This window comes from Pseudomonas pharyngis, assembly GCF_021602345.1.
Lineage (GTDB): Bacteria > Pseudomonadota > Gammaproteobacteria > Pseudomonadales > Pseudomonadaceae > Aquipseudomonas > Aquipseudomonas pharyngis.
In genome coordinates, this window is sequence record NZ_BQID01000004.1 from 275,848 (window position 1) to 391,190 (window position 115,343).

The 115,343-nt window shown below is 60.8% G+C and carries 96 protein-coding genes and 1 pseudogene (2 of these 97 only partly in view); 61 read left to right on the top strand and 36 right to left on the bottom strand.

Translation table 11 applies throughout. The features are described from left to right. From aat to infA, 3 genes are all read left to right on the top strand, one after another. Window positions 1-330, top strand: partial view of a leucyl/phenylalanyl-tRNA--protein transferase gene (aat, locus tag L6D74_RS11150; RefSeq protein WP_085648277.1) — the 3' portion only. The gene continues 351 nt to the left of window position 1, outside the view; 330 of the gene's 681 nt are visible here — the last part of the coding sequence; its start codon lies off the left edge, out of view; the stop codon is at window positions 328-330. Window positions 331-388: 58 nt separating this feature from the next. Continuing rightward, window positions 389-1,096 carry an arginyltransferase gene (locus L6D74_RS11155; protein WP_007958178.1) on the top strand — a complete coding sequence of 236 codons (708 nt, stop codon included), beginning with the start codon at window positions 389-391 and terminating at the stop codon, window positions 1,094-1,096. 112 nt (window positions 1,097-1,208) lie between these two features. Beyond that, window positions 1,209-1,427 (top strand): translation initiation factor IF-1, encoded by a 219-nt coding sequence (infA, locus tag L6D74_RS11160; RefSeq protein WP_002553999.1) that lies wholly within the window; start codon window positions 1,209-1,211, stop codon window positions 1,425-1,427. Window positions 1,428-2,377: 950 nt separating this feature from the next. Here the strand turns inward: infA and clpA are convergent. Both clpA and clpS read right to left on the bottom strand, forming a co-directional pair. After that, a complete protein-coding gene (clpA, locus tag L6D74_RS11165) occupies window positions 2,378-4,648 on the bottom strand; it encodes an ATP-dependent Clp protease ATP-binding subunit ClpA (RefSeq protein ID WP_064597727.1) in 2,271 nt (756 codons plus the stop codon). A gap of 30 nt (window positions 4,649-4,678) precedes the next feature. After that, a complete protein-coding gene (gene clpS / locus L6D74_RS11170; protein WP_011334948.1) occupies window positions 4,679-5,062 on the bottom strand; it encodes an ATP-dependent Clp protease adapter ClpS in 384 nt (127 codons plus the stop codon). 224 nt (window positions 5,063-5,286) lie between these two features. Between clpS and L6D74_RS11175 the strand changes: the two genes are divergently transcribed. After that, the gene (locus tag L6D74_RS11175; protein ID WP_276574947.1) at window positions 5,287-5,580 is read left to right on the top strand and encodes a cold shock domain-containing protein; all 294 of its coding nucleotides are present in this window, start codon (window positions 5,287-5,289) and stop codon (window positions 5,578-5,580) included. 79 nt (window positions 5,581-5,659) lie between these two features. Here L6D74_RS11175 and icd read toward each other — a convergent pair whose 3' ends face one another. Further along, a complete protein-coding gene (gene icd / locus L6D74_RS11180; protein WP_007951441.1) occupies window positions 5,660-6,916 on the bottom strand; it encodes an NADP-dependent isocitrate dehydrogenase in 1,257 nt (418 codons plus the stop codon). Between the two features lie 481 nt (window positions 6,917-7,397). On the opposite strand from icd, the gene L6D74_RS11185 reads away from it, so the two are divergent. From L6D74_RS11185 to L6D74_RS11305, 25 genes and pseudogenes are all read left to right on the top strand, one after another. Further along, the gene (locus L6D74_RS11185) at window positions 7,398-9,623 is read left to right on the top strand and encodes an NADP-dependent isocitrate dehydrogenase (RefSeq protein WP_085667536.1); all 2,226 of its coding nucleotides are present in this window, start codon (window positions 7,398-7,400) and stop codon (window positions 9,621-9,623) included. Window positions 9,624-9,701: 78 nt separating this feature from the next. Then, window positions 9,702-10,148, top strand: coding sequence for an NUDIX hydrolase (locus L6D74_RS11190; protein WP_085745985.1), 447 nt, complete (start codon window positions 9,702-9,704; stop codon window positions 10,146-10,148). Between the two features lie 59 nt (window positions 10,149-10,207). Continuing rightward, on the top strand, window positions 10,208-11,332 hold the full coding sequence (gene mnmA, locus L6D74_RS11195; protein WP_236189184.1) for a tRNA 2-thiouridine(34) synthase MnmA: 1,125 nt from the start codon (window positions 10,208-10,210) through the stop codon (window positions 11,330-11,332). Further along, a complete protein-coding gene (gene hflD / locus L6D74_RS11200) occupies window positions 11,329-11,952 on the top strand; it encodes a high frequency lysogenization protein HflD (protein ID WP_039767411.1) in 624 nt (207 codons plus the stop codon). The genes mnmA and hflD overlap by 4 nt, the downstream gene beginning before the upstream one ends. A 127-nt stretch (window positions 11,953-12,079) precedes the next feature. Next, a complete protein-coding gene (gene purB, locus L6D74_RS11205; RefSeq protein WP_064597733.1) occupies window positions 12,080-13,450 on the top strand; it encodes an adenylosuccinate lyase in 1,371 nt (456 codons plus the stop codon). A gap of 86 nt (window positions 13,451-13,536) precedes the next feature. Beyond that, complete coding sequence (locus tag L6D74_RS11210) at window positions 13,537-14,712, top strand: ribosomal protein uL16 3-hydroxylase (RefSeq protein WP_064597738.1); 1,176 nt, start codon at window positions 13,537-13,539, stop codon at window positions 14,710-14,712. Further along, window positions 14,705-15,130: a GNAT family N-acetyltransferase gene (locus L6D74_RS11215; protein ID WP_039767415.1), complete on the top strand. Its 426-nt coding sequence runs from the start codon at window positions 14,705-14,707 to the stop codon at window positions 15,128-15,130. Before L6D74_RS11210 ends, L6D74_RS11215 begins: the two co-directional genes overlap by 8 nt. Window positions 15,131-15,373: 243 nt before the next feature. Then, a complete protein-coding gene (locus L6D74_RS11220) occupies window positions 15,374-16,126 on the top strand; it encodes a secretin N-terminal domain-containing protein (protein ID WP_236189185.1) in 753 nt (250 codons plus the stop codon). Between the two features lie 475 nt (window positions 16,127-16,601). Next, on the top strand, window positions 16,602-17,927 hold the full coding sequence (gene aceA / locus L6D74_RS11225) for an isocitrate lyase (protein ID WP_064597742.1): 1,326 nt from the start codon (window positions 16,602-16,604) through the stop codon (window positions 17,925-17,927). A gap of 546 nt (window positions 17,928-18,473) precedes the next feature. Then, the gene (locus L6D74_RS11230) at window positions 18,474-18,887 is read left to right on the top strand and encodes an NADH-quinone oxidoreductase subunit A (RefSeq protein ID WP_003223812.1); all 414 of its coding nucleotides are present in this window, start codon (window positions 18,474-18,476) and stop codon (window positions 18,885-18,887) included. 10 nt (window positions 18,888-18,897) lie between these two features. Further along, complete coding sequence (locus L6D74_RS11235; RefSeq protein WP_007951456.1) at window positions 18,898-19,572, top strand: NuoB/complex I 20 kDa subunit family protein; 675 nt, start codon at window positions 18,898-18,900, stop codon at window positions 19,570-19,572. A gap of 69 nt (window positions 19,573-19,641) precedes the next feature. Continuing rightward, window positions 19,642-21,426: an NADH-quinone oxidoreductase subunit C/D gene (gene nuoC, locus L6D74_RS11240; RefSeq protein ID WP_103386162.1), complete on the top strand. Its 1,785-nt coding sequence runs from the start codon at window positions 19,642-19,644 to the stop codon at window positions 21,424-21,426. A 2-nt stretch (window positions 21,427-21,428) separates the two neighbouring features. Then, a complete protein-coding gene (gene nuoE / locus L6D74_RS11245) occupies window positions 21,429-21,926 on the top strand; it encodes an NADH-quinone oxidoreductase subunit NuoE (RefSeq protein WP_003223804.1) in 498 nt (165 codons plus the stop codon). Beyond that, window positions 21,923-23,278 (top strand): NADH-quinone oxidoreductase subunit NuoF, encoded by a 1,356-nt coding sequence (gene nuoF, locus L6D74_RS11250; protein WP_074688949.1) that lies wholly within the window; start codon window positions 21,923-21,925, stop codon window positions 23,276-23,278. The genes nuoE and nuoF overlap by 4 nt, the downstream gene beginning before the upstream one ends. A gap of 137 nt (window positions 23,279-23,415) precedes the next feature. Continuing rightward, window positions 23,416-26,130 (top strand): NADH-quinone oxidoreductase subunit NuoG, encoded by a 2,715-nt coding sequence (gene nuoG / locus L6D74_RS11255; RefSeq protein ID WP_085612665.1) that lies wholly within the window; start codon window positions 23,416-23,418, stop codon window positions 26,128-26,130. Further along, window positions 26,127-27,134: an NADH-quinone oxidoreductase subunit NuoH gene (gene nuoH, locus L6D74_RS11260; protein WP_007964859.1), complete on the top strand. Its 1,008-nt coding sequence runs from the start codon at window positions 26,127-26,129 to the stop codon at window positions 27,132-27,134. Before nuoG ends, nuoH begins: the two co-directional genes overlap by 4 nt. A gap of 11 nt (window positions 27,135-27,145) precedes the next feature. Beyond that, on the top strand, window positions 27,146-27,694 hold the full coding sequence (gene nuoI / locus L6D74_RS11265; RefSeq protein WP_007951461.1) for an NADH-quinone oxidoreductase subunit NuoI: 549 nt from the start codon (window positions 27,146-27,148) through the stop codon (window positions 27,692-27,694). A gap of 9 nt (window positions 27,695-27,703) precedes the next feature. Further along, window positions 27,704-28,204 carry an NADH-quinone oxidoreductase subunit J gene (gene nuoJ, locus L6D74_RS11270; protein ID WP_007951462.1) on the top strand — a complete coding sequence of 167 codons (501 nt, stop codon included), beginning with the start codon at window positions 27,704-27,706 and terminating at the stop codon, window positions 28,202-28,204. Between the two features lie 3 nt (window positions 28,205-28,207). Then, window positions 28,208-28,516, top strand: a complete 309-nt coding sequence (nuoK, locus tag L6D74_RS11275) for an NADH-quinone oxidoreductase subunit NuoK (RefSeq protein WP_003180046.1) — start codon at window positions 28,208-28,210, stop codon at window positions 28,514-28,516. Then, a complete protein-coding gene (nuoL, locus tag L6D74_RS11280; protein WP_039767429.1) occupies window positions 28,513-30,366 on the top strand; it encodes an NADH-quinone oxidoreductase subunit L in 1,854 nt (617 codons plus the stop codon). Before nuoK ends, nuoL begins: the two co-directional genes overlap by 4 nt. Before the next feature lie 39 nt (window positions 30,367-30,405). Continuing rightward, window positions 30,406-31,938 (top strand): NADH-quinone oxidoreductase subunit M, encoded by a 1,533-nt coding sequence (nuoM, locus tag L6D74_RS11285; protein ID WP_011334963.1) that lies wholly within the window; start codon window positions 30,406-30,408, stop codon window positions 31,936-31,938. 7 nt (window positions 31,939-31,945) lie between these two features. Beyond that, window positions 31,946-33,409 (top strand): NADH-quinone oxidoreductase subunit NuoN, encoded by a 1,464-nt coding sequence (gene nuoN, locus L6D74_RS11290; protein ID WP_064597748.1) that lies wholly within the window; start codon window positions 31,946-31,948, stop codon window positions 33,407-33,409. A 194-nt stretch (window positions 33,410-33,603) separates the two neighbouring features. Beyond that, entirely contained in the window at window positions 33,604-33,789 is a 186-nt protein-coding gene (locus L6D74_RS11295; RefSeq protein WP_085690010.1) for a hypothetical protein, read from the top strand. A gap of 182 nt (window positions 33,790-33,971) precedes the next feature. Beyond that, window positions 33,972-34,241 (top strand): annotated as a pseudogene (locus tag L6D74_RS11300) (ATP-binding protein); the annotation flags it as partial. Between the two features lie 450 nt (window positions 34,242-34,691). Beyond that, complete coding sequence (locus L6D74_RS11305; RefSeq protein ID WP_236189186.1) at window positions 34,692-35,570, top strand: alpha/beta fold hydrolase; 879 nt, start codon at window positions 34,692-34,694, stop codon at window positions 35,568-35,570. Window positions 35,571-35,613: 43 nt separating this feature from the next. Here L6D74_RS11305 and L6D74_RS11310 read toward each other — a convergent pair whose 3' ends face one another. The 6 genes from L6D74_RS11310 to L6D74_RS11335 are packed head-to-tail and all read right to left on the bottom strand — an operon-like array spanning window position 35,614 to window position 41,566. Beyond that, window positions 35,614-37,356, bottom strand: a complete 1,743-nt coding sequence (locus L6D74_RS11310) for an ABC transporter substrate-binding protein (protein ID WP_007951484.1) — start codon at window positions 37,354-37,356, stop codon at window positions 35,614-35,616. 47 nt (window positions 37,357-37,403) lie between these two features. Further along, complete coding sequence (locus L6D74_RS11315) at window positions 37,404-37,676, bottom strand: DUF2160 domain-containing protein (RefSeq protein WP_039767461.1); 273 nt, start codon at window positions 37,674-37,676, stop codon at window positions 37,404-37,406. Window positions 37,677-37,686: 10 nt separating this feature from the next. Further along, window positions 37,687-38,487 (bottom strand): carbohydrate ABC transporter permease, encoded by an 801-nt coding sequence (locus tag L6D74_RS11320; protein ID WP_236189187.1) that lies wholly within the window; start codon window positions 38,485-38,487, stop codon window positions 37,687-37,689. A 9-nt stretch (window positions 38,488-38,496) separates the two neighbouring features. Then, complete coding sequence (locus L6D74_RS11325) at window positions 38,497-39,363, bottom strand: carbohydrate ABC transporter permease (RefSeq protein ID WP_007951487.1); 867 nt, start codon at window positions 39,361-39,363, stop codon at window positions 38,497-38,499. Continuing rightward, the gene (locus L6D74_RS11330; protein ID WP_007951488.1) at window positions 39,360-40,472 is read right to left on the bottom strand and encodes an ABC transporter ATP-binding protein; all 1,113 of its coding nucleotides are present in this window, start codon (window positions 40,470-40,472) and stop codon (window positions 39,360-39,362) included. The genes L6D74_RS11325 and L6D74_RS11330 overlap by 4 nt, the downstream gene beginning before the upstream one ends. Further along, window positions 40,472-41,566, bottom strand: a complete 1,095-nt coding sequence (locus L6D74_RS11335) for an ABC transporter ATP-binding protein (RefSeq protein WP_064597764.1) — start codon at window positions 41,564-41,566, stop codon at window positions 40,472-40,474. The genes L6D74_RS11330 and L6D74_RS11335 overlap by 1 nt, the downstream gene beginning before the upstream one ends. A gap of 271 nt (window positions 41,567-41,837) precedes the next feature. Between L6D74_RS11335 and L6D74_RS11340 the strand changes: the two genes are divergently transcribed. Then, window positions 41,838-43,703, top strand: a complete 1,866-nt coding sequence (locus L6D74_RS11340; RefSeq protein ID WP_236189188.1) for a sigma-54-dependent Fis family transcriptional regulator — start codon at window positions 41,838-41,840, stop codon at window positions 43,701-43,703. A gap of 16 nt (window positions 43,704-43,719) precedes the next feature. Here L6D74_RS11340 and L6D74_RS11345 read toward each other — a convergent pair whose 3' ends face one another. From L6D74_RS11345 to L6D74_RS11355, 3 genes are all read right to left on the bottom strand, one after another. Continuing rightward, on the bottom strand, window positions 43,720-44,931 hold the full coding sequence (locus L6D74_RS11345; RefSeq protein ID WP_236189189.1) for an MFS transporter: 1,212 nt from the start codon (window positions 44,929-44,931) through the stop codon (window positions 43,720-43,722). A gap of 340 nt (window positions 44,932-45,271) precedes the next feature. After that, a complete protein-coding gene (cysS, locus tag L6D74_RS11350) occupies window positions 45,272-46,654 on the bottom strand; it encodes a cysteine--tRNA ligase (protein ID WP_236189190.1) in 1,383 nt (460 codons plus the stop codon). A 20-nt stretch (window positions 46,655-46,674) separates the two neighbouring features. Then, on the bottom strand, window positions 46,675-48,375 hold the full coding sequence (locus L6D74_RS11355; protein ID WP_163975844.1) for a glutamine--tRNA ligase/YqeY domain fusion protein: 1,701 nt from the start codon (window positions 48,373-48,375) through the stop codon (window positions 46,675-46,677). Between the two features lie 250 nt (window positions 48,376-48,625). Here L6D74_RS11355 and L6D74_RS11360 point away from each other — a divergent pair, with 250 nt between their 5' ends. Together L6D74_RS11360 and lpxH are read left to right on the top strand one after the other, a co-directional pair. Further along, the gene (locus L6D74_RS11360) at window positions 48,626-49,132 is read left to right on the top strand and encodes a peptidylprolyl isomerase (RefSeq protein WP_039767476.1); all 507 of its coding nucleotides are present in this window, start codon (window positions 48,626-48,628) and stop codon (window positions 49,130-49,132) included. Further along, complete coding sequence (lpxH, locus tag L6D74_RS11365) at window positions 49,129-49,875, top strand: UDP-2,3-diacylglucosamine diphosphatase (protein ID WP_102687173.1); 747 nt, start codon at window positions 49,129-49,131, stop codon at window positions 49,873-49,875. Before L6D74_RS11360 ends, lpxH begins: the two co-directional genes overlap by 4 nt. A 198-nt stretch (window positions 49,876-50,073) precedes the next feature. Here the strand turns inward: lpxH and L6D74_RS11370 are convergent, their stop codons facing one another. From L6D74_RS11370 to L6D74_RS11385, 4 genes are all read right to left on the bottom strand, one after another. Further along, a complete protein-coding gene (locus tag L6D74_RS11370) occupies window positions 50,074-51,603 on the bottom strand; it encodes a DHA2 family efflux MFS transporter permease subunit (RefSeq protein ID WP_236189191.1) in 1,530 nt (509 codons plus the stop codon). A gap of 153 nt (window positions 51,604-51,756) precedes the next feature. Then, window positions 51,757-52,959 carry an HlyD/EmrA/EmrK family protein gene (locus L6D74_RS11375; protein WP_236189193.1) on the bottom strand — a complete coding sequence of 401 codons (1,203 nt, stop codon included), beginning with the start codon at window positions 52,957-52,959 and terminating at the stop codon, window positions 51,757-51,759. Between the two features lie 15 nt (window positions 52,960-52,974). Further along, complete coding sequence (locus tag L6D74_RS11380) at window positions 52,975-54,444, bottom strand: efflux transporter outer membrane subunit (protein ID WP_236189195.1); 1,470 nt, start codon at window positions 54,442-54,444, stop codon at window positions 52,975-52,977. Then, on the bottom strand, window positions 54,434-54,916 hold the full coding sequence (locus L6D74_RS11385; protein ID WP_011334990.1) for a MarR family winged helix-turn-helix transcriptional regulator: 483 nt from the start codon (window positions 54,914-54,916) through the stop codon (window positions 54,434-54,436). Before L6D74_RS11385 ends, L6D74_RS11380 begins: the two co-directional genes overlap by 11 nt. A gap of 302 nt (window positions 54,917-55,218) precedes the next feature. Between L6D74_RS11385 and L6D74_RS11390 the strand changes: the two genes are divergently transcribed. From L6D74_RS11390 to L6D74_RS11425, 8 genes are all read left to right on the top strand, one after another. Next, a complete protein-coding gene (locus L6D74_RS11390; protein ID WP_236189198.1) occupies window positions 55,219-56,187 on the top strand; it encodes a fimbrial protein in 969 nt (322 codons plus the stop codon). A 55-nt stretch (window positions 56,188-56,242) separates the two neighbouring features. Next, window positions 56,243-59,056 (top strand): ATP-binding protein, encoded by a 2,814-nt coding sequence (locus tag L6D74_RS11395; RefSeq protein ID WP_236189199.1) that lies wholly within the window; start codon window positions 56,243-56,245, stop codon window positions 59,054-59,056. After that, window positions 59,043-60,230, top strand: a complete 1,188-nt coding sequence (pvrR, locus tag L6D74_RS11400) for a response regulator cyclic di-GMP phosphodiesterase PvrR (protein WP_236189200.1) — start codon at window positions 59,043-59,045, stop codon at window positions 60,228-60,230. Before L6D74_RS11395 ends, pvrR begins: the two co-directional genes overlap by 14 nt. Window positions 60,231-60,316: 86 nt before the next feature. Further along, window positions 60,317-63,484 (top strand): hybrid sensor histidine kinase/response regulator, encoded by a 3,168-nt coding sequence (locus L6D74_RS11405; RefSeq protein ID WP_236189201.1) that lies wholly within the window; start codon window positions 60,317-60,319, stop codon window positions 63,482-63,484. Between the two features lie 21 nt (window positions 63,485-63,505). Beyond that, window positions 63,506-64,153 (top strand): response regulator, encoded by a 648-nt coding sequence (locus tag L6D74_RS11410; protein ID WP_236189202.1) that lies wholly within the window; start codon window positions 63,506-63,508, stop codon window positions 64,151-64,153. A 107-nt stretch (window positions 64,154-64,260) separates the two neighbouring features. Then, complete coding sequence (locus tag L6D74_RS11415) at window positions 64,261-64,848, top strand: fimbrial protein (protein ID WP_236189203.1); 588 nt, start codon at window positions 64,261-64,263, stop codon at window positions 64,846-64,848. Between the two features lie 72 nt (window positions 64,849-64,920). Continuing rightward, window positions 64,921-65,670 (top strand): fimbrial biogenesis chaperone, encoded by a 750-nt coding sequence (locus L6D74_RS11420; RefSeq protein ID WP_236189204.1) that lies wholly within the window; start codon window positions 64,921-64,923, stop codon window positions 65,668-65,670. 85 nt (window positions 65,671-65,755) lie between these two features. Beyond that, on the top strand, window positions 65,756-68,245 hold the full coding sequence (locus L6D74_RS11425) for a fimbria/pilus outer membrane usher protein (protein WP_236189205.1): 2,490 nt from the start codon (window positions 65,756-65,758) through the stop codon (window positions 68,243-68,245). Here the strand turns inward: L6D74_RS11425 and L6D74_RS11430 are convergent. The 3 genes from L6D74_RS11430 to L6D74_RS11440 all read right to left on the bottom strand — a co-directional run bounded on the left by L6D74_RS11430 (window position 68,242) and on the right by L6D74_RS11440 (window position 74,357). After that, on the bottom strand, window positions 68,242-71,916 hold the full coding sequence (locus L6D74_RS11430) for a translocation/assembly module TamB domain-containing protein (RefSeq protein ID WP_236189207.1): 3,675 nt from the start codon (window positions 71,914-71,916) through the stop codon (window positions 68,242-68,244). The two genes, L6D74_RS11425 and L6D74_RS11430, sit on opposite strands and share 4 nt — an antisense overlap. Next, the gene (locus L6D74_RS11435; RefSeq protein WP_236189209.1) at window positions 71,913-73,640 is read right to left on the bottom strand and encodes an autotransporter assembly complex protein TamA; all 1,728 of its coding nucleotides are present in this window, start codon (window positions 73,638-73,640) and stop codon (window positions 71,913-71,915) included. The genes L6D74_RS11430 and L6D74_RS11435 overlap by 4 nt, the downstream gene beginning before the upstream one ends. Window positions 73,641-73,706: 66 nt before the next feature. Next, window positions 73,707-74,357, bottom strand: a complete 651-nt coding sequence (locus tag L6D74_RS11440) for a GNAT family N-acetyltransferase (RefSeq protein ID WP_085612687.1) — start codon at window positions 74,355-74,357, stop codon at window positions 73,707-73,709. 174 nt (window positions 74,358-74,531) lie between these two features. Between L6D74_RS11440 and xthA the strand changes: the two genes are divergently transcribed. Together xthA and L6D74_RS11450 are read left to right on the top strand one after the other, a co-directional pair. Next, complete coding sequence (gene xthA / locus L6D74_RS11445; RefSeq protein WP_064380745.1) at window positions 74,532-75,344, top strand: exodeoxyribonuclease III; 813 nt, start codon at window positions 74,532-74,534, stop codon at window positions 75,342-75,344. 120 nt (window positions 75,345-75,464) lie between these two features. Further along, window positions 75,465-76,799 (top strand): substrate-binding domain-containing protein, encoded by a 1,335-nt coding sequence (locus L6D74_RS11450; protein ID WP_236189210.1) that lies wholly within the window; start codon window positions 75,465-75,467, stop codon window positions 76,797-76,799. 138 nt (window positions 76,800-76,937) lie between these two features. Here the strand turns inward: L6D74_RS11450 and L6D74_RS11455 are convergent, their stop codons facing one another. Next, window positions 76,938-78,167, bottom strand: coding sequence for an acyl-CoA dehydrogenase (locus tag L6D74_RS11455; protein WP_236189212.1), 1,230 nt, complete (start codon window positions 78,165-78,167; stop codon window positions 76,938-76,940). A 176-nt stretch (window positions 78,168-78,343) separates the two neighbouring features. Here L6D74_RS11455 and L6D74_RS11460 point away from each other — a divergent pair, with 176 nt between their 5' ends. The 3 genes from L6D74_RS11460 to L6D74_RS11470 all read left to right on the top strand — a co-directional run bounded on the left by L6D74_RS11460 (window position 78,344) and on the right by L6D74_RS11470 (window position 80,787). Beyond that, a complete protein-coding gene (locus tag L6D74_RS11460) occupies window positions 78,344-79,288 on the top strand; it encodes a LysR family transcriptional regulator (RefSeq protein WP_011334997.1) in 945 nt (314 codons plus the stop codon). Window positions 79,289-79,343: 55 nt separating this feature from the next. Further along, window positions 79,344-79,745, top strand: a complete 402-nt coding sequence (locus tag L6D74_RS11465; RefSeq protein ID WP_011334998.1) for a MerR family transcriptional regulator — start codon at window positions 79,344-79,346, stop codon at window positions 79,743-79,745. A gap of 142 nt (window positions 79,746-79,887) precedes the next feature. Further along, window positions 79,888-80,787, top strand: coding sequence for a hydroxymethylglutaryl-CoA lyase (locus L6D74_RS11470; protein WP_085712431.1), 900 nt, complete (start codon window positions 79,888-79,890; stop codon window positions 80,785-80,787). A gap of 668 nt (window positions 80,788-81,455) precedes the next feature. Here the strand turns inward: L6D74_RS11470 and L6D74_RS11475 are convergent. Beyond that, window positions 81,456-83,153, bottom strand: a complete 1,698-nt coding sequence (locus tag L6D74_RS11475; RefSeq protein ID WP_236189213.1) for an AMP-binding protein — start codon at window positions 83,151-83,153, stop codon at window positions 81,456-81,458. A 201-nt stretch (window positions 83,154-83,354) separates the two neighbouring features. Between L6D74_RS11475 and L6D74_RS11480 the strand changes: the two genes are divergently transcribed. The 4 genes from L6D74_RS11480 to L6D74_RS11495 are packed head-to-tail and all read left to right on the top strand — an operon-like array spanning window position 83,355 to window position 88,916. After that, window positions 83,355-84,518: an isovaleryl-CoA dehydrogenase gene (locus L6D74_RS11480; RefSeq protein WP_039767508.1), complete on the top strand. Its 1,164-nt coding sequence runs from the start codon at window positions 83,355-83,357 to the stop codon at window positions 84,516-84,518. Between the two features lie 12 nt (window positions 84,519-84,530). Continuing rightward, complete coding sequence (locus tag L6D74_RS11485; RefSeq protein ID WP_236189214.1) at window positions 84,531-86,138, top strand: carboxyl transferase domain-containing protein; 1,608 nt, start codon at window positions 84,531-84,533, stop codon at window positions 86,136-86,138. Between the two features lie 13 nt (window positions 86,139-86,151). Beyond that, window positions 86,152-86,967, top strand: coding sequence for a gamma-carboxygeranoyl-CoA hydratase (locus tag L6D74_RS11490; RefSeq protein ID WP_085612692.1), 816 nt, complete (start codon window positions 86,152-86,154; stop codon window positions 86,965-86,967). Continuing rightward, window positions 86,967-88,916 (top strand): acetyl/propionyl/methylcrotonyl-CoA carboxylase subunit alpha, encoded by a 1,950-nt coding sequence (locus L6D74_RS11495; RefSeq protein WP_236189215.1) that lies wholly within the window; start codon window positions 86,967-86,969, stop codon window positions 88,914-88,916. The genes L6D74_RS11490 and L6D74_RS11495 overlap by 1 nt, the downstream gene beginning before the upstream one ends. Before the next feature lie 39 nt (window positions 88,917-88,955). On the opposite strand, the gene L6D74_RS11500 is transcribed toward L6D74_RS11495, so the two are convergent. Further along, the gene (locus L6D74_RS11500; RefSeq protein WP_039767691.1) at window positions 88,956-89,612 is read right to left on the bottom strand and encodes a LexA family protein; all 657 of its coding nucleotides are present in this window, start codon (window positions 89,610-89,612) and stop codon (window positions 88,956-88,958) included. 129 nt (window positions 89,613-89,741) lie between these two features. Between L6D74_RS11500 and L6D74_RS11505 the strand changes: the two genes are divergently transcribed. Next, window positions 89,742-90,080 (top strand): DUF6124 family protein, encoded by a 339-nt coding sequence (locus L6D74_RS11505; protein ID WP_085648257.1) that lies wholly within the window; start codon window positions 89,742-89,744, stop codon window positions 90,078-90,080. A 163-nt stretch (window positions 90,081-90,243) separates the two neighbouring features. On the opposite strand, the gene L6D74_RS11510 is transcribed toward L6D74_RS11505, so the two are convergent. Continuing rightward, window positions 90,244-90,462 (bottom strand): hypothetical protein, encoded by a 219-nt coding sequence (locus L6D74_RS11510; protein ID WP_156669347.1) that lies wholly within the window; start codon window positions 90,460-90,462, stop codon window positions 90,244-90,246. Between the two features lie 97 nt (window positions 90,463-90,559). Between L6D74_RS11510 and L6D74_RS11515 the strand changes: the two genes are divergently transcribed. Both L6D74_RS11515 and L6D74_RS11520 read left to right on the top strand, forming a co-directional pair. Continuing rightward, complete coding sequence (locus L6D74_RS11515; protein WP_064597797.1) at window positions 90,560-91,711, top strand: M14 family metallopeptidase; 1,152 nt, start codon at window positions 90,560-90,562, stop codon at window positions 91,709-91,711. A gap of 146 nt (window positions 91,712-91,857) precedes the next feature. Beyond that, entirely contained in the window at window positions 91,858-93,066 is a 1,209-nt protein-coding gene (locus L6D74_RS11520) for an MFS transporter (RefSeq protein ID WP_236189216.1), read from the top strand. 7 nt (window positions 93,067-93,073) lie between these two features. Here the strand turns inward: L6D74_RS11520 and L6D74_RS11525 are convergent, their stop codons facing one another. After that, window positions 93,074-93,619, bottom strand: a complete 546-nt coding sequence (locus L6D74_RS11525) for a cytochrome b (protein ID WP_011335009.1) — start codon at window positions 93,617-93,619, stop codon at window positions 93,074-93,076. After that, window positions 93,616-94,710: a catalase family peroxidase gene (locus tag L6D74_RS11530; protein ID WP_039767523.1), complete on the bottom strand. Its 1,095-nt coding sequence runs from the start codon at window positions 94,708-94,710 to the stop codon at window positions 93,616-93,618. Before L6D74_RS11530 ends, L6D74_RS11525 begins: the two co-directional genes overlap by 4 nt. A gap of 157 nt (window positions 94,711-94,867) precedes the next feature. Here L6D74_RS11530 and L6D74_RS11535 point away from each other — a divergent pair, with 157 nt between their 5' ends. Further along, on the top strand, window positions 94,868-95,374 hold the full coding sequence (locus L6D74_RS11535; RefSeq protein WP_236189217.1) for an RNA polymerase sigma factor: 507 nt from the start codon (window positions 94,868-94,870) through the stop codon (window positions 95,372-95,374). Beyond that, window positions 95,371-96,123 (top strand): anti-sigma factor family protein, encoded by a 753-nt coding sequence (locus L6D74_RS11540; RefSeq protein ID WP_236189218.1) that lies wholly within the window; start codon window positions 95,371-95,373, stop codon window positions 96,121-96,123. The genes L6D74_RS11535 and L6D74_RS11540 overlap by 4 nt, the downstream gene beginning before the upstream one ends. A 5-nt stretch (window positions 96,124-96,128) precedes the next feature. Here L6D74_RS11540 and L6D74_RS11545 read toward each other — a convergent pair whose 3' ends face one another. The 7 genes from L6D74_RS11545 to L6D74_RS11575 all read right to left on the bottom strand — a co-directional run bounded on the left by L6D74_RS11545 (window position 96,129) and on the right by L6D74_RS11575 (window position 102,552). Continuing rightward, complete coding sequence (locus L6D74_RS11545) at window positions 96,129-97,100, bottom strand: Csu type fimbrial protein (protein ID WP_236189219.1); 972 nt, start codon at window positions 97,098-97,100, stop codon at window positions 96,129-96,131. Continuing rightward, the gene (locus L6D74_RS11550; RefSeq protein WP_236189220.1) at window positions 97,097-99,454 is read right to left on the bottom strand and encodes a fimbria/pilus outer membrane usher protein; all 2,358 of its coding nucleotides are present in this window, start codon (window positions 99,452-99,454) and stop codon (window positions 97,097-97,099) included. Before L6D74_RS11550 ends, L6D74_RS11545 begins: the two co-directional genes overlap by 4 nt. A gap of 84 nt (window positions 99,455-99,538) precedes the next feature. Beyond that, window positions 99,539-100,321, bottom strand: coding sequence for a fimbrial biogenesis chaperone (locus L6D74_RS11555; RefSeq protein WP_064597814.1), 783 nt, complete (start codon window positions 100,319-100,321; stop codon window positions 99,539-99,541). A gap of 24 nt (window positions 100,322-100,345) precedes the next feature. Further along, window positions 100,346-100,846, bottom strand: a complete 501-nt coding sequence (locus tag L6D74_RS11560) for a Csu type fimbrial protein (protein ID WP_064597816.1) — start codon at window positions 100,844-100,846, stop codon at window positions 100,346-100,348. A gap of 4 nt (window positions 100,847-100,850) precedes the next feature. Further along, a complete protein-coding gene (locus tag L6D74_RS11565; RefSeq protein WP_064597818.1) occupies window positions 100,851-101,387 on the bottom strand; it encodes a Csu type fimbrial protein in 537 nt (178 codons plus the stop codon). 20 nt (window positions 101,388-101,407) lie between these two features. Beyond that, complete coding sequence (locus L6D74_RS11570) at window positions 101,408-101,941, bottom strand: Csu type fimbrial protein (protein WP_236189222.1); 534 nt, start codon at window positions 101,939-101,941, stop codon at window positions 101,408-101,410. Between the two features lie 101 nt (window positions 101,942-102,042). Next, window positions 102,043-102,552: a Csu type fimbrial protein gene (locus tag L6D74_RS11575; RefSeq protein WP_236189255.1), complete on the bottom strand. Its 510-nt coding sequence runs from the start codon at window positions 102,550-102,552 to the stop codon at window positions 102,043-102,045. 287 nt (window positions 102,553-102,839) lie between these two features. Between L6D74_RS11575 and zapE the strand changes: the two genes are divergently transcribed. After that, the gene (gene zapE, locus L6D74_RS11580) at window positions 102,840-103,973 is read left to right on the top strand and encodes a cell division protein ZapE (RefSeq protein WP_236189223.1); all 1,134 of its coding nucleotides are present in this window, start codon (window positions 102,840-102,842) and stop codon (window positions 103,971-103,973) included. 62 nt (window positions 103,974-104,035) lie between these two features. After that, window positions 104,036-105,346, top strand: a complete 1,311-nt coding sequence (locus tag L6D74_RS11585) for a leucine-rich repeat-containing protein kinase family protein (RefSeq protein ID WP_236189224.1) — start codon at window positions 104,036-104,038, stop codon at window positions 105,344-105,346. 127 nt (window positions 105,347-105,473) lie between these two features. Here the strand turns inward: L6D74_RS11585 and L6D74_RS11590 are convergent, their stop codons facing one another. Further along, a complete protein-coding gene (locus L6D74_RS11590) occupies window positions 105,474-106,178 on the bottom strand; it encodes a YebC/PmpR family DNA-binding transcriptional regulator (RefSeq protein WP_011335021.1) in 705 nt (234 codons plus the stop codon). A 220-nt stretch (window positions 106,179-106,398) separates the two neighbouring features. On the opposite strand from L6D74_RS11590, the gene L6D74_RS11595 reads away from it, so the two are divergent. After that, complete coding sequence (locus L6D74_RS11595) at window positions 106,399-107,805, top strand: type VI secretion system Vgr family protein (RefSeq protein WP_236189225.1); 1,407 nt, start codon at window positions 106,399-106,401, stop codon at window positions 107,803-107,805. Between the two features lie 3 nt (window positions 107,806-107,808). On the opposite strand, the gene L6D74_RS11600 is transcribed toward L6D74_RS11595, so the two are convergent. Together L6D74_RS11600 and L6D74_RS11605 are read right to left on the bottom strand one after the other, a co-directional pair. Further along, complete coding sequence (locus L6D74_RS11600) at window positions 107,809-109,206, bottom strand: FAD-dependent oxidoreductase (RefSeq protein ID WP_236189256.1); 1,398 nt, start codon at window positions 109,204-109,206, stop codon at window positions 107,809-107,811. Window positions 109,207-109,272: 66 nt separating this feature from the next. After that, complete coding sequence (locus tag L6D74_RS11605) at window positions 109,273-110,598, bottom strand: MFS transporter (RefSeq protein WP_064597832.1); 1,326 nt, start codon at window positions 110,596-110,598, stop codon at window positions 109,273-109,275. Between the two features lie 270 nt (window positions 110,599-110,868). On the opposite strand from L6D74_RS11605, the gene L6D74_RS11610 reads away from it, so the two are divergent. Continuing rightward, window positions 110,869-111,741: a LysR family transcriptional regulator gene (locus tag L6D74_RS11610; protein ID WP_064597834.1), complete on the top strand. Its 873-nt coding sequence runs from the start codon at window positions 110,869-110,871 to the stop codon at window positions 111,739-111,741. Between the two features lie 54 nt (window positions 111,742-111,795). Here the strand turns inward: L6D74_RS11610 and L6D74_RS11615 are convergent, their stop codons facing one another. Continuing rightward, the gene (locus tag L6D74_RS11615) at window positions 111,796-112,656 is read right to left on the bottom strand and encodes a LysR substrate-binding domain-containing protein (protein ID WP_236189226.1); all 861 of its coding nucleotides are present in this window, start codon (window positions 112,654-112,656) and stop codon (window positions 111,796-111,798) included. Window positions 112,657-112,769: 113 nt separating this feature from the next. Between L6D74_RS11615 and L6D74_RS11620 the strand changes: the two genes are divergently transcribed. The 3 genes from L6D74_RS11620 to L6D74_RS11630 all read left to right on the top strand — a co-directional run. Beyond that, the gene (locus L6D74_RS11620; RefSeq protein ID WP_236189227.1) at window positions 112,770-113,879 is read left to right on the top strand and encodes a 2-aminoethylphosphonate--pyruvate transaminase; all 1,110 of its coding nucleotides are present in this window, start codon (window positions 112,770-112,772) and stop codon (window positions 113,877-113,879) included. Window positions 113,880-113,936: 57 nt separating this feature from the next. Beyond that, complete coding sequence (gene phnX, locus L6D74_RS11625; protein ID WP_236189228.1) at window positions 113,937-114,764, top strand: phosphonoacetaldehyde hydrolase; 828 nt, start codon at window positions 113,937-113,939, stop codon at window positions 114,762-114,764. 196 nt (window positions 114,765-114,960) lie between these two features. Further along, window positions 114,961-115,343, top strand: partial view of a cytochrome b gene (locus tag L6D74_RS11630; protein WP_236189229.1) — the 5' portion only. 172 nt of this gene lie beyond the right edge of the window; 383 of the gene's 555 nt are visible here — the first part of the coding sequence; the start codon lies at window positions 114,961-114,963; its stop codon lies beyond the right edge, outside the window.

Consider the following 115,343-nt stretch of genomic DNA (forward strand, 5'->3'; position numbering starts at 1 on the left):
CAGAACGCCTATATCGAACTGCATCGGCGCGGTTTTGCTCACTCGGTGGAGGTACGGGATCAGGGCGAACTGGTCGGCGGCCTGTACGGCTTGGCGATGGGGCAACTGTTTTTTGGCGAATCAATGTTCAGCCGCGCGGACAATGCTTCCAAGTACGGCTTTGCCTCGCTGGTGCAACATCTTAAGGAAGCGGGTTTCGTGCTGATCGACTGCCAGATGCCGACCGATCACCTGCACAGCCTTGGCGCCCGGGCCATTTCACGGCAGACATTCGCCGACTATCTAGCCCGGCACCTCGATCAACCCAATCATGCGACCTGGGTTTGCTGAGCGACTTTTGCGCGCGTGGCTTACACTTAATTCACCAGCTTACCCTTGAGGGTTGATCATGACCGAGTTGGCGCGTTTGAAGTTTTATGCCACTCAGCCTCACTCTTGCAGTTATCTGCCCGAGGAACAGGCGACGACCCTGTTTCTCGATCCGAGCCAGCCCATGGATGTGCATGTCTACGCAGATCTGTCGGAAATGGGCTTTCGTCGCAGCGGCGATCATCTTTACCGCCCGCATTGCCAGAACTGCAATGCCTGCGTGCCTGCGCGCATTCCGGTGGCGCAGTTCAACCCCAATCGCCAGCAAAAACGCATTTTCAAACGCAACATCGACTTGCAGGTACGTCCGGTCAAGCCGGCGTTCAGCGAAGAATATTTCGATCTCTATCAGCGCTACATCGAACAGCGCCACGCCGACGGCGACATGTATCCGCCCAGCCGCGATCAATTCTCGACTTTTCTGGTACGCGACCTGCCCTTCTCACGCTTTTATGAGTTCCGGCTCGACGGACGGTTACTTGCAGTCGCCGTCACCGACCTGCTGCCCAACGGCCTGTCCGCGGTCTACACCTTTTACGAACCGCAGGAAGAACGCCGCAGCCTGGGGCGCTACGCCATCCTCTGGCAAATCGCCGAAGCCCAACGCCTGGGGCTTGAAGCGGTGTACCTGGGCTACTGGATCAAAAACTGCAAAAAGATGAACTACAAGACCCAATATCGGCCCATCGAACTGCTCATTAATCAGCGCTGGGTCATCCTGAACTGAATGCAGACCCTAAACCCCTTGGCGTAAACCCCATTTTTCGGGCACAATGCACGCCGCTTTTGCCTGGCGCAGTTGCACCGGGCCATTCATTGGATACCGAGGGCTTTACTGCATGTCGAAAGAAGACAGCTTCGAAATGGAAGGCACTGTCGTCGACACCCTGCCCAACACCATGTTTCGTGTGGAGTTGGAAAATGGGCACGTCGTAACCGCGCATATTTCCGGCAAGATGCGCAAGAACTACATTCGTATTCTTACCGGTGACAAAGTGCGCGTCGAGCTGACGCCCTATGACTTGAGCAAAGGGCGTATTACTTACCGCGCTCGCTAATCAAGTCAATACAAGACGCCCGGCTTAATGCCGGGCGTTTTTGTTTGTCTGGGTTTTGGGCTTGTGCTTGAGTTTTGGGGGTATATCCGTTGCTGCGGTAACGGCTTCTTATGGTTTCGCTCTTACAGCGAGTCCCTTTTTCAAACGCCAAAAAGGAACCAAAAGGCTTTTGCCCCGGCGTACGGCACTTCGCTTAGGCTCAGTGTTCCCTCGCTACGGTGTCCACCAGGGGGCATCGCCTACGGTTTGCTTCGCTGCACCTCGTCTCGATGTATGCGGCTTCGCCGCACGGCGCTACGCGCCTACCCCCTGATGGACACCTCCGCTCGGCCTGCCGAAGGGACTAAAGATCAAGAGCCAGATCAAGAGCCCCTCACCCTAGCCCTCTCCCGGAGGGAGAGGGGACCGACCGAGTTGATTGGGAGAGTTGTGCCGACGTGCAATACCGCGTTGAACTCAGGCTTTGAAAAGCACAAAAAACGGCTCCCTCTCCTCGGGGAGAGGGCTGGGGTGAGGGGTAAACCCACCACAAAAACCAAAGCCGAACACGCCCCGCTCCTCCCCACTCAAAACGATGAGCGTTAGCTCGAGTACCGCTTTTGATCGCAGGGCCCGTCGGCAGGCTGAGTGGAGGGATTGATCCGGGGGTGGGAGCGCAGCGACCGTTTGGCGAAGCCAAACACATCGAGAGGAGGTGCAGCGAAGCAAACCGTAGGCGATGCCCCCGGATCAATCCCGGAGCGAAGGAACCCGAGCCACAGCGAGGGCCGTACGTCAGGGTAAAGCCTTTTGGGTTACCTTTTCGGCGTTTGGAAAAGGTGACTCGCCGTAAGGGCGAAACCCTAAGAAGCCATTACCGCAGCAACGGATATGCCCCCCCCAAACCAAAACCGCAGACAGCAAAAAGGCGCCCAAAAGGCGCCTTTCGCTTTACAACAGACCAACAACCATCAAGCCATTTCCGCGGTGGTCTCGAAGTCAAACGTCAACTCACCATCCTTGATGTCGATGTGAACCACACCGCCATGCTCGGCCAGCTCGCCAAACAGAATCTCCTCCGCCAGCGGACGCTTGATCTTGTCCTGGATCAGGCGCGCCATCGGACGAGCGCCCATGGCCGAATCGTAACCACCGGCCGCCAGCCAACTGCGCGCCGCATCGGTAACTTCCAGAAGCACCCGCTTGTCTTCCAGTTGCGCCTGAAGCTCGGTGAGGAACTTGTCCACCACGCTTTTGATGACCTCGTGACTGAGGCGACCAAATTGAATGATGGTATCCAGGCGGTTGCGGAATTCCGGCGTGAAGCTCTTCTTGATCACTTCCATCGCATCGGACGAGTGGTCCTGATGGGTGAAACCGATCGAAGCACGTGCCGCCGTTTCAGCACCGGCGTTGGTGGTCATGATGACGATCACGTTGCGGAAGTCCGCCTTGCGCCCGTTGTTGTCGGTCAGCGTACCGTGGTCCATCACCTGCAGCAGCAGATTGAAGACTTCCGGATGCGCCTTCTCGATTTCATCGAGCAGCAATACGCAATGCGGTTGCTTGGTGATCGCTTCGGTCAACAGACCGCCCTGGTCGAAACCGACGTAACCCGGAGGTGCACCTATCAGACGCGATACGGTGTGGCGCTCCATGTACTCGGACATGTCGAAGCGAACCAGTTCGATCCCCAGCGCCTTGGCCAATTGACGCGCGGCTTCGGTTTTACCGACACCGGTCGGCCCTGCGAACAGGAACGAACCAACAGGCTTGTCGGGCGACTTCAGACCGGCACGGGACAGCTTGATCGCAGTCGACAGCGAATCGATCGCCGCGTCCTGACCGAACACCGTCAGCTTCAAGTCACGCTCCAGATTACGCAGCAGTTCCTTGTCGGAGCTGGTGACATGCTTCGGCGGAATCCGCGCGATTTTCGCAACGATGTCCTCGACTTCAGAGACTTCGATGCGTTTCACGCGCTTCTCGACCGGTTGCAGACGCTGGTACGCGCCTGCCTCGTCGATCACATCGATGGCTTTGTCCGGCATGTGCCGGTCATTGATGTAGCGCGAAGCCAGTTCCGCAGCGGCGCGCAGCGACTCATCACTGTATTCGATGTTGTGGTGCTGTTCGAAGCGACCTTTCAGGCCACGCAGGATACCGATGGTGTCCTCCACCGACGGCTCGACCACATCGACCTTCTGGAAGCGACGTGCCAGGGCACGGTCTTTTTCGAAGATGCCACGGAATTCCTGGAACGTGGTCGAGCCGATGCAGCGAATGTCGCCAGACGACAGCAGCGGTTTGAGCAGGTTCGAGGCATCCATGACGCCACCGGACGCAGCACCCGCACCGATGATGGTGTGGATTTCGTCGATGAACAGGATCGCCTGCGGACGTTTTTTCAGTTCATTGAGCAACGCCTTGAAGCGCTTCTCGAAGTCACCGCGATACTTGGTGCCCGCGAGCAGAGCACCCAGATCGAGTGAGTAAACGACGCTGTTGGCCAGCAGGTCCGGCACCTGGTTGTCGACAATGCGCTTGGCCAGGCCCTCGGCAATCGCGGTTTTACCCACGCCCGCCTCGCCGACCAGCAGCGGATTGTTCTTGCGACGACGCGCCAGAATCTGCGCGACACGCTCGACTTCCGTTTCACGCCCGACCAGCGGATCGATCCGGCCCTGGCGTGCGAGTTCGTTGAGATTGCTGGCATAAGCGTCCAGCGGATTGCCTGAAGAAGAAGACTCACCGCCCTCGTCGTCCTGCATATCTTGTTCACCTTCAGAGTGATCGCCATGCCCCGGCACTTTGGAAATGCCGTGGGCGATATAGTTGACGACATCAATGCGTGCAACGCTCTGCTGTTTCAGCAGGAACACCGCCTGACTCTCTTGCTCACTGAAGATTGCAACCAGCACGTTGGCGCCGGTTACTTCGCGTTTGCCCGAGCTCTGCACATGAAAGACAGCACGTTGCAGTACACGCTGGAAGCCCAGGGTTGGCTGGGTTTCACGGTCCTCGTCATGAACGGGGATCAGTGGCGTGGTGGAGTCGATGAACTCCTGCAGGTCGTGCTTGAGTTTGTCGAGGTTTGCGCCGCAGGCACGCAATACGGTGGCGGCAGCCTCATTGTCCAATAGGGCCAGCAGCAGGTGTTCGACGGTCATGAACTCATGACGTTTCGAACGTGCCTCCTTGAAGGCAAGATTGAGGGTGACTTCGAGCTCGCGGTTTAACATAGCTTCACCTCATACCCAAGTGGTCGGCGATTAACCGTCCTTCTCGATTTCACAGAGTAGCGGATGCTGGCTTTCCCTGGCGTACTGGTTGACCTGCATGGCCTTTGTCTCGGCGATGTCGCGGGTAAACACTCCACATACTGCCCGCCCTTCTGTGTGGACGGCCAGCATGACCTTGGTCGCCAGCTCGCGATTCAGGTTAAAAAACACCTCGAGCACTTCGACGACGAAATCCATCGGTGTGTAGTCATCATTGAACAAAACCACCTTGTACATCGGCGGCGCCTGTAACGCAGGCTTTGCTTCCTGAACAGCAACGCCTGCCGAATCGTCGTCGTGCTCCTGTGGAAGATCCTTTTGGAGAAGCGGGCGATCCTGATTGAATGTTAGTCGAATCTGGCTGATTGCATGCATGGAAAGAAAGGTTCGTCAGTTGTGCAAATACAGTGGTGGGGGCGGCTTGACACGTTTTCAACTCCGACTGCCCGGTCACCTTGACTATCGGGAAAACGGTGTTACAACCAATAGAACCCACAGTGGGGAAAAAAGATCCGCGGAGTCAATCTTTTTAACGGATTCGACTGCGGATGAATTGGATGATACTCCAGCGATGGAGACTGTTGCAGAGGGATTTGAGCATGGCTGTCGGCAAGGTGAAATGGTTCAACAATGCCAAGGGGTTCGGTTTCATCAATACCAAATCCCACGAGGGGAGGGACGAGGATGGCAAGGAGATCGATTTCTTCGCCCACTATTCCGCCATCAAGATGGACGGATACAAAACCCTGAAGGCCGGACAGGAGGTTAAATTCGACATTGTGCAAGGGCCCAAAGGCCTGCACGCAACAAATATTCAGAATGTCGACGCCGCGAAAGATGCCGCCTCGGTCGCAGCCGCTGCTGCCGCTCATCACCAATCAGTGACCAGCTGAAGCAATCCGAACACCTGCCAGAAAACAAACCGCCCGGCTCGATCACTCGAGCCGGGCGGTTTCGTTGCAGCCGTCTTTCTTACATATGCTTGATCAGCGCTTCGCCGAAGCCCGAAGAAGACACCAGCGTGGCACCTTCCATCAGACGCTCGAAGTCGTAGGTCACGGTCTTGGCCTTGATCGCGCCATTGGTGCCCTTGATGATCAGGTCGGCCGCCTCGGTCCAGCCCAGGTGGCGCAGCATCATCTCCGCCGACAGGATCACCGAACCCGGATTCACCTGGTCCTTGCCGGCATATTTCGGCGCGGTACCGTGGGTCGCCTCGAACATGGCCACGGTGTCGGACAGGTTGGCACCCGGCGCGATACCGATACCGCCCACTTCCGCCGCCAGGGCGTCGGACAGGTAGTCACCGTTGAGGTTGAGGGTAGCGATCACATCGTATTCGGCCGGACGCAGCAGGATCTGCTGGAGCATAGCATCGGCGATGGCGTCCTTGACGACGACTTCGCGGCCGGTTTTAGGGTTCTTGAATTTCATCCATGGGCCGCCGTCGAGCAGCTCGGCGCCGAATTCTTCCTTCGCCACCTCATAGCCCCAGTCCTTGAAGGCGCCTTCGGTGAATTTCATGATGTTGCCCTTGTGTACGATGGTCAGCGACTTGCGGTCATTGTCCACCACGTACTGCAGGGCCTTGCGCACCAGACGCTTGGTGCCTTCTTTCGAAACCGGCTTGATGCCGATGCCGCAGTCCTGGTCGAAACGGATCTTGGTGACGCCCATTTCTTCTTTCAGGAATTTGATGACCTTGGTGGCCTCAGGGGAGCCGGCCTTCCATTCGATACCGGCATAAATGTCTTCGGAGTTCTCGCGGAAGATCACCATATCGACGTCGCCGGGCTTTTTCACCGGGCTCGGCACGCCCTCGAACCACACCACCGGGCGCAGGCAGACATAGAGATCGAGCTGTTGGCGCAGAGCGACGTTGAGGGAGCGGATGCCGCCACCGACCGGAGTGGTCAGCGGGCCCTTGATGGAAACCACGTAATCCTTGACCGCGTCCAAGGTTTCCTGGGGCAGCCAGGTGTCCTGGTCATAGACTTGAGTTGCTTTTTCGCCAGCATAAACCTCCATCCAGGAAATCTTGCGCTTGCCCCCGTAGGCTTTCTCTACGGCAGCATCAACCACTTTGATCATCACAGGGCTGACGTCGACGCCAATGCCGTCACCTTCGATGAAGGGAATGATCGGGTTATCAGGGACATTGAGAGAATGGTCTGCGTTGACGGTGATTTTGTCGCCGACGGCTGGAACCTGAATCTTCTTGTAACCCATGCTGAACTCCATTGTTTGGATTGAACATCTGGCTTGGTTCGAGCGTAACCCAGTTAAATCAACACGCAAACCCTCTGTTCCGGGCGCGACCACATCTCGGTTCGTACAAGCCTGAAAGCAAAGGGAAAAGCGCCAATCTCAAGCATTCACGGCGACTCTACGCCCCACCCCGGCCTGCGACCTTTAGACCAATGGACGAGAATCGTTGCATATGAACCATCGGCAGATTGCCAGCTACCTATGTATAATGCCGCCCGCTGACCAAAGGGTCACGACGGCTGGCCTCTCTAGCACGAGACTTTCCGCCTGATTGGTCGGGTTGTTACCGCAGTCCGACTGCTTGACGCTCTACTGATGCACCCAACATCACCGCGAAGATTCTCGACATTCGGTTCACGGATGACTTTGAACGAACGCGCTTACCCGGCGCCCCTCGAGTTTCTGCGCACGCTTTAGCAAAGAAGAGAGAGTTAATCCGAATATGCCCACCCGCTCGAAGATCATCTATACCTTCACCGACGAAGCTCCAGCCCTCGCCACCTATTCCCTGCTGCCGATCATCGAGGCTTACACCGCCTCGGCCGATATCGCCGTGGAAACCCGCGATATCTCTCTTGCAGCACGTATTCTGGCCAGCTTCCCCGAGCAACTGGGCGACAAAGCCGTAGCCGACCACCTCGCCGAACTGGGCGACCTGGCCGTTACGCCTGAAGCCAACATCATCAAGCTACCGAACATCAGCGCCTCGGTTCCGCAACTGCAAGCCGCGATCAAAGAACTGCAAGCCCAGGGCTACAACCTGCCGGACTACCCGGAAACCGTGACCAGCGACGCCGACAAAGACGCCAAGGCGCGCTACGACAAGGTCAAGGGCAGCGCCGTGAACCCGGTTCTGCGTGAAGGCAACTCCGACCGTCGCGCTCCGCTGTCGGTCAAGAACTACGCTCGCAAGCACCCGCACAAAATGGGCGCCTGGGCCAAGGACTCCAAGTCCCACGTCGCTCACATGAGCACCGGCGATTTCTACGGCAGCGAAAAAGCGGCCCTGATCGACGCCGCTGACACCGTGAAAATCGAGCTGGTCGCCCAAGACGGCACCACCACCGTCCTGAAAGAAAAAACCACCGTTCAGGCGGGCGAGATCCTCGACTGCTCCGTGATGAGCAAAAAGGCCCTGCGCGCGTTCATCGCCGCTGAAATCGACAGCGCCAAGCAACAAGGCGTGCTGCTGTCGGTTCACCTGAAAGCCACCATGATGAAGGTCTCCGACCCGATCATGTTCGGCCAGATCGTTGCCGAGTTCTACAAGGACGCCCTGACCAAGCACGCCGACGTGCTGGCCGAAATCGGCTTCAACCTGAACAACGGCATCGGCGACCTGTACGCCCGCATCAAATCCCTGCCGGCCGAGCAGCAAGCCCAGATCGAAGCTGACGTGCAAGCGGTCTATGCCGTTCGTCCGTCGCTGGCGATGGTCAACTCCGACAAAGGCATCACCAACCTGCACGTGCCGAGCGACGTTATCGTCGACGCCTCGATGCCGGCCATGATCCGTGACTCCGGCAAGATGTGGGGCACCGACGGCCAGCTGCACGACACCAAGGCTGTGATCCCGGATCGCTGCTACGCCACCATCTACCAGGCGGTGATCGAAGATTGCAAAGCCAACGGCGCTTTCGATCCGACCACCATGGGCAGCGTGCCAAACGTTGGCCTGATGGCGAAAAAGGCTGAAGAATACGGCTCCCACGACAAGACCTTCCAGATCAAGGCCGACGGCGTGGTTCGCGTGACCGACAGCAAAGGCACCCTGCTGATGGAACAGGCTGTTGAAGCCGGCGACATCTTCCGCATGTGCCAGACCAAAGACGCGCCGATCCAGGACTGGGTCAAACTGGCCGTCAACCGCGCCCGTGCAAGCAGCACCCCGGCCATTTTCTGGCTGGACCCGATGCGCGCCCACGACGGCGTGGTGATCGAGAAGGTTCAGGCTTACCTGAAGGATCACGACACCACCGGTCTGGACATCCAGATCATGGCGCCGGTCGATGCCATGAAATACACCCTGCAGCGCACCCGCGAAGGCAAGGACACCATTTCGGTGACCGGCAACGTACTGCGCGACTACCTGACCGACCTGTTCCCGATCATGGAACTGGGCACCAGCGCCAAGATGCTGTCGATCGTGCCGCTGATGAACGGCGGTGGCCTGTTCGAAACCGGCGCCGGCGGTTCGGCTCCGAAGCACGTGCAGCAACTGGTCGAAGAGAACTTCCTGCGCTGGGATTCGCTGGGTGAATTCCTGGCCCTGGCCGCTTCTCTCGAGCACCTGGGTGTGAACTACAACAACCCGAAAGCGCTGGTTCTGTCCAAGACCCTGGATCAGGCCACCGGCCAGTTCCTCGACAACAACAAATCGCCATCGCGCAAAGTCGGCAACATCGACAACCGCGGCAGCCACTTCTACCTGGCGATGTACTGGGCACAAGCCCTGGCCGCCCAGACCGAAGACGCTGCACTGCAAGCGCAGTTCGCGACCTTGGCCAAGACCCTGACCGAGAACGAAGCGACCATCGTCGCCGAGCTCAACGCCGTTCAGGGCAAGCCAGTGGACATCGGTGGTTACTACCACGCCGATGCCGAGCTGATCAGCAAGGCCATGCGCCCAAGCGCAACCCTCAACGCGGCCATCGCTGCGCTGGTTTAAGGTTGTAAAGGGAACATCACAAACCCCGGCCATGCGCCGGGGTTTGTGTTTCTGCCTTTCGCCCAGGAGATTCAATCAATGCAATGGCTCCCCCACATCACTGTCGCCACTATCGTTGAGGACAACGGCCGCTTCCTGATGGTCGAGGAACACAAGGCCGGGCGTAACGTGCTCAATCAGCCGGCCGGCCATCTCGATCCGGACGAAACCCTGATCGAAGCCGCCGTGCGCGAAACCCTCGAGGAAACCGGCTGGGACGTCGAACCCACCGCCGTCATCGGCATTTATCTGTACACCGCCCCGAGCAACGGCGTGACTTACCAGCGGGTATGCTTCAGCGCCAAAGCGGTGAAACACCACCCGGATTATCAACTGGACGACGGCATCGTCGGCGCCAAGTGGCTGACTCGCGACGAATTATTGGCCCAGCGCGATAACTGGCGCAGCGAGCTGATCATCCGCTGCATCGACGATTATCTGGCCGGCAATCGCTTCGGCCTCGAACTGATCCGCCCTTCCCTTTAGCCTTGAGGCCGTGAGCCTGATAGAATCGCGTCCTTTTTCAAGACACTCATTGAATCCCTATGCGTGATCCAGCCCCTTCTGACACATCCAAGAAGCGCGTCATTGTCGGCATGTCCGGCGGCGTGGACTCTTCCGTTTCCGCTCTCCTGCTGATCGAGCAGGGCTATGAAGTGGAAGGCCTGTTCATGAAGAACTGGGAAGAAGACGACGGAACGGAATACTGCACCGCCATGGACGACCTGGCGGATGCCCAGGCCGTGTGCGACAAGATCGGTATCAAGCTGCACACCGCCAACTTCGCCGCCGAGTACTGGGACAATGTGTTCGAGCACTTCCTGGCCGAATACAAGGCCGGCCGCACGCCGAACCCGGACATCCTGTGCAACCGCGAGATCAAGTTCAAGGCGTTCCTCGACTACGCCATGATGCTCGGCGCCGACCTGATCGCCACCGGCCACTACGTGCGCCGCCGCGACATCGACGGCCGCACCGAACTGCTCAAGGGCCTGGATCCGAACAAGGATCAGAGCTACTTCCTGCACGCCGTCGGCGGCGAACAGATCGCCAAGACCCTGTTCCCGGTCGGCGAGCTGGAAAAGCCGGAAGTCCGTGCAATTGCCGAGAAATACGAGCTGGCAACCGCCAAGAAGAAGGATTCCACCGGGATCTGCTTCATCGGCGAGCGTCGCTTCAGCGATTTCCTCAAGCAATACCTGCCGGCGCAACCGGGCGAGATCAAGACCACCGAAGGCGAAGTCATCGGCCGTCACCACGGTTTGATGTACCACACCATCGGTCAACGCCAGGGCCTGGGCATCGGCGGTCTGAAAGACGCCGGCGACGAACCGTGGTATGTGCTGCGCAAGGATCTGGACACCAACGAACTGATCGTCGGTCAGGGCAACAACCATCCGTGGCTGTTCTCCAGCGCCCTGCTCGCTTCGGAAATCTATTGGGTCAACCCGATCGACCTGAGCCAGCCGCTGCGCCTGACCGCCAAGGTTCGTTATCGCCAGAGCGATCAGGCCTGCACTTTGGAAAAAACTGCTACCGGCTATCGCGCCGTGTTCGACGAGCCGCAACGCGCAGTCACGCCGGGCCAGTCGGTGGTGTTCTATGACGGTGAAGTCTGCCTCGGTGGCGGCGTGATCGAAGTCGCCGAGCCGTGGAGCGGCCAGGCATGAGCCCGACTCAGGAGCAATTGACCGCTCTGGGCGGCGTGTTTCTCGCCGCCGTGCTGGTGGACCGGATCGCCAAGACCGGCCAGACCAACGAGGCCGGCCTGAGCTGCATGCTCGGCAGCCTGCTGGTTCGTGACCCGAAAGACACGCTGGATGTTTACGGCGGCGACGATATCAACCTGCGCGAGGGTTACCGCGCACTGATCGGCGCCCTCGAGCGCGACCCGAGCACCTTGCAGCGCGAACCGCTGCGTTACGCGTTGTCGATGCTTGGTCTTGAGCGGCAACTGGCCAAGCGCAACGACATGCTCGACGTGATCGGCAAGCGTCTGCCGCAGATCCAGTCGCAGGTCGAGCATTTCGGCCCGGCCCACGAAAACGTGATAGCGGCCTGCGGCGCGCTGTATCAGGACACCCTGAGCACGCTGCGCCAGCGCATTCAGGTGCACGGCGACATGCGCAACCTGCAGCAGCCGAGCAATGCCTCGAAGATCCGCGCCCTGCTGCTCGCCGGCATTCGTTCGGCGCGGCTGTGGCGCCAGCTCGGCGGTCACCGCTGGCAGTTGGTCGTGAGCCGGCGCAAGTTGCTCAAAGAGCTGTATCCGTTGATGCGCAGCGAGTAAATCGCCGCGCAATAAAAGCTTTGTAGCCTGTAACGCGTAATACGCCGGTCAGTTGGCGACGGACCGGCGGATTTTTTCATGTATGATACGCGCCCCATTTCGTTGCCCGACTGTCCGAGAACACCCCATGCAGCTCTCTTCGCTCACTGCGGTTTCCCCTGTTGACGGCCGCTACGCCGGCAAAACCCAGGCCCTGCGCCCAATTTTCAGCGAGTACGGTCTGATCCGTGCCCGCGTTCTGGTTGAAGTGCGCTGGCTCCAGCGCCTGGCCGCTCACGCCGGCATCCCGGAAGTGCCAGCCTTCTCCGCCGAAGCCAACGCCGTTCTGAATGAACTGGCCGAGAACTTCTCGCTGGAGCACGCCGAGCGCGTGAAAGAGATCGAGCGCACCACCAACCACGACGTCAAAGCGATCGAATACCTGCTCAAGGAGCAGGCGGCCAAGCTGCCGGAGCTGGCCAAGGTCAGCGAATTCATCCACTTCGCCTGCACCAGCGAGGACATCAACAACCTGTCCCACGCCCTGATGCTGCGCGAAGGTCGTGATGACGTAATGCTGCCGCTGATGCGCCAGACCGCCAACGCCATCCGCGAACTGGCCATCCGTTTCGCCGACGTGCCGATGCTGTCGCGCACCCACGGCCAGCCGGCTTCGCCGACCACCCTGGGCAAAGAGCTGGCGAACGTGGTTTACCGTCTCGAGCGCCAGATCGCTCAGGTTGCTGCCGTTCCGCTGCTGGGCAAGATCAACGGCGCTGTCGGCAACTACAACGCCCACCTGTCGGCCTACCCGCAGATCGACTGGGAAGCCAACGCCCGCGCCTTCATCGAAGACGAGCTGGGCCTGGGCTTCAACCCGTACACCACGCAAATCGAGCCGCACGACTACATCGCCGAGTTGTTCGACGCCATTGCGCGCTTCAACACCATCCTGATCGACTTCGACCGTGACATCTGGGGCTACATCTCCCTGGGTTACTTCAAGCAGCGCACCATCGCCGGCGAAATCGGTTCGTCGACCATGCCGCACAAGGTCAACCCGATCGACTTCGAAAACTCCGAAGGCAACCTGGGCATCGCCAACGCACTGTTCCAGCACCTGGCGAGCAAACTGCCGATCTCCCGCTGGCAGCGCGACCTGACCGACTCCACCGTTCTGCGCAACCTCGGTGTCGGCTTCGCCCACAGCGTGATCGCGTACGAAGCGAGCCTCAAAGGCATCAGCAAGCTCGAGCTGAACGCTGACAAGATCGCTGCCGATCTGGACGCTTGCTGGGAAGTCCTGGCCGAGCCGATCCAGACCGTGATGCGCCGCTACAACATCGAAAACCCGTACGAGAAGCTGAAAGAACTGACCCGCGGCAAGGGCATCAGCCCTGAAGCGCTGCAGACTTTCATCGATGGTCTGGACATGCCGACCGAAGCGAAAGCCGAACTCAAGCAGCTGACCCCGGCCAACTACATCGGCAACGCTGTAGCGCAAGCCAAACGCATCTGATCGACCGCTTGACCCGTTTGAGACGCCCGGCCGCGCCGGGCGTTTTTATTCCCGTCTGAAAAATGCTTTTTTTCAATAGGTTACATATGAATCCCGATATTCCTCTTCAACTTCTGGGTGGTCTTACGGCGCGCGAATTCATGCGCGATTACTGGCAGAAAAAACCACTGCTGATCCGTCAGGCGATTCCTGATTTTGAAAGCCCGATCGACGCCGACGAACTCGCCGGCCTGGCCCTGGAAGAAGAAGTCGAATCGCGTCTGGTGATTGAGCACGGCGAGCGTCCTTGGGAACTGCGTCGCGGCCCGTTCGCCGAAGACGAATTCAGCAAACTGCCGGAGCGCGAGTGGACCCTGCTGGTGCAGGCGGTCGATCAGTTCGTGCCGGAAGTCAGCGAGCTGCTGGAGAATTTCCGCTTCCTGCCGAGCTGGCGCGTCGACGACGTAATGATCAGCTTCGCCGCCCCGGGTGGCAGCGTCGGCCCGCACTTCGACAACTACGACGTGTTCCTGCTGCAAGGCCACGGCAAGCGCAACTGGAAAATCGGCCAGATGTGCGACTCCGAAAGCCCGCTGCTGCAACACGCGGACCTGCGCATCCTCGCCGAATTCCACGAGACCGAAGAGTGGGTCCTGGAACCGGGCGACATGCTCTACCTGCCCCCGCGCCTGGCCCACTGCGGTGTTGCCGTCGATGACTGCATGACCTACTCGGTCGGCTTCCGCGCACCGAGCGCCGCTGAAGTGCTGACCCACTTCACCGACTTCCTCAGCCAGTTCCTGACTGACGAAGAGCGCTACACCGACGCCGATGCCAAACCGGTCAGCGATGACCCACATCAGATCCAGCACGATGCACTCGGCCGCCTGAAAGCACTGCTCGCCGAGCACATGAGCGATGAGCGCCTGCTGCTGACCTGGTTCGGCCAGTACATGACCGAGCCGCGTTATCCAGAGCTGGTGGTCGGCCCTGAAGAAGTCGAGGAAGAAGACCTTCTTGGCGCGTTCGAAGACGGCGCCATCCTGATCCGCAACCCGAGCGCACGCCTGGCGTGGTCGGACGTCGATGACGACCTGCTGCTGTTCGCCAGCGGCCAGAGCCGTTACCTGCCAGGCAAGCTGCGCGAACTGCTGAAGCTGATCTGCTCCGCCGACGCTCTGCACACCGACAACCTCGGTGACTGGCTGAGCGACGAAGACGGTCGCGGCCTGCTGTGCGAACTGGTCAAACAGGGAAGCCTGGGGTTCGCCGACGATGAATAAGATTCGCGTACGTGTTGCAGACTGGCAAAAGGACAACGCCGAGATCCGCCGCATTCGCGAAACGGTCTTCATTGCCGAACAATCGGTTCCACCCGAGCTTGAGTGGGACGCCGATGACGCTACGGCGGTGCACTTCCTGGCTTTCGAAGGCGACTTTCCGATCGGCACCGCCCGCCTTTTACCCGACGGACATGTTGGCCGGGTTTCGGTGCTCAAGGACTGGCGTGGCCTGAAGGTCGGCGATGCGCTGATGCAAGCGGTCATCGCCGAAGCAGAGGAGCGCGGACTGAAGCAGCAGATGCTCAGCGCCCAGGTTCAGGCCACAGCGTTCTATGAGCGTCTGGGTTTCAACCTGGTCAGCGAGGAATTCCTCGAAGCCGGGATTCCGCATGTCGACATGGTTCGTCACTCGGCATAAGTCCGCGTCGCGGCATTCGCGGGCAAGCCCGCTCCCACAGGAGACCTCCAGCGAACACAGATTTTGTGCCCGGCAGAGATCCAATGTGGGAGCGGGCTTGCTCGCGAAGAGGCCCTCCAGAACACCACAAAACGCTCTGCCATTTTCGGATGCCGGGGCGTTTTGCTGTCTACGATTCAACTTGCCCCACCCCGGGCCGACAAACTGGCAATATCAAGCCTTTCGAAAGCGGAGATAACGGACATGTCCCTACGCACCCTGCTCACCACCCTGCTGCTCGGCTGCAGTGTTTCGGTGATGGCAGCCACAGAAATCGTGCCCCTCAAGTACCACACCAGCGCCGACATGCTGCCGGTGGCTCAGGACTTCATCGGCAAGGACGGCCAGGTCAGCGCCTATGGCAACCAACTGATCGTCAAGGCCGAGCCCGGCAAGATTCAAGAACTCAAGGATCTGCTCTCACAGCTCGACACCGCGCCCAAGCGCTTGCTGATCACGGTCGACACCAACGAAAACAACGGTCGTGGCGACGAAGGTTATTCAGTCAATGGCGCGCAAACCCGCATCATCAGTCGAAGCACTGCCAGCCGTGACGGCGGCATTCAGCAGATCCAGGCCAGCGAAGGTGCTCCAGCACTGATCCAGGTCGGCCAGAGCGTGCCGATCACCAGCAGCCAGACCAACTCCTACGGCGATTACAGCAGCCAGACCCAATATCGCAACGTCACCCAGGGTTTTTACGTCACCGCCAGCGTCACCGGCGAAACCGTTCACCTGGCTATCAGTACCAACCGTGACCGCATGAGCCAGGAACGTCCCGATGTAGTGAACGTGCAAAGTACCGACACAACCGTCACCGGACGCTTGGGTGAATGGATCACCCTAGCCGGCGTGAATCGCCAGACCCAGGCCGACAAACAGGGCCTGGCCCGCAGCTACTCTACTCAAGGCCGGGATGACATGACGTTGCGGGTGAAAGTCGACACGCTGGACTAAAGCACCAAAAACTGACTGATTAGTCGTATTAGACGAAAGATGTAGTGCTTGAAAAAAAGCACTACAAAACGTTTGACGAGCCAAAAAAGCGAAGGCATGATGGCCTCGCTCCCGCTAATCAGAGGCCCTGGCAAGGGCCTTCGAAGCGCTGCTCGCAACCATCCCCGCGAGCCGTTTCGTGTCTGTACCGCCCACAAGGCGTGTTTGACGAGGTTGCCGACTGGAACGAAGTTGTCCCGAGGGACGGAAGCGTAATTAGGTAACCCGGCTTTACACTGTCGTTCGTATAAAGGCCCACGACGCCCGAATGCGCCCACCAGTTCGCCTTTACCTGCTCACTTCCCCTCGAGCCCATCGTTCATCCGTCGCCTGCCCCGCCGAACCCGACCTGACCACCTAAGCTTCTGGTCAGCGAGCGCAAGGAATTTTCCACCGCAGAACAACTTTTCATAAAGACGCGACGAGGTTTATCTCCATGGCACTGACACGCGAACAGCAAATTGCAGCCCTTGAAAAAGACTGGGCTGAAAACCCGCGCTGGAAAGGCGTGACTCGCAATTACTCCGCTGCTGACGTCGTCCGTCTGCGTGGCTCGGTTCAACCAGAGCACACCTTTGCAAAAATGGGCGCCGAGAAGCTGTGGAACTTGGTCACCCAGGGTGCCAAGCCGTCCTTCCGCCCAGAGAAAGATTTCGTCAACTGCATGGGCGCCCTGACCGGCGGTCAGGCTGTGCAGCAGGTTAAAGCCGGTATCCAGGCGATCTACCTGTCGGGCTGGCAAGTCGCGGCGGACAACAACTCCGCCGAATCGATGTACCCGGACCAGTCGCTGTACCCGGTGGACTCGGTTCCAACCGTGGTCAAGCGCATCAACAACTCGTTCCGTCGCGCCGACCAGATCCAGTGGAAAGCCGGCAAGAACCCGGGCGACGAAGGCTACATCGACTACTTCGCGCCAATCGTGGCTGACGCTGAAGCCGGTTTCGGCGGCGTACTGAACGCCTACGAGCTGATGAAGAGCATGATCGAAGCAGGCGCCGCCGGCGTTCACTTCGAAGACCAACTGGCTTCCGTGAAGAAATGTGGCCACATGGGCGGCAAGGTGCTGGTGCCAACCCAGGAAGCCGTGCAGAAGTTGACCGCGGCTCGTCTGGCTGCCGACGTTGCCGGTGTACCGACCATCATCCTGGCCCGTACCGACGCCAACGCTGCCGACCTGCTGACTTCCGACTGCGATCCGTACGACCAGCCATTCGTGACTGGCACCCGTACCCAGGAAGGTTTCTACAAGGTTCGTGCAGGTCTGGACCAGGCAATCGCCCGAGGCCTGGCCTACGCGCCGTACGCCGACCTGATCTGGTGCGAAACCGCCAAGCCGGACCTGGAAGAAGCCCGTCGTTTCGCTGAAGCGATCAAAAAGGAATACCCGGACCAGATCCTGTCGTACAACTGCTCGCCTTCCTTCAACTGGAAGAAAAACCTGGACGACGCGACCATCGCCAAGTTCCAGCGCGAACTGTCCGCCATGGGTTACAAGCACCAGTTCATCACCCTGGCCGGCATTCACAACATGTGGCACAGCATGTTCAACTTGGCGCACGACTACGCCCGCAACGACATGACTGCCTACGTGAAGCTGCAAGAGCAGGAATTCGCTGACGCCGCCAAGGGTTACACCTTCGTGGCTCACCAGCAGGAAGTGGGCACTGGCTACTTCGACGACATGACCACCGTGATTCAAGGTGGCTCGTCGTCGGTAACCGCACTGACCGGTTCGACCGAAGAAGAACAGTTCCACTGATCGACTTCGCCTGAGCGAACGGCCTTTGCGGACCGTATAGAGAGCTAACCGCATTGCCGAAAAACTGACGCCCCGACTGGTTCGGGGCGTTTTTTTGCCTGCGGTTTTCCGGGCACCTCAGGAATTGGCAAAGCCTGTCAGGCAAAACATTGATCCAGAGCGGTATCCGCATCGCAAAAATCGGCTAAAACGGGCGCCGCCGCTACTTGCAGTAACGCGCATATAAGACAACTTCCCAACTAGTGACCCGTTAAACAGTTACGAAACCTCTGCAAACGATATCAATTATCATTTAGCGACAACTATGTTCGTTACATTTCCTACAAAACATAATTCGTGAAATCCCGGCTAATGCCCGCAACGCATGGGCTGCGGGCCCTTCGAGGTGTGCTATGTCCTTATTCCAATAAATAATTTCGCTATAGGAATTTTACTTGCAGGGTGTTTAGCCATAAAATCAGCGCGATTGATTGCTGCGACATATCGTCACTGCCTTATTTCTTTATCAAGCTCAGAGACCTTTGCTCTCTGTTAAGGATTTCCAGCATGCCCGAAGCGACAGGACTCATGGCCCACAACTGGGGCTTTGCCATTTTCCTTCTGGGTGTAGTCGGCCTGTGCGCCTTCATGCTCGGCGTCTCCAGCCTCCTCGGGTCAAAAGCCTGGGGCCGCAGCAAAAACGAACCGTTCGAGTCCGGCATGCTACCTACCGGTGGCGCCCGCTTGCGGCTCTCAGCCAAATTCTATCTGGTCGCGATGCTGTTCGTGATCTTCGATATCGAAGCCCTCTTTCTCTTTGCATGGTCTGTGTCCGTCCGCGAAAGCGGCTGGACCGGATTCGTCGAAGCTCTCGTTTTCATAGCAATTCTGTTGGCAGGTCTTGTCTACCTGTTCCGAGTGGGCGCCCTTGACTGGGCTCCGGAAGCTCGTCGCAAGCGGCAGGCGAAGCTGAAACAATGAGGCTTTGGCAATGCAATACAATCTCACCAGAATCGACCCCGATGCTCCTAACGAGCAGTATCCGATCGGCCAGCGGGAAACCGTTTCCGATCCGTTAGAGGATCAAGTCCACAAAAACATTTTCATGGGCAAGCTGGAAGACGTGCTGAGTGGCGCGGTCAACTGGGGACGTAAGAACTCCCTGTGGCCGTACAACTTCGGTCTGTCGTGCTGCTACGTGGAAATGACCACCGCCTTCACGGCGCCCCACGACATCGCGCGCTTCGGCGCCGAAGTTATCCGGGCATCACCGCGTCAGGCCGACTTCATGGTTATCGCCGGGACCTGCTTCATCAAGATGGCGCCGATCATTCAGCGCCTGTACGAGCAGATGCTCGAACCCAAGTGGGTGATCTCGATGGGTTCGTGCGCCAACTCCGGCGGCATGTACGACATCTACTCCGTGGTTCAGGGGGTGGACAAGTTCCTGCCCGTTGACGTCTACGTACCTGGCTGCCCGCCCCGTCCAGAAGCATTTCTGCAAGGCTTGATGCTGTTGCAGGAATCCATTGGCCAGGAGCGTCGCCCACTGTCCTGGGTCGTTGGCGATCAAGGCGTTTATCGCGCCGACATGCCTTCGCAGAAGGAACAGCGCCGCGAACAGCGAATCGCAGTCACCAACCTGCGCAGCCCTGACGAAGTCTGATCCAGTCTGTTTCAAAGAAACGAGAAGCTGGCTTCATTCTTTACGTTGACCGAAAGCGAAAAAATAACCATGACTACAGGCAGTGCTCTGTACATCCCGCCTTATAAGGCAGACGACCAGGATGTGGTCGTCGAACTGAACAACCGTTTTGGCGCCGAAGCGTTCACCGCTCAGCCGACCCGCACCGGCATGCCGGTGCTGTGGGTGGCTCGCGCCAAACTCGTCGAAGTCCTGACCTTCCTGCGCAACCTGCCCAAGCCGTACGTCATGCTCTATGACCTGCACGGCGTGGACGAGCGTCTGCGCACCAAGCGTCAAGGGCTGCCGAGCGGTGCCGATTTCACCGTGTTCTATCACCTCATGTCGCTGGAACGTAATAGTGACGTGATGATCAAGGTCGCCTTGTCCGAGAGCGACCTCAGCTTGCCGACCGTCACCAGCATCTGGCCGAACGCCAACTGGTACGAGCGTGAAGTCTGGGACATGTTCGGCATCGACTTCAAAGGTCACCCGCACCTGTCGCGCATCATGATGCCGCCGACCTGGGAAGGTCACCCGCTGCGCAAGGACTTCCCGGCGCGCGCCACCGAGTTCGATCCGTTCAGCCTGAACCTGGCCAAGCAACAGCTCGAGGAAGAAGCCGCGCGCTTCCGTCCTGAAGACTGGGGCATGAAGCGCTCCGGCCCGAACGAGGACTACATGTTCCTCAACCTGGGTCCGAACCACCCTTCGGCGCACGGTGCGTTCCGCATCATCCTGCAACTGGACGGTGAAGAGATCGTCGATTGCGTTCCGGACATCGGTTACCACCACCGTGGCGCCGAGAAGATGGCCGAGCGTCAGTCCTGGCACAGCTTCATTCCGTACACCGACCGTATCGATTACCTCGGCGGCGTGATGAACAACCTGCCGTACGTGCTCTCGGTCGAGAAGCTGGCCGGCATCAAGGTGCCAGAGAAGGTCGACGTCATCCGCATCATGATGGCCGAGTTCTTCCGGATCACCAGCCACCTGCTGTTCCTGGGTACCTACATCCAGGACGTCGGCGCCATGACCCCGGTGTTCTTCACCTTCACCGACCGCCAGAAGGCGTACACGGTGATCGAAGCCATCACCGGTTTCCGTCTGCACCCGGCCTGGTACCGCATCGGCGGCGTCGCTCACGACCTGCCGCGCGGCTGGGAAAAACTGGTGAAGGACTTCGTTGAATGGCTGCCGAAGCGCCTCGACGAATACACCAAGGCCGCCCTGCAGAACAGCATCCTCAAGGGTCGTACCATCGGCGTTGCCCAGTACAACACCAAAGAGGCCCTGGAATGGGGCGTCACCGGTGCCGGCCTGCGTTCCACCGGTTGCGACTTCGACCTGCGTAAAGCGCGTCCGTACTCCGGCTACGAGAATTTCGAGTTCGAAGTACCGCTGGCTGCCAACGGCGATGCCTACGACCGCTGCATGGTTCGCGTCGAAGAGATGCGCCAGAGCGTCAAGATCATCGACCAGTGCCTGCGCAACATGCCGGAAGGACCGTACAAGGCGGATCACCCGCTGACCACGCCGCCGCCGAAAGAGCGCACGCTGCAGCACATCGAAACCTTGATCACGCACTTCCTGCAAGTTTCGTGGGGCCCGGTCATGCCGGCCAACGAATCCTTCCAGATGATCGAAGCGACCAAGGGCATCAACAGTTATTACCTGACGAGCGACGGCGGCACCATGAGCTACCGTACCCGGATCCGTACTCCGAGCTTCCCGCATCTGCAACAGATCCCTTCGGTGATCAAAGGCAGCATGGTCGCGGACCTGATTGCGTACCTGGGTAGTATCGATTTCGTTATGGCCGACGTGGACCGCTAAGCATGAACAGCACGCTTATCCAGACAGACCGTTTCACCCTGAGTGAAACCGAGCGCTCGGCCATCGAGCACGAGCTGCATCACTACGAAGACCCGCGCGCGGCGTCGATCGAAGCCCTGAAGATCGTCCAGAAAGAACGTGGCTGGGTGCCGGACGGCGCTCTGTACGCCATCGGCGAGATCCTCGGCATCCCGGCCAGCGACGTTGAAGGCGTGGCCACGTTCTACAGCCAGATCTTCCGTCAGCCGGTCGGCCGCCACATCATTCGCGTCTGCGACAGCATGGTCTGCTACATCGGTGGCCACGAGTCGGTGGTCAGCGAAATCCAGAACAACCTGGGTATCGGCCTGGGCCAGACCACCGCCGACGGTCGTTTCACCCTGCTGCCGGTCTGCTGCCTCGGCAACTGCGACAAGGCACCGGCGCTGATGATCGATGACGACACCTTTGGCGATGTCCAGCCTGCCGGCGTCGCCAAACTGCTCGAGGGCTACGTATGACCCTGACTTCTTTCGGTCCTGCCAACCGCATCCAGCGTTCGGCCGAGACTCACCCGCTGACCTGGCGCCTGCGTGACGACGGCGAAGCCGTGTGGCTCGACGAGTACCAGGCCAAGAATGGTTACGCCGCTGCGCGCAAGGCCTTCGCCGACATGGATCAGGACGCCATCGTCCAGACCGTGAAAGACGCCGGCCTCAAAGGTCGCGGCGGTGCAGGCTTCCCCACTGGCGTGAAGTGGGGCCTGATGCCAAAGGACGAATCCATCAACATCCGCTACCTGCTGTGCAACGCGGATGAAATGGAGCCGAACACCTGGAAAGACCGCATGCTGATGGAGCAACTGCCCCATCTGCTGATCGAAGGCATGCTGATCAGCGCCCGCGCGCTGAAAACCTACCGTGGCTACATCTTCCTGCGTGGCGAGTACACCACCGCCGCCAAGCACCTGAACCGTGCCGTTGAAGAAGCCAAGGCAGCCGGCCTGCTGGGCAAGAACATCCTGGGCAGCGGCTTCGATTTCGAGCTGTTCGTCCACACCGGCGCCGGGCGTTACATCTGCGGTGAAGAAACCGCACTGATCAACTCTCTCGAAGGCCGCCGCGCCAACCCGCGTTCCAAGCCGCCCTTCCCTGCCGCCGTTGGCGTGTGGGGCAAGCCGACCTGCGTGAACAACGTTGAAACCCTGTGCAACGTGCCGGCGATCATCGCCGACGGCGTGGACTGGTACAAATCGTTGGCCCGCGACGGCAGTGAAGACATGGGCACCAAGCTCATGGGCTTCTCCGGCAAGGTCAAGAACCCCGGCCTGTGGGAACTGCCATTCGGCGTGACCGGTCGCGAGCTGTTCGAAGACTACGCCGGCGGCATGCGCGACGGCTTCAAGCTGAAAGCCTGGCAGCCAGGTGGCGCCGGTACCGGTTTCCTGTTGCCGGAACACCTCGACGCACAAATGTACGCCGGCGGCATCGCCAAGGTTGGCACCCGTATGGGCACCGGCCTGGCCATGGCGGTGGACGACAGCGTCAACATGGTGTCCCTGCTGCGCAACATGGAGCAGTTCTTCGCCCGCGAATCCTGTGGTTTCTGCACTCCTTGCCGTGATGGCCTGCCATGGAGCGTCAAGCTGCTGATGGCCATCGAACAAGGCCGCGGCCAGCCAGGCGACATCGAGACCCTGCTGGGTCTGGTCAACTTCCTCGGCCCGGGCAAGACCTTCTGTGCTCACGCACCGGGTGCCGTGGAGCCGTTGGGCAGTGCCATCAAATACTTCCGTCCAGAGTTCGAAGCCGGTATCGCGCCCGCAAGCGCCACCGTCCCGCCTCTGGCGAAGCCGATCACAGTCGGCGCGTAAACGCTTAAAAAAGGCGAAGGGTCCGTGCCCTTCGCCTTTCGTCCGATGACGCCTTTCGGGGCTGACTGGATTCGGACGGATAACAAGATTCCATTAGCCACGCCCGCTGACACCGGGCCAACGAAGACCTTTGAACCATGGCCACTATCCACGTAGACGGCAAAGCGCTCGAAGTCGACGGGGCAGACAACCTGTTACAGGCATGTCTGTCGCTGGGCCTCGACATCCCTTATTTCTGCTGGCACCCCGCGCTTGGTAGCGTCGGGGCCTGCCGCCAGTGTGCGGTCAAGCAGTACACCGACGAGAACGACACCCGTGGTCGCATCGTCATGTCCTGCATGACCCCTGCCACCGACAACACCTGGATCTCCATCGACGATGAAGAATCCAAGGCGTTCCGCGCCAGTGTCGTCGAATGGCTGATGACCAACCACCCACACGACTGCCCTGTGTGCGAGGAAGGCGGTCACTGCCACCTGCAAGACATGACGGTGATGACCGGCCACAACGAGCGCCGTTATCGCTTCACCAAACGCACCCACCAGAACCAGCAACTGGGCCCGTTCATTTCCCACGAGATGAACCGCTGCATCGCCTGCTACCGCTGCGTGCGTTTCTACAAGGATTACGCCGGCGGCACCGACCTCGGTGTATTCGGCGCCCACGACAACGTGTACTTCGGTCGCGTTGAAGACGGCACCCTCGAAAGCGAGTTCTCCGGCAACCTCACCGAGGTCTGCCCGACCGGTGTGTTCACCGACAAGACTCACTCCGAGCGCTACAACCGCAAGTGGGACATGCAGTTCTCGCCGAGCATCTGCCATGGCTGCTCGAGCGGTTGCAACATCTCCCCGGGCGAGCGTTACGGCGAACTGCGTCGCATCGAAAACCGTTACAACGGTTCGGTGAACCAGTATTTCCTGTGCGACCGTGGCCGTTTCGGTTATGGCTACGTCAACCGCACCGACCGCCCACGTCAGCCACTGCTGGCCGACGGCACCAAGCTTGGCCTGGATGCTGCGCTGGACAAAGCCGCCGACCTGCTGCGCGGTCGCAACATCGTCGGTATCGGTTCGCCGCGTGCCAGCCTGGAAAGCAACTACGCGTTGCGTGAACTGGTGGGCGCCGAGCACTTCTACTCCGGTATCGAAGCCTCGGAGCTGGAACGCATCCGTCTGGTCCTGCAAGTGCTGAAAGACAGCCCGCTGCCCGTGCCGAACATGCGCGACATCGAAGATCACGACGCCGTGTTCGTCCTCGGGGAAGACCTGACCCAGACCGCCGCCCGCATGGCCCTGGCCCTGCGTCAGTCGGTCAAAGGCAAGGCCGAAGACATGGCCGAAGCCATGCGCGTTCAGCCTTGGCTCGACGCCGCCGTGAAGAACATCGGTCAGCACGAACTGAACCCGCTGTTCATCGCCAGCCTGGCTGAAACCAAGCTCGACGACATCGCCGAAGAGTGTGTACACGCCGCTCCAGACGATCTGGCACGCATCGGTTTCGCCGTGGCTCACGCCCTGGACGCCAGCGCACCGGCCGTTGAAGGTCTGGACGCCGAAGCCCTGGAGCTGGCCAAGCGCATCGCCGACGCCCTGCTCGCGGCCAAGCGTCCGCTGATCATCGCCGGTACTTCGCTGGGCTCCAAAGCCTTGATCGAAGCCGCGGCGAACATCGCCAAGGCCCTGAAGCTGCGCGAGAAGAACGGTTCGATCAGCCTGATCGTGCCGGAAGCCAACAGCCTCGGCCTGGCCATGCTCGGTGGCGAATCGGTCGATGCTGCGCTGCAAGCGGTCATCGACGGCAAGGCCGACGCCATCGTCGTGCTGGAAAACGATCTGTACACCCGCACCGCCAAAGCCAAGGTCGATGCGGCACTGAACGCTGCGCAAGTGGTGATCGTTGCCGACCATCAGAAGACCGCCACCAGCGACCGCGCGCACCTGGTTCTGCCAGCCGCCAGCTTCGCTGAAGGCGACGGTACCCTGGTCAGCCAGGAAGGTCGCGCCCAGCGCTTCTTCCAGGTTTTCGACCCGCAATACATGGACGCGAGCATTCTGGTCCACGAAGGCTGGCGCTGGCTGCACGCCCTGCGCGCTACCCTGCTGAACCAGCCGATCGACTGGACGCAACTCGACCACGTGACCGCTGCCGTTGCTTCGAGCACCCCGCAACTGGCCCGCATCGTCGACGCCGCGCCGTCCGCCTCGTTCCGCATCAAAGGCCTGAAACTGGCGCGTGAGCCGCTGCGTTACTCCGGTCGCACCGCGATGCGCGCCGACATCAGCGTTCACGAACCACGCACCCCGCAGGACAAGGACACCGCGTTCGCCTTCTCGATGGAAGGTTACTCGGGCTCAGCCGAACCGCGTCAGCAAGTGCCGTTCGCCTGGTCGCCAGGCTGGAACTCGCCGCAAGCCTGGAACAAGTTCCAGGACGAGGTCGGTGGTCACCTGCGCGCTGGCGATCCGGGCACCCGCCTGATCGAAAGCAGCGGTGATTCGCTGAACTGGTTCGCCAGTGTTCCGCGCGCGTTCAACCCGGCCCAGGGCACCTGGCAAGCCGTGCCGTTCTACCACCTGTTCGGCAGCGAGGAGAACTCGTCGAAAGCCGCACCGGTTCAGGAACGTATCCCGGCCGCCTACGTTGCACTGGCCAAGTCCGAAGCGGATCGCCTGGGCGTCAACGACGGCGCACTGCTGAGCCTCAACGTTGCCGGCCAGACCCTGCGTCTGCCGCTGCGCATCAATGAAGAGCTGGGCGCTGGCCTGGTTGCACTGCCGGCCGGTCTGGCAGGCATTCCGCCGGCGATTTTCGGCCAAACCGTTGATGGTCTGCAGGAGGCAGCGCAATGACCTGGTTCACCCCTGAAGTGATCGATGTGATCCTGACGGTCATCAAGGCCATCGTGATCCTGCTGGCCGTGGTGGTCGCAGGCGCGCTGCTCAGCTTTGTCGAGCGTCGCCTGCTGGGCTGGTGGCAAGACCGTTACGGTCCGAACCGCGTTGGCCCGTTCGGCATGTTCCAGATCGCAGCCGACATGCTGAAGATGTTCTTCAAGGAAGACTGGACCCCGCCGTTTGCCGACAAGGTGATCTTCACCCTGGCACCGGTGGTGGCCATGTCCGCCCTGCTGATCGCGTTCGCGATCATCCCGATCACCCCGACCTGGGGCGTGGCGGATCTGAACATCGGCCTGCTGTTCTTCTTCGCCATGGCCGGTCTGTCGGTCTACGCGGTGCTGTTCGCCGGCTGGTCGAGCAACAACAAGTTCGCCCTTCTGGGCAGCTTGCGTGCCTCGGCGCAGACCGTGTCCTACGAAGTGTTCATGGGCCTGGCCCTGATGGGCATCGTGGTGCAGGTCGGCTCGTTCAACATGCGCGACATCGTCGAGTACCAGGCGCAGAACCTGTGGTTCATCATTCCGCAGTTCTTCGGCTTCTGTACCTTCTTCATCGCTGGCGTGGCCGTGACTCACCGTCACCCGTTCGACCAGCCGGAAGCGGAACAGGAACTGGCCGACGGTTACCACATTGAATACGCCGGTATGAAATGGGGCATGTTCTTCGTCGGTGAATACATCGGCATCATCCTGATCTCGGCGCTGCTGGTCACCCTGTTCTTCGGTGGCTGGCACGGTCCGTTCGGCATCCTGCCGCAACTGTCCTTCGTCTGGTTCGCACTGAAGACCGCGTTCTTCATCATGCTGTTCATCCTGCTGCGCGCTTCCATCCCGCGTCCGCGTTATGACCAGGTGATGGATTTCAGCTGGAAATTCTGCCTGCCACTGACCCTGATCAATTTGCTGATAACCGCTGCGGTTGTGTTGTGGAACACACCTGCGGTTGCGGTTCAGTGAGGATTTGACCCATGTTCAAATATATTGGCGACATCGTTAAGGGTACCGGTACCCAGTTGCGCAGCCTGGTCATGGTCTTCGGCCATGGCTTTCGCAAGCGCGACACCCTGCAATACCCGGAAGAGCCGGTCTACCTGCCACCGCGCTACCGTGGTCGCATCGTCCTGACCCGCGACCCCGATGGCGAAGAACGCTGCGTAGCCTGCAACCTGTGCGCCGTGGCGTGCCCGGTGGGTTGCATCTCGCTGCAGAAAGCTGAAACCGAAGACGGTCGCTGGTACCCGGACTTCTTCCGTATCAACTTCTCGCGCTGTATTTTCTGCGGTCTCTGCGAGGAAGCCTGCCCGACCACCGCGATCCAGCTGACGCCGGATTTCGAGATGGCCGAGTTCAAACGTCAGGACCTGGTGTACGAGAAAGAAGATCTGCTGATCTCCGGCCCCGGCAAAAACCCTGATTACAACTTCTATCGTGTTGCAGGTATGGCCGTTGCGGGCAAGCCGAAAGGCGCCGCACAAAACGAAGCCGAGCCGATCAACGTGAAGAGCTTGCTGCCTTAAGGAAGAACGATGGAATTCGCTTTCTATTTCGCATCGGGTATCGCTGTTGTGTCCACGCTGCGTGTGGTCACCAACACCAATCCTGTGCACGCCCTGCTCTACCTGATCATTTCGCTGATCGCCGTGGCCATGACCTTCTTCGCACTCGGCGCGCCGTTCGCCGGCGTGCTGGAAGTGATCGCCTACGCTGGCGCCATCATGGTGCTGTTCGTGTTCGTGGTGATGATGCTGAACCTGGGCCCGGCCTCGGTTCAGCAGGAACGCACCTGGCTCAAGCCCGGGATCTGGGCGGGGCCGGTGATTCTCGCCGCCCTGCTGCTGGCCGAACTGCTGTATGTGCTGTTCGCTCACCAGAGCGGTCAGGCCATCGGCCACACCACCGTCGATGCAAAAGCCGTGGGCATCAGCCTGTTCGGTCCGTATCTGCTGGTGGTCGAACTCGCCTCGATGCTGCTGCTCGCTGCAGCCGTCACGGCGTTCCATTTGGGCCGTAACGAGGCGAAGGAGTAAGACATGCCTGCTATCCCTCTCGAACATGGTCTGGCCGTCGCCGGCATCCTGTTCTGCCTTGGTCTGGTCGGCCTGATGGTCCGCCGCAACATTTTGTTCGTGTTGATGAGTCTGGAAGTGATGATGAACGCCTCTGCACTGGCCTTCATCGTTGCGGGCGCCCGCTGGGCGCAACCGGATGGACAGATCATGTTCATCCTGGTGATCAGCCTTGCAGCCGCCGAAGCCAGTATTGGCCTGGCGATCCTGCTGCAACTGTATCGCCGCTTCCACACGCTCGATATCGACGCTGCCAGTGAGATGCGCGGATGAACCTACTCTTTCTGACTTTCGTATTCCCTCTGATCGGGTTCCTGTTGCTGTCGTTCTCCCGCGGCCGCTTCTCGGAAAACCTGTCGGCTCTGATCGGTGTCGGCTCCATCGGCCTGTCTGCCATCGTCGCGGCTTACGTGATCTGGCAATTCAACGTCGCGCCACCGGAAGGTGGCGTCTACACCCAGGTGCTGTGGCGCTGGATGTCGGTGGAAGGTTTCCAGCCTAACTTCGCGCTGTACCTGGATGGTCTGTCCGTGACCATGCTCGGTGTGGTCGTCGGTGTCGGCTTCCTGATCCACCTGTTTGCATCGTGGTACATGCGTGGTGAAGACGGTTACTCGCGCTTCTTCTCGTACACCAACCTGTTTATCGCCAGCATGCTGTTCCTGATCCTGGGCGATAACCTGCTGTTCATCTACTTCGGTTGGGAAGGAGTGGGGCTGTGCTCGTACCTGTTGATCGGTTTCTACTACAGCAACCGCAACAACGGTAACGCCGCACTCAAAGCCTTCATCGTCACCCGTATCGGCGACGTGTTCATGGCGATCGGCCTGTTCATCCTGTTCCAGCAACTGGGCACGCTGAACGTCCAGGAACTGCTGGTGAAGGCGCCCGAGCACTTCAAGGTCGGCGATTTCTGGATCGTGCTGGCGACCCTGATGCTCCTGGGCGGTGCGGTCGGTAAATCGGCGCAACTGCCGCTGCAGACCTGGCTTGCGGACGCGATGGCCGGCCCTACCCCGGTTTCGGCACTGATCCACGCCGCAACCATGGTTACCGCTGGTGTCTACCTGATCGCCCGTACCCACGGTCTGTTCGCCCTGGCGCCGGACATCCTGCATCTCGTGGGAATCGTCGGTGGTGTGACCCTGGTTCTGGCAGGTTTTGCCGCACTGGTTCAAACCGACATCAAACGTATCCTCGCCTACTCGACCATGAGCCAGATCGGCTACATGTTCCTGGCGCTGGGCGTTGGCGCCTGGGAAGGCGCGATCTTCCACCTGATGACCCACGCCTTCTTCAAGGCCCTGCTGTTCCTTGCCTCCGGTGCGGTGATCGTTGCCTGCCACCACGAGCAGAACATCTTCAAGATGGGCGGCCTGTGGAAGAAACTGCCGCTGGCCTACGCCAGCTTCATCGTCGGTGGTGCCGCCCTGGCCGCCCTGCCGCTGGTGACCGCCGGTTTCTACTCCAAGGACGAAATCCTCTGGGAAGCGTTCGCCAGCGGCAACCACGGTCTGCTTTACGCAGGTCTGGTCGGTGCCTTCATGACGTCGCTGTACACCTTCCGCCTGATCTTCATCGCGTTCCACGGTGAAGCCAAGACCGAAGCCCACGCCGGTCACGGCATCGCTCACTGGCTGCCGCTGTCGGTGCTGATCGTGCTGTCGACCTTCGTCGGCGCCATGATCGTTCCACCACTGCACGGCGTGCTGCCGGAGAGCGTTGGCCATGCCGGTGGCGAAGCCAAGCACAGTCTGGAAATTGCCTCGGGCGCCATCGCCCTGGCCGGTATCCTGCTGGCGGCCCTGCTGTTCCTCGGCAAGCGTCGCTTCGTGACCGCAATCGCCAACAGCGGCATCGGCCGTCTCCTTTCGGCCTGGTGGTTCGCTGCCTGGGGCTTCGACTGGATCTACGACAAACTGTTCGTCAAGCCGTACCTTGCGATCAGCCATGTACTGCGCAAAGACCCGCTCGACCAGACCATCGGTCTGATCCCGCGCATGGCCAAGGGTGGTCACACCGCCCTGAGCCGTACCGAAACCGGTCAACTGCGTTGGTACGCCGCCTCGATGGCTGCTGGTGCCGTGTTGGTCATCGGCGCTGTCGTGCTGGTAGCGGTCTGATATGAACCTTGCGAATTTGCGAAAGGAAACGAGCCCGTCATGATTCTGCCTTGGCTAATCCTGATCCCCTTCATCGGCGGCCTGCTGTGCTGGCTGGGTGAGCGCTTCGGCGCCACCCTCCCCCGCTGGATTGCGCTGTTGACCATGACCCTGGAACTCGCCCTCGGCCTCTGGCTGTGGGCCCACGGTGACTATTCATTTGCACCGGCGCCTGGCGCCGATCCGACTTGGGCGCTTGAGTTCAAGCACGTCTGGATCCAGCGCTTCGGCATCAATGTGCACCTGGCCCTCGACGGCCTGTCGCTGCTGATGATCCTGCTGACCGGCCTGCTGGGCATCCTCTCGGTACTCTGCTCGTGGAAAGAGATTCAACGTCACGTTGGCTTCTTCCACCTGAACCTGATGTGGATCCTGGGCGGCGTTGTCGGCGTGTTCCTCGCCCTCGACCTGTTCATGTTCTTCTTCTTCTGGGAAATGATGCTGGTGCCGATGTACTTCCTCATCGCGCTCTGGGGTCACAGTTCTTCGGACGGCAAGAAAACCCGGATCTACGCCGCGACCAAGTTCTTCATCTTCACTCAGGCTTCCGGCCTGATCATGCTGGTGGCGATCCTCGGTCTGGTCCTGGTCAACTACAACAGCACCGGCGTGATCACCTTCAACTACGCCGATCTGTTGAAGACCAAGATGTCGATGACCACCGAGTACATTCTGATGCTCGGCTTCTTCATCGCCTTCGCGGTCAAGCTGCCAGTGGTTCCGTTCCACTCCTGGCTGCCTGATGCTCACGCCCAGGCGCCGACTGCAGGTTCCGTCGACCTCGCCGGTATCCTGCTGAAAACCGCGGCCTACGGTCTGCTGCGTTTCGCCCTGCCGCTGTTCCCAAACGCCTCGGCCGAATTCGCGCCGATCGCCATGACCCTCGGTCTGATCGGGATCTTCTACGGTGCGTTCCTCGCTTTCGCGCAAACCGACATCAAGCGTCTGATCGCCTTCTCGTCCGTTTCCCACATGGGCTTCGTACTGATCGGCATCTACTCCGGCAGCCAACTGGCACTGCAAGGTGCCGTGATCCAGATGCTGGCCCACGGTCTGTCGGCGGCGGCACTGTTTATCCTCAGCGGTCAGCTGTACGAGCGTCTGCATACGCGTGACATGCGTGAGATGGGCGGTCTGTGGTCGCGTATCGCTTACCTGCCGGCGATCAGCCTGTTCTTCGCAGCCGCTTCGCTGGGTCTGCCAGGCACCGGTAACTTCGTCGGCGAGTTCCTGATCCTGATCGGTACGTTCGCCAGTGCGCCATGGATCACCGCGATTGCCACCTCCGGTCTGGTGTTCGGTTCGGTCTACTCGCTGATCATGATCCACCGCGCTTACTTCGGTCCGTCCAAATCGGATTCGATCCTGCACGGCATGGACGGTCGCGAACTGATCATGGTGCTGGGCCTTGCGGTACTGCTGATTTACCTCGGCGTCTACCCGCAACCGTTCCTCGACACTTCCGCCGCCACGATGCATGGCGTGCAGCAGTGGCTCGGCACCGCCTTCACTCAACTCGCTTCGGCCCGGTAAGAGCGCTATGGAATTCACGATTCAACACTTTATTGCGCTAGCGCCACTGTTGATCACCAGCCTCACCATTATCGTGGTGATGCTGGCAATCGCCTGGCGCCGCAACCACTCGCAGACCTTCCTGATTTCGGTGGCGGGTCTGAACCTGGCCTTGCTGTCGATCCTGCCGGCCCTGAAAGTCGCGCCTCTGGCCGTGACTCCATTACTGCAGATCGACACCTTTGCCTGCCTGTACATGGCGCTGATCCTGGTCGCCACCCTCGCTTGCGTCACCCTCGCTCACGCCTACCTCGGCGATGGCGGTTCGGGTTACCCGGGCAACCGTGAAGAACTGTACCTGCTGATCCTGATGGCCGCCGCCGGTGGCCTGGTTCTGGTCAGCGCGCAGCACCTGGCCGGCTTGTTCATCGGTCTGGAACTGCTGTCGGTGCCGGTCTACGGTCTGGTGGCCTACGCTTTCTTCAACAAGCGTTCGCTGGAAGCGGGCATCAAGTACATGGTGCTGTCGGCCGCCGGTTCAGCGTTCCTGCTGTTCGGTATGGCGCTGCTGTACGCAGACTCGGGCTCCCTGAGCTTCGTCGGTATCGGTCAGGCCCTGGCCGCGACCGGTCTGCCAAGCTCGCTGGCGCAACTGGGTCTGGGCATGATGCTGATCGGTCTGGCGTTCAAGCTGTCGCTGGTACCGTTCCACCTGTGGACGCCGGACGTGTACGAAGGTGCTCCGGCACCGGTGGCCGCGTTCCTCGCCACCGCGTCGAAAGTGGCTGTGTTTGCGGTCATGGTTCGTCTGTTCCAGATCTCCCCTGCCGCAAGCAGTGGCGTACTGAGCAACGTGCTGACCATCATCGCCATTGCCTCGATCCTGTTCGGTAACCTGCTGGCCCTGACCCAGAGCAACCTCAAGCGTCTGCTCGGTTACTCGTCCATCGCGCACTTCGGCTACCTGCTGATCGCACTGGTGGCGAGCAAGGGTCTGGCGGTGGAAGCCATCGGCGTGTACCTGGTCACCTACGTGATCACCAGCCTCGGCGCCTTCGGCGTGATCACCCTGATGTCCTCGCCTTACAACGGCCGTGACGCGGACGCGCTGTACGAGTACCGCGGCCTGTTCTGGCGCCGTCCGTACCTGACCGCCGTACTGACCGTGATGATGCTGTCCCTAGCCGGTATCCCGCTGACTGCTGGCTTCATCGGCAAGTTCTACATCATCGCCACCGGTGTCGAGTCGCACCAATGGTGGCTGGTCGGTTCCCTGGTACTGGGCAGCGCCATCGGCGTGTTCTACTACCTGCGCGTGATGGTTACCCTGTACCTGATCGAACCGAACCTGCGCCGCCACGACGCCCAACTGCACTGGGAACAGAAAGCAGGCGGCGTGATGCTGCTGGCGATTGCCGTCCTGGCGTTCTTCCTCGGCCTGTACCCACAACCGTTGCTGACCCTGGTTCAGCAATCGGGCCTGGCGGGCTGATCGCTCAGCGATAGTTGGCTACAAACAGAAACGGCACCTTCGGGTGCCGTTTCTGTTTTTGTGGGATTTTCATTTTCAACGCCCTCCCCTTTTTAAGGAATTTGCCTTCAAAACGATGAGCAACGGCTGACATCACACAGTTGGCCTATGCCGTTAAATTCGAAAGTCACCCATCAAGTGGAGATCCAGAAAACATGAAGCGAGATATTTTTTCAGAGTTGATGGACGGCCTTGAGGCACTAGCCGAAAAACGCAAAGGCAAAGTCACCTTGAAAAAAACGCGTGCCCAACGGATCGGCGCCATGAAGGACAAACTCATACCTCCCAATGACTTCGACACCTCTCTACCAGAGGACGTGCTGGATACCTTCGAAAGATAGAAACGCACATTTGCATACATGGAACGATCAGACCAACCCTGTGTGAGTTTTGCCCGCACTAACCTCACAAAATTGTAATTCCCCAATCACCTCCGCGTTATCCGCCCCCTGCAACGATGTCACCCGACGATTATGCCGGCGGGCCTCTCCCACCAGCGTAACAACGGCAACCACTGTTTCGCCTGTTCATCGAACAGGCGCCGAACGAGGTGTCATTGCGGGTTAGCAATCTCGGCGTGGGTATCGAGGCGCAGCACCCGCCGTATCTGTTCGACCGTTTTTACCGGGTCGACAGCAGCCGCACGCGGTCACAGGGCAGCACCGGTCTGGGGCTGGCCATCGTGCACTCGATCATGACCCTGCATCAGGGCTCTGCGAAGGTTCAAAGCCGTCCGGGCGCAATAACAGTGTTCAGTCTGGTGTTTCCCGTGATGACGCCAAAAAAACCTTAAGGCCTCCGCTACTTTGTGCGTTGTTTTCTCAAGCTCCATCGGAAAAATCATCGCACAAGCGCGCCTTAAATCTGCCCGACCTTTCAGTGGGAATTTGCATCGACCTTGCGCTGAAACATCGGACAGAACCAGGAAAAAAAACGCTGCCGAAAGTAACGCCCTATCATTTCATCGCCCGTTGCCATGTGCCTCTTCCCCTTTTAAATCAAGCCAATCCACTGACCCTGACGCGTCAACTCACCTTTTATCAGTACGTGTTTCGACACACGAAAATTCCGCGCGCGGAAACATCCGCACATTTTTGACCCCGTTATTGCCGCAGGCCTAGATTCGGTTCGTGCTTCAACTCGCTCACCCACAGAACCGTCAGGGGGAACACCTAATGAGCTACGTCAGCGACATGAAGACTGCGCGTCATGCACCTCAAAGTCTCCAGACTGCGCAACCGGCATGACCTTCTCCCTGCACAGCCGAGGTTATTACCCGACCGGCGACGGCCATCAACTCTATTGGGAACGCCATGGTGTTCCGGGACACGAACCGGTGTTTTTCCTCCATGGCGGCCCCGGCGGACGTATCAGCCGTCACCATTTGCAGTTCTTCGACCCGGGCCGGTTCGACATCATCCTGTTCGACCAGCGGGGTTGCGGACGTTCAACGCCTCACGGCGAGCTGCGGGACAACACCACCGGACAGTGTGTCGAAGACATCGATGCCCTGCGCCAGCATTTCGGCTTCGAAAAAATCAGCGTGCTGGGCGTGTCATGGGGTAGCTGGCTGGCGATTCAGTACCAACAGCGATATCCGCAGCACCTGCTGAAAACCACGCTGGTTTCGTTATTCGTGCCGTTTGCCGCCAATGTCCGGGCCTACGATCAGGCACTCAATGACGGGTTGGCACAATCGCCTCAAACGTCGTCAGGCCATCGCGCGAAGGACATCTACCGGATCCTCGGCGAAGGCTGTCCATCGCAGCAACACCGCGCCGCCATCGAATGGTTGAACGCTGTTCTACGTCGCACAGGGCAGACGATTTGCCGCGCCACACTGGAGCGCTTCGTCGATCAGGAAGCGGTGCTCGCGATCCGCCTCGAACTGCATTACCACCTGCACAACTATTTCTTCACACCAAAGGACGAATACCTGACCCTCGACGACAACACCCTGCTGATCCAGGGCATCCGCGACACCCATGGCATGGCCAGCGTGCGCTGGCTCAGGCAACGCATGAACATTCACTGCCGGCTGCTGCACGCCGGGCACAACGCCTTTGAAAACGCCCTCCTCAAAGCGGTGCGTCGGGCGGTGAAACGTGAAATCGAGGGCTAAAAAAAACGGCACCCGAAGGTGCCGTTCCGTCCCGCAAAGGCGCTTACTTGCGTGCCGCCTCCCACGACTTGAGCAGTTCGTTGTAGCTCACGGTTTCGCCTTTCGGTTTCTCGTTGGCCAGTTTCGGTTTGGGTGCGCCCGGCTGGTCGAACCAGTATTGCGCGTCGCGCTCGGGGTTCATTTTCGGGGCGCACACCGCTTGGGCCTTGGAGCGTTCCAGACGGGTCATGATCGCGTCCTGATCCTTGGCCAGACCGTCGAGGGCCTGTTGCGGGGTCTTCTCGCCGCTGGCGGCTTCGGCGATGTGGCTCCACCACAATTGTGCCAGGCGTGGGTAGTCCGGCACGTTGGTGCCGGTCGGCGTCCATTGCACACGGGCCGGGCTGCGGTAGAACTCGACCAGACCACCGAGTTTCGGCGCCAGATCGGTCATCGCTTGCGAGTTGATGTCCGACTCGCGAATCGGCGTCAGACCGACGATGGTTTTCTTCAGCGACACGGTTTTCGAGGTCACGAACTGCGCGTACAGCCAGGCCGCGAGTTTCTGTTTCTCAGGCGTGGACTTCATGAAGGTCCACGAGCCCACGTCCTGATAACCGAGCTTCATCCCCTCTTCCCAGTACGGCCCGCGCGGCGACGGCGCCATGCGCCACTTCGGCGTGCCGTCGGCGTTGACCACCGGCAGACCCGGCTTGGTCATGTCGGCGGTGAAGGCCGTGTACCAGAAGATCTGCTGGGCGATGTTGCCTTGGGATGGCACCGGGCCGGATTCGGAGAAGGTCATGCCCGCCGCTTCCGGTGGCGCGTACTTTTTCAGCCAGTCGACGTATTTGGTGGTGGCGAACACCGCCGCCGGGCCGTTGGTGTCGCCGCCGCGGGTCACGCTGGAGCCGACCGGGTGACAATCCTCGACGCGAATCCCCCACTCGTCCACCGGCAAACCGTTGGGAATGCCCTTGTCGCCGCCACCGGCCATGGAGAACCAGGCATCGGTGAAGCGCCAGCCCAGGGACGGGTCTTTCTTGCCGTAGTCCATATGCCCGTAGATGCGTTTGCCGTCGATCTCCTTGACGTCTTCGCTGAAGAATTTGGCGATGTCTTCATAGGCCGACCAGTTCACCGGCACGCCCAGTTCATAACCGTACTTTTCCTTGAACTTGGCTTTCAGGTCGGCGCGTTCGAACCAGTCGGCGCGGAACCAGTACAAGTTGGCGAACTGCTGGTCGGGCAATTGATAGATCTTGCCGTCCGGCGCGGTGGTGAAGGAGATGCCGATGAAGTCCTTGATGTCGAGGGTTGGCGAGGTGAAGTTCTTGCCTTCGTTGGCCATCAGGTCGGTGATCGATTCGGTCTTGCCGTAGCGAAAGTGCGTACCGATCAGGTCCGAGTCGTTGACCCAGCCGTCGTAGATGTTCTTGTCCGACTGCATCACCGTCTGCATTTTTTCCACGACGTCGCCTTCCTGCAGCAGGTCGTGGGTCAGCTTGATGCCGGTGATTTCGCTGAAGGCCTTGGCCAGCACCTTGGATTCATATTCGTGGGTGGTCAGGGTTTCCGAGACGACCTTGATGTCCATCCCGCGAAACGGCTCGGCCGCCTTGATGAACCACTTCAGTTCTTCGAGCTGCTGCTCGGCCGTCAGGGTCGACGGCTTGAACTCGCTGCCGATCCATTTTTTTGCGGCATCTTCGTAGGCGTCGGCCCAGGCGGACGCGCTCAAACCGCTGAGTGCCAGCATGGCTGCCAATGAAATGCTATGTCGCAGCTTATTTTTCTTATCGAACATAGAGACCTCCTGTTAGGTTTTCGGAGCAAGATTGCCGAGCGATTCGACTAGCCCCAACGCATCACAGCCAACAGCCACACCAGGGACAACGCGGACGCTACCCAGATGCTCCAGTCGGTCACGCCGATTACCAGCAGATGCAGGTAGGCGCTGCCGAGAAGACCGATGAACAAACGATCGCCACGGGTGGTGGCAATCGGCAGAAACCCTCGCCGCAAGATGCTCGGCGAGCGCAATTCCCAGGTGGTCATGCCCACCAGGATCAAACCAATCACGATGAAAAACGCCGCCGTCGGGACGGTCCAGCTCATCCATTCCATCATCAGTTCCTCAGACCCGGCCCAGGGCAAAGCCCTTGGCCACGTGGTTGCGAACGAACCAGATCACCAGCATGCCGGGGAGAATAGTCAACACCCCCGCCGCCGCCAGTACGCCCCAGTCAATGCCGGACGCCGACACCGTGCGCGTCATCACCGCCGCGATCGGTTTGGCGTTCACCGAGGTCAGCGTGCGCGCCAGCAGCAGTTCGACCCAGGAAAACATGAAGCAGAAAAACGCCGTCACACCGATGCCGGAGCCGATCAGCGGAATGAAGATCTTCACGAAGAACTTGGGAAAGCTGTAGCCGTCGATGTAGGCGGTTTCGTCGATTTCCTTCGGCACCCCGGACATGAAGCCTTCAAGGATCCACACCGCCAACGGCACGTTGAACAGGCAGTGCGCCAGCGCCACGGCGATGTGGGTATCGAACAGGCCGATCGACGAATACAGCTGGAAGAACGGCAGCAGGAACACCGCCGGTGGCGCCATGCGGTTGGTCAGCAGCCAGAAGAACAAGTGCTTGTCACCGAGAAAGCGGTAGCGCGAAAACGCATACGCCGCCGGCAGCGCCACGGTCAGAGAAATGATCGTGTTCAGACTGACGTAGTACAGCGAGTTGATATAGCCGGTGTACCAGCTCGGGTCGGTGAAGATCACCTTGTAGTTCGCCAGCGTGAAATCCTGTGGGAAAAGGGTCAGTCCGCCGAGGATTTCGGTGTTGCTCTTGAACGACATGTTCAGCAGCCAGTAGATCGGCACCAGCAGGAACAGAACGTAGAGCAGCAGGGGAATCAGCTTTCTTTTGCTCATGGCCGGGCCTCAGCGGTTGGCATCGTTGTGGGTCATGGCGGTGTAGAACAGCCAGGACACCAGCAGGATGATCAGGAAGTACACCAGCGAGAATGCCGCCGCCGGCCCCAGGTCGAATTGGCCTACGGCCATCTGGGTCAGGGTCTGACTCAGGAAGGTCGTCGAGTTACCCGGCCCGCCGCCGGTGAGCACGAACGGCTCGGTGTAGATCATGAAGCTGTCCATGAAGCGCAGCATCACCGCGATCAACAGCACGCTCTTCAACTTCGGTAACTGAATGTGCCGGAACACGGCCCAGGCCGAGGCCCGGTCAATACGCGCGGCCTGGTAATACACGTCGGGAATCGCCCGCAGCCCGGAGAAACACAACAGCGCCACCAGCGAAGTCCAGTGCCAGACGTCCATCACCAGCACCGTGACCCAGGCGTCCATGGTGTTCGCCGCGTAGTTGTAGCTGATGCCCATGGCGTTGAGGCTCGAACCCAGCAGACCGATGTCGGCGCGGCCGAAAATCTGCCAGATGGTGCCGACGACGTTCCATGGAATCAGCAACGGGATCGCCAGCACGATCAGCACCACCGACGACCAGCGACCCTTGGTCGGCATGGTCAGGGCAATGGCGATCCCGAGGGGGATTTCGATCAGCAGCACACACGCCGAGTAGATGAACTGGCGCAGCAACGAGTCGTGCAGACGCGGATCGAGCAGCACCTGCTTGTACCAGTCCGCACCGACGAAGTAGCGGCTGGACTGGTCGAAAATGTCCTGCACCGAATAGTTGACCACGGTCATCATCGGGATCACGGCACTGAACGCCACCAGCAGGAACACCGGCAACACCAGCCACCAGGCCTTGTTGTTCTGCACCTTATTCATGGCTGTACCTCGCTGTCGGTGGCATCCAGCAGAAACTCGTCGGCATAGACCATCAGCCACTGCGCCGGAAAACTGATGTACGCCGTGCCCTGGGGCACCGGTTTGTCCTCGGCCAGACGCACTTTCAGCGGTGCGCCGTCCAGATCCAGGGTCATGATCTTGTAGGTGCCGAGGTCTTCGACGTGTACGACCCGCGCCTGCATCGCGTCATCAAACGGCTCGTCCCACACATGGATGAACTCGGGACGGATGCCGACCTTCAGATTTTTCCACTGGCCGTGTTCGATATGGCGCTGCAAGCCGTCGGACAGCGGCAGATGGGTCGAGTTGAAACCGACCCCGCCCGGTTGCGGTTGCACTTCGATCAGGTTCATCCCCGGGCTGCCGATGAAGTAGCCGACAAAGGTGTGGCTCGGCCGTTCGAACAATTCCCGTGGCGTACCGAACTGGACGATCTGGCCGCCGTACATCACCGCGATCTTGTCGGCGAAGGTCGAAGCCTCCAGCTGATCGTGGGTGACGTAGACCATGGTGATGTTGAACTGCTCGTGGATCTGCTTGAGCTTGCGCCGCAGTTTCCATTTCAGGTGCGGGTCGATCACCGTCAGCGGCTCATCGAAGAGGATCGCCGAGACGTCATCGCGTACCAGACCACGGCCCATGGAGACTTTCTGTTTTTCGTCGGCAGTAAGGTTGCGCGCCTTCTTGCTCAGGAGGTTCTGCAGGTCGAGGACTTCGGCGATTTCCTGCACCTTGCTGTGTACTTTCGCCTCGGCCAGGCCCTGATTGCGCAAGGGAAAGGCCAGGTTGTCGAACACGGTCATGGTGTCGTAGACCACCGGGAACTGGAACACCTGGGCGATGTTGCGCTTCTCCGGGGTCAGGTCGTTGACCGCTTTGCCGTCGAACAGCACATGCCCCTGCGAAGGGCTGAGCAGGCCGGAAATGATGTTGAGCAAGGTCGACTTGCCGCAACCCGAAGGGCCGAGCAAGGCATAGGCGCCGCCCTGCTCCCAGATGTGGTCCATCTCGCGGATCGCGTAATCCTCGGGCCCGCTCGGGGTTTTACTGTAGCTGTGGGCGAGGTGCTGCAAACGGATTTCGGCCATCAGGCAACCCTCGCGACGCGCCGGCCCGGTGCCTGCACCAGACGGCCCTGCGCATCGAACACAAACAGTTTATGGGTCGGGATATAGATGCGGATCGGCGCATCGACGTCGTATTCGTGAACCCCCGGCAAATGCAGCACCAGCAGGAAATGCTCGTTGCGCACGTGCAGGAAGGTTTCCGAACCGCTGATTTCCGCCACCTCGACGGTCACCGCCAGTTCCAGGTCGTCGTCGTTGCTCGGCACCAGCGAGATGTGGCTCGGGCGCACGCCAAAACGGAACTCGCCCTCGCCCACCGGCCGCAGGTCGACATTCAACGGGAAGTGCACGAAGTTGGCGAAACTCACTTCGTTACCGGCGATACGCCCCGGCATCAGGTTGATCGGCGGCTCGGAGAACAATTCAGCCGCCAGCACCGTTTGCGGCTGGTGATAGACCTCGGTCGACGGGCCGCTCTGGATCACCCGGCCCTCGTGCAGAATGGTGGTGGTGCCGCCCAGCGCCAGCGCTTCGTTGGGCTCGGTGGTGGCGTAGATGGCGATGGTGTGGCGCGCCTTGAACAGCTCGCGCATTTCCTGGCGCAGCTCTTCGCGCAGTTTGTAATCGAGGTTGACCAGCGGCTCGTCGAACAGGATCAGCTCGGCATCCTTGACCAGCGCCCGGGCCATGGCCGTGCGCTGTTGCTGGCCGCCGGACAGTTCCAGCGGATAGCGCTTGAGAAACTTCTCGATGCGCAGCATCTTCGCGGTTTCCTGCACCTTGCTCTGGATCTGCTCGTTGGAGATCCCGGCCTGGCGCAGCGGCGAGGCGATGTTCTCGAACACCGTCATGGTCGGGTAATTGATGAACTGCTGGTAGACCATCGACACGTTGCGCAAACGCACCGGGCGCTGGGTGACGTCGACGCCGTTCATCAGGATGCGGCCGCTGTCGGGCTTGTCCAGACCGGCCATCAGGCGCATCAGACTGGTCTTGCCGGACAGCGTGCGCCCGAGCAAAACGTTGAAGGATCCAGGTTCGAATTTCAGGCTCGCATCGTCGATCCAGGTCTGGCCCTCGACGGTACGGCAGACGTGCTCCAGGGTGAGTGACATGGCTCGGCCTTTTTATTATTGGAGTCAAGCGACCTGTCCTGCAGAGCGACATTCGTGCCAGAAACGGCAAGCTGTTGATTTACCGTTAGATTCGCTGAAAGCCACGCAAACCGTGGTTCGTAGCTGAACACAAGTGAACAGTTGCTACTGAACAATTGAACAGTTTGGCGATTGACAATGAACAATAGTGAACAACACTCTATGGATGCTTTTTGCTCGTTGAACGAGCCATAACAAAAACAACAAAGCACCCTTCAGAGACTGCCAAATCATGGCCGCACCTGCCCCGCCGCTGTCCCACGACGCCCTCGTCCAGAGTTCCTGGCAACGTTGCCGCGCGTTCGGTCTGGATCACCAAAGCGCCCCGGCCTTTGATCAGTTGCCCGCCGCCGGCATCGCGCATCTGCTCGACAGCCATCACGCACTGGTGCAGACCACCCACCAGGAAGTCTTGCCCTACTACGAAAACATCCTCAGCAATTCCAACTGCCTGATCATGCTCGCCGACAATCAGGGCCAGGTGCTGACCTCGTGGGGCACGCAACGCTTTATCGAGCCGAGTCTGGCGCGGGGTTTTCAACCGGGAGCGAGTTGGATCGAACGCGCCAGCGGCACCAACGCCATCGGCACGGCGCTGGCCTGCGAGCAGGCGGTGCACATCGAACACGATGAACACTTTCTCAAGGCCAACCGCTTCATGACCGGTTCCGCCGCGCCGATTTTCGATGCCGAGCGCAAGGTCATCGCCGTGCTCGATGTGTCCAGCGACAGCTATCTGCCACCGTCGCACACCCTCGGCATGGTCAAGATGATGAGCCAGACCGTAGAAAACCGGCTGATCCTCAACCTGTTCCATGGCCAGCACTTTCAACTGACCTTCAACACGGGGTTGAACAACCTCGACAGCCAGTGGGCCGGGCTGTTGATCTTTGATGAGAGCGGTCAGGTGCTGTCGGCCAACCGTCGGGCCGACAATCTGTTGGGTGTGCGCTTGTCGCGGGTCAGCGTTGAGAGCCTGTTCAAGGTGTCGTTGCTGGAGTTGATCAATCAGCCGGACGGTTTGCCGTTCGCCTTGCAGACTTCCGGGCGCAATCGCTTCCAGTGTTTGTTGAAACGGCCTAAACAGGCGCCGGTTCAGGCGCGAGTCTTCAATGAAACAAGAACCGCTGAAACCAGAACCGCCGAACCGAAAGTCGCCGCACCCACGGCCATCAGCCTGAGCACCTTGCACTTCGGCGACAGCCGCGTGGAAAAAGCCGTGCGCCAGGCCGAACGCTTGCTGGAAAAGGACATCCCGCTGCTGATTCACGGGGAAACCGGGGTCGGCAAGGAAGTCTTCGTCAAGGCCCTGCACCAGGCCAGCTCCCGCAGCAAACAGGCGTTCATTGCCGTCAACTGCGCGGCGATCCCCGCCGAACTGGTGGAGTCAGAGTTGTTCGGCTACGAGAAAGGCGCGTTCACCGGCGCCAACCAAAAAGGCAGCATTGGCCTGATCCGCAAGGCCGACAAAGGCACGCTGTTCCTCGATGAAATCGGCGACATGCCACTGCCGACTCAGGCCCGGCTGTTGCGGGTGTTGCAGGAGCGCTGCGTGCAACCGGTGGGCAGCAGCGAGCTGTTCCCGGTGGATCTGCGGATCATTTCCGCCACCAACCGTTCGCTCAGGGAACAGGTGCAACTGGGGCGCTTTCGCGAGGATTTGTACTACCGCATCGGCGGCCTGACCTTGGAACTACCTCCGCTTCGCGAGCGCAGCGACAAGCAAGCGCTGTTCAAACGCCTGTGGGAACAACATCGCGAGCCGTCGCAGTGGGCGGGATTGAGTCGCGAGGTGCTGGAACTGTTCGAACGGCACCCGTGGCCGGGCAATCTGCGCCAGGTCAGCAGCGTGATGCAGGTGGCGCTGGCAATGGCCGAGGAACAACCGATCCGGCCCGAGCATTTGCCGGACGACTTCTTCGTCGATCTGGAGATGGAGCCAGTGGAAGTAGCAGAACCGTTGGGCATCGACCTGAACGATGCCGAGGCGCTGAACCGGGAGTTGCAACTGGCCGGCGGGAATATTTCCCACCTGGCTCGGCGATTGGGGGTGAGCCGCAATACGCTGTACAAGCGATTGCGGCAGCTTGAAAGCTGAGCGCCCCCATAGCGGGTCAGGCCGAAATTGCTGGTTCAACAGGCGCAGCCGATGCGGCCGCCAACGTCCGCAGGCCCATCAGCACCACGACCATCATCATCAGACCTGCAGCAATCGCGACCGCGAACCCTGCACGTGCACCGAAAGCATCAATCACCAGCCCCGCCAGCATGCCGCCGAGCGCCACGCCGATGCTGATCCCGGTGGTCATCCACGTCAGGCCTTCGGTCATCCTCGCTGCAGGGATGATGATTGTTCCCAGCTTCATGACCACCACCATGGTCGGCGCGAACGAGATGCCGGCGATAAACAGTATCGCGGTAAGGACATAAACGTCCGGTGAGAAAATCGGCAATACGCCGGTGACTGCCGTGACCAGGATCCCGATAAAGAACTGCTTTTCAATCGCCAGCGAAACCCGCAACGCGCCGAAGGTCAGGCCCGCCACCAGCGAGCCGAACGCATAGGCGGCGAGGATGAAGGTGGCGGACGCTGGCCAGCCCTGGGCATTGGCGAAGGCCACAACGGCGACATCGATCGATCCGCCAATGGCGCCCATCGCCAGCAGTGCCAGGACAATGGTGCGAACGCCGGGAATCAGCAGGGTCGAACCACTGTTTTTCCGGTTACCCGCCACGACTTTCGGTTCGGTCTGACGCTGCATGAGAAACGCCGTCACGCCGACGGCCAGCAACCCCACCGCCACCAGCGGCCCGGCTTCCGCGAAGAAACTCACGCTCAAACCGATCGCCAGTGGCGGGCCGATGATATAAGCCAGTTCGGTGAGGACCGTGTCCAGCGAGAACGCGGTGTGCAGTTGCGGCTTGCCACGAAACAATTGCGTCCAGCGTGCGCGGATCATGGACGGCATGCTCGGCATCGTCCCCGCCAGTGCCGCCAGCACAAAAAACAGCGCAGCGGGCGCCCTCAGGTGCACGGCAACAATCAGCGCCAGCAACATGACGATGCTGAACGCCGTGACGACGGGCAGCACGCGACTCTGGCCACGCCGATCAACCTGTTTCGAGATGCGCGGGCCGAGCAGCGCATTGGCCAGGGTAAACGTACCGGCGACTGCGCCGGCCAACCAGTAAACGCCGGTCTGCTGCACCAGCATGGTGATGATGCCGATGCCGATCATTGCCTGTGGCAGTCGGGCAATAGAGCTCGCGAGGATCAGCCCGGTGGCGCCGGGTGTCGATACCAACTCGCGATAGTGATTAGCCATGATTCCTCCATTCCATAAACGTCGCCGATCAGCATCCGGCTGAGCGCGTTGCGGACATCAAGACCTACGCGAACGTCAAAAGCAATCCCTCACCCCAGCCCTCCCGAAACGTCGGACCGCCCGGAGGGAGAGGGAGCTGACCGAGGTGTCTGGCGTTCTACATCGACCTGAGAGATTGCGTCGATTATGGATTCGGAGAAAACCTTTCAGGTCGGCGTATTTCTTGAATATCCCCCATTCAGTCCCCTCTCCCTTTGGGAGAGGGTTAGGGTGAGGGGCTCTTCTCGCAGCCAAACAAAAACCCGCACAAGGCGGGTTTTGTTTGCAACAGGCGCAGCAATCAGTCAGCCAGACGCCAGGTCGTGCCGCCCTTGCCGTCTTCCAGCACCACGCCCATGGCGGTGAGCTGGTCCCGGATGCGGTCGGATTCGGCCCAGTCCTTGACGGCACGTGCCGCCAGACGCGCAGCGATCAGCGCCTCGACTTCGGCGGCATCGACACGCCCTTCGGCGCCGGCCTGCAGGAAGTCATCGGCTTCGAGCTGCAACACACCCAGCACGCTGGCCAGTTCTTTCAGACGCGCCGCCAGACCGGCCGCTGCATCGAGATCGCTCTCGCGCAGACGGTTGATCTCACGGACCATCTCGAACAGCACCGCGCAGGCTTCCGGCGTGCCGAAGTCGTCGTTCATCACCGTGGTGAAACGCTCGACGAACGCTTCACCGCCAGCCGGCGCCACGTTCGGCAGGCCTTTCAACGCATGGTAGAAACGCTCCAGTGCGCCCTTGGCGTCCTTGAGGTTGTCTTCAGAATAGTTGATCGCGCTGCGGTAGTGGCTCGATACCAGCAGGTAACGCACGACTTCCGGGTGGTACTTGTCGAGCACGTCGCGAATGGTGAAGAAGTTGTTCAAGGACTTGGACATCTTCTCGCCATTGATACGGATCATGCCGCAATGCATCCACGCGTTGGCGTAGGTCTTGCCGGTGGCCGCTTCGCTCTGGGCGATTTCGTTTTCGTGGTGCGGGAACTCGAGGTCGCTGCCGCCGCCATGAATGTCGAACGTCTCACCCAGGCAGCAGGTGGACATCACCGAGCACTCGATGTGCCAGCCCGGACGCCCGGCGCCCCACGGCGATTCCCAGCTCGGCTCGCCCGGCTTGACGCCTTTCCACAGCACGAAGTCCAGCGGATCTTCCTTGGCTTCGTCGACCTCGATCCGCGCACCGATGCGCAGGTCTTCGATCTTCTTGCGCGAGAGCTTGCCGTAGCCCATGAACTTGCCGACGCGGTAGTACACATCGCCATTGCCCGGGGCGTAGGCGTAACCCTTGTCGATCAGGGTCTGGATCATCGCGTGCATGCCCGGAATGTGGTCCGTGGCACGCGGCTCCATGTCCGGCTTCTGGATGTTCAGGCGCGCTTCGTCTTCGTGCATCGCGGCGATCATGCGCTCGGTCAACGCTTCGAACGACTCGCCGTTCTCGTTGGCCCGGTTGATGATCTTGTCGTCGATGTCGGTGATGTTGCGCACATAGGTCAGGTCATAACCGCTGAACCGCAACCAGCGGGTCACCAGGTCGAACGCGACCATGCTGCGGCCGTGGCCCAGGTGGCAGTAGTCGTACACGGTCATCCCGCAGACGTACATGCGCACCTTGTTGCCATCCAGCGGCTTGAAGACTTCTTTGCTCTTGGTGAGCGTGTTGTAGATCGTAAGCACGGTGTTTCCTTAAGACTTGATCACTGGCCCCACGAATCACGCAGGGTCACGGTACGGTTGAATACCGGCTGACCTGGTTTCGAGTCCTTGATATCCGCGACGAAGTAGCCTTCGCGCTCGAACTGGAAACGGTCTTCCGGCTGTGCATTGCCCAGCGAAGGCTCGGCACGACAACCGGTCAGCACTTGCAGTGAGTCAGGGTTGATGTTGTCCAGGAAACTCGCGCTGTCTTCGGCCTTCTCCGGGTTCGGAGAACGGAACAGGCGATCATACAGACGCACTTCGCACTCGATGCTGGCAGCGGCCGGCACCCAGTGGATCACGCCCTTGACCTTGCGGCCTTCAGGGTTCTTGCCCAGGGTGTCCGGATCGTACGAGCAACGCAGCTCGACGATGTTGCCGTCGGCGTCCTTGATCGCTTCGTCGGCGCGGATCACGTAGCTGCCGCGCAGACGCACTTCGCCGTTCGGCTCCAGGCGCTTGTAGCCTTTTGGCGGTTCTTCCATGAAGTCATCGCGGTCGATGTAGATTTCACGGGCGAACGGCAGCTGGCGCACGCCGAGTTCTTCTTTCTGCGGATGACGCGGCAGTTCGAGGTTCTCGACCTGGCCTTCCGGGTAGTTGGTGATCACGACTTTCAACGGACGCAGCACGCACATGGCGCGCGGGGCGTTCGCGTCCAGGTCCTGACGGATGCTGAACTCGAGCATGCCGAAGTCGACCACGCCGTCGGAACGGTTGGTGCCGATCATCTCGCAGAAGTTGCGGATCGATGCCGGGGTGTAGCCACGGCGGCGGAAGCCCGACAGCGTGGACATGCGCGGATCGTCCCAGCCGTTGACGTGTTTCTCGTCAACCAGTTGCTTGAGCTTGCGCTTGCTGGTGATGGTGTAGTTGAGGTTCAGACGGCTGAACTCGTACTGACGCGGGTGCGCCGGCACTGGCAGTGCGTCGAGGAACCACTCGTACAGCGGACGATGGCTTTCGAACTCCAGGGTGCAGATCGAGTGGGTGATGCCTTCGATGGCGTCCGACTGACCGTGGGTGAAGTCGTAGTTCGGGTAGATGCACCACTTGTCACCGGTCTGGTGGTGATGGGCGTGGCGGATGCGGTACATGATCGGGTCGCGCAGGTTCATGTTTGGCGAGGCCATGTCGATCTTGGCGCGCAACACGCGGGCACCGTCCGGGAACTCACCGGCGCGCATGCGGGCGAACCAGTCCAGGTTCTCTTCAACCGAACGGTCGCGGAACGGGCTGTTCTTGCCAGGCTCGGTCAAGCTGCCGCGGTATTCCCTGGCTTGCTCGGGCGTCAGGTCGTCGACGTAGGCCTTGCCGGCCTTGATCAGCTCGACGGCCCAGTCGTGCAACTGGTCGAAATATTGCGAGGCGTAGCGCACTTCGCCGGACCATTCGAAGCCCAGCCATTTGACGTCGCTTTCGATCGCGTCGATGTATTCCTGGTCTTCCTTGGCCGGGTTGGTGTCGTCGAAACGCAGGTGAGTGACGCCGCCGAACTCCTGGGCCAGGCCGAAGTTCACACAGATCGACTTGGCGTGGCCGATGTGCAGGTAGCCGTTGGGCTCAGGCGGGAAACGGGTGACGATCTGCGTGTGCTTACCCGAGTCCAGGTCCGCCTGGATGATCGGGCGCAGGAAATTGACCGGCGTAACGGGGCCGGTCTTGGAATTCGAGGTAGGGTCGACAGTGGGCTTGCTCATAGGATCCTTGAACGTACAGTGCGCGGCCGGGACACGGGCCTGACAAAACAAAGCGGCTATCATAGCCGATGCTGTCAAGCCCCTGACAGAGCAGGGCTTAAAAGGAATGCATTTAATCGCCGGGTTTTGAAAAACAGCCTCGAAATTCGCGCCTGTCACGCTAAACTGCGCACCTTGGCCCTCACGGGCTGAACCGGTACGGGGCCCAAATGTCCCAATACCCACGAATTCCTTATAAAGAGCATCGATCATGACTCAAGTTAAATTGACCACCAACTTCGGTGACATCGTCATCGAACTGAACGCTGAAAAGGCGCCTCTCACCACCGCCAACTTCATCGAATACGTCAAGAAAGGTCACTACGAGAACGTCGTGTTCCACCGCGTCATCAAAGGCTTCATGATCCAGGGCGGCGGTTTCGAGCCAGGCATGAAAGAAAAGAAAGACAAGAGCCCGAGCATCCAGAACGAAGCCGACAACGGTCTGAAGAACGACAAGTACACCATCGCCATGGCCCGTACCATGGACCCGCATTCGGCTTCGGCGCAGTTCTTCATCAACGCCTCCGACAACAGCTTCCTGAACCACACCGCCAAGACCGCTCAGGGCTGGGGTTATGCCGTGTTCGGTAAAGTGGTTTCGGGCACCGACGTTGTCGACAAGATCGAAGGCGTTTCCACCACCTCCAAGGCAGGCCACCAGGACGTACCCGCAGACGACGTGATCATCGAGAAAGCCGAGATCATCGAAGCGTGATATTGCTGATTTCAGACTTGCATCTGGAAGAGGAGCGCCCGGACATTACCCGGGCGTTTCTGGATTTACTCGCCGGACGCGCCCGCTCGGCGAGTGCGTTGTACATTCTGGGCGACTTCTTCGAGGCGTGGATTGGCGACGACGCCATGACCCCCTTCCAGCGTTCCATCTGCCAGGCCCTGCGCGAACTCAGCGACAGCGGCACGGCGATTTTTCTGATGCACGGCAATCGCGACTTCATGCTCGGCAAGGCCTTCTGCAAACAGGCCGGCTGCACGCTGTTGAAGGACCCAAGTGTCGTGCAGTTTTACGGCGAACCGGTGCTGCTGATGCACGGCGACAGCCTGTGCACCCGCGACGAAGCTTATATGAAGCTGCGCCGCTACCTGCGCAACCCGCTGAGCCTGTTCATCCTGCGCAACCTGCCCTTGCGCACCCGGCACAAACTCGCGCGCAAGCTGCGCAGCGAAAGCCGGGCGCAGACGCGGATGAAGGCCAATGACATCGTCGATGTCACGCCGGAGGAAATTCCGCGGATCATGCAGGAATACGGGGTGAAAACCCTGGTTCACGGGCACACCCATCGCCCGGCGATCCACAAGTTGCAGATCGGCGATCAGGCGGCGAAGCGGATTGTGCTGGGGGATTGGGATCGTCAGGGTTGGGCGTTGCAGGTGGATGAGAACGGGTTTGCGTTGGCGCCATTCGACTTCGCGCCGCCGCTGGCATTGCCGCACGGCTGAAGATCGCCACCCCCTCACCCCAGCCCTCTCCCCCAAGGGGGCGAGGGGGAAAGGGAGCCGACCTTCATGCTTTTCAAAACCTGAGTTCGACTGAAGACTTTCAGGTCGATGACCTCGCACATCCACCTCGGTCAGTCCCCTCTCCCTCCGGGCGGTCCGACGTTTCGGGAGGGTTAGGGTGAGGGAAAGCTTTTGATCTTAGTGCCCGGAAGCAGCCGGGCCTGCCTTGGCAGCAAACGGCGGTTTAGCCAGCCACACAATCAGAATCAACCCCATGAACCCCCACCCCAGCAACGTGAAGTAATCCACGGTGGAAAGCATGTACGCCTGACTGGTGAGGATCTGATCCATCTGCGCATAGGCCGATTGGCTCGCGCCACCCAGCGAATGCAAGGTCTCGCGAGTCGCTGGCTCGAAGGTGCTGATGCTCTCGCTCATATAGGCATGATGCTGATCCGCCCGGCGAATCCAGATCCACGTAGTCAACGACGCCGCAAAGCTGCCGCCCAGTGTCCGCAGAAACGTCGCCAGACCCGCGCCATCGGCAATCTGGCTCGGCGGCAGGTCCGACATCAGAATGCTCAGGGTCGGCATGAAAAACAGCGCCACGCCAATCCCCATGAACAACTGCACCAGGGCGATGTGCTGGAAGTCCACCTCGTTGGTGAATTCAGCACGCATGAAGCAGCTCAGGCCGATCGCCAGGAACGCCAGACCGGCCAGCAGGCGCAGGTCGAACTTGTGCGCGTACTTGCCGACAAACGGCGACAGCAGCACCGGCAGAATGCCGATCGGCGCCACTGCCAGCCCGGCCCAGGTCGCGGTGTAGCCCATCTGGGTCTGCAACCACTGCGGCAGGATCAGGTTGATGCCGAAGAACCCGGCGTAACCCAACACCAGCACCAGCGTGCCGATGCGGAAGTTGCGATAGGCAAACAGCCGCAGGTTGACCACCGGATGCTGGTCGGTCATTTCCCAGATCACGAACACCGCCAGCGCGATCACCGAAATCGCCGCGCCGATGATGATGAAGTTAGACTCGAACCAGTCCAGGTCATTGCCCTTGTCGAGGATCACCTGCAATGCGCCCACGCCGATGATCAGCGTGATCAGCCCGACGTAATCCATCGGCTGATAACTGGTGACCACGGGGCGCTTGGCCAGTTGCTGGCGCACCACCATCACCGCGAAGATCCCGATCGGCACGTTGATGAAGAAAATCCACGGCCAGCTGTAACTGTCGGTGATCCAGCCGCCGAGGATCGGCCCGGCAATCGGCGCCACCACCGTGACCATCGCCAGCAACGCCAGGGCCATGCCCCGCCTCGCCGGCGGATACACCGCAATCAGCAGTGTCTGGGTCATCGGGTACAATGGCCCGGCCACCAGGCCTTGCAGCACGCGGAAGCCGATCAGTTCCGGCATCGACGTGGAAATACCGCAGAGGAACGAAGCCAGCACAAAGAGGATGGTCGCCCAGAGAAACAGCTTCACCTCGCCGAAGCGACGGCTCAGCCAGCCGGTGAGCGGCAGCGCAATGGCGTTGCTCACGGCGAACGAGGTGATGACCCAGGTGCCCTGCTCCGAACTCACGCCGAGGTTGCCGGAAATGGTCGGCAACGCCACGTTGGCGATGGTGGTGTCGAGCACCTGCATGAAGGTCGCCAGCGACAGGCCGATGGTGCTGAGCAACAGGCTGGGCGGCGTAAAAGAGGCGTTATTGCTCATCGCGAATCCTTTGGAACCTGATTGACGCTGCGTCCGTTAATGACGCAGCCGCCCTTGTGGGAGCGAGCCTGCTCGCGAAGACGGCGGTTCAGCCAACAAAACTGTTGAATTGAAAATCGCCATCGCGAGCAGGCTCGCTCCCACAGGATGGAATCAGCGTTGCGCAGTCTTGCTGACCGCGGCGCTGTTGTCGTGGATCAACTGGGTGATCATCGCGTCGGCTTCGGCCAGTTGGCGGTCGTAGACGTTGGTGCTGAACGAGGCCTTTTGCGGCGGCTGCTGGGCCAGTACCGGACCGCTCTGGTCGTGCAGATTGACCTCGACATTGGTCGACAGACCGACGCGCAGCGGGTGCTTGGCCAGCTCTTCGGCGTTGACGTGAATCCGTACCGGCACACGCTGCACGATCTTGATCCAGTTACCGGTGGCGTTTTGCGCCGGCAACAGGGCGAACGCGCTGCCAGTACCCGCGCCGAGGCTGTCGATGGTGCCGCTGAACTTGACGTCGCTGCCGTAGATGTCCGACTCGATCTCCACCGGTTGGCCAATGCGCATGTCACGCAGCTGGGTTTCCTTGAAGTTAGCGTCGATCCACAGCTGATCCAGTGGAATCACCGCCATCAGCGCAGTGCCCGGCTGCACACGCTGACCGAGTTGCACGGTGCGTTTGGCGACGTAACCGGTGACCGGCGCAATCAAGGTGCTGCGCGCGTTGGTCAGGTAGGCCTGACGCAGTTGCGCGGCGGCGGCCATCACGTCGGGATGCGACGACACCACGGTGTCATCGACCAGCGCGCTGGTGGTTTTCAGTTGCTGTTTGGCGTTGGCCAGGGCGTTTTGCGCCGAGGTCAGATCGTCGCGAGCGTGGGACAGTTCTTCTTGAGAAATCGCCCCGCCAGCAGCGAGGTTCTTACGACGGTTGAAGTTGTCCTGGGCTTTCTGCACTTCGGCCTGTTGCGCATTGACCTGGGCCTTCATGCCGTCGACGTTGCTGTACAGGCCGCGAACCTGACGCACGGTGCGGGCCAGATTGGCCTTGGCACTTTGCAGGCCGACTTCGGCGTCGTTCGGGTCGAAGTTGATCAGCACCTGGCCTTCATGAACCAAGTCACCATCGTCGGCACCGATGCTGACCACGGTGCCGGTCACCAGCGGGGTGATTTCCACCACGTTGCCGTTGACGTAGGCGTCGTCGGTGCTTTCGCTCCAGCGCCCGATGAATTCGTGATACGCCCAGACGCCGGCACCGGCGAGGGCAACCACAACGGCCAGCACCAGCAGCATCAGCTTGCGTTTGCGCGGATTGCCAGTGTCCTGGGCGTTGTCTTGAGCTTGTGTGTTTTCGGCAGTGGCCATGACAAGTACCTTGAATTAGTTGTGCGGCGTGGCTGGGGTGGCGTTGGCTGCGGTCAGGGTTTCACCCTGGAAGCCGCCGCCCAGCGCTTGCATCAGTTGAATCGACAGGTCGATCTGCTCGGCATTCAGGTTGGCCAGCTGACGCTGGGCCTGCAGCAATTGCTGCTCGATGCTGAGCACGTCCAGGTAGTTGCCGATGCCGGAACCGTAACGCTGGACGACGGTGTTGTAAGAATCCTGGGCAATCTCGGTCGCGTGCTGCTGGGCGCCGATCTGCCGGCCGATGTCACGCAACTGGTTGATCGTGTCGCTGACATCGCCCAGGGCTTTCACCAGGCTTTTGTTGTACTGCGCCACGGCGAGGTCGTAATCGGCGTCGCGGGCATCGAGGTTGGCGCGCAAGCGTCCGCCATCGAAGATCGGCACCGAAATCGTCGGGGCAATGTTGAAGAAGCGACTGGCGGAGCCGAACATCGCGTCCCCCAACAAGGATTCGGCACCGGCGGAAGCCGACAGGTTCAGGTTGGGATAGAAGCGGGTCTTGGCCGAGTCGATGTCCTTGCTCGCCGCCTCGACACGCCAGCGCGCGGCGACCAGATCCGGGCGACGGCCCAGCAGCTCGGCCGGCAGCACCGAGGGCAATGCCACGGCGCTGGCTTGCAGGACTTTCGGTCGGGCGATTTCGTTGCCGCGATCCGGGCCTTTGCCGAGCAGCACGGCCAGGGCGATTTTTGCGCTGTTCAGGCGTTTTTCGGCGTCGATCAGGCTGGCTTCGGAGCTGGCTTCCAGACTTTGGGTCTGCTGGAACTGGTACTGGCTGTCGATCCCGGAACTCAAACGACGCTGGCTCAGGTCGAGCATCTGTTTGGTGCGCTTCAAATCTTCGTTGGCCAGGTCATAAACGATGTGCGCCTGACCCAGATCGTTGTAGGCCCGAGCCACGTCGGCGGCGAGGGTCAGTTGCGCGGCCTGACGGTCGACTTCGGCGGCGCGGGCCTGACCGAGTGCAGCTTCCCAGGCGTCACGCTGACCACCCCACAGGTCGAAGTTGTAATTGAAGCCGGCGCTGATGTTGCGCACGGTGGAGTAAGCCCCACCCTGCCCCAACGGATCCTGATCCCGGGCCAGACGCGAACGGCTGATGCCGGCGCTGGCGTCGAGGGTCGGATAACGCTCGGCATCGGCGGCGTACGCGGCGGCGCTGGCCTGATGGGCGCGGGCGTCGGCGATCTGCATGTCCGGGCTGTCTTTAAGGGCTTCGCGGATCAGGCCGTCGAGCTGCGGATCGCCGAGGCTGGTCCACCAGTCGCTCTTCGGCCACGCGGCCTGGGACAGGGTGACGCCGTTGAGCGATTGTCCGGTCTGCAGGGTTTTCGCATCGAGGCTGGCGCCCTGGGTATCGAGGCCGCTGTAGTTGGCGCAACCGGCGAGGATCATCGCCGACAGCACCAGTGTCAGGCTGCTGCGCAAGGTTTTACCGCTCATTGTGTTCACCTAACCGCTGGATGGTGATCGGGTCACCGGCTGCCAGCAAAATTTTCTTGAGGATGTATTCCAGGGTTTTCAACTCATCCGGGGTCACGGCGCCGGCCAGTTCATTCATGGCATCGGCACCGATGTGCGGCAGGCGATCGGCCAGTTGCTGGCCCTGCTCGGTGAGTTTGAGTTGCACCTGACGGCGATCGCCTTCGCTGCGTTGGCGAACCAGGAAACCTTTCTGCTCCAGACGATCGAGCATCCGAGTCATCGAACCGCTGTCCAGCGACAGGTGCCGGCACAGCTCGGCCGGGGTGTCGACGCCGAACTGGGCCATGATGATCAACACCTTGAACTGCGCGGCGGTGATGCCGTGGGGTTCCATGTGGGTGTCGATGATTTTGTCCTTGAGTAAAGCGGCACGGCCGAGCAACAGGCCGAGATGGCAATGCTGGAATTCGTCAGGGGTGAAATGCTTCATGTGCTCACCTAATAACTGCCTAGGCAGTGAATATATGTCGAGATGTTACTGCCTAGGCAGCGAATGTCAACGTAATAGTTAGGTTGCTTTGTAATTAGTTGACCAGCGGACTGGGTTTTTCGTCAGTCAAGCGGGGTCATAACTGACATGCAGGCTGGATAAACGTGTGGGAGGTGGCTTGCCAGCGATAAAAACAACCCGGAAAAAGGGAAAAACGCGTGTTCTAGGAATCGCCTGATGTGCATCGGCATGCGGCGTGTCTAACTTACGGCGCTCACTGGCCGACACGTATAGTCCTCCTCATGAAGCGTTCAACCCTTCAGCGCCCCCTGCTCCCTTTTATCGCGGCGAGCTTGCTGGTCTGCACATCGCACGCCATGGCCGGCAGTTGCACAGCCATCGACTCCAAGCCCCAGACCCTCAACTTCGGCGCCAGTCTGGCCAATGGCAGCCTGACGATCCCTGCTGACACGCCCAATGGCACCGTGGTCTATCAAGACACCGTGTCAGGGACCGGCCATAGCTGGAAGTGCACTCTGGCGTCGCAATATGGCGTATTCCTCGAACCAAGGTTTGGCAGCATCACCAGCCCGGTATCGACCTTCCCGCTGGGCAAGACCGGGCTGTCATTTCGCATCTGGATGGATGCGCCGACTCGCTACGAATCGTCTTTGCAATCGATCCCGCCGAACAATGCCTACGGTATCGGTGCCGGCAACGTGCGGCTGGAAATCGTCAAGTCCGGCGAACTGGCTTCACAGGTCAGAATCGATGCGGGCACCCTGGGCACCCTGCAAGACGATGATCTGATCCTGAAACGATTCAACCTGACCAACCCGATCGTATTGAATGCAGCCTCCTGTCAGACGCCATCCGTGCCGGTTGCCATGGGTGACGACTATCAACTCCTGGACTTTCGCGAGGCTGGCGCGAAACCCCGCACGGTGCGTTTCAACATTGGTTTGAACCAGTGCCAGAACGGCATCAAGAAGGTGACTTACTCGCTCAAAGCGAACACCCCGATCATCGACGCGGCAAAAGGTATTGTCGCGCTCAATGAAAGCTCCACCGCCAAGGGCATCGGCCTGCAATTGATGAATGACGCCGGGCAGCCCGTGGCGTTGGACACCACCTACCCGTTCGACGCTTTCACCACCACCGGCACCGACTTCAAGATTCCTTTGTCGGCCTCGTATTACCGCTTGGGAACGGATGAACTCAAGGCCGGGAGTGCCAACACCGAGGTCACCTTCATCGTGAACTACCTGTAATCATCTAAGGATCGTCTGATTTTCCCGGCATCTGGCCCCCCCCTACAGTGCCGGGATGAGATTAAAGAACTACCTCCACCAGATCAGCCCGATCCTGTCCTCACCCGATGCCGCTCGGCGCCTGTTGCGCATGTTCGCCCTGGTGCTGCTGGTGGGCATTCTGGGCGGCGTTTACAGCTTCCTGCTGTTTACCTTCAACAACGAGATCTCTCAGCGGCGCAGCTACATGAGCAGCGCAATCGCCGAGGCCCATACCTTTTTCACCACCCGCGAGGCACTGCTGGAAAGCCTGAGCCTGTCGGCCACACGCAAAACCGAAATCAATGTGCCGGTGTCCGATGAAGAGATCCGTCTGCTGCTGGGACAAACGCCCGGCCAGCAATGGAGCATCTGGCTGACCCAGCGCATGCGCGCTTACCTGAAGGCCAAACAGCTCAATCTGATCTACGTCAGCAGCGGCATCGACGCCCAGGCTTCACGGCTGTACAACGCGACCCCGCAGATCCGCGACTTCCCCCGGGCCATACTCAAGCAGCTGGAATCCCTCAAACACCACAACACCAGTGCCCTGCAGGAGCTTTGGCTGACCCATGCAGCAGACGGACATTCACAGCTGTATATCTTCATTCGCCTGGACGAACGCGACATCCACTCCGGCTGGCTCGGCCTGGAAATGGACGACCGCGAAGTGTCCAGTGCCTTGAGCGATCACAGCGCCGGCGAGTTCACCATGTTCAATTCCCAGGGCATGCCACTCTTCAGCAACAGCAGCAAACCGCCCCCCGGACAGCATCTGCCGCTGCTGCGGCAACAGGATTTCTTCGGCTTTGTCGGCGACGGCTGGCTGTCGGGGCAACTGGTGTTGCGCAAGCAATTGAAATCCTCGGACTGGCAACTCACCTACTCCATCGACTTGCGTGCAGTGCTGTCGACGCTGTGGCCGCAGATGCTCGGCGCGCTGCTGTTCTGCATGTTGAGTATCAGCCTGGTGTGCCTGTTGGTCCGACGTCTGGAACATCGTTTCATTACGCCGGCGATCCACCGCATCCAGGCTTTGGTGGAAAGCGAACTGTTCAGCCGTGACGTCATTCAGACCGCTCCCGTGGCGCTTTGCGTGCTGCGGCGCACCGATGGCGAAGTGGTGCTGGAAAACACCCTCGCCCGACAATGGCTGGGCGAATGTGGCGAGCAACTGGGTGCCGGCTGGATCCGTGATGCCTTCGACACGACCGGCCCCAGCCTGATGGACTATTTCGAGACCGCCGATGGCCGTCACCTTTATCTGAGCTGCGCGCCTACCCGCTACAGGGGCGAAGATGTGTTGCTGTGCGCGTTCAGCGACATCAGTGCACGCCGGCAAATCGAAGCGGCGCTGGAGCAGGCCCGCCAATCGGCCGACGCCGCCAACGAAGCCAAGACCTTGTTTCTCGCCACCATGAGCCACGAAATCCGCACCCCGCTCTACGGCGTACTCGGCACCCTGGAGTTGCTCGCACGAACACAACTGGATACCCAGCAGAAAAGCTACCTGCGCGCCATCGAAGGTTCGTCGGCCACCTTGCTCCAGCTGATTTGCGATGTGCTGGATGTATCAAAGATCGAGGCCGGGCAACTCGCTCTTGAGCTGAGCGAGTTTTGCCCAACGGATCTGGTTCAGGAAGTCGTGCACGGTTATGCGGCAGCGGCGCAGAGCAAAGGCTTGCAACTCTACGCCTGCCTCGACCCGCAACTGCCGGACACCTTGAAGGGCGATGCCAGCCGCCTGAGGCAGATCCTCAACAATCTGCTGAGCAATGCCGTCAAGTTCACCGACTCCGGGCGCGTGGTGCTTCGGGTCAAACTGATCAGCCGTGAAGGCGAGCGTGTATGCATGCAATGGCAAGTCTCGGACACCGGCAAAGGCATCTCGCATGACGATCAGGCATTCATTTTCGATCCGTTCTACCAGACCGAAGGCAACACCAACGTGGTGGCCGGCACCGGTCTGGGCCTGCCGATCTGCCTGCGTCTGACGCACTTGATGAATGGCACCCTGCGCATGGTCAGCGAGCCCGGACTGGGCAGCAGTTTTTCCCTGAGCGTGCCCTTGGAGCAACCTTCGTGCAACGCATCCCCGGTCGTCATGCCAGCATTGGCTGCGAACATCGTGTATGTGGTCTCGCCTGTGCGCGAACTGGCCGACAGTATCAGCGGCTGGTTGCGCCGCTGGGGCGCCCGCCCGCATATCGGAGCCCCTGACTGCCTGGAGCCTGGCGCGACGGCTGTGCTACTTGAGTTGTATCCCGCCCCCTGCGGGCAACGCCCGAGCCAGTCATGGCGAGGTCCGCGGGTCCTGGCCTGCAGCGACGGCGCCCACGAACCTCAGTTCAGCGGTGATGGCTGGAGGGTCAATCTGAACGACCTGACCGCGATCCAACGGGCGGTATGCCAGGCTCAGGGCGGCCAGACCGCGCATTACCCGGAACAACGAGAACCCAATGCATTTCGATCGTTGCACCTGCACATCCTGGTGGCAGAGGACAACGTCATCAATCAACTGATCCTGCGCGATCAGCTCGAAGAGCTTGGCTGCACGGTGACACTGGCCAGCAATGGCGAGGAAGCGTTGTCACACTGGCACGACGACACGTTCGATGTCGTCCTGACCGACGTCAACATGCCCGGGCTCAACGGCTACGAACTGACCGAAGCGCTGCGGCGCCTGGGTTGCACCACCCCGATCATCGGCGCCACCGCCAACGCCCTGCGCGGTGAGGATGCCCTGTGCCTGGCCGCGGGCATGAATCACTGCCTGGTCAAACCTTTTACGCTACGAGCCTTGTTCGCTGTCCTGGCTCCCTACGAACGAGTCACTCATGAAGCCCTGTAGCATTCTGATTGTCGAAGACCATCCCTTCCAGCATCTGTATTTGCAGAACCTGTTCAACGAGTTGGGTCAATTCGATCTGGCGTACGCCCGAGATGGTGAAGAAGCACTGAACCTTCTCAAACAACGCGACTTCGACCTGGTGCTCACCGACCTGCTGATGCCTGGCATGGACGGCGTGCAATTTATCCAGGGGCTTGCCGCTCAGCGCTCGCGCCCCGCACTGGCAATCATGAGTGCCGCCTCTCGGCGCATGCTGATGGGCGCCAGCCTGGTGGCAAGCAATCTGCAGGTGAAAGTCATCGGGCTGATTTCCAAACCGGTAAACTCTGCGGCCCTGCGCTGCCTGATCGACCAGTTGCAGGTCTGGCGCCAGACCGTGCCGGCCGAGACGCACCCCGGCATCGACCGCCAGAGTCTCTTGAACGCCCTCGAAAACGGCGAACTGCAAGCCTGGTTCCAGCCCAAGAAAGCCCTGAACAATGGCCGGATCGTTGCCGCCGAAGCACTGGTGCGCTGGGTACATCCCGAGCATGGCACGTTGTTGCCCGGCGCATTCCTGCCGGCGCTGGTCGCCTACGGCCTTGAAGAGCCACTGCTGTGGCAGGTGCTGAAACAGGCGATTGCCGCACAAATCGTCTGGTGCCAGCAGGGCTACGACATTCCGGTCTCGATCAACCTGCCCACGCACCTGCTCAACAGCCACGACCTGCCAGACCGCATCCTCGCGTTCGTGCTGGCCCATCAAGGCCTGCCTGCACGGATCTGCTTCGAGTTGATGGAATGCTCGGTGCCCGATGACATCAGTAACTTCTACGCCGGTGCCTGTCGCTTGCGGATCAAAGGGTTTGACCTGTCCCAGGATGATTTCGGCAAAGGTTACAGCTCCTACATGAACCTGGTGTCAGCCCCCTTCACCGAACTGAAGATCGACCGCACACTGGTACAAGGCTGTAACGCCAACGAGGAACTGGCCCAGGCCCTCACCAGCATTGTCCGTCTGGGACGACAACTGGGTCTGACGGTGGTGGCCGAAGGCGTGGAAACCGCGCAGGAACTTGCTCTGTTGCGTAAAATCGACTGCACTCAGGTCCAGGGTTTCCTGATCTCCCACGCCGTGTCTGCGGATCAGTTCCAGCACTTGCTGACCCAGGACGGGCCAGCGAATGCTTATTGACCTGCAACAAGCGGTTGACGATCGTTATTTGCCATCGAGGTCACTGTGTCCAAAGTTTCTTTCTTCATTGCTGGCCAGGCGTTGTAATGCCACGTCCCAACACCTTCCTGGAGAAACTGGCCAGCAGCTCGTCACGTTTGAACAAGTCGCTACTGGTGCTCGGCGCTCTGGTTCTGCTGTTGCTGGGCATCAGCTACCTGGGGGCGATGCGCATCATCGAAGAACAGCGCGATACCTTGCAGTTTCACTTTGCCCGACTGATGGAGAACATCCGCGAACAGGAAGTGTTCCTGCAGGACATAGCCCGGGAAAGTGCCAGGGGCGAGCGGCTACCCACGTCTTCGTTACCACCCTACATACAGAAGCCCCTGCCGGATGAAGGTCCGAACATCTACGAGGGTCGCGGCCTGCCGTTTTCGCTGCCCTATAGCCTGCAGATCAATCCGGACAGGATTACCCCCGATCAATACTCCAAAGTCTTCGCTCTGGGCACCCATCTGGCCGCCTACTACAGCGCTTTCTGGTCAGCGTCGCACTATCAGTCGCCGCAGGTCATCCTGATCAACGGCCCCGACAACTTTGATGTGGCCGTGCCAGCCACCGGGAGATTGCGCGGAGCGCATAAGACGCAACTGGGCCATCTGGTCGAAGTGATGACCCACTTGAACAACCGCATGCACGAGCAAGGCTCGCCCCTGCCCGATATTCAAGTGCACTGGGAACCCTATGTCTCCACCGAGGACGACAAGAGCGCCCCGACCTTGCTGGCCTACGTGAACATCAACCTGGCCAGCACCGCGCTGAACGTCACAGGTGCCGACACCTGGGTCGTGCTGGGCTCGCTGCTGAACCTGTCCCAGGTCAACAACATTGAACGCTTGATGCAGTGGTCGATCTACGACGACTTCACCTTGATCACCCCGGGCGGTGTGGTACTGACCGGCGCCCTGAAGCCCGGCCAGGTGCTGGCTGAAGGGGTGAATTTCACTCGCGACGGTATGGTCTTCAAACTGAGCAGCCCCGGCGAACAACACTGGACCGGGATCTACGTCATCAGTGTGCAAAGTTTCCTCGATTACGCGCTGTGGCCACTGCTGTGCCTGCTCGCGCTGGTGCTGGCAGTGCTCGGTTGCAGTCGGGCGGTCAATCGCTGGTACCGGACCCGGGTCATTCTGCCCGCGCAAAGCGCGCACGCCAGCATCGCCGAGAGCGAGGCGTTCAGCCGTGCCGTGATCGACACGGCGCCGACCGGTCTGTGCGTGATCCGTCGCGGTGATCATCGCGTGCTGCTGGAAAACCAGCGCGCCCGGCAATGGCACGACAGCAGCCGTTTGATGAGCCTGCTCACGTCGCGTACCGAGGCCGGCCATGCGGATCTTGAAATCAATGGACGTCACCTGCATGTCGCCTTCGTGCCCACCCGCTATCAGGGCCAGGATGCCTGGCTGTGTGCGTTGCATGACGTGACTCGACATGTCGAAGACGCGGTAGCGTTGGACGATGCGCGCCGTGCCGCCGACTCGGCGAATCAGGCCAAAAGTCGGTTTCTCGCCACCATGAGCCATGAGATTCGCACCCCGCTGTATGGCGTGCTGGGCACCCTGGAATTGCTCGGCCTGACGTCGCTTGCCCCGCGCCAGCAGGATTACCTGGATACCATCCAGCGATCCTCCACGACCTTGTTCCAACTGATCAGCAATGTGCTGGATGTGTCGAAGATCGAAGCCGGGCAGATGACCCTCGAACCTCAGAATTTCTGCCCGCTGGAACTGACCGAGGACACTGTGCGCACCTACAGCGCCTTCGCCCGCTCCAAAGGCCTGCAACTCTATGCGTGCATCGACGCGACGCTGCCGGATCGTTTGCGCGGCGATCCGTTGCGGATTCGCCAGATCCTCAACAACCTGCTGAGCAACGCGATCAAGTTCACCGATAACGGCCGCGTAGTGTTGCGGGTACGGGTGCTGGAAAGTGTCGACAGCCGCGTCAACGTGCAGTGGCAGGTCAGCGATTCGGGGGTGGGCATTTCCAGAGCGCAACAACAGCAATTGTTCGACCCTTTCTATCAGGTCAACGACGCCACCGAACAGGCCGGCGCCGGTCTTGGTCTGGCCATTTGCAAATGGCTGTGCGAGTTGATGGAGGGCCAGTTGAACGTGGTCAGTGAACCGGGACTCGGCAGCAGCTTTAACCTGCAAATCGCACTGGAACACGCACCCGGCGAATTGACCGATTGCCCTGCCTTCAGCCCCGGCATTCCCGTCGTTTATGTACGTGCCCAGGTCACTGAGCTGGCACACCATCTGATTGCCTGGCTTAACCGTTTCGGCCTCGACACCCGACTGCTGACAGCCGATACACCCGCGTCTTCGGCGCTGCTGATAGAGCTTGCACCACTCGCCGACACCCTGCCCTGGCCCGGTCCAAGAATCATCGCCACCCCCGATGGCCCCAATCCGTCACAGTTGCGCGGTGTCGACCGGGAGGTCGATGCACACGATGTTCGCGCGATTGCCCGGGCGATCTACCAGACCCTGCACGGCGCCGATACTGACAATCAGCCTTTGCCACCCGAAAAGACCCGGCGCCTGAATCTGCAAGTGCTGGTGGCCGAGGACAACGAGATCAACTCGGCGATCATCAAGGAGCAACTGGAGGTGCTGGGCTGTTCTGTCGTCGTCACAGCCAACGGCGAACAGGCGCTGGCGCAGTGGTCGCCCGGTCGCTTCGATCTGGTCCTGACCGACGTGAACATGCCGGTCATGAATGGCTATCAATTGGCCACGGCATTGCGGCAACAGGATCAGACGTTGCCGATTATTGGCGTCACCGCCAACGCCTTGCGCGAAGAAGGCGAACACTGCGCCGCCGTAGGCATGAACGCCTGGATGGTCAAGCCACTGAACCTCGCCACCTTGCGCGCGCACCTGGAGAAACATTGCAAGATCGCCCTACCGGCAGCCAGCGCCGCGCCGATACAGCTGTCGCCGAAAATGCGCGAACTGTTTGTCACGACCCTGCGCCAGGACATACACACCACCCTGGCAGCACTGGACAGCGCCGACGCCAATCGCGTAGCCCAGCAACTGCACAGCATGGCAGGTGCGCTGGGTGCCGTGCAGGTCGAAGCCCTGGCTACAACGTTTGTCGAGCTTGAGTGTCGTTTGAACGGCATGGCCGTGACCCGCGCCCTGGACCTGGAGGTCCGCCAGAACCTGGCCCGGCTGACTGATTTACTGGAAACCCTTGAATAATTTCACTCTGGATGATTACCCATGGATACCCTCAACGTTGTCATTGCCGATGACCACCCTATCGTCCTGCTGGGGGTGCGGGAACTGATCGAACGGGACAAGCGTTTCCGTGTCGTAGGCGAAGCCGTTTGCCCGGACGAACTGATCAAACTCCTGGAGTCCAGGCCGGTTGACCTGCTCATTACGGACTTCAACATGCCCGGGGACTCGCCCTACGGTGACGGCCTGAAACTGGTGGAGTACCTGACCCGGCATTTCCCCACCGTACGGATTCTGGTGCTCACCATGATTTCTAATCCGTTGATCCTGACCCGCCTGCAAGAGCTGGGGGTGCTGGCGATCATTCAGAAAAACCGGCTGCATAACGAAATCGAAACGGCGCTCAAGGCCATTGCCCGGGGCAATCCGGTTCCCAGCTTCGGGCCTCCACCCACATCCGTGATGGACGACGGTGCGGACCTGGACGAGAAATTTACCCGCCTGTCCCCCAAGGAACACGAAATCCTGCGTCTGTTTGTCTCGGGACAAGGCGTCAACGAAATTGCGCGAGGTTTGAATAGAAGTGCAAAAACCATCAGCACTCAGAAAATATCAGCGATGCGCAAACTTGAAGTCACCAGCGACCAGGACTTATTGACTTACTGCCTGAAGCGCAACTTGTTCAACTAACTTTACATACAACCAATATTCGACCTGGCCACTTCTAGGAATCGTCTGATGTTCCACCGAGGGCCCGCAACTTATCGTGTTGTTTTCACCCAACCAAGGTAAACAACATGAAAAAACTGCCTCACACACTTCTGGCTCTTACGCTGTTCGCTACTGCCGGTATTGCCCTGGCAGCCGAGGTCACCCCTACCAAGGCAGGCAGCGGCACCATCAACTTCACCGGCACCATCAACAACGATGCCTGCTCCGTTGAGGGCGCCGGGAAGAACAAAACCATTTCCGTCGACATGGGCGAAGTGTCGATCAAGGACATGGGCACAGCCACTGCGCCGAAAGGCAATGGCACCCTGAGCGTCGAGAACTTCGACATGAAGATCAACTGCAATGCCGGCACCAAGGTCGCGATGATCTTCGAACCGACCAAGGGTAATGGGTCGGGCATAGAACCCGGCACCAAAGTGTTGCGCCTGATCGACGGTTTGGGGGCTGCAAAAGGTATCGGCATTGCATTGCTCGATTCCAACGGCGCCGTGATCGACCTGAGCTCACCGTCCACGGCGAAAATCGAAAACACCCTGCAAGACAGCAACACCACACTGAAATTCTCGGCGGCGTACGTCACCACCGCCGATCCGAAACTGGCCGTTGCCGGTCGCGGCGACGCCACCCTGCCGTTCACGCTGCAATACGAATAACCCGCGCGAACATCCAAGCCTGGTGCGGGGCCAAGCGGCCCTGCACTCTCATTCAATAGCGCGGTAACCCTCATGTCTTATCGTCACTCATTGTCCTTTTGCGCAGGCCTTCTGGGCCTGCTCATGGTTGATCAGGTCCAGGCCGGCATTTCATTGAGCAGCACCCGCCTGGTCTTCGACGGCCAGCACAAAGAAGCCGGGATCACCGTGCGCAACAGCGGTGAAGATGTATTGATCCAGTCCTGGATCGACACCGATGCCAGCGAAACCGCCGCTGTACCGTTCGCCGTCACGCCGCCACTGGTGCGCGTCAGCGGGGACGAACAGCAGATATTGCGGGTGATCTACGAAGGCACGGGCATGCCGACCGACCGCGAATCGGTGGTGTGGCTCAACGTGCAGGAAATTCCCCAGGCTACGAAAACCAAGAACACTTTGCAGCTCGCTGTGCGCCAGCGTATCAAGGTGTTCTTTCGTCCGGCGGCGCTGAAAAACAACGCCTACCTGGCACCGAGCGAACTGACCTGGCGCCTGACCGAGCGCGCCGGCAAAAACCTGCTGTTGGTGAACAACCCCGGCCAGTACCACGTATCGATTGCCGATATAACGCTGCAATCGGGTGCACTCAGCGAACATCCCTTTGATTCAATGATGATCGCTCCCGGCGAACAAAAAGAGTTCAATCTCAAACAACTTAAGCACACCAATAACGCACGCCTGTCATTCAGCAGCATCAATGACTATGGCGCACAAGACCGTTATGCCGCGCAACTGTCCAGCAGCGCCGAAACCCGAGCCAGTTTGGATAAAGAATCCCCATAACTTGAGTGCCGCTGTCACGGCTGCACTTTCACTGTATTTCTCTTCGCTCCGTTAGTTCGTATCGGAGGTGATATAGGGTTCCTGCATGTTTTTACTCAAGCGAGACGGATGGGCGCCATTTTCGGTTGTCCTGGTTTTCAGTTCCGCCTGCCTGGCCGATGGCGATGAACAGTTCAATACCTCGTTTCTGCAAGGTGCACCGTCCTCTGTCGACCTGCAATCACTGCTCGCCACCAGTCGCGTGCTGCCCGGCATTTACCGGGTAGACCTCTACGGCAACGAGACACTGGTTGGCCGCCGCGATATCGACTTCCGTCGCCATCCGGGCACGGGCAAGGTCGAGGCCTGCCTGACCCTGGAAATGGTGCAGCAATTGGGGGTCGACATCGGCAAACTGCAGGCCGCAGGCAAACTCGTTGGCGATGATCCGAACGCCTGCCTGGACCTGCCCGCGTTGATCGATCACGCCACCGTGCGTTACGACGTACCACGCCTTCGGCTGATGGTCAGTGTCCCGCAAAGCGCGATGGAACGCGGCCGGCGTGGTTATGTGGACCCGGCCTTGTGGGATGAAGGCGTGCCCGCCGCGTTCATCAACTATCAGTTGAGCAGTAACCGCAACAGCACCCAGGCGCAAAACTCCCTGTCCAACAACGTCGGCTTGCGCAACGGAATCAATCTGGGCGGCTGGCGCTTGCGTAACGAGTCGAACTTCAACAGCAGCACCGGCCGCCCCGGCACCTTCAAAAGTAATCGCAGCTACCTGCAACATGACGTTACGGCCTTGAAGGGGCAGTTCAGCGCCGGGGATATTTTTTCGGATGCCGACCTGTTCGACAGCGTGCGCTATCGCGGCCTGAAACTGGCGTCCGACGACGGCATGCGTGCCGACAGCGAACGTGGCTATGCACCCGTGATTCGCGGCATCGCGCAGTCCAGCGCCACCGTGGAGATTCGCCAGAACAACTACATCCTCTACACAGCCAATGTGCCGCCGGGACCGTTCGAGATCAGCGACATCTACCCCAGCGGCTCCAACGGAGACCTGGAAGTGACGATCATCGAGGCCGATGGCCGGCGCCGGGTGAGCGTGCAAGCCTTTTCCAGCCTGCCGATCATGGTGCGCCAGGACCAACTGAAGTACAGCGTTTCGGCCGGCCAGTACAACAGCAACAGCGATGAGCAGAAATCGCCGCAGTTTGTCAGCAGCACCCTGGCCTATGGCCTCAGCAGCAACCTGTCGGCGATCGTCGGGCTACAGGCGACGGAAAATTTCCAGGCGTTGTCCGTGGGTGCGGGTCGTAACACGGCCATTGGTGCGGTATCGCTGGACGTGACCCACTCCGCCAGTCGTACCTTCGCTCAGACGGTCACAGGCAACAGCTTGCGCGCCCTGTATGCCAAGACGTTTACCGGCACCGACACCAACTTCACCCTCGCCGCGTACCGCTACTCGACCGAGGGCTATCGCACCCTCACCGAGCACGTCGAGGAACTGAGCAGCGAGGGAAAACCACGCACCGGCAACTCGAAAACCCGCACCGACCTGACGGTCAACCAGAGCCTGGGGCGCAACCAGGAATATGGCAGCGTCTACATCAACGCCAGCGACCAGCGTTACTGGGGACGCGGCGGCTCACAAAGCCTGTCGGCGGGTTACAGCAACTACTGGGGCGATGTCAGCTACAACCTCGGGGCCACGTACTCCAAGGATGTCGGTAACTACGGGCCGGCGAACAATGACACTCTGGTCAACCTGTCCGTGTCGTTCCCTCTGGGCTCGAAACCCCGAGCGCCGCGGGCCTTTGTCTCGGCAAGTTCGCAGAAAGGCAACGACACCACCCAAATGGGCATCAACGGCTATCTGTCGGAAGACAGCGACACCTATTACTCGGTGCAAGGCGGTAACAGCAGCACCGGTGGCAACAGCGGCTCGGTCAACCTCAGCACCCGCACCTCGGTGATGGACATCAGCGCCGGCTACAGCCAGGGACGCGGGTACAACTCGCAAAACCTGAACCTGGCAGGTTCGATCGTCGGCCATGCCGGCGGGATCAACCTGGGGCAAACCGTGGGTGAGACATTCGCGCTGGCGCAGGTCGACGGGGTGGAAGGCGTGAAAATCGGCAGTTTCTCAGGGGCCAGGACCGGTAGTAACGGTTTCGCGGTGGTGCCCAACGCGCAGCCTTATCGCGTGAACTGGATCAACCTCGACACCCGCGACCTGGGCGGTGATATCGAGATCGACAATGCGACCCGGCAAGTGGTGCCGCGACGTGGCGCTGTGGTGCTGGCCCGTTACGCCAGCAAGACCGGACGGCGTGTGCAGTTTGCCTTGTTCGACGCACAGCACAAACCGATCCCGTTTGGCGCGTCGCTTGAAGACAGCGCCGGCAAGCAACTGGCAATCTCTGACCCTGGCGGCAAGGCACTGGCGCTGGTTGAAGCCGACGCCGGTACCCTGATCATCCACTGGCAGGGCCAGCGCTGCGAGGCGTCTTACGCGTTACCGGAACGCAACAAGGCAGTGAACTATGAGCGGGTGTCGCTGGTGTGCACCCCGCAAGTCCCTTAGAAATCCCGCTTGTAGAAAATATCCAGCGAACTGGCCACGCCGCTGGCGGCTTCCAAGTAAACCTTTTTGCTCAGCTTGTAGCGCAAGGCAATGGTGTTGGCCGGTTCGAATACGCCGACGCCATAGCGCAGGCTGAGTTTTTCCGAGATGTTGCCGCTGGCCACCACGCTGGTGGTGTTGCCGCTGCCCTGGGTGTCGAGCTGGAAGTCCTGAATGCCCAGGTCGCTGGCCAGACTGCTGGTGACCCCGGAACTGCCCATCAGGCCCAGACCGAGTGCCGCCTGCGCGAGCATGTTGTTGTCCTCGCCGGTGGTGCTCAGCGGACGCCCCAGCACCAGATAAGACAGCGCCTGTTCCTGGCTCATGGCCGGTTCCGAGAAGATCTGTGTCGTCGGCTGCTCGGCGCTGCCGCTCAGGCGGATACCGGCGATCACGTCGTCGGTCTGGCGAATCGCTTCGATGTCCAGATACGGCTGATCCAGCGGCCCGGCAAACAGCAGACGCGCGCGACGCACCGTCAGGCGCTGACCATAAGCGCGGTAGCGTCCGTCGTTGAGCCACAACTCGCCACGGGTGTCCATGTTGTCGCCGATGTGCACGTGACCTTGCAGGTTGGCGGTCAGGCCGAACCCGGCGAAGCTCAGCTTGTCCTGGCCGACCACCACGTCGATGTCCATTTTCATCGCCAGCGGCGGTTTGCCCTCCTCGGTCTGCGCGCCGACGATGATCGTGTCATCGGAGACTTTCACCGTCGATGGCGGCAGTTCCCGCACGGTGATTTCGCCTTTCGGTACCAGCACCTTGCCGGCAATTGCCAGCTCATCGCCGGCCATGGAAATCTTCAGGTCCGGCGCCACTTCCAGTTTGGCGTAGGGCTCGACCGTCACCGGCAATTGCGTGCCCTTGAGCGCCAGATCCACCACCAGCGCCTGACCCCAGGCGATGTTGCCGTTCAGGCTGCCCTGCCCGCTCTTGCCGCTTTTCCAGCCGCCGTTCAATTGCACGGCTTCACCGGCGATCACCGCTTGTAGTTGCAACGCTTGCAGCTCGATCGGCAACTCCGGCCCGGACACTTCGCCGTCGCTGAGCTGCACCGTGCCGTTGACCAGCGGCGCGAGCAGGCCACCGGAAATCGTGCCGCTGCCGTTCAGGCGCCCGGTGAGTTTTTCGACCATCGGCACAAACGGCCGCGCCACCGACAGATCAAGCCCGCTGAGGCGGAATGAACCGCTGAGCGGTTTGCTCGCCGGCAGCGGGTTGATCTGCGCCTGCACCATCAACTCGCCAAGCTTGCCGCCGACGAAGTTGAGATCAGTGTCGATGCGTTTCGGCGTGAGTTTGCTGGTGAGCTTGAGGGTCTGGTACGGGAAGTCGACCCACTGATCCTTTTCCTTCATGCGCAAGGTGCCGCCGCTGGCATCGACGCTGATCTGGCCGTTCGGGCCGCTGGCCGGCAGGTCCAGTTGCAGGTCGGCGTTGAGCTTGCCCTGCCAGGCGAAATCCTTCGGCAGCCACTGCGCCAGGCTTTCGATCGGGAATTGCTTGAGGTGATAACGCAGCTTCGGCTCCGGCATCAGGCGCTGGTCTTCGCCACACAGGCTGGCATTGCCGGACATCCAGCAATGGGCGCCGAAGTTGATCTTGCCGTCGGCCAGACGCTCGAGTTTGGCCGGGTTTTGCAGCTTCCAGTCCTGGCCGCCGGCCTGAATGTCGCCGCTGGCCAGACGCCCGCGCCAGTTGCCCTTGTCCAGATTGCCGTCCAGACCCAACGCCAGTTTCAGCTTGGGCCCGAGCAGGTCGAGGTTGAGTTTCTGGTTTTTGATATCGCCCTGAGCGCTGACGGTCAGGGTGCCCAGCGACGTATCGCCGGCCTGGATGCCGCTACCCTTGAGGTCGATCTTCGCCCGTTGCGCACTGTCGAGGTTGGCGTCGAGGTTGAGGCTTTGCAGGCGATTGTCCTGGAACGCCAGTTGCGAACCTTGCAGGCCGAGCTTGCCCTGCGGCGCCTTGAGCGTGCCGGCGACATCGACCCGCCCGTTGATCTGCCCGCGCAGTTGCGGCCAGAGCTGGGCCAGTCGCGCCAGTTTGATGTCGATCTGCCCGGTGAGCTTCTGTTGCAGGCTGCCCTTGCCGTTGATGCTGTTGTCGCCGAGGCGAATTTGCAGGGCATTCAGATTCCACTGCTCGCCAGCGCCGTCAGCCTTGGCTTGCAGGACCGCCGGTTGCCCGCGCAGTTTGCCTTTCAGATCGAGGTCGGCATTCAGGCTCAGGCGTTCGTTCTTCATTTCGCCTTTGCTCTTCAACGGCCCAGCCAGGGTGCCCGGCAACTCCGCAACCCAGTACGCCGGGTTGAGCGCCGACAACTCCAGCGCGGTGTCCCAGGCAATGCCATCGGCGAACTGCACGTTCACATGGCCTTCGGCCTTGCCCTGCCCGGCTTCGAGTTTCAGTTGTGGCAGGAAGATCTGCTTGAGATTGCCGCTGAACGGACTGCTCAGGCTGAACGCCCCCGCCGGCCCATCTGCAGCGGCGGCGAAATTACCGATGTACTGACCGTCGGTGTAGGAGACTTCGCCGGTGAAGGTACGCAAAGCGACCTGCGGCTCGTCGATCTCCGGATAGAGCCGGTGCCAAGGAAAATCCAGCCAGTTGATGTTGGCCTGGGCGCTGAGGCCTTTGCTCCAGTCGACATTGCCGGTGAGCTTGAGGCTTTGCTTGTCGTTGGCCGTCAGATCGAGGCCGGCAATCTGTGCACCGTTGGCGTCGACCTTGCCTTTGAGCAACAGCGCTACCGGGCCTTTATCGGCAGGCAGCGTCGCATTGCCGAGCAATTGGTAACCGTTTTTCAGGTCGCCTTCGCCGGTCAATAGCAGTTGATTGAATTGCAGGGTGTCCGGCAGATCCGCACTCGACTTGAACGCCTCCGAGGTGATCCGCACTTTGGCCGGCAGGTTTTCCGCCAACGGTTGCAGTTCGCCGCTCAACTGGCCGTTGAGGTAGCCACGGCTGTCGGCGTTCAGGTTGAGAGTTTTCAGCAGGTCGCCGTCGATTTTCAGCGCCAGCGTCCACGGCTCGGGCGCCGGCGACGGCAAGGTCAGATCACCGGCTATGTTCAGCGGCCAGTTGCCGGTCGGTTGTAGCAGGCCGGAGAGGTTCAGGCTCAACTCGTCGCGTTGCAGTTTCACGCTGTCGATCTGCATGCCCTTGGCGGTCCAGTGCGCCGCCAGTTGCAGGCCTTTCAATTCTTCGCTGCCGTTGAACAACAGGCTGCCGACCTGCACGTCGCCCAGCTCAATGGCCACGGGCAATTGCAGATCAGGAAGCTTGATCGGGCCGCTTTCAGTGACTTCTTCGCTCGGCGGAAATTGCAGGCTGACGGTATCGGCCTTGAGCTGTTCGATGCACAACGTCATGCGCGTCAGACACAGCGGCGACCATTCGAAGATCGGTTTGCTCAGCTCGACGCGGCTGCTGTCCTGCTGCCACAGCAGATGATCGGCGCTCCACTGCCCGCCGAGGCGACCCTGGAAATTGTCGACGCTCAGGCCCGGCACCAGACCCAGCACCCAACGGCTGCCGGCCTGCGTTCCGAGCACAACGGTAATGCTCAATACAATCAGCAGCACCAGCGACAACAACGCCAGCGCCGATATTTTCAAACCACGCTTCACAGCTCAGGCCCCATGGAAAAGTGCAGCCGGATGCCGCCATCGTCGTCCAGCGCATGGGCCAGGTCGAGGCGGATCGGCCCCACCGGCGAAACCCAGCGCACACCAATACCGACCCCGGTCTTGAGGTTCGGCAGTTCGAGTTTGTTGAAGGAGTTGCCCTGATCGACGAAGGTCGCCACGCGCCACTTCTCGGCAATCGAATATTGGTACTCGACACTGCCGGCCACCATGTAGCGCCCGCCGATACGGTCGCCCTCGGAGTTCTCCGGGGACAGGCTCTGATAGTCGTAACCACGCACGCTCTGATCGCCACCGGCGAAGAAGCGCAGCGACGGCGGCACCGATTTGTAGCCGTTGGTGGCGCTGCCGCCGACCTGCACCCGGCCGAGCAAGCGATGCTTGTCGAACACGGTGGTCAGGCCCTTGATCAGCGCCGTGCCATAAAGCAGGTTGTTGTCCGAACCGAGCCCTTCTTTCGCCACTTTGCTTTCGAAGGTCAGGCGATAGCCGTTGTGCGGGTCGATGCGGTTGTCACTCTTGAGGTAGGAATAGCTGACGCCGGGCATCAGCAAGGTGCTCAGACCGGAGTCGTCGCCGAGCTGGTATTCCTCGCGCTGCCATTTCAGCGAGATCACCCGCTGCCAGCCGCTGGGCAATTTGCTGTGCCATTCCGGGCCGAAGGTCAGCAGCTTGCTCAAGGTGTCGGAACCGTCGATGTCCTCGTATTGATAACCGCCGGCCCAGCGCAGTTTGTCGGTCAGCGGCGGGTCCAGCGGGATGTCGTAGAACAGACCGACGTTCTGCCGTGGCGCCGAGAGTTCGGCCTCCCAGCCATAACTGTCGCCCTGCGGGTTGACCCAATGGCGGGTCCAGTTGGCCTTGATTCGCGGGCCGACGTCGGTGGAATAACCGAGACCGAGGCCCATGGTGCGCGGCTTGCGGGTGCCGAGTTTGACGTCCACCGGGATCACGTCGTTTTTCGCGGCGGTCGGTGCGGCGTCGACCCGTACGCCTTCAAAATATCCGCTCGATTGCAGGTCGCGGTTGAGTTCGGCGATCAGCTCGGAGTCATACGGCTCGCCGGCCTTGAACGGCACCATGCGTTGTAGCAGGTCTTCGTCGAACGGGGTGTCGCCTTCGAAGCTGACCTTGCCCAGCGCATAACGCGGGCCGCTTTCGTAGATCAGTTCGACGTCGGCGACCCCGGCGCGCGGGTCGACCATCAATTTCTGGCTGGTGAAACGGCCACTGAAGAAGCCATAACGCGAGGCCTGGTTCTGAATCAGGCGTTTGGCGTCTTCGTAACGCCCATGGTTGAGCACCGCGCCGGGCTTGAGCACGTCACTCTTGGGGACTCGAAAGGATTTGAGAGAGGCCGCCGGGCCGTCAACACGCACGGTCACGTTGCGCAGGCGGATCGGCTCGCCGGGATCGATGTTCAGCACCAGACGCGGTTTTTCACCGCCCTTGACGTCACTTTCGATCTGCGGCTGGTAATAACCCAAGGCCTGGGCGGCCTTGCGCGCCTGTTCTTCGGCGCCGCGACTGAAGCGCTGCAAGGCTTCTTCGTCACGATCGCCGAGGCTGCCGATATAGCCTTCTATATTGGCTTTCAGTTCATCGTTGGACGGTTTGATCCGCACATCCAATTCACTTTGCGCCAGCGCCGCGCAGCTGGTTAACAGCATGAGCACGCCACTGGTAAATCTTCCTGGAAACTTCATAGGCGCGGATGCTATCACGGGCTTGGGAGCGTGATAGAACAGGAAATTTCCCAAAAAGTTCGACGGTTATCCCGTTGCAGTTTGTAACACCTGCGGGTTGGCGTGGAAAAACACGTGCTCGCGTACCGGGCCTACGGCCACTTCGCCGATTTCCTCGTAACCCTGACGCTTGTAGAACTCCAGATAGCGCGGGTTGCCGGTGTCGAGAATCACGCCTTGGGAGCTTTCGTCTACCGCGCACCAGTTGTGCACCGCTTGCAACAGTTGCTCGCCGAAATGCTTGCCCTGAAATTGTGGATGCACACCGAGCAGCGGCAGCATGTGCACCGAGTCGGTCGGCACGCAGGCTTCAACGGCGGCGTGATATTCCAGATAACGGCGGGTGCAGCGGAAGCCGGTGCTCAGCACCATGCGCAAACGCCAGGCCCAACTTTCCGTAACGCCCAGACGCCGTTGCGGCGGCGCGATCAGGGCGATGCCGATCAAGCGGTCGTTGACCAGCAGGCCGATGGCCGGCAGATCCTGCAGGAAATGCTGTTTGACCAGCTCCCGCACCGTGGCCCGCACCCGCTGCTCGTAACCCGCGCGCTCGGCTTCGAACAGGTAAGCGAAGGTCGGCTCGTGGCGATAAGCCTGATAGAGAAGAGATCGCGCTTCACGGGAATAGCCGCGGTCGAGCATGTGGATGTCGGCAACGGCGGTTTGGGTTTCAGGCATGACGGTGATTCTCCCTGGACGGGACTCAAGAGGCCCCGTTCTTGTTATACGAGCCTTGGGCAGAAGGGATCGTTCCCACACCCGAAAGACATTAGCAGCGCATATGGACTACCGCCACGCTGGCCCAGATCCTACATGTCAGCTAGCATCGCCCTTTTGCCAGGACTGCCGACCATGAAGATCGTTTCCTTCAACATCAACGGACTGCGGGCCCGCCCGCATCAGCTGGCGGCGCTGATCGAAAAGCATCAGCCGGACGTCATCGGCCTGCAGGAAACCAAGGTCCACGACGACCAGTTCCCGCTGGATGAAGTGCGGGCCCTGGGTTATCACGTGTATTTCCACGGCCAGAAAGGCCATTACGGTGTCGCCCTGCTCTCGCGCCAGGAACCGATTGCCGTACACAAAGGCTTCGCCACCGATGAAGAAGACGCGCAGCGGCGCTTCATCTGGGGCACATTCGCCGACGCCAACGGCGTGCCGGTGACGATCATGAACGGCTATTTCCCACAGGGTGAAAGCCGCGACCATCCGACCAAATTCCCGGCCAAGCAGCGTTTCTACAGCGATCTGCAAGCGCTGCTGGAAAGCCAGTTCCACAACGAACAGCCGCTGGTGGTGATGGGCGACGTCAACATCTCCCCCGAAGACTGCGACATCGGCATCGGCCCGGACAACATGAAACGCTGGCTGAAAACCGGCAAATGCAGCTTCCTGCCGGAAGAGCGCGAGTGGATGGCCCGCCTGAAAAACTGGGGCCTGACCGACAGTTTCCGTCACCTGAACCCGGACGTGACCGACACGTTCAGCTGGTTCGACTACCGCAGTCGCGGGTTTGAAGACGAGCCGAAGCGCGGTCTGCGCATTGATGTGATTCTGGCGTCCCACGGTTTGCTGCCACGGGTGAAAGCCGCCGGCGTCGACTATGAACTGCGCGGGATGGAAAAGCCTTCGGACCATGCGCCGATCTGGCTTGAATTGAGCTGATACCGCAATCAGCTCAAATCGCTGTGGGAGTTCGCTCCCACAGTTTGAGCACTGTCATCTTTCAGCAACCTCACTGACTTAATCTCCCCGGCAATCCCCTTGGCTGCAATCGGTGCCGGCATGACCCTGCGTGTTCTGTTCGTCTTTCTCCTGAGCGCCTGGCTGCAGGTTGCGGTTGCGGCGTTGCCCATTCCCGAGAACGGCCCGGTATTGCGCATCCAGGGTTCCAACACCATTGGCGCGGCGCTCGGCCCGGCGCTGGTGGAAGGCCTGTTGCAAGACCAGGGGCTGTTGAAAGTCCACAGCGAAACCCCGGACACCGCCAACGAACAACGAGTCGTCGGCCTGACGGCCCAAGGCCAGAGGGTCGTGGTGGAAATCGCTGCCCACGGCTCGAGCACCGGTTTCACTGCACTCAAGAACGCCAGCGCCGATCTGGCCGCCTCGTCGCGACCGATCAAGGACAGCGAACTGCTGAATCTGCAAGCCCGGGGCGATCTGAAAAGTCCCGACGCCGAGCAAGTCATTGCCATCGATGGCCTGGCGATCATCCTTCATCCCGACAATCCGCTGAATCAATTGAACACCGAACAACTGGCGCGGATCTTCAGTGGCGAGGCGAAGACGTGGGAAGACGTCGGCGGCAAGGGTGGGACGATTCATTTATATGCGCGGGATGACCAGTCCGGCACCTACGACACGTTCAAGGAACTTGTCCTCAGCCGTCGTGGGAAATCCCTGAGCAATGCCGCGAAGCGGTTTGAATCCAGCGAGCAACTGTCCGACGCCGTGAGTGCCGATCCGCAGGCCATCGGTTTCATCGGCCTGCCCTACGTGCGCCAGGCCAAGGCCGTGGCGATCGTCGACGGCCAATCCCAGGCAATGTTGCCGCTCGCCAGCCTGATCGCCACCGAAGACTATCCGCTGTCGCGGCGGTTGTTCTTCTATCTGCCGCCCGACAACAACAATCCCTGGGCCAAGGCATTGGTGGAGTTTGCGCAGAGCCGCCGGGGTCAGGCGATTGTCGCGGCCAACGGTTTTATTGCCCAGACCGTACAGGCCATCGCCGTCACACCGAATGCGCTGATGCCCGAGGGTTATCAATCCCTCAGCCGCCACGCCCAGCGTCTGACCGTGAACTTCCGCTTTGAAGAAGGCAGCGCCAGCCTCGACAACAAGGCCCGCCAGGATCTGGCCCGGGTGTTCGACTATATAAAGCACCACGACAAGACCGACCGCGCGGTAACTCTGGTGGGATTCGGCGACGCCAAGGACGACCCGGCGCGGGCGGATTTGCTGTCGAAGCTGCGGGCGATGGCGGTCCGCCGGGAGTTGGTGAAGAACGGCGTGGTGCTGCGCGAGGTGCGCGGGTTTGGCGCGCTGATGCCGGTGGCGACCAACAGCGGGGATGAAGGCAGGATCAAGAATCGGCGGGTTGAGGTTTGGGTTTACTGAATCTGGTGTTGATGCGTTGAACGAGCAGGCCCCATCGCGAGCAGGCTCGCTCCCACATTAGATCTCCAGCGAACACAACGTATGTGGACACCAGCGACCCCGTGGGAGCGAGCCTGCTCGCGATAGCCGGCGACGCGGTTAATGACCGCTGCGCAGCATTTCCTTCGGCACATACTTGCCGATCTCGAACTTGCCGATCGCCGCACGGTGCACCTCGTCCGGGCCATCGGCCAGGCGCAGGGTGCGTTGCATGGCGTACATGTAGGCCAACGGGAAGTCGTTCGAGACCCCGGCCCCGCCATGGATCTGGATCGCCCGGTCGATCACCCGCAACGCGACGTTCGGTGCCACGACCTTGATCTGTGCAATCTCGCTCTTGGCGACCTTGTTACCCACGGTGTCCATCATGTACGCCGCTTTCAGGGTCAGCAGGCGCGCCATGTCGATTTCCATCCGCGAGTCGGCAATCTTGTCGACGTTACCGCCCAGACGCGCCAGCGGTTTGCCGAACGCGGTACGGCTCACCGAGCGTTTGCACATCAGTTCCAGTGCGCGCTCGGCCATGCCGATCGAACGCATGCAGTGGTGAATCCGGCCCGGGCCAAGACGACCTTGTGCGATTTCGAAGCCGCGTCCTTCACCGAGCAGGACGTTTTCGTACGGCACCCGCACGTTGTCGAACAGCACTTCGGCGTGGCCGTGGGGCGCGTCGTCGTAACCGAACACCGGCAGCGGACGGAGGATCTTCACGCCGGGAGTGTCGACCGGCACCAGGATCATCGAGTGCTGAGCGTGACGCGGGGCGTCGGGGTTGCTCAGGCCCATGAAAATCAGGATCTTGCAGCGCGGATCGCAGGCGCCGGAGGTCCACCATTTCTTGCCGTTGATCACCCACTCGTCGCCATCGCGCACGGCACGGGCGGCCATGTTGGTGGCGTCGGAGGACGCAACGTCCGGCTCGGTCATGGCGAATGCCGAGCGGATCTCACCGCGCAGCAGCGGTTCGAGCCAGCGCTGCTTCTGTTCTTCGTTGGCGTAACGCACCAGCACTTCCATGTTGCCGGTGTCGGGGGCCGAGCAGTTGAACGGCTCGGGACCGAGCAGCGAACGGCCCATGATTTCCGCCAATGGCGCGTATTCGAGGTTGGTCAGGCCGGCGCCGAGTTCCGACTCAGGCAGAAACAAATTCCACAGACCTTCGGCCTTTGCCTTGGCTTTGAGTTCTTCCATGATCGCCGTCGGCTGCCAGCGATCGCCTTCGGCAACCTGCCGTTCGAACACGGCTTCGGCCGGGTAAACGTAAGTGTCCATGAACGCGGTCACGCGCTCACGCAGTTCTTGCACCTTGGGCGAATAAGCGAAATCCATGAGCAATTACCTTTTTTCGGCAGGTTGTTTAAGTCATGCAATCGATGCTAGAACAGCGTTGATAATTTACCTAGCCTATTCTCGGCGTGTATAAACATTCATCACCGATATATGATTGGTTGATTTTCCTGGCCGCCCTGACCCGCGCCATTCACCTATAACAAGAGAGCCGCGTAATGAATCTGAGCAAGGTCGACCTCAACCTTTTCATCGTCTTCGACGCGATCTACACCGAAGCCAACCTGACCCGCGCCGGGCAGATTGTCGGCATTACCCAGCCGGCGGTGTCCAACGCCTTGGCGCGGTTGCGCGAGACCTTCAACGACCCGCTCTTCGTGCGCACCGCCCAAGGCATGGTGCCGACGCCCATGGCGCAGAACATCATCGGTCCGGTGCGCAACGCACTGTCGCTGCTGCGGGTGTCGGTTCAGGAAAGCCGCATTTTCAACCCCTCGCAAGCGGTCAAGACCTACCGCATCAGCATGACTGACCTGACCGAAGCGGTGATTCTGCCGCCACTGTTCCAGCGTCTGCGTCGTCTGGCGCCGACGGTGATCATCGAAAGCTTCCTGTCCAAACGCCGGGAAACCACCAAGGAGCTGGCTGCCGGGCGCCTCGATTTCGCCGTAGATGCACCGCTCAACACCGACCCGCAGGTGCGCCACGTCAAGCTGATGGAAGACCGTTACGTCTGCGCGATGCGCAAGGGTCATCCGCTGGCGACCAAGGAAAAATTCACCCTCGACGATTACCTGTCGCTGACCCACATCCATATTTCCAGCCGGCGCAGTGGCCTGGGTCATGTCGATCTGGCGCTGGGCAAAATGGGCATCCAGCGCAAGATCGCGCTGCGCTCGCAGCACTATCTGATGGCGTCCCAGGTGTTGCAGCAGACCGACATGGTGATGACCGTGCCGGAGCGTTTCGCCCGCCGCCATGACCTGCATGCGTTCAATCTGCCGGTCAACGATGTACCGCCGGTGGAAACCCATTTGTACTGGCACGAAAGCACTGATCAGGACCCGGCCAACCGCTGGATGCGCGAGCAGATGATCGAGTTGTGCCAGCAAGTGACAGCGCACGAGAAGAAGCTCGACAAGCTGCAGGCGCCCGCTACTTGACGTAAACGTCAACCTGCCATTAGCTTAGCGCCAAGACCCTTCTTCGAGCGCTTTCATGAGCAGCCAGACCTACAGCATTTCCGACCTCGCCCGCGAGCTGGACATCACCACCCGGGCGATCCGCTTCTATGAAGAACAAGGCTTGCTCAGCCCCGAGCGCCGAGGCCAGGAACGCATCTATTCGCCGCGCGACAAGGTCAGCCTGAAGCTGATCCTGCGGGGCAAGCGCATCGGTTTTTCCCTGGCCGAGTGCCGCGAGCTGATCGAGCTCTACGACCCCTCCAGCGGTAACACCAAACAACTCAACAGCATGCTGGCGAAAATCAGCGAGCGCCGGGCACAGCTCGAACAGCAATTGCTGGACATCGAACAGATGAAGCTGGAACTCGACACCGCCGAAGAACGCTGCGTGCAGGCGCTGGAGCAGACGCTCAAGAGTCAGCAATCAGTTCAGTAACCTAAATAAATCCCAATGTGGGAGCGGGCTTGCTCGCGAAAGCGATGTTTCAGAAACAGATTTGTCGGCTGACACTCCGCTTTCGCGAGCAAGCCCGCTCCCACAAGGGTTCCGCACGAATTCAAAAGAGCAGGTCAACGCCATGTCCCTCCCCTCCCAAGTACGCCTGATCGAAGTCGGCCCACGTGACGGCCTGCAGAACGAAGCCCAGCCCATCAGCGTCGCCGACAAGGTGCAACTGGTCGACGCGCTGAGCGCCGCCGGTCTCGGCTATATAGAAGTCGGCAGTTTCGTCTCGCCCAAGTGGGTGCCGCAGATGGCCGGTTCCGCAGAGGTGTTCGCGCAGATCCAGCGCAAGCCCGGCGTGACCTATGGCGCGCTGGCGCCGAACCTGCGCGGTTTTGAGGATGCGCTGGCCGCCGGGGTCAAGGAAGTCGCGGTGTTTGCCGCTGCGTCCGAAGCCTTTTCGCAACGCAACATCAATTGCTCGATCAGCGAAAGCCTGGCGCGGTTCGCGCCGATCATGGAATCGGCGAAACAGCACGGCGTTACCGTGCGCGGTTACGTCTCCTGCGTGCTGGGCTGCCCTTATGAAGGCGAGGTCGCCCCGGAACAAGTGGCCATGGTCGCCCGCGAGCTGTACGCGATGGGCTGCTACGAAGTGTCGCTGGGTGACACCATCGGCACCGGCACTGCGGGCGCGACCCGCCGACTGTTCGAAGTGGTTTCGAAGCAGGTGCCTCGAGAGAAACTCGCCGGCCACTTCCACGACACCTACGGCCAGGCCATGGCCAACATCTACGCCAGCCTGCTGGAAGGCATCGCGGTGTTCGACAGCTCGATCGCCGGCCTCGGCGGCTGCCCGTACGCCAAAGGCGCCAGCGGTAACGTCGCCACTGAAGACGTGGTGTACCTGCTCAATGGCCTGGGTATCGAGACCGGCATCGACCTCGACGCCTTGATTGCCGCCGGCCAGCAGATCAGTGCCGTGCTCGGCCGCCCGACCGGTTCGCGCGTGGCCAAGGCTCGCAGCGCACAGTGAGGGGGGACTGTGTTACCGCCGAGACCGAAACGTGGGCACAAGCGAGTAACATGGAAACAAATTGTCTGGTTTTGCCTGAAAGAAAAATCCTTCAAAAATCTCAAGCGGTTGATTTAAAAGGGTTTTATAAAGTTGGCACGGCTTCTGCTATCTCTATGGCATAACAAGAATAAAAAGCAGCAAACCAATAAAAATAAGACGTACCGACTCTGACATAACAAAAACAACACGGCAGAGACGCAGCTAACAGATTTTTTTGGAGAAGGTGTGCTTTTCAGGGTATTCCTCGGAATGACCCGCAACCGGGCAGAGAACAATAAAACTACCTTCAGGTAGCTCCCGAATCGGTTGGATCGCTAGACGAGAAAGCAGATCAGCGCTCAAAAAAATACGTTTGCTCTTGACCCCGGATGGGGGTCGCCAAAAACAGCGGTAAAGGGCCACGGTTGCCAAAAACAACAACAGACCGCCCCTCAATAATAAAAAAGAGCACGCGACGACAAAATTAAAGGGGAGCTTCGGCTCCCCTTTGTGCTTCCTGTGATTTCTGTTTTCACCGCCCCCCCTTGTGGGAGCGGGCTTGCTCGCGAATGCGTCAGGTCAGTCAACATGCTTGGTGAATGGCACACTGCATTCGCGAGCAAGCCCGCTCCCACATTCGATCTTTGTCAGGTCTGGTTTTCGCGTAATTCTTCGATACTGATCTCACGCATCCGGAATTTCTGGATCTTGCCCGTCACCGTCATCGGAAACTCCTCGACAAACTTGAAGTACCGCGGCGTCTTGAAGTGGGCGATGCGCTCCTTGCACCACGCTTGCAGCTCTTGTTCGGTGGCGCTGTGGCCGGGATGGAATTTGATCCAGGCGACGATTTCTTCGCCGTAACGCGAGCAGGGAATGCCGATCACCTGCACGTCCGCCACCGCTGGATGGGTGAAGAAGAATTCTTCCAGTTCGCGCGGATAAATGTTCTCACCGCCACGGATGATCATGTCCTTGTTACGCCCGGCGATGCACACGTAACCCTCGTCGTTCATGCTCGCCAGGTCGCCGGTGTGCATCCAGCCCGCAGCGTCGATGGCTTCGGCGGTGGCATTCGGGTTGTTCCAATAGCCGAGCATCACGCTGTAACCACGGGTGCACAGCTCGCCGATGGTGCCGCGCGGTACCGGATTGCCGGCCTCGTCGATGATTTTGCTTTCGAGTTGCGGCTGGGTGCGGCCGACGGTGGTGACGCGCAGTTCCAGTTCGTCGGATGGGCCGGTCTGCAGCGACACCGGGCTGGTTTCGGTCATGCCGTAGGCGATCTGCACTTCGCTCATGTGCATTTCGCTGATGACCCGGCGCATCACCTCGATCGGGCAGGTGGCGCCGGCCATGATCCCGGTGCGCAGGGTCGACAGGTCGAACTCGGCGCGCTGCGGTTGATCGAGCATGGCGATGAACATGGTCGGCACGCCGTACAGTGCGGTGGCCTTTTCTTCGGCGACGGTGTTCAGGGTCAGCAGCGGATCAAAGGCATCGTTGGGATAGATCATGGTGCTGCCGTGGGTGATGCAGCCGAGGTTGCCCATGACCATGCCGAAGCAGTGATACAGCGGCACCGGAATCACCAGCCGATCAGCGGCAGTCAGGCCGAGGCTTTCGCCGACCATGTAACCGTTGTTGAGGATGTTGTAGTGACTGAGGGTCGCTCCCTTGGGAAAACCGGTGGTGCCGGAGGTGTACTGAATGTTGACGGGCTGATCGAAGTGCAGACCGTCGCTGCGTTCACGCAATTGTTCTGGAGAGACACTGGCGGCCAGATCTGCCAGTTGCGACCACGGAAGAAAACCCGAAGGCGGCTGCGGATCGAGGCTGATCAAGCCGCGCAGCTCCGGCAGGCGCTCGCTGCGCAGCTCGCCGATGGATTGCTCGACCAGTTCCGGGAGCAAGCCTTGCAACATGCCGTGATAGTTGGAGCTCTTGAAAGCACCGGCGCAGACCAGCCATTGGCAACCGGATTGCTTGAGCACGTATTCGAGTTCGGAGCTGCGGTAGGCCGGGTTGATGTTGACCAGGATTACGCCGAGCTTCGCGGTGGCGAATTGAATGATGCACCACTGCGCGCAATTCGGTGCCCAGATGCCGAGCCGGTCACCGGCCTGCAAACCCAACGCCAGCAGGGCTCTGGCGTGAACATCCACCGCGTCGGCCAGTTGCCGCCAGGTATAACGCAGCTGCTGATGACGCACCACCAACGCCTCGCCGTCCGGATACTGCGCGACGGTCTCGTCGAACTTCTGCCCGATGGTCATCGCCAGCAAGGCTTTGTCCTGGGAACCACGGGTGTAGCTGCGCTGCGGGTTTGCACTGGATTGATCCATGACGACCCCTATTGTCTTTATTAGTGGGTGTTGGAACGGAGCCACGGCAGCTCCGACCATTCAGAACTGGCTCTACTCTCGCTCAAGTTGACGTTAACGTAAAGGGTGATTGACAGCCATTCGTCACAGGCTTACGTTAACGTAAAGGTGAGAACTGAAACGCCCTTCTCCCCACCCTACAAAAAAGCCAAAAGGTGACCCATGAGCTACCCATCCCTGAACTTTGCCCTCGGTGAAACCATCGACATGCTGCGCGATCAGGTTCAGTCCTTTGTCGCCAAGGAGATCGCCCCGCGTGCCGCGCAGATCGACAGCGACAACCTGTTCCCGGCTGATCTGTGGCGCAAGTTCGGTGACATGGGCCTGCTCGGGATCACCGTACCGGAAGAGTACGGCGGCGCTGGTCTGGGTTACCTGGCGCACGTGGTGGCGATGGAAGAAATCAGCCGTGGCTCGGCTTCCGTGGCGTTGTCCTACGGCGCCCACTCCAACCTCTGCGTCAACCAGATCAACCGCAACGGCAACCACGAACAGAAAGCCAAATACCTGCCGAAGCTGATCAGCGGCGAACACGTCGGCGCTCTGGCGATGAGCGAGCCGAACGCCGGTTCCGACGTGGTCTCGATGAAACTGCGCGCCGATAAACGCGGCGACCGCTTCGTGCTCAACGGCAGCAAGACCTGGATCACCAACGGTCCCGACGCCAACACTTACGTCATCTACGCCAAGACCGACCTGGAAAAAGGCCCGCACGGCATCACCGCGTTCATCGTCGAACGTGACTGGAAAGGCTTCAGCCGCAGCAACAAGTTCGACAAACTCGGCATGCGCGGCTCCAACACCTGCGAGCTGTTCTTCGATGACGTCGAGGTGCCGGAAGAGAACATCCTCGGCGTCCTCAACGGCGGCGTGAAAGTGCTGATGAGCGGCCTCGATTACGAGCGTGTGGTTCTTTCGGGTGGCCCGACCGGAATCATGCAGTCGTGCATGGACCTGATCGTGCCGTACATCCACGACCGCAAGCAGTTCGGCCAGAGCATCGGCGAATTCCAGCTGATCCAGGGCAAAGTCGCCGACATGTACACCCAGCTCAACGCCAGCCGCGCGTACCTTTACGCCGTGGCCCAGGCCTGCGAGCGCAACGAAACCACGCGCAAGGACGCCGCCGGCGTGATCCTCTACACCGCCGAACGTGCCACACAAATGGCCCTTGATGCGATCCAGATTCTCGGCGGCAACGGTTACATCAACGAATTCCCCGCCGGTCGTCTGCTGCGTGACGCCAAGCTGTACGAAATCGGCGCTGGCACCAGTGAGATCCGTCGCATGCTGATCGGTCGCGAACTGTTCAACGAAACCCGCTAAACGGAGCTGTCCATGGCTATCCTGCATACCCAGCTCAACCCTCGTTCAGCGGAGTTCGCCGCCAACAGCGCGGCGATGCTCAAACAGGTCGACGCCCTGCACACCCTGCTCGCCCAAGTGGCCCAGGGCGGCGGCGCGAAAGCTCAGGAACGTCACACCTCGCGCGGCAAACTGCTGCCGCGTGAGCGGATCAACCGCTTGCTCGATCCGGGCTCGCCGTTTCTGGAAATCAGCCAATTGGCCGCTCATGCCGTTTATGGCGAGGACGTGCCGGCCGCTGGCGTGATTGCCGGGATCGGCCGCGTGGAAGGCGTCGAATGCATGATCGTCGCCAACGACGCGACAGTAAAAGGTGGTTCGTACTACCCGCTGACCGTGAAGAAACACTTGCGCGCCCAGACCATCGCCCAGCAAAACCGCTTGCCGTGCATTTATCTGGTGGACTCGGGCGGCGCCAACCTGCCGCGCCAGGACGAAGTGTTCCCGGATCGCGAACACTTCGGGCGGATCTTCTTCAACCAGGCCAACATGAGCGCCATGGGCATTCCGCAGATTGCCGTGGTCATGGGTTCATGCACCGCCGGCGGCGCCTATGTGCCGGCGATGGCCGACGAAGCGATCATGGTGCGCAATCAGGCGACGATTTTCCTCGCTGGCCCACCGCTGGTGAAAGCCGCGACCGGTGAAGTGGTCAGCGCCGAAGACCTCGGCGGGGCCGATGTGCACTGCAAGACTTCCGGGGTTGCCGACCATTACGCCGAAAGCGACGAGCACGCCCTCGCCCTCGCCCGCCGCAGCGTCGCCAACCTCAACTGGCGCAAACTCGGCGAAGTGCAGCAGCGCGCGCCGATTGCTCCGCTGTACGCCAGCGACGAGTTGTACGGCGTGGTGTCGGCGGACGCCAAGCAGCCGTTCGATGTGCGCGAAGTGATTGCGCGACTGGTCGACGGTTCGGTGTTCGATGAATTCAAAGCGCTGTTCGGGACGACGCTGGTGTGCGGTTTCGCCCATCTGCACGGCTACCCGATCGCGATCCTCGCCAACAACGGCATCCTGTTCGCCGAAGCCGCGCAAAAAGGCGCGCACTTCATCGAACTGGCCTGCCAGCGCGGGATTCCGCTGCTGTTCCTGCAGAACATCACAGGCTTCATGGTTGGCCAGAAATACGAGGCCGGCGGCATCGCCAAGCACGGCGCCAAACTGGTGACCGCCGTGGCGTGCGCCAAGGTGCCGAAATTCACCGTGATCATCGGCGGCAGCTTCGGCGCCGGGAACTACGGCATGTGCGGGCGGGCCTACGATCCACGCTTCCTGTGGATGTGGCCGAACGCGCGGATCGGCGTAATGGGCGCCGAACAGGCGGCTGGCGTGCTGGTTCAGGTCAAGCGCGAACAGGCCGAACGCAGCGGCCAAGCGTTCAGCGCCGAGCAGGAAAGCGAGATCAAACAACCGATCATCGACCAGTACGAAGAACAGGGTCACCCCTACTACTCCAGCGCACGGCTGTGGGACGACGGCGTCATCGACCCGGCGCAGACCCGCGATGTACTGGCCCTGGCCTTGTCCGCGTCGTTGAACGCGCCTATCGAACCGAGCCGCTTCGGCGTGTTCCGGATGTGATCGGGAGAACCTCATGAGCGACTTCAACACCCTCGAATTGCAGAGCGATCCACGGGGTTTCGCGACCCTGTGGCTGAGCCGCGAAGAAAAGAACAACGCGTTCAACGCCGAGATGATCCGTGAACTGATCCTGGCGCTGGACAAGGTCGCCAGCGACGCCAGCCTGCGCTTCCTGCTGGTGCGCGGACGCGGCAAGCACTTCAGCGCCGGCGCCGATCTGGCCTGGATGCAGCAATCGGCCGAACTCGATTACCACACCAACCTCGACGACGCCCGGGAACTGGCGGAACTGATGTACAACCTCGCCAAACTGAAAATCCCGACCGTGGCCGTAGTGCAAGGCGCAGCGTTCGGCGGCGCGCTGGGTCTGATCAGTTGCTGCGACATGGCGATCGGCGCGGATGACGCGCAGTTCTGCCTGTCGGAAGTGCGCATTGGCCTGGCGCCAGCGGTGATCAGCCCGTTCGTGGTGCAGGCCATCGGCGAGCGCGCGGCGCGGCGTTATGCGCTGACGGCCGAGCGTTTTGGCGGCCAACGGGCGCGTGAGATTGGATTGCTGTCCGAAAGCTATCCGGCAACCGAGCTTGAACAGAAAGTCGAACAATGGATCGACAACCTTCTGCTCAACAGCCCCGCCGCCATGCGCGCCAGCAAGGATCTGCTGCGTGAGGTCGGCAACGGCGCACTGACGCCGGCCCTGCGCCGCTACACCGAAAACGCCATCGCCCGCATTCGCGTCAGCCCGGAAGGCCAGGAAGGCTTGCGGGCCTTTTTGCAGAAACGTGCGCCGAGCTGGCAAGCCGCAACCACCACCAAGGAGCCGCGTTGATGAGCGCACCTGTTCTCACCACACTGCTGGTGGCCAACCGTGGCGAAATCGCTTGCCGGGTCATGCGTACCGCCAAGGCGCTGGGCATGACCACCGTCGCCGTACACAGCGCCACCGACCGTGAAGCGCGGCACAGCCGTGAAGCGGATATCCGCGTCGACCTGGGCGGCAGCAAAGCGGCCGACAGTTACTTACAAATCGACAAACTGATCGCCGCGGCCAAGGCCAGCGGCGCTCAGGCGATTCATCCGGGTTATGGCTTTCTGTCGGAGAACGCCGGGTTTGCTCGCGCCATCGAAGCGGCCGGCCTGATCTTCCTCGGCCCACCCGCCTCGGCCATCGACGCGATGGGCAGCAAATCCGCCGCCAAGGCCCTGATGGAAACGGCTGGCGTGCCGCTGGTGCCGGGTTATCACGGCGAAGCTCAGGATCTGGACACCTTCCGCGATGCTTGCGAGCGCATCGGCTATCCGGTGCTGCTCAAGGCCACCGCTGGCGGTGGCGGTAAAGGCATGAAGGTCGTTGAGGACGTCAGTCAACTGGCTGAAGCGCTGGCCTCCGCACAGCGTGAAGCGCAGTCGTCGTTCGGCGACTCGCGGATGCTGGTGGAGAAATACCTGCTCAAGCCGCGGCACGTGGAAATCCAGGTATTCGCCGATCAGCATGGCAATTGCCTGTACCTGAACGAGCGCGATTGCTCGATCCAGCGCCGACACCAGAAGGTCGTCGAAGAGGCGCCGGCACCGGGTTTGAGCCCGGAACTGCGTCGGGCGATGGGCGAGGCGGCTGTGCGTTCGGCGCAAGCCATCGGCTACGTCGGTGCCGGCACGGTGGAGTTTCTGCTGGATGCTCGCGGCGAGTTCTTCTTCATGGAGATGAACACGCGGCTGCAGGTCGAACACCCGGTCACCGAAGCCATCACCGGGCTCGATCTGGTGGCCTGGCAGATTCGCGTTGCTCGCGGCGAAGCACTGCCGATCACCCAGGATCAGGTGCCGCTCAACGGGCATGCGATTGAGGTTCGGTTGTATGCGGAAGATCCGTCGAATGACTTCCTGCCGGCAACCGGGCGTCTGGATCTGTATCGCGAATCCGCCGCAGGGCCGGGGCGCCGTGTGGACAGCGGCGTTGAAGAAGGCGACGAGATTTCGCCGTTCTACGATCCGATGCTCGGCAAGCTGATTGCCTGGGGCGAGGATCGTGAACAGGCGCGTTTGCGGCTGTTGAGCATGCTCGATGAGTTTGCGATTGGCGGGCTTAAGACCAACATCAACTTCCTGCGGCGGATCATCGGTCATCCGGCGTTTGCGGCGGCCGAGCTGGATACCGGGTTCATTCCGCGTTATCAGGAACAGCTACTGCCAGCGCCTGCTGCGCTGAGCGATGAATTCTGGGTGGCGGCGGCGCAGGCTTTTGCGCAGAGCCTGCCGGGGATGGCTCGGGCGGATGATCCCGCTTCGCCTTGGGCGCTTCCCAGCGGTTTGCGTACTGGCCTGCCACGTGAAATCACTTTGCATTTGAGTTGCGAGGGGCAGGACCGGGCGTTGACGCTCGGTGCTGGCAGTAATGCAAAACTGATCGGCGAGCAACTGATACTCGAGCACGACGGGCTGCGTCGGCAGCTGCGGGCGATTCGTCGTGAAGAGGTGCTGTTTCTGCAATGGGACGGCGAGTTGCGACGCGTTGAAACGTATGACCCGATCAGCGCTGTCGACGCCAGCCACAGCCATCAGGGCGGTCTGACGGCGCCGATGAACGGCAGCATCGTGCGGGTGCTGGTGGAGGCCGGGCAAGCGGTTGAGGCCGGCGCGCAATTGGTGGTACTGGAAGCGATGAAGATGGAGCACAGCATCCGCGCGCCCCATGCCGGGGTGATCAAGGCGCTGTATTGCCAGGAAGGCGAAATGGTCAGCGAAGGCAGCGCACTGGTCGAACTGGAAGAAGCTTGAAAGGTGGATCGATCCTACGCTTCGCGAGGATCGATCTGACTAGTATTTGGCGGTTGCCTGAACCACGACGCCGATGATTCGGCACTCGTCGGTCAACAAGGCTTTCGGCCAGGTCGGATTGAGCGGCACCAGGTAGCGCTGGCCGCCCTCTTCGATCAGCTTGCGGAAAATCGCCTCGTCGCTGTCAGGCCACTGGGCGATAACCAGTTTGCCGGGCTCGGCTTCCAGCGCCGGGTCCACCAGAATCATCATCCCCTCGCCGATGCTCTGCCCGGTGGGCGCGGTCATCGCGTTACCCGTCACCGTCAGCCAGAACGCCGGGCCACGGGCGTGGTAATCCGTCAGTTCGAAACGTCGCTTGTCCTTGGCACTCGAATACGCTGGCTGGCTCTCGCGGGCCTCGACCGGCGCATTCCACTCGCTGACCGGATAGCGAAAGTAAGGGTTGTACTTCTGCGCCAGGGGCATTTCGTCGTCCGCATCGATCTGCGGTTCACGAATCACCACCGCGACCTCGAGATACTCCATGCCCAGCGCTTTCAGCACGCGGTTCATCTGCGTGATGCCGGGCTCGCGGCGCTTGTTCAGCCAATGGCCGATACCGCCCTGAGACATGCCGACGCGCTCGCCGAGCTCGACTTGAGTGACGTTGAGTTCACTCATTTTGGCCTTGACCAACTCAATCCATTTATCCATGTGCGGCACCATACGTGGACGCCTGCGGCCAGCAAAACACATATTGTAGTATTTAAATTCTGGTCACAAATACTGATAGTACTATTCTTGAGTCACGGATTTGAATCGACCAAGGAGTGACCTTTCACCATGAATATCACCAGCAAAGACTTGCCCGACCTGCAAATGGACACCACCTTCACCTCCCCGCAAGGGTGTGCCGCTGCGCAACGGGCGTTGGACTATTACTTGAAACCAGCTGTGTCAGAACCGGATGCAGAGGAACGCTTCTTCGGCGTGAACAGCAACCTGAGTGGCGAAGAATCCCTGGTCCACGCCTCCGACCTGCTGCGATGCGCAGCAGCCACGGCGTTCAAGGCTGCGGATGGCTTACAGGGCGTCAATCGGGATCTGGCGTTTTCGGTCGTGCACATGGTGGACATGGCACGAGCGATGGTCGATCACTCGCTCGATGGAGGACTTCGCTGAAGAGGGGAGTTCGGACGGACAGGAAAGAACTTTCCAATCGCGCAGATAAAAACATTTGACTTGCAAATGATAATGATTATTATTGCAAGCAGCTGGTCGCGAGATCAGTCGATGGGCCAGAGACCTTAGGTCGGTCTTCTGGACTATCTCCTCATCAGGCTAATCACGGTTTTTGACCCGGCTTTTTGCCGGGTCTTTTTTTTGCCAGTTTTCTGGCTTGTGGCTTCAGGCTAATGAAGTCTTTGGGTGCTGCAAATTCGATGGCGCGGATAATATCAAAAGAATATTGCTTGGCAAGCGGACCCCGGCCCCATTGGGGCAAAGTAATGCCAATTAGCACTTGAGAATCAATCGCACAGCCACTAAGCTGCATCCGCGTCACGGAAGACGCCCCCCGCCACAACCCGCAATTTCCCTCGGTTTCACCCCTGTCTTGCGTGTAAAGTAGCCGCCATAAAAATCATATTCAGGAACCGATTATGACCGTGGCCAAATCTTCGTTCGACATCAGCGCCAACTTCGACAGCGGCAACATCCAAGTCATCGACATCAGCAATCCGCTCAACCCGGTTCTGGCAATTCGGCCAGATACCCGCAGCGCCCATTTCCAGTGGTTCCACTTCAAGGCCAGCGGCCTGCACGTTCATCAGGAACACTGGTTCCGTCTGGTCAACGCCAGTCAGTCCTCCTACAACAAAGCCTGGACCGGCTATCAGGCGGTCGCCTCTTACGATCACGTCAACTGGTTCCGCATTCCGACCCAATTCGAAGGCGACAGCCTGCGCTTCTGCCTCGAAGCCGAGCAGACCCACGCCTGGTTCGCCTACTTCGAGCCCTACAGCCGTGGCCGTCATGACTGGCTGATCGAGCAGGCGCTGACCAAGGCCGGCACCGAACTGCTGGCCACCGGAAAAAGCGTCGAAGGCCGCGACATTCAGCTGCTGCGCAAAGGCACTGGCGCCGAAGGTCGCCGCAAGATCTGGATCATCGCCCAGCAACATCCCGGCGAGCACATGGCCGAGTGGTTCATGGAAGGCGTGATCGAACGCCTGGAACATCATGACGATCCAGTGCTGAACAAACTGCTGGCCAGCGCCGATCTGTACCTGGTGCCGAACATGAACCCGGACGGTGCCTTCCACGGTCACCTGCGCACCAACGCCATGGGCCAGGACCTGAACCGCGCCTGGCAGAACGCCAGTCAGGAAGTCAGCCCCGAAGTACTTTTCGTACAACAGCAAATGGAAAAGTACGGCGTCGATCTGTTCCTCGACGTACACGGCGACGAAGAAATTCCCCACGTGTTCACCGCCGGCTGCGAAGGCAATCCGGGTTACACCCCGCGGATCGAGAAACTCGAAGAACACTTCCGCAGCCACCTCAAACACACCACCAAAGATTTCCAGACCAAGTATGGCTACACCCGCGATGAACCGGGCCAGGCCAACATGACCCTGGCCTGCAACAGCGTCGGCCAGAAGTTCGACTGCCTGTCACTGACCCTGGAAATGCCGTTCAAGGATCACGATGATGCGCCGAATCCGCTCACCGGCTGGTCGGGCAAGCGCTCGAAGCAACTGGGCAAGGACGTGCTGACCACCATCGCGGACATGGTCGACACCCTGCGCTGATCGCCCCTGAGTTTCGCTTCACAAAAGATCGCAGCCTGTCTGCGATCTTTTTTTTGCGCCGACTTTTACTCAATCAGGTTGCAAATCAAAACCGGATTACTTACCGTCATTCAAGTTTCAACTTGAAACCTGAAAGGATCCGGGACATGAACACTGCAACACTCGATAAAGGTGTCGTACTGCTTTTCGCCATCGCTTGCGGCCTCGCGGTGGGTAACGTGTATTACGCCCAGCCGCTGCTGGATGCGATGGCCGACGCCTTCGGCCTGTCGCCGGGCAGCATCGGCATCGTCATAACCTTGACTCAGGTCGGCTACGGCTTCGGGCTGTTATTGCTCGTACCCCTCGGCGACCTGCTCAACCGCCGGCGGCTGATCGTCACGCAAACACTGTTGTCCGCCGCAGCCTTGTTGATGATTGCTCTGGCCTCGAACAGCACCTGGCTGCTGATTGGCGTCACCCTGACCGGCCTGCTGGCCGTGGTCACCCAGGTGTTGGTCGCCTACGCCGCAACTCTCGCGGTCCCGGCACAACGCGGAAAGGTAGTCGGCGTGATCACCAGCGGCATCGTCGTCGGCATTCTGCTGGCGCGCACGGTGGCCGGCGGCATGGCCGATCTGGCCGGCTGGCGCTCGATCTATCTGCTGTCAGCGGGATTGACGCTGGTGATGGCTGTGTTGCTGTTTCGGGTGTTGCCCAAGGATGAAGAAGCACGACCGACCACGCATTACGTGGCATTGATCGCCTCAGTGTTCAGCCTGTTTCGTGAAGAACCGGTGCTGCGCCAACGAGCAATCCTCGCCCTGCTCACCTTCGCCAGCGCCATGGTGCTGTGGACGCCGATGGTGTTGCCGCTGGCCGCCCCGCCGCTGTCGCTCTCCCACAGTGAGATCGGATTGTTCGGACTCGCCGGCGCGGCGGGTGCACTCGCCGCCGCCAGAGCCGGACATCTGGCGGATCGAGGATGGGGGCAATGGGTCAGCGGTCTGTCGCTGCTGCTGATGCTGGGCTCGTGGTTGCCAATCGCGCTCACCCATTTATCACTATGGGCGCTACTGCTTGGCGTCATCACTCTGGATCTGGGCTTGCAGGCCGTGCACGTCACCAGCCAGAGCATGATCTACAGCGTCCGCCCGGAGGCGCAAAGCCGACTGACCGCCGGCTACATGCTGTTTTACTCGATAGGCAGCGCCTTGGGCTCAATCGCCTCGACGGCCATGTACGCCTGGGCTGGATGGCCGGGCGTCTGCTGGCTGGGTGCCGCAATCAACATGGTCGCGTTGCTGTACTGGTGGCGAACGCTGGCCACCCGGAAACGTGGCGAGGCGGCTTGCGCCCTCGCCACGTCGGACTGACACACTATCAACCGCGATTGCGTCCCCGCAGCATGCTGTCGAGCACTTCGTCGCGGCGCACCCAGCCATGGAACAGCGCGGCCGCCAAGTGCAGCAGCACGGTCAGGAACAACAGATACGCCAGATACCCATGAGCCTTGCGCAGCAACGCGAACACCTGCGCATCCGCCGGCACGATCGACGGCAATTGCAGGGACGTGCCGAGCATCACCGGATCCCCCGCCGCGCTGATCATCGCCCAGCCCAGCAGCGGCAATACCAGCATCAGCGCGTACAGCAACAGATGAGAGGCCTTGGCCGCCATCACTTGCCAGCCCGGCAGATCCGCCGGCAGCGGCGGCTGACGGGTGCCCAGTCGCACCAGAATGCGCACGATCACCAAAGCGAGTATCGCGATGCCCAACGGTTTATGCAGGTTGATCAACCATTCATGCCGCGCCGACACCGAGGTCACCATACCGGCGCCGATGAACAACATGGCGATGATCATCAACGCCATCAACCAGTGCAGCAACCGCGCCAGCGGATTGAAATGAGTTGGTTGCGTGCTCATGGGCGAGCCTCCTTTTTGCCGGTGGGCAGTTGGCTGACTTCGCTGGTGCGACGCAGGTAGGAATCGGCATAACCGGCCGAGCGCGCGGCCAGCAATGGGTCGTCGGAACCCTGAATGCCGGCCGGCAGCACCAGCGGATCGTAGTTGATGTCACGGCATTCGCCGCTGAGCTGCGGCTGGGTCTTTTCCAGCACCAGGGTACCGGCGTTCAACACCTTGCGACCGGCAGGCCAGGTCTTGCTCGCATCGTTCACCGGATCGTCGGCATTGGCCAACGTGATGTTCAATTGAAAGCGCAGCGGCCCTTCGGCCAGGCGTTGTACTAGGTCTTTTTCAAGAAAATCGCTACCTTCAGGCGCAGTCGCACCGGCAGCGTCCTGCGCCAGAGGCGTCATGCTCCAGCGCACCGCTTGCTTCTTGCCGCTGGCATCCACCAGATAGAACGCGTTGACGCTGTTGTAGGTTTCCGTCGCGTAACTGGCCGAGGGTTTGGCGGTTTTTATCCAGGTCAGAAACGGTACGGCTTCCGGGTGTGCGGCAAAAAATGCCGGCACCTTGGTCGGATCCGGTTTACCGGTGGCAGGATCCGGCGATTGCGCCTGCTGCAACTGATAGAACGCCTCGGGCGTGCCAACCGGGAACACCGGCATGCTGTTCATCCCGGTGCGCCACTGCTGGCCGTTGGCCTGAGTGAAACGCAGTGCCAGGCTGCGGATCGGTACGGCGCTGTCCGGCGCATACGGACTGCCAGCTGGCAACGCAAAGCGCCCGACCACCGGAGTACGCGGCTCGTTGAACACTTGCGCGACAGAATACGAGCGAGCCTCGCCGCTGCTCTCGAAATGTCCGATCACGCACACACCTTTGGCGTGATTGCGGCGAAAGCCCGGATGCACGCCGTTGTTCTTTTCCAGCACATCGACCAGCGCTTTTGGCGTCAGGCGTTGTGGGTCAAATGAACCATGAACGTAGGCAAACGCCCCGGCCAGGGCTGCGACTACCACGGCGATTCCGCCAAGACGCAACACCAGGCTCGCGGCACTCAGTGGCGGGCGTTGTGGCCCGCCGGGCGACGAACTGCGATCAACCATGAAGCACTCCAGGGCCATCGGCCACAAGTAGGAAGAATCAGCAAGACGCACGCCATCGGGATTTATTCCACGGCCCGGTATTTATTTTTCAGAACGTGGAATAACCTCCAATGCCGGGCGTCTTCCTAGTCCACAGCGTAGCGACTAGCAGAACTTCATGAGCGAATTCGACGAACAACTGCGAGAAATAATCCCCAGATTGCGGCGTTTTGCCGTGTCGTTGACTCGCAACAGCAGCAGCGCCGACGACCTGGTACAGGCCAGTCTGGAGCGGGCGCTGTCGGGTTGGGGTGACAAACGCGCCGACGGTGATCTGCGCGCCTGGCTGTTTTCGATCCTGTACCGGCAATTCCTCGACGCGCATCGGCGTTCGCGGCGTTATGCGCGGATGCTCGAATTCTTCACCGGCCGCGATGACGCCGAGCCCTCGGTGGAACGCACCGTCATTGCCCAATCGACCTTGAAGGCCTTCGACCGACTGCCCACCGAACAGCGCGCGCTGCTGCTGATGGTGTCGGTCGAAGGCCTGACCTATAAGGAGGTCGCCGAGATTCTCGGCGTCCCCACCGGCACCGTGATGTCGCGCCTGTCCCGTGCTCGCCAGGCCCTGCGCCAGCTCAGCGACGGGGAAATCAGCAGCCCTTCCTTGCGGATACTCAAATGATCAGTCTGCCCCCCAACGAACGTGACCTGCACGCCTACGTCGACCATCAGCTCAGCGAATCCGACCGTCATGTGCTGGAAACCTGGCTCGCCAGTCACCCGGACGAAGCGGCGCAGGTTCGCGCCTGGCAACAGGACGCCCAGCACCTGCGCGCCGCCCTCGGCGGCGCCTTGCAACAGCCGGCCAATCCGGACCTCGATCCGGCGCTGATCCGTCAGCGCCTCAAACGCCAATCGCGCCGCCAGTGGGCCAGCGCGGCGGTGCTGCTGATTGCCGTCAGCCTCGGCGGTGTCGGTGGCTGGAAGGCCCGGGACATGACCGTGTTTCATGCCCCGGCACCGATGACGGACGCCTTGCAGGCGTACCGTTTGATCGCCCAGCAAGGGCTTCTGCCGGCGGACTACAAAGTCGATGGCGACGGCGACATCCAGCGCTGGCTCGACCGTTATTTCACTCAGGCCAATCGCCTGCCGGACCTGACGTCGGCCGGGTTTACACCGGTCAGCGGCCGCCTGCTGAGCACTGACGAAGGCCCGGCGGCGATGGTGATGTATGAAGACCAGAGCGGGCACAAGGTCAGTTTCTACGTGCGTCCACCGGGACCGAAAAATACCTTCCTGCCCCGGGGTAGCCGCCAGGACGGGGATCTGCAGGCCGAGTACTGGTCCGGCAAAGGCTACAACTACGCGATGGTCAGTCCGACCGACACCCCGGCGGCGAAAATGCTCAAGCAATCCCTGAGCTTCTAGCCGGTTCAGAACCCCACATCCAGCACCACATTGTCCAGGTAGGTTCCGGCGGGCGGTGTGGTCTGGTCGGTGTAGATTTTCGCGTTGTAGTTGAAGATCTGGCTGCCGGTACCCAGCCCGTTGCCGGGATTGACCTCGGCATCGCTGCTGGCCCGACGAGCCGCGCCGACACTGCCCCAACGGGTGGTGCCGGCACTCTTGAAGATGTCGTAGGCCAGATAGTTGCTGCCGGAAATCATCCGCCGCCGTCCGCCGACACTCAGCGCATTCTGCCCGTCGTTCAGCCCCACGGTGTAGGCACTGCCCTTGGTGCAGGCGAGGTTGATGGTCTGCCCGGTCACCGGGGTGAACGCACTGACCACCGGCGCGCTGCCGAATGCGATGTTCGGCGCGGTGATGGTGCAATCGTTGGACACCGTCAGGTTGACCGTCAGTGTCGTGGTACCGCTGTTGATGTCGCGGCCCAGGCAAAGCCCGCCGACACCTATGCCTGAACAATAATTCCAGTTCCAGAAAATGCTCAGTGTCTCGGTATACACCCCGGCTGCCACGTTGCTGCCGATGGTGGTACCGAAATAGAGCGGAACGGTTTTCGGCACAGTACCGCCGAGCAAACCGAGGGCGTCGATGATGCCGTTACGGGCGAAGTCATAGGCGGTGCCCCGCGTCAGCGGGTAACTGGTGCTGTTGTTGGCGTAGATCGTGTAACCGATCACGTCGCCGGAGGGCCCGAGCAAACCGCTCTGGGTCGAGGTGACGGTGGCCCAGAAATGGTCATTGTTGGTCAACAGCGACAGCAACGAGCCGGTGCAACTCAAGCCCCCGTTCAAGGTGGAACTGGGTTGCGAGGCGGTGCGCACGGCGATCGAACTGATGTTGCCGAACCCGGCCGGCGTGGTGGTCACCACCGAACACAGCGCCTGCGCCAGCCCCGGCAGCAGCAACAACAGCCACAGAGCAAGCCGCGCCCGGATCATTGGCACACCAACGGGCCGATCAGCGGCACTTCATCCTGCTGCAGATCGACGCTGAATTGCGCCTGGCAGGTCTTGCCGTCCGCGAGAGTCACCCGCAGCGAATTCTGCGCCTGGAGGTTTTCCAGGTAGACCAGTCCGTCCCAGCCGACCACCGTCCGCGTGCCGCTCTGTTCGTGCAGCACGCCACTGCCCAGCGGCAACTCCTTTTGCTGCGCATCCACCAGCACGATGCTCGCGGCAATCACCCGGCTCAGCGGAAACTCCAGCAGATAGCCGCTGCCCCGGCGCACGGCAACGCGCTGTTCGACATTCGGGCTGCGCACGTTGGCCGGCAGGTTCAACGGATCGATTTCGTACTTGCCGCGGTAATAGGCACTGCTCCACGGCACCAGCAAATGGCCGTTGCGGTCGGTCTGGCCGACCTGCTGGTTCTCGTAACGCACCGGAATGTCCGCGTAACCGTCGGTGCTGACCACCACGAACGCATCGTCGATGCGGTTGGCGGCGAACACTTGATCATCCATCCACACCAGCGAGCCGCTGGCATCGGCCCAACGGGTTTCGGCGTCGGACGTGCCGTAGACGCCCGCCTGCAATTGCACCGATTGCAGACGCCAGGTCACGTCAGCCTGACGGTAATCGGCGCCGTCGCCCTTGGCGTAGCCGAGATTGAAGCCCACCCCGCCCTCGGACGGCACGGCGCGGCTGTAGTTGACTCGTTGCTGCGTCTGCCCGGTCTTGCTGCGTTCGCTGCTGATGGCCAGGCTGCCGCGCAGGTCGAACGGAATCACCAGTTGCGCCTGCACCGCCCAGTTGCTGTCGCCGATTTCGCGGTTGGCCGACAGGTAGAAACTGCTGTTGCGCCACAGCGGTTTGCTCCAGCTCAGATTGAGCAACCGCGTGCGGGTTTCGTCTGCCGCGCGAATATCGAAATAACCGACGCCGAGACTGCCCCAGCGTTCAAGGTTGAGGCTCAGGGTCGCCTGCTCGCTACGCTTGCTGAGTGTGGTGTAAGGACTGTCAACCACGGTCAGGTCGGCGTAACGGTCGCGGCGTTGCAGGCGCTGATAGGAAAAACTGTAGCGCTGCCCGCTGTATTGATAGCCGAGGCTGAGTTGCTGACCGCCGTCGCCGTCGAAACGGCTCTGACTGATCGCACCGTTGAGCACTCCGAAATTGCCCAGCCGCAAGTTACTGCCCAGTCCCCCAAGGGTCAGGGAATCCGCCGCCTCGGCGTGACTCTCCAGGGTAAAGGTGTCGCTGACGCCGTAGCGCAGACTGCCCGAGGTCACGCCCGGTCCGTAGCTGAAGTCCTTCAGGCCATAATCCCGGCGCAACGTACCGGCAGCCACCGAAAAATCGCTCAGACCCTTTTGCAACAGGCTGCTGGTGACGTAGAACGGCACCGTGGTCGACACCTGACGGCCCAGCGCATCAGTGGTCACCACCACCGCCTCGCCCGCGCCGTTGATGAACGGAATGTTGGTCAGGGTGTACGGCCCCGGTTGCAGGTCGGTGCTGCTGGATTTGTAGCCGTTGATGAACAGATCCACCGAGGACGGCACCGCCGCTTCCCCGGCGAACTGCGGCAGCGGATAGGTCACCAGATCCGGACGCACCGCAAAATCCCTTGAGAACTGCACACCGCCCAGCCGTACCGAACTGCTCCAGGGCAAGGCGCCGCTGACCACGTCCCCGGCCTCGTAGGTCAGCATCCGCTCGTCATCGGAGTAGCGCCAGGTGGTGTCGTAACGCAGATAGCCGTTGTCCAGCGTGCTGACCGCATCCCCCGACAACGTACGGCGATATTGTCCGGTGTTCGACAACGTGCCCCAACTGTCGAACAGCCGCACCTCGTTCCACGCCGCCAGGTAAGTGCCGGCGTCGTCGGTGTCATTGAGGTAGAGGTCATAGTTGAACAAAGCGCCGAAACTGCTCAGCGCCGGGGTGCGCGGATAAACCTCGCGGTTGCCGATGAACTGCTCCGGCAGCCAGTCCGGTGGCACGTCGAGCAGCAAGCGCTGGCTGACGCTGTCGTAATCGCTGTGCAGGCCCGGCAGGCCGTCGAGATCGACTTCGGCACCGGCCTCTGCCGGCAGCTTCATGCCGGTGTCGCGCAATACGCTGGCCGGCAGGAACAGGCGCCCGCCGCGCTGCTCCACCGCCACCACCCGACCGGTATTCATCTGGTTAACCACCAGTTCCAGAAACAACTGTGCATCACTCACGGCCTCCATGCCGCTGGGAGGCGGCGGCAGTTCACCGGCCCCGGATGGATGAATGAACATCAGGCACCACGCGCCGGTCATGAGCCACAACGGACGCTGAATACGGCGAGCCCATCCTGGACTCATTAGCGTGTTACGTCCGTCAATGGACTGATTCCTCCTGAAACCGCTGGCGCCGAAGCCTGATCACTTCGACATGACTCGCTATGGCTATCGCGCCGGCGGAATGCTCTGCACCTTGGCCGCGCCATTGATCCGTCCCGCCAGCTCTCCCGCCACCGGCCCCGGTGCCGGCCAGCGCATCACCGCGCCGGGCAACACGTAACCGAGCAGGCCCTCGGCCAACGGTTTGCTTTGACCACCCTGCTTGATGGCGACATCAGTCAGCCGCGCATGAACTGCGCCCTGATTGCGCACTTCCACATAAGGACGGCCCTCCACCGCCACCGTGCGCCAGCTCAATTGCGGCAGGCCGATACCCTTGGGGTCACGCTGGCGGGCGCTGTCCTCCTTGCTCCACAAACCCGCGCCATAGGCGAACAGCGGTACCGAGTAGCGCATCTGGAAGCGGATCGCCGCAGCGGTCTTGCCGTCTTCGGCGACGGGCGGCTGAGCCGAGGGGATTTCATCGATGATGATCCGATACGCCAGCTCCTGGCCTGGCGGCACGTCCTTGGTACGGGTCAGGCGCACCAGTTGCTTCTGTCCCGGCTCGATCTTCGCCACCGGCGGGCTGCCGATCACCTCCCGCTGATTGCGGTACTGCTCTTCGAAACCGCTCTGGCTCCAGCCGAACACGCGGATCTGCAGGTTGGCGGTTTCCGTGCCGCGATTTTCCAGCCACAGCGCACTGGCCTGCTGATCGGCCTCCAATACCGGGTCGATCGGCCAGATCAGCACCGAACTGGCAGCCTGGGCCTTGAGCGTCCCGAACATGGCCAGCGCCAGCACGGCGCAACACGCGAACGAATAGCGTGACGTGAAAAACCCCATAAACCTGCTCCTTGTCATTTCACATCACCACGACAGCTGCACCTGCAACACATCGCTGTATGTCCCCCCGGGTTGATTGCCCGGCAATTGCACCTGCCCGTAGATCGGCAGACTGATGTTGTTCGCATCGCTGTAGGCCACCGCCACGCTCTGGCCGATGCCCAGGCTCTGGCTGTACGCCGCATCGCGAAACAGCGCATAGGCCACCTTCGCGCTGCCTCCGCTGATCTGCATGCGTCGCCCGCCGCTGTTGTACTGGCCGCCATCGACCGTCATGTTCAGCGCCACCCCCGGCGTGCATTGCAGCGTGACACCGCCGGTCAACGCTACCTGCACCGTGCCGGTAGCCAGCGCCGACCGCGAACCGAAATTCAAGCCGCCATAGTTCGATACGCCCCCCACCACCAGACAGCCCGGTGTCACCGTGGCACTGACCTGAAAACTCTGACTGGTGACCGCCGCCAACGGCAGCGGCAAGCTGCCCGCACACAGCAGCAACAGCCCCGCACAGCCATGCCGGCCCATGGCGCTAAAACGTCAGTTCAACGGAAATCGTGTCGGTGTAAGTACCCGCCGGCAGCCCGGCCTTGCCGACCGCCTGACCGTAGATGTTCACGGTCTGCGCCACACCGGTGCTGGCCGCGAGGTTGATCACCCCGTCGATGGCCAGCAATTGCGAGTGCCCGGCGTCGGTGTACAGGTCATACGGCACGTAATTGGCCACTCCGTCATACAACGCGCGAGTGCCGCCCGGCGAGAGCCCGTCATGGGCGCCCGCCCGGACCTTGACCGTCGGCGTGGTGCCAGCCGAGCACAGGATCGACAGCGCCCCGCCCCCGCCGCCCAGCACCTGTCCGGTCGCCGTGGTGAACAGGCTGTTGGCGGTGCCGAAGTTCAACGCACCGAAGTTCAGCCCGGTAGAACCGCCGGAACCGTTGACCTGGCAACTGCTGATCAGGGTCAGGCTGGAAGTGATCTGGCCGGTGACCGTGGTGGCGGCATTGACGCTGGAAGCGAGCGTCAGGCCGAGCAACGACAAAGCTATCCTTGATGCAATCGTACGCATGGTGTCCGTCCTCTACGGGGTTACCAGTCGAGCGTCACCGTCAGGGTGTCGGTATAGACACCGGCCGGTACCGCACGGGTGTTCGCCACCACCGAGCCAAATACCGGAATGGGTATCTGTGCGCCGCTGGTGACAGCGAAATTGTGTTGTTGACCAATGCTGTAGCTCTGGCTGCCGGAGGCATCGAGAAACAGCTGATAGGGAAGTGTCTGGCGCCCGTTGCTCAGGCGGCGTGTGGTGCCGTCGCCATGGGTGCCGCCGTCGATGGTCACGGTGAACCCGGTGACCGAAGGGTTACAGGCGACATTGAGCTGGCCGCTGCCCGCTTCGCTGAGGCTGGCCTTGATCGGTGCATTCCAGGTCGGGCCCTGTTGGCCGAAATCGAGAGAGCCCAGCCCATCCACCGGGCTGGCGGGGCTGGAGGCGTTGGTCACTTCGCAGCCGGCGATCAACGTCAGCCGCGCGACGATCTGCCCACTGACTGCCGCTGGCGCGACCTCGGCGAACATCAGCAGCGTGGCTATGGCGATTACCCGCCCGTGTCTGTCCATCATTGAGCGCCTACTCCTTCAGGATCACTCGAACATTGCGCTCATCACTGAACGCCCTTCCCTGCGCCACCCGGATCCAGCGGATGGCTGAAAAAACGCCGCGATCACCAGGTGACCGTCACCTTCACCAGATCCGAATACCGGCTGACCCAAGGCACTTCTGCCATCCGTTCGATCCGCCCGTATAGCGGCAAGTCCACCGTGCCGCTGTCCGGCACCCGGCCACTGACCGGCACATCCACCACCAGCGGCACCCGCCGCGCAGGGTCCTGATACAGGCGATAGGGAATCGGCTTGCTGCCGGCCTCTCCCGCCATATAACGCACCTCGCCGACGCCACCGTGCAGGCCGCCATCGACACGCAACTGGTACGGGGTGTCCGGGTTGCATTCCAGACGCGGCAGGCGCGAATTCGTCAGCGCCGCACCGAGTAGCCCGTCCCGGTCGCCGAGCCGCGCCGTGGTGCCGAAGTCGAGTACGCCCAGTTGTTCGATACCGGCCTCGCGTTGCTGGCCAATCAACTGGCAACCGCGCTGCACATCGACCCGCACCTCGACCTGAAGATCGGCGGCGTGGGCCGGTGCCGCGAGCCCGCCCAGCAATGCCCAGACCATCCCTGCTTTCACCGCCCGCTCCTTGATCGCGACGGCGTATCTGCCGTTACAGTGTTTCAGGTTAGCAACGGACGCCGATTGCGCCAGTCGATTGGATCCAGGCAACCGCCGGGATTTGTTTCGAAAGGTTGGCAACAGGTCGATTCATCATGTTGAAAAAACCTGTACATGCCGCAGATTAATGTCCGGGAAAACGATAAAGCGCAGTGGAAGCAAAACTACCCGTCTGGTTACACTACGCCGCCGCGCTCGCGGGGAGCCGGCCCGATGATGACGGAGTGATTGCAGTGCCCGCCCGACCGCCCGAACGTTCGCGTCTGACCCATCGCTGGTCAGCCTTGCGCCGCCTCCTCGGCAAACGCTCCAGTACCGCTGCGGGCCAGTGCGCTGCCAGCGCGCAATCGGTCCGCGACTACTTCCGGCAAAAGGCCCACGGCCAGGGCTACACCCTCAGCCACAGCCAGCAGCGGGTCATCGACTGCATGGCGCAGCAGGCCGGCCTGTTGTTCGGCACCCCTGCGCAAACCCCGCCCAGCCTGTATCTGCACGGGGCGGTCGGGCGCGGCAAAAGCTGGCTGCTGGACGGATTCTTCGAGGCGTTGCCGATTGCGCAAAAGCGCCGTCTGCACTTCCATGGGTTCTTCGCCCAGTTGCACCAAGGCATGTTCGAGCATCGTGACTGCGACGATGCCTTGGCCGTTACCCTCGATGCGCTGCTGCTGGACTGTCGGGTGCTGTGTTTCGATGAATTTCATGTGCATGACATCGGCGATGCAATGCTCATCACCCGCTTGTTCAAGGCGCTGTTCAAGCGCGGGATCCTGCTGTTGGTGACTTCCAACTACCCGCCCGAAGGCTTGCTGCCCAACCCGCTGTACCACGCGCGGTTCAAACCGGTGATCGACCTGATCAATGCGCGCATGCAGGTCATGGAAGTCGGCGGCCCGCACGATTACCGCAGCCAGGCGCGTCGGCATGCGCATCAGGTGTTCACCCAAGGCTATTACGTCTGGCCGGCCACCCCGGCGCAGCGCCAGGCTTTGAAGCTGCCGCCACTCGGCACCACGCCGTTGCCATTGGCAGTCGGCAGCCGCCATTTGCCGGCGCGGCTGTGCGAAGACCGGCGTGTCGGGTTTACCTTCAACGACCTCTGCGAACAGCCCACCGCCGTGATGGACTATCTGGAACTGTGCCGGCGCTTCGACCACTGGATCATCGATGAGCTGCCGGAGTTGGGCGAGTGTTCGATCGCCGCCCAGCAACGCTTCATCAATCTGATCGACGTGCTCTACGACCAGGACAAACACCTGACCCTGCTCGGCCAGCTCCCGTTGCGTGAAAGCCTCGGCGGCCAGGCGATCGATCTGGCCCGCACCCGCAGCAGGCTCGGGCAATTGCGCGAAGTGCACGAACCGGGCTGATTTGCCGTTATCATGCCGCCCATTTCCGGCGCTCGGGCGCCTTCCAGATAGCGATCCTTTTCATGCACACCCTTGCACAACTGCGCGCCGGCGAACTGTCGGGCATCACCCGGCTCGACCTGGCTGAAGGCCTGACTGAATTTCCGCCGGAGATTTTCAACCTCGCCGACACGCTGGAAGTGCTCAACCTCAGCGGCAATGCCCTGAGCAGCTTGCCGGACGACTTGCACCGCCTGACACGCCTGCGCGTGCTGTTCTGCTCGGACAATCAGTTCACCCGGTTGCCGGCGTGCCTGGGCCAGTGTCAGGCGCTGACGATGATCGGTTTCAAGGCCAACCGGATCACCCAGGTGCCCGGCGCGGCGCTGCCGCCGCAGTTGCGCTGGCTGATCCTGACCGACAACGCCATCGAAACCCTGCCCACGGAACTGGGCGAGCGTCCGCTGTTGCAAAAGCTCATGCTCGCCGGCAATCGCCTGCGCACGCTGCCGCCGTCACTGAGCCAGTGCCATCGGCTGGAACTGATCCGTATTGCCGCCAACCAGTTGACCGAGCTGCCGCAATGGCTGCTGACCTTGCCGAGCCTGACCTGGCTGGCCTACGCCGGCAATCCGCTGGAAACCGAAGCCGATGCCGACGCGCTCAACAACGCGCCCCTGATCGACTGGTCGGCGCTGCAGCTGGAGCAACGGCTGGGCGAAGGCGCTTCCGGGGTGATTTACCGGGCGCAGTGGCAGTCTGCGGACCAGTCGGCCACGCCGGTGGCGGTCAAGTTGTACAAGGGTGAGATGACCAGCGACGGCTCGCCGCTGCATGAAATGAACGCGTGCATCACCGCCGGGATGCACCCGAACCTGATCCGCGTCGAAGGCCGCATCGACCAGCATCCCGATGGTCAGCAAGGCCTGGTGATGCAACTGATCGATTCGAGTTACCGCAACCTGGCCGGACTGCCGAGCCTGGCGTCCTGTTCACGGGATGTGTATGCCGATGATTGCCGTTTCAGTGCCGACGTCGCCCTGCGTATTGCCCGGGGCATTGCCTCGGTCGCCGGGCATCTGCACCGTCACGGCATCACCCATGGCGATCTCTACGGACACAACATTCTGTTGAACGATCAGGGCGACTGTCTGCTGGGGGATTTTGGCGCGGCGTCATTCCATGCCACGGCGGACACGCCTGAAACCCGTGCGCTGCAACGCCTCGAAGTGCGGGCATTCGGGATTTTGCTGGGGGAACTGCTGGCGCGCATCGACTCGGGATTGAGCGATGAACAACGTCAGGCGCTGGAGGCCCTGGAACAGCAGTGCTGTCAGCCGGACGTGCTGGCACGGCCGGGGTTCGGCGAGATCGTTGAGGTGCTGCAACAGTAATGACCGCTGCGCGATCAATCGCGAGCAGGCTCGCTGCCACAATAGACTTGTATCACCCCTGTAAAGGGTCACTGATCAAATGTGGGAGCGAGCCTGCTCGCGATTGCAGCGTTACTGACTCGAAAAATCAGCCGGCCAGACCGACGAACATGTCCTGCACATCGTCATGGTTGTCCAGGCCTTCGAGGAACGCCTCGACTTCAGCCATCTGCTCGTCGCTCAGACCGCTGACCGGGTTCTTCGGCTGGTAGCCGAGTTTGGCCGACAGCACGGTGAAGCCTTGTTCCGGCAGGGCTTTCTGCACGGCATCGAGGTCGGTCGGATCGGTCAGGAACAGGGTCGCACCCTCTTCGCCCGCTTCGAAATCCTGCGCTCCGGCTTCGATCGCGGCCATTTCCGGATCGGCGTCCGGGGTGTCCGGCGACGCTTCGATCATGCCGACATGGTTGAAGTCCCAGGCAACGGAACCGGAAGCACCCAGTTGACCCTTGCGGAACGCCACGCGGATTTCCGCCACGGTGCGGTTGATATTGTCGGTCACGCACTCGACGATCAGCGGCACCTGATGCGGTGCGAAGCCTTCGTAGGTGACGCGATGGTATTGCACGGTTTCGCCCAGCAGCCCAGCACCCTTCTTGATGGCACGGTCCAGGGTTTCCTTGGGCATCGAGGCTTTCTTGGCCTGTTCGACCACCAGACGCAGGTGTGCGTTGGTGGCGGTATCGGCACCGTTACGCGCAGCAATGGTGATTTCCTTCACCAGTTTGCCGAAGATCTTGCCCTTGGCGTTGGCTGCCGCTTCTTTGTGTTTAACCTTCCACTGTGCGCCCATTACTCACTCTCTTGATCTGTGGCGCCGAGACATCTATTGGCCGACGCATGGCGGCAAGTTTATACGGCCTAAAGTCGGCAATCGACCAAAAAATCCGCTGCGGATCGACATCTTCTACGCGCCTTGTAGGGCGATTCTGAAAAACCGGTTTGCCATGTCCAATCAACGTCGCGTTTTCGTACCCTCTGTCGCCCGTATTGCCAGAACAGAGCCTGCCCGAATGCTCAATGACAAGGAAAGTCCGTTTTCACTGACCCTGGCCGAAGGCGGGATAAGCCTGCCGGTGCTGCGCTTCAGCGGTCATGAAGCGCTGAATCAGCCTTATCGGTTTGAAATCGAGGTCATGGGCCTGGCGCCCGCCTGGTCACCCGGCAAGCTGCTGCATCAGGCGGCGTTTCTGCACCTGGATGAGGATCACGGCATTCACGGCGTCATTCAAAGTGCCAGCTGCGAACATCGCGCAACGCACCGGATCGCCTACCAACTGGTGCTGATGCCGCATCTGCAAGCGCTGGAGCAACATCCCGTACGCCGGGTCTTCACGCAACTGAGCGTGCCGGCCATCCTTGAGCAACTGTTGATCGAACATCACCTGCCCGCCCACAGCTACCGGATCGAGATGACCGTCGGCCACTATCCGCCGCGTCCGTTCTGCATTCAGTACGACGAAACCGATTTGGCCCTGTTGCAACGGCTTTGCGAAGAGGAAGGCATTCACTACCACTTCGAACATCAGCCGGACGGCCATGTGGTGGTGTTCGCCGATGACAGCCTGAGCCTGCCACAGCAAGTGACGGCGATTCCTTTCAACACCCAGCTCGATGCGCCAACCAGCGGCCTCAGCAGCCTGTTCCAGCGGCATGAGGCGGTACTGCCTCCGATGCCTGCCGGCGTACGAGAGCGAGGGCGACCGATCAAGGGTCAGGAGGCCGCCAATCACACGCTGGGCAGTGCCGTCGCCCCACAGGAGTCTCTGCCAACTGCGCAACGTCACGCCACCCAGCGCAGTCGCCGTCTGCTCGAGCGCCAACGCTGCCGGTCGCGCTCGATTCAGGGCCGCAGCGATTGTCTGCGCCTGCTCAGCGGGCGCCTGTTGCAAGTCACGGAGCACCCGGTAAACGCCTTCAACGAGCAGTGGCTGATCACCGAGTTGCGTCATCAAGGCCAGCAACCTTCGATTCTCGACCCAGTGCCGACGGTTCGCCGCTATCACAACGACTTCACGGCGCTGCCCTGGTCGACCCCGTTTCGCCCGCCGCCGAAACAACCGCGTCCGCGCATTCCGGGGTATCACCCGGCGCAATTGCTCGGTGCGCCGGGGCAACCGGCGCAGGTGGACGATCAGGGACGCATGGCCGTCCGGTTATGGCCGGAGCATTCACGTAACGGTGCAAGCGAAGGGCTGTGGCTGCCGTTGGTCATGCCCCATGCCGACGCCTGCGTGCCTCGGGAAAATCTTCCCTGCGCCGGCAGCGAAGTCTGGGTCAGTTTTCTCGACAGCGATCCCGACCGACCGATCCTCTGCCTCGACGCCTGCCGGCCCCAACCGGCACAACCGAGAGAAACCGAGCCCGAGGAGGACCTGTTGCTCGACTGGCTGCTCAACCGCTCCACCCCGCCGCGCTGACGCTCACGCCTTGTCGGCCTTGCCCGCCGCCGCCGCGAATTTCGCCAGACGCACGTCAAGGTGCCGGGGTCGCCGACCGTGATCCTCGGCGCGCTCCTTGCGGCGAATGGCGTTGCGCACCATCAGCGAGCCAAGGTAGCGGATCGGCTCCGGCGGAAAGTAACCCAGCGGCCCGTTGACCAGCGGCGAGCGTGTCCATGGGTTGTCGAGGCCCTGCACCAGCGAAGCGAGGATCTGCCCGCCCATGTGGCACGGCCCGACGCCGCTGCCGGAATAACCGAAACCGTAGAACACATTCCCGCTGGCACTCATCCGGCCGAAGAACGGCAGGCCGGTGACCGAGCGATCCGAGGGGCCGTTCCAGGTTGCGTCGACTTTCACATCGGCAAAGGCCGGGAAGAAGTCGTCGAGGCTGCGCTTGAGCAACCCGGTATAGGGCGAGGGCTGGTCGAACACCGGCAACATCCGCCCGCCGTAAGCGAAGGTATTGCCGCCCTTGCCGAGCATGATCCGGCCGTCCGGGGTGTTGTGGTAGTAGTGCACGAAAATCCGCGAATCAAGCACAGTCACGCCGCTGATCAAACCGATTTCCTGCAACAGATCCGGCCGCGGTTCGGTGATCAGCATGTCGCTGGAGACGATCGCCACACTGCGCTCGAACTGCGGGAAAGCACGGGCCATCCACGCGTTCATCGCCAGCACCACGCGGTCGGCGGTCACCCGGCCGCTCGCCGTGTGAAGGCGCGCCGGACGGCCCTCCTCCAGCCCGGTCATTGCCGTGCCTTCATGAATCCGCACGCCCAACTGCAACGCCACCTGGCGCAAGCCGCGCACCAGTTTGCCCGGCTGCACGCTGGCGGCGGCCGGTGAGAACCAGCCTTCCAGATGTTTTTCCGATCCGGCCATGCGCTGTACATCGGCGACCGGCCGTTGGGTAAACGAGTTGATGCCGTTGCGCTCCAGCGCCGCAATCACCGCATCGGTCGAGCCGCATTGCGCGCGGTTGGTCGCGGTGTAAAGCGTGCCGTCGAGGCGGTAATCGGCGTCGATGCCGTACTGCTCGCAGAACTCGCCGATGGCGTGGATGCTGCGCTCGGATTCCTTGACCAGCCGCACCGCCTCTTCGACGCCGAACAGTCGTTCCAGAGTGAAGTACTTCGCCGACCACGACAGCGCACAGCCGCCGTTGCGCCCACTGGCGCCGGCGCCGCAAATGTCGGCTTCGATCAGCAACACATCGAGTTCGGGGTTCTGCTGCTTGAGCATGATCGCCGTCCACAACCCGGTGTAACCGCCGCCGACGATGCACACGTCGGTGCGCACATCGCCTTGCAGCGGCGGGCAAGGTTCGGACGTGTCGAGCTGCAAAGCCTGCTCCAGCCAAAACGGTCTCATGAAAATTCTCCAGTCAGTCGGCCACGGCATAGCCTGCCGCGAATGCCGCAGCAGGCCGCGAGGTGAGGGTTTTCAGTTACGCAGGGGTTTGATGGTCAGGGCGCGGTTGGGCACGTAGGCACGTGGTTCCATGACGCCGACCGGGCGGCTGTTCCAGTGCGGAATCAGCACCAGCGCCGAAAACAGCGCGCAACCGGCGAACACGATGAACACCGTCACCGAGTCGAAGTAACCCGGCAGCAAACCACCGAGCACAGCACCGACCGAGCCGCAGCCGTTGACGAATCCCGCCGCCGTGGCGCCGGCCTTGGCCTTGCCGAAATCGATCGCGGCCGCGCCGCTGATCATCGAGTCCGGGCCGTACAGGGTCAGGCCCATCACAAACAACAATGCGACCACCAGCATCACGCTGCCGGTGTGCAAGGCGCCCATGAACAGCGCGAGGGTCACGGTCAGCGCCAGCAGACTCAACACGCAGGCCGGCATGCGTCGGGCGCCGAACAGTTTGTCCGAGGCCAGGCCGATCATGATCGGACCCAACAGGCCCGCCAGTTCAAATGCCGTTGGAATGATCGCCGCACCGACCTTGCCGACCGAAGGCATCTGCTCGAACACAATCACCGGGCCCCACAGCAGAATCGCGTAACGCGCCGGTTTCAGCAGGAAATACGCCAGACCCAGCACAAGCACCGTACGGTTGCGCAGGATTTCCTTGAGCGGCTCCCAGACGCTGAGTTTGCTGTTGGCTTCGGCCTCTTCGGCGCTGATCACCGGCTCCGGCTCCACGGCGGGCAGGCCGACGTCTTCCGGTTTGTCGCGCTGAAAGATGAAGAACAACACCGCCACCACCGCGACCACCGCCGCGCTGGAAATGAACGCCGCGTGCCACGAACCAATCAGCGTGTACGCCCACCAACCGGCAAACGGCGAGGCCACCAGACCGCCGAATGCATAGCAGGAACTCCACAACCCGAGCACGCGCCCGCGTTGTTCGGAAGGGAAGAAACTGCCGAGGTTCTTGCACAACCCCGACCAGCCGGTGGACTGCGCCAGCCCCTGAATCAGCATGCAGGTGGCGAAGATCGGCAGCGTCGCGAAACTGCCCATCACCAGCGCCGCAGCGGCGGAAATCAGCAAACCGCCAAGGACAACAACCCGAGGACCGAAGCGGTCGGCGAGCATGCCCCAGGTGAACTGGCCGATGGCATAGGCCGCCAGGTAAATCGCGTCGAGATTGGCCATGGCCATTTTGTCGAGGGTGAAGCTGGGGTCTTCGGCGATGCCCAGTTTGGCCACCGAAAAGGCTTTGCGGGTGAAATAGAACGCGGCGTAAGCGAGCCAGGTGACAGCGAAGATCTGCATGCGCCAACGCGCAAGGGTGCCAATGTGCTTGTTCATTGTGGTTCTGACCTCAGGGTGTGAGTGTGCCGGCAGAATCGATAAGTAAACGCCTGTGTTTTTATTGTTGAGCACTGCGATATCACCCCGTCCCTTCGGCGATACCGGTCAGATGAGTCCTGGTGTTGCACGCACAGGCTCATGGCCAGCGTCGCTGCCCGACCGGGCAGTCAGCGTTGGCGTGAGCCGATCAAAGCAATTACTGTTTAATAAATAAAATCGATTTATCGTATTTCACACATAAGCTCAGCTTGTTACTGGAGTCAGAACATGTCGGTTTCCCACGCCCAGCTCAAAGCCTTTCACGCCGTGGCCGTGCACGGAAGCTTCACCAAGGCCGCCGAGCGGCTTTACCTGACGCAACCGGCGATTTCCGACCAGGTGCGCAAACTCGAAGAACGCTTCGGTGTGTTGCTGTTCCACCGCAACAAACGCTCGGTGCGCCTGACAGATCTCGGCGAACGCTTGCTGGCAATCACCCAGCGTCTGTTTGTGGTCGAGGCCGAAGCTCAGGAGCTGTTGCAGGAATCCCAGGCCTTGCAGACCGGCAGCCTGATTCTGGCGGTGGATGCCCCGGTGCATGTGTTGCCGCAGATCGCCCGGTTCTGCGAACGCTACCCGGGGATCAGCGTGAAGATCGAGACCGGTAACACCGATGAGTCGCTGTTTCGACTGTTCAACTATCAGGCCGATCTGGCGTTGCTGGGTCGCGATGTCAGCGATGAACGTCTGCTGTGCGTGCCGCTGCGCAACGATCCGATGGTGGCGTTCGTCTCGCGCCATCACCCGTGGGCCGAGCGTGAATCGATCTGCCTGGAAGATCTGGACGACACGCCGCTGGTGCTGCGCGAACACGGCTCGGTCACCCGCCAGACCCTGGAAGAAGAAATGGCCCGCGCCGGTTTCCGCATCCGCCCGGCGATTCAGGTCGAAGGCCGGGAAGCGGCGCGGGAGGCGGTGGTGGTGGGGATTGGCGTGGGGGTGGTGTCGGCGGCGGAGTTTGGTGCTGACTCGCGGGTTTGCGCGTTGCCGATCACCGATTGCACCCGGCGCTTGACCGAGACACTGGTGTGCCTGCGCGAGCAGAGTTCGCGGCGGGTGGTGGCGACGTTTCTGGATATGGTGCGCGAAAGCCTGGTGTAGATCGTTCCCCCGTCGAGGCGTCGAACCGTCCGCGTAGGAACGATCTGGTGGGTATCAGGTGGGGGCCAATCCGAAAAACGCCTGAATCAACCGCAATTCCCGCCGGCGCTCCACGCAGCCGATCATGTGCCGGTTCACCAGCCCTTCTCCGGCAATGGGAATCGCGACGACACGGGGGTCATGGCTGACCTCAACCGACGACACCACCCCAACCCCCAACTCAGCCGCCACCGCTTCCGTCACCGCCTCGCGACTGTCCAGTTCCAGCAACACCCGTGGGCTGACCGATGCCTGGGCACAGGCCTGATCAAACGTGCGCCGGGTAATCGAACTCGGCTCGCGCAAGACCATGATCACCTGATCCAGCTCCTTGAGCCTGACCTCGCCACTGCGTGAAGACCATGGATGCCCCGCCGGCACCAGCGCGCAAATCCGCGATTCACTCAATGCTTGCAGATGCAGCCCTTTGCGCGGCTCGACCTCGGTCAGCACCGCCACATCGGCATGCTCGGACAACAACGCCGCCAGCGTTTCCTGAGCGTTGCCCAAGCGCAGATTCACCGTGATCCCCGGATAGCGCGCCCGCAGGCTGGCAAGCATCGGCATGACCATGTGCGGGCCGTCCGCCGCCACCTCAAGGCGTCCGGTCAGCAACTGCCGATTGGCTTCGAGCAGCGCCTGCGCCTCTTCGGCCAGGCCGAACATCGCCCGAGTGATCGCCGCCAGTTTGGTGCCCTCCTCGGTCAACTCGACCCGGCGCGCCGTGCGTCGTAACAGGGTGATCTGGTAATGCTCCTCCAGCGCCTTGATATGTCCGGTGACCGCCGGCTGGCTGATGAACAACCGCGCGGCGGCACGGGTAAAGCTGCCTTCCCGGGCCACGGCGTCAAAGGCGCGGAGCTGGAACAGGTTCATGAATAACCCTCACTGATGGCTGGCATAACAACAAACAATTTGATTGATGATCCGCCGAATTGCAACGTAGGCGCCGTAGCTTCATCCCACAGCGCTATCGCGAGGACACACGAATGAGTACTGCCGCCCCCATCCTGCTCACTCCCGGCCCGTTGACCACTTCGGCCCGCACCCGCCAGGCGATGATGGTCGACTGGGGTTCATGGGATGACCGCTTCAACCAACTGACTGCCAGCCTGTGCGAACAACTGCTGGCGATCCTCAACGGCGCCGCCACCCACCACTGCGTACCGTTGCAGGGCAGCGGTACTTTCGCCGTCGAAGCCGCGATCGGCACCCTCGTCCCTCGCGACGGCAAGGTGCTGGTACTGATCAACGGCGCCTACGGCAAGCGTCTGGCGAAAATCTGCGAAGTGCTCGGCCGCTCGTTCAGCACCTTTGAAACCGCTGAAGACGAACCGACCACCGCCGCCGACGTCGACCGCCTGTTGTGCGCCGACAGCGACATTACACACGTCGCGCTGATTCACTGCGAAACCAGCACCGGCATTCTCAATCCGCTGCCGGAAATCGCTCAGGTCGTCGAACAACACGGCAAACGCCTGATCATCGACGCCATGAGTTCCTTCGGCGCGTTACCGGTGGATGCACAGAAAATCCCGTTCGATGCGCTGATCGCGGCCTCCGGCAAATGCCTGGAAGGCGTGCCGGGCATGGGCTTCGTGTTTGCCCGCAAGGAATCCCTGGCCGCAGCCGCCGGCAATTCGCATTCGCTGGCGATGGACCTGTTCGATCAGCACAGCTACATGAAGAAGACCGGCCAATGGCGCTTCACCCCGCCGACCCACGTGGTCGCCGCGCTGCACGAGGCGCTGCTGCAATACAACGAAGAAGGCGGCCTGCCGGCACGGCATGCGCGTTACGCCGCCAACTGCCAGGCATTGATGGAAGAGATGGGCAAACTCGGCTTGCGCAGTTTCCTGCCCGCCGCCATCCAGGCGCCGATCATCGCGACCTTCCACGCACCGAAAGATCCGCACTACCAGTTCAAGGACTTCTACGAACGGGTCAAGGCCAAGGGTTACATCCTCTACCCCGGCAAGCTGACTCAGGTCGAAACCTTCCGCGTCGGCTGCATCGGCCACGTCACCCCGGCGCAGATGCGCGAAGCCGTCGCGGCGGTGGGTGAAGTGCTGCGCGAGATGGAAGTGCTCGACATCTGACTCACCCGGCCCGCTCCCTCATTTGAATTGCATTGCCAATACAGGATTCTGACCAACATGAACTACAACAACCCAACCCAGCTGCAAGCCGCCATCCTCGACTGGGCCGGCACCGTGGTCGACTTCGGTTCCTTCGCACCGACCCAGATTTTTGTCGAAGCCTTCGCCGAGTTCGACGTCCAGGTTTCCATCGAAGAAGCCCGGGGCCCGATGGGCATGGGCAAATGGGATCACATCCGCACCCTGTGCGATCAGCCGCAGGTTGCCGAGCGCTATCGTAAGGTGTTCGGCCGCACCCCGACCGACGATGATGTCACCGCGATCTACAACCGCTTCATGCCGCTGCAGATCGAGAAAATCGCCGAGCACTCGGCGCTGATTCCCGGCGCGCTGGAGACCATCGCCAACCTGCGTCAGCAAGGCATCAAGATCGGTTCCTGCTCGGGTTATCCGAAGCAAGTGATGGACAAGGTCGTGGCACTGGCCGCCACCAACGGCTACGTCGCCGACCACGTCGTCGCCACCGACGAAGTGCCGAACGGCCGCCCATGGCCTGCGCAAGCGCTGGCCAACGTGATTGCGCTGGGCATCGACGATGTCGCCGCCTGCGTGAAGATCGACGACACCGTGCCGGGGATTCTCGAAGGTCGTCGCGCCGGGATGTGGACCGTGGCGCTGATCTGCTCCGGCAATGCGCTGGGCCTGGATTACCAAGGCTATCGCGCACTGGGCAGCGATGCGCTGGCCAGCGAACGCAAGCGCATTCACGCGCTGTTCGAAGGCTCGCGCCCGCACTACATGATCGACACCATCAGCGATCTGCCGGAAGTGATCGCCGACATCAACAAGCGCCTGGCCAACGGCGAGATGCCGCAAAGCAGCTGATTGCATCCATCGCGGCAAACAAAAACGCCAGTGTCTGCCCGACACTGGCGTTTTTTCATGAGTGTTTTCAGCTAAATCGCTGACTCAGCTCAGTGAAAGCTTTTTTAGCCTGGGGCAAACGCGCCAAAGGGGATTACAGTTAAGGCATGCCGTCGCAGAACGGCACGCTTGAGCCCTGAACCGTGAGGAACGCCGTATGCCGTGGACAAATTCCGAATCCCGTTACAGCACCGTGTCGATCCTGTTGCACTGGCTGATGCTGGTGCTGTTGGTGCTGGTGTACGCCAGCATGGAATTGCGCGGGCTGTTTCCCAAGGGCAGTGGTGGTCGCACGCTGATCCGCGAAGTGCATTACATGCTCGGGCTGACTGTGTTCGTGCTGGTGTGGTTTCGCCTGTTCGCTCGCAGCCTGGGGCCTGCGCCGAAAATCTTTCCGGCTTCGCCACAATGGCAAACCACCCTCGCACGCTTGATGCACTGGGCCTTGTACCTGTTCATGATCAGCATGCCGATCCTCGGCTGGCTGATCACCAGCGCGGAGGGGCATCAGGTGATGTTCTACGGTTTCGACCTGCCGCT

Bases quoted from the DNA above. Each gene is read 5' to 3' on its own strand.
- L6D74_RS11155 (WP_007958178.1), top strand. From the start codon at position 389: ATGACCGAGTTGGCGCGTTTGAAGTTTTATGCCACTCAGCCTCACTCT.
- infA (WP_002553999.1), top strand. From the start codon at position 1,209: ATGTCGAAAGAAGACAGCTTCGAAATGGAAGGCACTGTCGTCGACACC.
- clpA (WP_064597727.1), bottom strand. From the start codon at position 4,648: ATGTTAAACCGCGAGCTCGAAGTCACCCTCAATCTTGCCTTCAAGGAG.
- clpS (WP_011334948.1), bottom strand. From the start codon at position 5,062: ATGCATGCAATCAGCCAGATTCGACTAACATTCAATCAGGATCGCCCG.
- L6D74_RS11175 (WP_276574947.1), top strand. From the start codon at position 5,287: ATGGCTGTCGGCAAGGTGAAATGGTTCAACAATGCCAAGGGGTTCGGT.
- icd (WP_007951441.1), bottom strand. From the start codon at position 6,916: ATGGGTTACAAGAAGATTCAGGTTCCAGCCGTCGGCGACAAAATCACC.
- L6D74_RS11185 (WP_085667536.1), top strand. From the start codon at position 7,398: ATGCCCACCCGCTCGAAGATCATCTATACCTTCACCGACGAAGCTCCA.
- L6D74_RS11190 (WP_085745985.1), top strand. From the start codon at position 9,702: ATGCAATGGCTCCCCCACATCACTGTCGCCACTATCGTTGAGGACAAC.
- mnmA (WP_236189184.1), top strand. From the start codon at position 10,208: ATGCGTGATCCAGCCCCTTCTGACACATCCAAGAAGCGCGTCATTGTC.
- hflD (WP_039767411.1), top strand. From the start codon at position 11,329: ATGAGCCCGACTCAGGAGCAATTGACCGCTCTGGGCGGCGTGTTTCTC.
- purB (WP_064597733.1), top strand. From the start codon at position 12,080: ATGCAGCTCTCTTCGCTCACTGCGGTTTCCCCTGTTGACGGCCGCTAC.
- L6D74_RS11210 (WP_064597738.1), top strand. From the start codon at position 13,537: ATGAATCCCGATATTCCTCTTCAACTTCTGGGTGGTCTTACGGCGCGC.
- L6D74_RS11215 (WP_039767415.1), top strand. From the start codon at position 14,705: ATGAATAAGATTCGCGTACGTGTTGCAGACTGGCAAAAGGACAACGCC.
- L6D74_RS11220 (WP_236189185.1), top strand. From the start codon at position 15,374: ATGTCCCTACGCACCCTGCTCACCACCCTGCTGCTCGGCTGCAGTGTT.
- aceA (WP_064597742.1), top strand. From the start codon at position 16,602: ATGGCACTGACACGCGAACAGCAAATTGCAGCCCTTGAAAAAGACTGG.
- L6D74_RS11230 (WP_003223812.1), top strand. From the start codon at position 18,474: ATGCCCGAAGCGACAGGACTCATGGCCCACAACTGGGGCTTTGCCATT.
- L6D74_RS11235 (WP_007951456.1), top strand. From the start codon at position 18,898: ATGCAATACAATCTCACCAGAATCGACCCCGATGCTCCTAACGAGCAG.
- nuoC (WP_103386162.1), top strand. From the start codon at position 19,642: ATGACTACAGGCAGTGCTCTGTACATCCCGCCTTATAAGGCAGACGAC.
- nuoE (WP_003223804.1), top strand. From the start codon at position 21,429: ATGAACAGCACGCTTATCCAGACAGACCGTTTCACCCTGAGTGAAACC.
- nuoF (WP_074688949.1), top strand. From the start codon at position 21,923: ATGACCCTGACTTCTTTCGGTCCTGCCAACCGCATCCAGCGTTCGGCC.
- nuoG (WP_085612665.1), top strand. From the start codon at position 23,416: ATGGCCACTATCCACGTAGACGGCAAAGCGCTCGAAGTCGACGGGGCA.
- nuoH (WP_007964859.1), top strand. From the start codon at position 26,127: ATGACCTGGTTCACCCCTGAAGTGATCGATGTGATCCTGACGGTCATC.
- nuoI (WP_007951461.1), top strand. From the start codon at position 27,146: ATGTTCAAATATATTGGCGACATCGTTAAGGGTACCGGTACCCAGTTG.
- nuoJ (WP_007951462.1), top strand. From the start codon at position 27,704: ATGGAATTCGCTTTCTATTTCGCATCGGGTATCGCTGTTGTGTCCACG.
- nuoK (WP_003180046.1), top strand. From the start codon at position 28,208: ATGCCTGCTATCCCTCTCGAACATGGTCTGGCCGTCGCCGGCATCCTG.
- nuoL (WP_039767429.1), top strand. From the start codon at position 28,513: ATGAACCTACTCTTTCTGACTTTCGTATTCCCTCTGATCGGGTTCCTG.
- nuoM (WP_011334963.1), top strand. From the start codon at position 30,406: ATGATTCTGCCTTGGCTAATCCTGATCCCCTTCATCGGCGGCCTGCTG.
- nuoN (WP_064597748.1), top strand. From the start codon at position 31,946: ATGGAATTCACGATTCAACACTTTATTGCGCTAGCGCCACTGTTGATC.
- L6D74_RS11295 (WP_085690010.1), top strand. From the start codon at position 33,604: ATGAAGCGAGATATTTTTTCAGAGTTGATGGACGGCCTTGAGGCACTA.
- L6D74_RS11305 (WP_236189186.1), top strand. From the start codon at position 34,692: ATGACCTTCTCCCTGCACAGCCGAGGTTATTACCCGACCGGCGACGGC.
- L6D74_RS11310 (WP_007951484.1), bottom strand. From the start codon at position 37,356: ATGTTCGATAAGAAAAATAAGCTGCGACATAGCATTTCATTGGCAGCC.
- L6D74_RS11315 (WP_039767461.1), bottom strand. From the start codon at position 37,676: ATGGAATGGATGAGCTGGACCGTCCCGACGGCGGCGTTTTTCATCGTG.
- L6D74_RS11320 (WP_236189187.1), bottom strand. From the start codon at position 38,487: ATGAGCAAAAGAAAGCTGATTCCCCTGCTGCTCTACGTTCTGTTCCTG.
- L6D74_RS11325 (WP_007951487.1), bottom strand. From the start codon at position 39,363: ATGAATAAGGTGCAGAACAACAAGGCCTGGTGGCTGGTGTTGCCGGTG.
- L6D74_RS11330 (WP_007951488.1), bottom strand. From the start codon at position 40,472: ATGGCCGAAATCCGTTTGCAGCACCTCGCCCACAGCTACAGTAAAACC.
- L6D74_RS11335 (WP_064597764.1), bottom strand. From the start codon at position 41,566: ATGTCACTCACCCTGGAGCACGTCTGCCGTACCGTCGAGGGCCAGACC.
- L6D74_RS11340 (WP_236189188.1), top strand. From the start codon at position 41,838: ATGGCCGCACCTGCCCCGCCGCTGTCCCACGACGCCCTCGTCCAGAGT.
- L6D74_RS11345 (WP_236189189.1), bottom strand. From the start codon at position 44,931: ATGGCTAATCACTATCGCGAGTTGGTATCGACACCCGGCGCCACCGGG.
- L6D74_RS11355 (WP_163975844.1), bottom strand. From the start codon at position 48,375: ATGAGCAAGCCCACTGTCGACCCTACCTCGAATTCCAAGACCGGCCCC.
- L6D74_RS11360 (WP_039767476.1), top strand. From the start codon at position 48,626: ATGACTCAAGTTAAATTGACCACCAACTTCGGTGACATCGTCATCGAA.
- L6D74_RS11370 (WP_236189191.1), bottom strand. From the start codon at position 51,603: ATGAGCAATAACGCCTCTTTTACGCCGCCCAGCCTGTTGCTCAGCACC.
- L6D74_RS11375 (WP_236189193.1), bottom strand. From the start codon at position 52,959: ATGGCCACTGCCGAAAACACACAAGCTCAAGACAACGCCCAGGACACT.
- L6D74_RS11380 (WP_236189195.1), bottom strand. From the start codon at position 54,444: ATGAGCGGTAAAACCTTGCGCAGCAGCCTGACACTGGTGCTGTCGGCG.
- L6D74_RS11385 (WP_011334990.1), bottom strand. From the start codon at position 54,916: ATGAAGCATTTCACCCCTGACGAATTCCAGCATTGCCATCTCGGCCTG.
- L6D74_RS11390 (WP_236189198.1), top strand. From the start codon at position 55,219: ATGAAGCGTTCAACCCTTCAGCGCCCCCTGCTCCCTTTTATCGCGGCG.
- L6D74_RS11395 (WP_236189199.1), top strand. From the start codon at position 56,243: ATGAGATTAAAGAACTACCTCCACCAGATCAGCCCGATCCTGTCCTCA.
- pvrR (WP_236189200.1), top strand. From the start codon at position 59,043: ATGAAGCCCTGTAGCATTCTGATTGTCGAAGACCATCCCTTCCAGCAT.
- L6D74_RS11405 (WP_236189201.1), top strand. From the start codon at position 60,317: ATGCCACGTCCCAACACCTTCCTGGAGAAACTGGCCAGCAGCTCGTCA.
- L6D74_RS11410 (WP_236189202.1), top strand. From the start codon at position 63,506: ATGGATACCCTCAACGTTGTCATTGCCGATGACCACCCTATCGTCCTG.
- L6D74_RS11415 (WP_236189203.1), top strand. From the start codon at position 64,261: ATGAAAAAACTGCCTCACACACTTCTGGCTCTTACGCTGTTCGCTACT.
- L6D74_RS11420 (WP_236189204.1), top strand. From the start codon at position 64,921: ATGTCTTATCGTCACTCATTGTCCTTTTGCGCAGGCCTTCTGGGCCTG.
- L6D74_RS11425 (WP_236189205.1), top strand. From the start codon at position 65,756: ATGTTTTTACTCAAGCGAGACGGATGGGCGCCATTTTCGGTTGTCCTG.
- L6D74_RS11435 (WP_236189209.1), bottom strand. From the start codon at position 73,640: ATGAAGTTTCCAGGAAGATTTACCAGTGGCGTGCTCATGCTGTTAACC.
- L6D74_RS11440 (WP_085612687.1), bottom strand. From the start codon at position 74,357: ATGCCTGAAACCCAAACCGCCGTTGCCGACATCCACATGCTCGACCGC.
- xthA (WP_064380745.1), top strand. From the start codon at position 74,532: ATGAAGATCGTTTCCTTCAACATCAACGGACTGCGGGCCCGCCCGCAT.
- L6D74_RS11450 (WP_236189210.1), top strand. From the start codon at position 75,465: ATGACCCTGCGTGTTCTGTTCGTCTTTCTCCTGAGCGCCTGGCTGCAG.
- L6D74_RS11455 (WP_236189212.1), bottom strand. From the start codon at position 78,167: ATGGATTTCGCTTATTCGCCCAAGGTGCAAGAACTGCGTGAGCGCGTG.
- L6D74_RS11460 (WP_011334997.1), top strand. From the start codon at position 78,344: ATGAATCTGAGCAAGGTCGACCTCAACCTTTTCATCGTCTTCGACGCG.
- L6D74_RS11465 (WP_011334998.1), top strand. From the start codon at position 79,344: ATGAGCAGCCAGACCTACAGCATTTCCGACCTCGCCCGCGAGCTGGAC.
- L6D74_RS11470 (WP_085712431.1), top strand. From the start codon at position 79,888: ATGTCCCTCCCCTCCCAAGTACGCCTGATCGAAGTCGGCCCACGTGAC.
- L6D74_RS11475 (WP_236189213.1), bottom strand. From the start codon at position 83,153: ATGGATCAATCCAGTGCAAACCCGCAGCGCAGCTACACCCGTGGTTCC.
- L6D74_RS11480 (WP_039767508.1), top strand. From the start codon at position 83,355: ATGAGCTACCCATCCCTGAACTTTGCCCTCGGTGAAACCATCGACATG.
- L6D74_RS11485 (WP_236189214.1), top strand. From the start codon at position 84,531: ATGGCTATCCTGCATACCCAGCTCAACCCTCGTTCAGCGGAGTTCGCC.
- L6D74_RS11490 (WP_085612692.1), top strand. From the start codon at position 86,152: ATGAGCGACTTCAACACCCTCGAATTGCAGAGCGATCCACGGGGTTTC.
- L6D74_RS11495 (WP_236189215.1), top strand. From the start codon at position 86,967: ATGAGCGCACCTGTTCTCACCACACTGCTGGTGGCCAACCGTGGCGAA.
- L6D74_RS11500 (WP_039767691.1), bottom strand. From the start codon at position 89,612: ATGGATAAATGGATTGAGTTGGTCAAGGCCAAAATGAGTGAACTCAAC.
- L6D74_RS11505 (WP_085648257.1), top strand. From the start codon at position 89,742: ATGAATATCACCAGCAAAGACTTGCCCGACCTGCAAATGGACACCACC.
- L6D74_RS11515 (WP_064597797.1), top strand. From the start codon at position 90,560: ATGACCGTGGCCAAATCTTCGTTCGACATCAGCGCCAACTTCGACAGC.
- L6D74_RS11520 (WP_236189216.1), top strand. From the start codon at position 91,858: ATGAACACTGCAACACTCGATAAAGGTGTCGTACTGCTTTTCGCCATC.
- L6D74_RS11525 (WP_011335009.1), bottom strand. From the start codon at position 93,619: ATGAGCACGCAACCAACTCATTTCAATCCGCTGGCGCGGTTGCTGCAC.
- L6D74_RS11530 (WP_039767523.1), bottom strand. From the start codon at position 94,710: ATGGTTGATCGCAGTTCGTCGCCCGGCGGGCCACAACGCCCGCCACTG.
- L6D74_RS11535 (WP_236189217.1), top strand. From the start codon at position 94,868: ATGAGCGAATTCGACGAACAACTGCGAGAAATAATCCCCAGATTGCGG.
- L6D74_RS11540 (WP_236189218.1), top strand. From the start codon at position 95,371: ATGATCAGTCTGCCCCCCAACGAACGTGACCTGCACGCCTACGTCGAC.
- L6D74_RS11545 (WP_236189219.1), bottom strand. From the start codon at position 97,100: ATGATCCGGGCGCGGCTTGCTCTGTGGCTGTTGTTGCTGCTGCCGGGG.
- L6D74_RS11550 (WP_236189220.1), bottom strand. From the start codon at position 99,454: ATGAGTCCAGGATGGGCTCGCCGTATTCAGCGTCCGTTGTGGCTCATG.
- L6D74_RS11555 (WP_064597814.1), bottom strand. From the start codon at position 100,321: ATGGGGTTTTTCACGTCACGCTATTCGTTCGCGTGTTGCGCCGTGCTG.
- L6D74_RS11560 (WP_064597816.1), bottom strand. From the start codon at position 100,846: ATGGGCCGGCATGGCTGTGCGGGGCTGTTGCTGCTGTGTGCGGGCAGC.
- L6D74_RS11565 (WP_064597818.1), bottom strand. From the start codon at position 101,387: ATGCGTACGATTGCATCAAGGATAGCTTTGTCGTTGCTCGGCCTGACG.
- L6D74_RS11570 (WP_236189222.1), bottom strand. From the start codon at position 101,941: ATGATGGACAGACACGGGCGGGTAATCGCCATAGCCACGCTGCTGATG.
- L6D74_RS11575 (WP_236189255.1), bottom strand. From the start codon at position 102,552: ATGGTCTGGGCATTGCTGGGCGGGCTCGCGGCACCGGCCCACGCCGCC.
- L6D74_RS11585 (WP_236189224.1), top strand. From the start codon at position 104,036: ATGCACACCCTTGCACAACTGCGCGCCGGCGAACTGTCGGGCATCACC.
- L6D74_RS11590 (WP_011335021.1), bottom strand. From the start codon at position 106,178: ATGGGCGCACAGTGGAAGGTTAAACACAAAGAAGCGGCAGCCAACGCC.
- L6D74_RS11595 (WP_236189225.1), top strand. From the start codon at position 106,399: ATGCTCAATGACAAGGAAAGTCCGTTTTCACTGACCCTGGCCGAAGGC.
- L6D74_RS11605 (WP_064597832.1), bottom strand. From the start codon at position 110,598: ATGAACAAGCACATTGGCACCCTTGCGCGTTGGCGCATGCAGATCTTC.
- L6D74_RS11610 (WP_064597834.1), top strand. From the start codon at position 110,869: ATGTCGGTTTCCCACGCCCAGCTCAAAGCCTTTCACGCCGTGGCCGTG.
- L6D74_RS11615 (WP_236189226.1), bottom strand. From the start codon at position 112,656: ATGAACCTGTTCCAGCTCCGCGCCTTTGACGCCGTGGCCCGGGAAGGC.
- L6D74_RS11620 (WP_236189227.1), top strand. From the start codon at position 112,770: ATGAGTACTGCCGCCCCCATCCTGCTCACTCCCGGCCCGTTGACCACT.
- phnX (WP_236189228.1), top strand. From the start codon at position 113,937: ATGAACTACAACAACCCAACCCAGCTGCAAGCCGCCATCCTCGACTGG.